This window comes from Pseudomonas sp. Irchel s3f10, assembly GCF_900187515.1.
Lineage (GTDB): Bacteria > Pseudomonadota > Gammaproteobacteria > Pseudomonadales > Pseudomonadaceae > Aquipseudomonas > Aquipseudomonas tensinigenes.
In genome coordinates, this window is record NZ_FYDZ01000021.1 from 1 (window position 1) to 82,055 (window position 82,055).

The window sequence follows — 82,055 nt, forward strand, 5'->3', positions numbered from 1 at the left end:
ACCACGCAGGCGTTGGTGATGCTGGCTCGCAAACTTGCTCGGGTGGTATTCGCCTTGCTGAAAGGGCAAAGCGAATATCAGGCAAAAGTCAGTTGAGGGCTTCCCCTCAACCATAGAATCTCCCACAGGGAGTAGTGTCATTCGCAGAATAGTGTCAGCAGTGATGCCCCTATTAACTGTTGATCACACAATCTGCGGCGAACCGAGCTCCAATGTGGGAGCGAGCCTGCTCGCGAATGCGTCAGGCGGCGCGAAATCACCCTCAGCCACCAAGCGCAAATTCAACCGCAACCCCGCCCCGCCATTCTCCGCCCAAATACTCCCACCCTGACGCTGCACGGCATTGCGCGCGATGCTCAGCCCCAAGCCAAATCCACCGTCTCCGGGCCGCGAGCCGTCGAGTCGGGTGAACGGCGAAAAGATCCGTTCCAGATCCCCTTCCGCTACGCCGCCGCCCTGATCTTCCAGCCACAGATGCCAGAAATCGCCATCGCGCCGTCCATCCAGTCGTACGATCCCACCCGCCGGCGAATGCCGAATCGCGTTACGCAGAATGTTCTCCAGCGCCTGCGCCAGCGTGTTCAGATTGCCCCGCACCCAGCACGACGCTTCGACCGCGCACTGCAACTGCAAACTCGGCCAGCCGCTTTCGTAGCAGGCGTTATCCGTGAGCATTTCCCACAGGGCCTGGATCTGAATCGCCTCGTCAGGCAGTGACGTACGATCGGTATCGAGCCAGGCCAGTTGCAGGGTTTCCTCGACCAGACGCTGCATACCGTCGACTTCACGACCGATGCGCTCGCGCAGTTGCACCAGACCCTGTTCGCTTTCACTGGCGACACGCAAGCGGCTCAACGGCGTGCGCAATTCGTGGGACAGATCACGCAGCAGTTGCTGTTGCAGGGCGACTGTAGATTGCAGGCGCTCGGACATCGAGTCGAACGCCCGGGCCAGTTCACCGAGCTCATCCGGGCGCTGGGTGATGCCGCTCGACAACCGCACATTCAACTGGTCGGCGCGCCAGGCGTTGGCCTGTTCGCGCAAGTTGTTCAGCGGCACTACCAGAAGACGATAGAGACCGACGCACAGCAGCAAAGTGAACAACCCGGGAATCACGCCGTTAGTGATAACACGCCAGAACAGCCGATATTTACCCGGCAGAAATCGCTCGGGCAATTCGATCACCAGGCTGCCGGCGGACGGCTCTTTGGGAAACGGCACACGCAGCCACGGCCGGTTCTTTTTGTGAATCGGCCAGTCGAGGCCGCGCAAGAAGGTCAGGTGCTGGATTTCCTGATCATTGAGCGGAACACTGCTCAGCGACTGCAAGTTGCCGCCGATCACGCCGACCCAACTGGCTTCGCGCAACTCCATGCTCTGCAACCAGTCATCGACACCGCTGCGTCCGCCGTGCTGCCACGCCTGTTCCGCTTGCGCGGCATAACGGCTGAGGGTGCCGCGCGCTTCGTCGGAGAGGAACTGGTTGCGTTCCTCCATGTAACGGCCCCATGACCAGCTCAACCAGATCATCAGCAAACAAAATGCGACCAGCAGAAACGCCAGTTTCCAGAACAGTGAATGCCGCCCCGGCAGTTCAGAGCGTTTCATCGGCGGCGCTCAAAACGTAACCCTTGCCCCACACGGTGCGCACTTCACGCTCGGTGTAACCGATGGCTTTGAGTTTGCGGCGGATCTGGCTGATGTGCATGTCGAGGCTGCGGTCGTGCGCCGCGTAGCCGCGTTGCAAAACGTGCTGATAAAGGAAGGCTTTGCTCAGCACTTCCTCGTCATTGCGATTGAGGGTTTCCAGCAAACGGAATTCGCTGCGGGTCAGCCCGGCGGCTTGCTCGCGGAAAAACACATCGCATTGTTCGTCGTCAAAACGCAGCGTGCCGGCCGCCACTGGCGCCGCCAGCGATGCCGGGCGCCGATCCAGCGCAACCCGGCGCAGGATCGCTTCGATGCGCACATGCAACTCGGCCATGCTGAAGGGTTTGGGCAAATAGTCATCGGCGCCCAGACGGAAACCGCTGATGCGATCCGCCTCGGCGCCGAGGGCTGACATCAACAGCACCGGCGTCGAATGGCTCTGGCGTAATTGCGTCAATACCTGCAAACCGTCCAGGCCCGGCAAGAGAATATCCATCAGCACCACGTCGAACGGCTGGCGCTTGGCGATGCTCAGACCTTCCTGGCCGTTCTGGCACCAGGTCACCTGAAAGCCGCTGCGGCCCAGATGTTCGTGAACATAGGCGCCGAGAACCGGATCGTCTTCGATGGAAAGAATGCGTGGCTGGCCAGCGGAAACAGGAGTCATGAGTATCTGCAAGTAATTCTCAGTTGAGAGCGATTATTCAAGATTGTCGGACAGCGGGCAACTCAAGGTTGACCCACCTGACCAACGAGCACCCGCGCCCTGCCCCATCGCGACAGCATTTTTCCGGAGATTGCCTGCGAGCAAATCGCTACACTGCGCCCATGTCGCGTGCCGGATGCACGCATGAGTCAACAGATCAGCGGGATGCAGGAGATAGGCGTGCTCAAGAAACTGGGAATCAAAGGTCGCGTGTTGTTGCTGACCTTGTTGCCGACCAGCCTGATGGCGCTGGTGCTGGGTGGTTATTTCACCTGGACGCAGCAGTCCGACTTGCAGAGCCAATTGATGCAGCGCGGCGAGATGATCGCCGAGCAACTGGCGCCGCTGGTGGCCCCTGCCATGGGCCACGGCAACAGCGATCTGCTGGAGCGCATCGCCACTCAGTCCCTTGAACAACCGGACGTGCGCGCGGTGACCTTCCTCGCCCCGGACCGCTCACCGCTGGCCCACGCCGGCCCGACCATGCTCAATCAGGCGCCGAGCGGCGACAGCGCGCATTTGCAACGGCGCAGCGGCAATGACGCGACGCGTTACCTGATGCCGGTCTTCGGCAAGCATCGCAACCTCGCTGGCGAACTGATCCCGCAAGAATCCGACCGTTTGCTCGGTTGGGTCGAACTGGAGCTGTCGCACAACGGCATGTTGCTGCGCGGTTATCGCAGTCTGTTTGCCAGTCTGCTGCTGATTGCCGCCGGTCTGGCGGGCGCGGCGCTGCTGGCATTGCGCATGGGCCGCACCATCAACCGTCCGCTGAGCCAAATCAAACAAGCCGTCGCGCAGCTCAAGGACGGTCATCTGGAAACGCGCTTGCCGCCGCTCGGCAGTCAGGAGCTGGATGAACTGGCGTCGGGCATCAACCGCATGGCCGGTACCCTGCAAAACGCTCGCGAAGAACTGCAGCACAGTGTCGATCAGGCCACCGAAGACGTCCGGCAGAACCTGGAAACCATCGAAATCCAGAACATCGAACTGGATCTGGCGCGCAAAGAGGCGCTGGAGGCCAGCCGGATCAAATCCGAATTCCTCGCCAATATGAGCCACGAGATCCGCACGCCGCTCAACGGCATTCTCGGCTTCACCCATCTATTGCAAAAAAGCGAACTGACCCCGCGCCAGCTCGACTATCTGGGCACCATCGAAAAATCCGCCGACAGCCTGCTGGGGATCATCAACGAGATCCTCGACTTCTCGAAAATCGAGGCCGGCAAACTGGTGCTCGACCACATTCCGTTCAATCTGCGCGATCTGTTGCAGGACACCCTGACCATCCTCGCCCCCGCCGCGCACGCCAAGCAGCTGGAACTGGTCAGTCTGGTCTATCGCGACACGCCGCTGTCGCTGGTCGGTGACCCGCTGCGTCTGAAGCAGATTCTCACCAATCTGGTCAGCAACGCGATCAAGTTCACCCGCGAAGGCACCATCGTCGCCAGAGCGATGCTGGAAGAAGAACACGAAGACAGTGTGCAGCTGCGTATCAGCATTCAGGACACTGGCATTGGCTTGTCCACTCAGGACGTGCGTGCCCTGTTCCAGGCATTCAGTCAGGCGGACAACTCGCTGTCGCGCCAGCCGGGTGGCACCGGTCTGGGGCTGGTGATTTCCAAACGCCTGATCGAACAGATGGGCGGTGAAATCGGCGTCGACAGCACACCGGGCGAAGGCTCGGAGTTCTGGATCAGCCTGAGCCTGCCCAAGACCCGTGACGATGCCGAAGACTTGCCCTCGGCGCCGCTGCTCGGACGCCGGGTGGCAGTTCTGGAAAACCATGAACTGGCGCGTCAGGCCTTGCAGCATCAATTGGAAGACTGCGGCCTCATTGTCACGCCGTTCAATACCCTGGAAAGCCTGACCAATGGCGTCACTGGCGCGCATCAGACCGATCAGGCGATTGATCTGGCGGTGATCGGCATCACCAGCAACGACATGCTGCCCGAGCGCTTGAATCAGCATATCTGGGACCTCGAACACCTCGGCTGCAAAGTGCTGGTGCTGTGCCCGACCACCGAACAGACGCTGTTTCATCTGTCGGTGCCCAACCCGCACAGTCAACTGCAAGCCAAACCGGCCTGTACGCGCAAATTGCGTCGGGCGTTATCCGATCTGGCCAATCCCCGCCAACCACGCAACGAGCCGGGCGAACCGTTGTCGAGCCGCGCGCCGAAAGTGCTGTGCGTCGACGACAACCCGGCCAACCTGCTGCTGGTGCAGACCCTGCTCGAAGACATGGGTGCCAAGGTGCTCGCAGTGGAAAGTGGCTACGCGGCGGTCAAAGCGGTGCAGAACGAATCCTTCGATCTGGTGTTGATGGACGTACAGATGCCGGGCATGGACGGTCGCCAGAGCACCGAAACCATTCGCCAATGGGAAAGCGAGCGACACTGCACGCCGCTGCCGATTGTCGCGCTCACCGCCCACGCCATGGCCAACGAAAAACGCGCGCTGCTGCAAAGCGGCATGGACGACTATCTGACCAAACCGATCAGCGAGCGGCAACTGGCGCAGGTGGTGCTGAAATGGACCGGTCTGGCCTTGCGCAATCAAGGGCCGGAGCGGACCAGCGAAAATTCCGCTGGCAACAATGAACTGCCGGTGCTCGATCATGAGGAAGGTTTGCGCCTGGCCGCCGGCAAGGCTGATCTCGCTGCGGACATGCTGGCCATGCTGCTCGCCTCACTGGAAGCCGACCGCGAAGCCATTCGTACGGCGTGCGAAAACCGCGACCAGAACGCCTTGATCGAGCGCGTCCATCGCCTCCACGGTGCCACCCGTTATTGCGGCGTACCGCAATTGCGCGCGGCCTGTCAGCGTAGCGAAACCCTGCTCAAGCAGGGCGACCCGAAGGCCGTGGCAGCGCTGGAAGAACTGGAGCGGGCGATCAACCGGCTCGCGGCGCAAGCGAAGATCAGCGCCTGATCCACGGCAATACCGGCCAACACCGGCAGCGCTAAAGTGGGGTCAGGTGATTCAATCCGTGTCGATGTTCCAGGAGGATTTCATGCGCACGCTCGTTTTCAGTAGCCAGACTTATGACCGCGACAGCTTCCTCGCCGCCGATTGCCCGGCGGGTATCGAGTTGCACTTTCAACCGGCCCGGCTCAACCTCGATACGGCGGCGCTGGCCAACGAACATGAAGTGGTCTGCGCGTTTATCAATGACGACCTCAGCGCTGCGGTACTGGAGCGCCTGGCTGCGGGCGGCACGCGCCTGATTGCCCTGCGCTCGGCGGGTTACAACCATGTCGACCTGGCTGCGGCGAAACGCCTGGGACTGGCCGTGGTGCGAGTACCGGCCTACTCGCCACATGCGGTGGCCGAACACGCCGTGGCGCTGATCCTCGCGCTCAACCGTCGTCTGCACCGCGCCTATAACCGCACCCGTGAAGGCGATTTCAGCCTGCATGGCCTGACCGGTTTCGATCTGGTCGGCAAAACCGTGGGCATTGTCGGCACCGGGCAGATCGGCGCGACCTTCGCGAAAATCATGCACGGTTTCGGCTGTGAGCTGCTCGCCTACGACCCCGTTCCCAACCCGGATGTTCTGGCATTGGGTGCGCGCTACCTGAGCCTGCCGGAACTGCTCGCGCAGTCACGGATCATCAGCCTGCACTGCCCGCTCAACGAGCAAAGCAAACACCTGATCAACCGCGATTCACTGGCACACATGCAGGCGGGCGCCATGCTGATCAATACCGGTCGCGGCGGCCTGGTCGACACGCCCGCATTGATTGACGCCTTGAAGGACGGCCAGCTCGGTTATCTGGGCCTGGATGTCTATGAAGAAGAGGCGCAACTGTTTTTCGAGGATCGCTCCGACCTGCCCTTGCAGGACGATGTGCTGGCGCGGTTGCTGACTTTTCCGAACGTGATCATCACCGCGCATCAGGCCTTTTTGACGCGTGAAGCATTGGGCGCAATTGCCGCGACGACCTTGCACAACATCGCGACCTGGGCGGCGGGAACGCCACAGAACCAGGTCGAGGGCTGAGATTTCTTTCAGCTTATTTCGGTGAAAGCGAGGACGCCAGAATCAGCAACGCCAGCCAGCCGAAGCCAAAAAAGCGCTGTTTCATCGAGTGACCGTAGCGCAGCAGGAACCAGACGAAAACCATCGGCAGCAGGAAGATCATGATCTTCAGCCAGCCTTCCACCGGACGACTGCCGTCGGCATTGGCCTGCTCGGCAACAGGTTGCTCGGTTGGCTGCTGGCGCCGACGCCGCGCGGCGGCCGGCATGACTTTCGGCAAGGGTTGCGGTTCAGGCGCTGGAGCACTGACTTCGGGCACTGCCTTGTTACGCGGCAGACTGCCGAACGAGATTGTTGCAGCCTGTATGGGCGCGGCTGCGGTCTGCGCGTGTACTGCTTGCTCCGCCATTGGAGCCCCGCAATGAATGCACGCGTTGGCTTCGGAGCTGATGCTCTTCTTGCATTCATAACATTCGATCAGCGCCATGTTCCGTTCCTTCAGAGTCGAGGCCGGCAGTTTGCCATGAGCGTCGCCTCAATTGAACCTGATCGAAGGTCACACGCGCGCATCATTCTGCAATCAAGCCCGTGCTAGCATGTCGCGCATATTTGGAGGACCCATGGTCGAACACGATTTCCGCTACACCCTGATGAACCCGCAACACACCCTCACCGAATGCCGCGCCCTCGTTCCGGGCCGCTATCAGGTCACCGGCAACGGTGGCTCGATCCGCATCGGTGACGCCCTGCTGGTCACCCTCAAAGGCAGCAAGGACTTGTCCATGCGCCTGACCGTTGAAACCGTCCGCCACCTGATCAACCCGCCGGGCCAATGGACCGCGATGACCACGGGCCCAGTGTTCGGTGAACTGGCGATCCACACCTGGCAGGTCAACTGCGACAGCTGTGCCAAAGAGCTGAGCTTCGAATTCGCTGTAGACGCCAAACTCGGCAAAACCGCTGAGAAACCGGCTGCCACCGCACGCATCGCCGAGCTCGGCTGGAAAGCGGTCGGCGATAAACACCTGTGCCCGAAATGCCAGGAGCCTGCGTGATGAAACGCCTTGCCCTGACCGCGCTGGTGGGTGCCGGCCTGGTGGGTTGCGCCGCCGAACCCGTGCAACTGCAACAGAACCGCAGCTACATTCTGGAGTGGATCGGCGAGCGGCCGTTGATGGATTACAGCCATTTGACCGTGACCCTCGGCGACGATGGTCGCGCCTACGGCAACGGTGGCTGCAACCATTGGTTCGCGCCGTACACGCTGGAAGGTGACAAGCTGACCTTCGGCAAGATCGGCAAGACCCGCAAACTCTGTGCCCCGGCGCTGATGGAGCAGGAACAACGCTTCCTGCAGGCGCTGGAGCATGTCCAGCGCTGGGACATCTCGCCGATCGAGCAGATGCGCTTCTGGCCGGCAGAAGGCAAGCCGTTGCGTTGGTGGCTGGAAGAAGGCTAAAAAGCCCTCACCCTAACCCAGAGGGAGAGGGGACTGATTGGGGGATATTGGAGAGCTACGCCGACCTGAACGGCCTATGCCGAATCCATAATCGACTGGATCTTTTAGGTCGGTGAGTCTGCCAAAGCCCTCACCCTAACCCTCTCCCAGAGGGAGAGGGGACTGATTGGGGGATATTGGGGAGCTACGCCGACCTGATCCTGCTTTAGTGAATCCACAATCGACTGGTTTTTTCAGGTCGATGTAACTCGCCAGACACCTCGGTCGGCCCCCTCTCCCCCCGGGAGAGGGCTGGGGTGAGGGGCTTTTGACGCTACTTGGTCGCCTGCAACGCCTCCAGCTTCGCCATCACCCCCGCCGCCGTCTGCTCGCCCATCAATTGCTCACGCACCTTGCCCTTGTTGTCGATGATGTACGTCACCGGCAGCGCTTCACTGCGCGGCAACTCGAACAACTCCGCCGGATCCTGCGCCAGCACGGTGAACTTGATGCCCAGCTTCTCGCTGGCGTCTTTCAGCTCCACACCCTGCACGTTGTCGAAGTTGACCCCGAACACGCCTACGTTCTTGCTCTTCAATTCATCAGCCAGATGATTGAGTTCCGGAATTTCGGTCCGGCACGGGCCACACCATTCGGCCCAGTAGTTGAGCACTACCCACTGTTTGTCCAAGCGCTCGGACGCTACTTTCTGACCATTCTGGTCGATACCGTAATCATTGCCGCAGCCCCCCAGCATCAACGCCCCGATTATCGTCAATGCCGCTGCCAATCGCCGTGTCATGTCGTGTTCCTTGTGAAAATTTGAAGGCGCCTGCGACCCATTGCCTCCGAAGGTTCTGGATTGCGCGCTGCACAGTTAGAATAGCCGCCACTTTACGCCAGAAGCGACCCGCCATGACCGATCTGACGCTTTATCACAATCCGCGCTGCTCGAAATCCCGCGGCGCGCTGGAGCTGCTTGAAGCCCGCGGCCTGACCCCGAACGTCGTGCGTTACCTAGAAACCCCGCTGAACGCGGCGCAAATCAAGGCCCTGCTCGGCAAGCTCGGGATCAGCGCACGCCAGTTGCTGCGCACCGGGGAAGATGAATACAAAATGCTTCAACTGGCTGATGAACGCCTCAGCGAAGCGCAATTGATCGACGCCATCGCTCAGCACCCGAAACTGATGGAGCGACCGATTCTCGAAGTCGGCAACAAAGCCGTCATCGGTCGTCCGCCGGAAAATATCCTGGAGTTGTTGCCGTGAGCGCGCCGTACATTCTGGTGCTGTATTACAGCCGCAACGGCTCGACCAACGAGATGGCCCGGCAGATTGCCCGTGGTGTCGAGCAGGCCGGTCTCGAAGCGCGTTTGCGCACCGTGCCGGCAATCTCTACCGAGTGCGAAGCCGTGGCCCCGGCCATACCGGACGAAGGCGCGTTGTATGCCACGCTCGATGATCTGAAGAACTGCGCTGGCCTGGCCCTCGGCAGCCCGACGCGCTTCGGCAACATGGCCGCACCGCTGAAGTACTTCCTCGACGGCACCAGCAACCTGTGGCTGACCGGCGCCCTCGTCGGTAAACCGGCCGGCGTGTTCACCTCCACCGCCAGCCTGCACGGCGGTCAGGAAACCACCCTGCTGTCGATGATGTTGCCGCTGTTGCACCACGGCATGCTCATCACCGGTCTGCCGTACAGCGAGTCGGCGTTGTTGGAAACCCAGGGCGGCGGTACGCCTTACGGTGCCAGCCATCACGCTGGGGCTGACGGTAAAAAAGGCCTCGATCAGCATGAAGTGGCGCTGTGCCGTGCGCTGGGTCTGCGGCTGGCGAAAACCGCCCAGAAACTGGTGGGCTGAGATGGCGAAGAAGCCGAAGATTCTGCCGAGTGTCGAGTGGCTTGCGCCGCGCGTGAAAGCGATGCGGGTTGTCAGCCTGCTGAGCTTTTTCGCTTTGGCCGGATTGCTCGCTGCATACTATCTGGTCTTCGCCGACCTGCACGGTGCACGGCCGTGGGTGATTCTGCTGGTCGAGTTGATCCCGTGGATCGTCCTTGCCCCCGCGATGATCATGGGCAGCGCCCGTGGGCATTCGTGGATGTGTTTTGTGGTGAATCTGTATTTCATCAAGGGCGCACTGGCGGCGTATGACCCGAACCGACAGTGGTTTGGGGTGCTGGAGATGGTCGCGAGCCTGGCGGTGTTCTGCTCGGCGCTGCTGTATGTGCGGTGGCGGTATCAGTTGAATCGCAAGTTGGCAGGTGAAGGCGAGATCTCCGTCGCCTGATTGAAAAGATCGCAGCCTTCGGCAGCTCCTACATTTGGAATGCGTTTCCCTGTAGGAGCTGCCGAAGGCTGCGATCTTTTAGCTGTTCAATGGTTGACGGTGTAAGCGAGCATCATCGAAATCTGGCTCATCGCCCGCCCGCCGCTCTGCTCATGCCACTGGTTGAACGCATCCTGCACAATCGCCAGATCACGCAGACTGGTCGGCACCTTGTCGACGATCTTCTGTGCGTTCAGCGCCGCCACCACGTCGTAACTCGGCACAAACGTATCCTTGCCGACCATGCGCAAAAACCGTGGCGCCGACAGCCCGCCCAGTTGATGGCCGTGCTTTTTCAGGTACGTCCACAAACCGACGATATCAGTCACCGGCCAGTCGGCGATCAACGCACCGAAACTGCCCTTCTCCTTCTCCACATCGAGAATGAACTGCGCATTGCGCGGCACGCTTTTCAGCTTGCCGAGATGGCGAATGATCCGCGCGTCCTGCATCAGCCGCTCGAGGTGTTCGGCACTCATCAGCACGACTTTTTCCGGATCGAACTTGAAGAACACTTCTTCGAAGGCCGGCCACTTCGCGTCGACCAGACTGTGCTTGAGGCCGGCGCGAAATACGCGCAAGGCCATGGTTGAAAGGTAGCGGTCGTCGCTGATCTTGCGCAGTTGTGCCGGGGTCTTGGGAACGGGCAGATGGGCTTCCAGTTCAGCCGCCGAACCGAAGCGGTTCAGACAGTATTCGTGCAGCCACTTGTAATCGCGCATGCCCTCTCCTATTGAATGAAGCGAAGAAACCAACGTGGGAGCGAGCCTGCTCGCGAAGTGGGAGTCTCAGTCAACAAATCAGTTGAATGACACACCGCTTTCGCGAGCAGGCTCGCTCCCACATTTGAAGGTGTTTACAGGTTGACGACGTTGACGAAGCGCGAAGCCGCGGTCTCGTCGATCTTCAGGCTGGTGAAGTCGAACAGGTTGCGGTCGGCCAGTTGCGACGGGATCACGTTCTGCAGACTGCGGAAGATGCTTTCGGTTCGGCCCGGAGTTTTGCGTTCCCAGTCCTGAAGCATTTCCTTGACCACCTGACGCTGCAGGTTTTCCTGCGAACCGCAGAGGTTGCACGGGATGATCGGGAATTCCTTCAAATCCGAGTAAGCCTGAATGTCTTTCTCGTTGCAGTACGCCAGTGGACGGATCACCACGTTGCGGCCGTCATCGGCGCGCAGCTTCGGCGGCATGGCTTTAAGCGAACCGTTGAAGAACATGTTGAGGAAGAACGTCTCGACGATGTCGTCGCGGTGATGACCGAGGGCCATTTTCGTCGCACCGATTTCATCGGCAAAGGTGTACAGCGTGCCGCGACGCAGGCGCGAGCACAGCGAGCAGGTGGTCTTGCCTTCCGGGATCAGTTCCTTGACCACCGAGTAGGTGTCTTTCTCGACGATGTGATACTCGACGCCCAGCTCTTTCAGATAGGCCGGCAGCACATGCTCGGGGAACCCCGGCTGCTTCTGGTCCATGTTCACCGCGACGATCTCGAACTTGATCGGTGCAACCTTCTGCAGGTGCAGGAGCACGTCGAGCATGGTGTAGCTGTCCTTGCCCCCGGACAGGCAGACCATGACCTTGTCGCCGTCTTCAATCATGTTGAAGTCAGCAACCGCTTCGCCGGCCAGGCGGCGCAGACGCTTTTGCAGTTTGTTCTGGTTGACCGTAAGAGTGCCCATGACGCGAAATCCGTGAGGTGTGACGAAAGGCCGGCATTTTACGCAAAAACCCCGGGGTTGTGGGCACAGGTTGTCGCGGTCAGCCGACAACGGGTTAACAGACCCCGAGGCGATTACCCGCCCTGTTTACAGCGCGATTTGCTCTAAGCCCCTAATACCTGTGCGGGTAAGACCTTTCTATACTGCGACATAAGGTCGCACACATCTGAAGACCTGTATTTGCTCGGCCACCTTGGCCCGTAGGCGCTCCGCTGGGGGGCGATGGCAATAACAAGAGGAGTGACTGGCATGATCCATCACGTAGTGGGACTTTTTACCCACCCCGATCAGGAATGGAAGGAAATCCGTGGCGACCAAGAGGAAAGCATCAGCCACATGTACCTCACCCACACGCTGATTCTGGCGGCGATCCCGGCAATCTCGGCGTTTATCGGCACCACCCAGGTTGGCTGGGTGATCGGCAACCGCGCGCCGGTGATGCTCACCGTCGAAAGCGCAATCTGGATGACCGTCATGTCGTACCTGGCGATGCTCGGCGGCGTCGCGGTGATGGGCGCGTTCGTGCACTGGATGGCGCGCACCTATGACGCCAACCCAAGCCTTGCCCGTTGCGTGGCCTTCGCCACTTACACGGCGACACCGTTGTTTGTCGGTGGGCTGGCAGCGCTGTATCCGCATATGTGGCTGGGGATGATCGTCGGCACGGCGGCCATCTGTTACACGGTTTATCTGCTGTATGTGGGTCTGCCGACGTTCATGAATATTCCGTCGGACGAAGGTTTTCTGTTCTCAAGCTCGGTACTGGCGGTGGGCCTGGTGGTGCTGGTCGCCATCATGGCGTTTACCGTGATTGTCTGGGGGCTGGGCGTAGGGCCCGTTTATACCAACTGACTCGACAGGCTGAATACAGGCCGCCGCAAGGCGGCCTTGTCGTTTGGAGGATGACCATTCGGCAGCTTGGCGATTCGCAAGCGCACAGGGTTGCGGCATACTCGACGCCTCTGGAGATCCATCAAGCATGCCCGAGCAACTCAATACCCGCGTCGAAGACTGTTACCAACTCGCTGAATCCTTTTTCAAACGTTCTTTCCCACGCCCTGTCGTCAGTCTCAAGCTGCGCGGGCAAAAAGCCGGTGTCGCGCATCTGCACGAGAACTTGCTGCGCTTCAATCCGCAGCTGTACCGGGAAAACACCGAACACTTCCTCAAGCAGACCGTGGCCCACGAAGTCGCGCACCTGATCGCCCATCAGTTGTTTGGCGACCGCATCCAGCCGCATGGCGAGGAGTGGCAACTGATCATGCGCGGGGTTTACGAACTGCCGCCGGATCGCTGCCACACCTATGCAATCAAGCGCCGCAGCGTGACACGCTATATCTACAAATGCCCGTGCGCGGACAGTGATTTTCCGTTTTCGGCGCAGCGCCATAGTCTGGTGCGGCAGGGACGGCGGTATTTGTGTCGGCGCTGCCGGAGTACCTTGGTGTTCAGTGGTGAGATGCGCGTAGAGTGACTCCCTGATCGTTCCCATGCTCCGCGTGGGAACGCCGCCATGGACGCTCCGCGTCCACTGTGACGCAGAGCGTCACGGGATGCATTCCCACGCAGAGCGTGGGAACGAGCTACGCAACTACCTTTAAGGCTCGCAATTCAGCAATCCGCTCAACACTGAACCCCAACTCCCCCAACACCTGATCCGTATGCTGCCCCAACACCGCGCCAACATGCCGCGGCGCTGGCAACGCTTCGGAAAACTTCAACGGACAGGCCATTTGCGCCTGCGTCGTGCCATCCCCACGCGGCACCTGCGTCACCAGTTCCCGAGCCTGCAAATGCGGATGGCGCACCGCCTCACCCAGACTCAACACCGGCTCGACACACGCATCGATCCCGGCAAACATTTCACACAACTCAGCAAAGTCATGCTTTTCAAACTCCACCGTCAGCGCGTACTTCAATGCCCGCTGCTGCTCAGGTTTTGAGGACAAGCCCTGCGCCGCCAACTCCGGCCGCCCCAGCGCCGTACACAGTTGCTGCATGAACCCCGGTTCCAGACTGCCTACCGACATCCAGCGGCCATCGCGAGAGCGGTAATAATCGTAGAAGCTGCCGCCGTTGAGCATCTGATCTTCCCACTCAGGCTCTTCGCCGCAAGCCAGATAGCCGGAACCGGCCATGGCATTCAGGCTGAACGCACAGTCAGTCATGCTCACGTCCAGATGTGTACCCTGCCCCGTTTGTTGTCGGGCAATCACCGCCGCCAACAAGCCGATCACCCCGTGCAGCGAACCACCGGCGACATCCGCCACTTGCATGCCCAGCGGCAGCGGCCCGCTATCGGCGCGCCCGGTGTAACTGGAAAGCCCGGCCAGCGCCAGATAGTTGATGTCATGCCCGGCGCGGTCCTTGTACGGCCCGGTCTGGCCGTAACCGGTAATCGACACGTAGATCAGCTTCGGATTGATCGCCTTCAGCGCTTCATAACCCAGGCCCAGACGCTCCATCACACCGGGACGAAACTGCTCCAACACGATGTCGTAATCGCCCAGCAACTGCTTGACCACTTCCACGGCTTCAGGCTGTTTCAGATCCAGCGCCAGGCTGCGCTTGTTGCGATTGAGGTAGGCGTGACTGGCCGAGACTCCGCCATCATGCGGCGGCAATACCCGCAGCAGGTCCATGCGCGTCGGCGATTCGATGCGCAGCACTTCAGCGCCCATGTCCGCCAGCAACAACGAGGCGAACGGCCCCGGCAGCAGCGTCGAGAAATCGAGGATTTTCAGTGAGGCCAGCGGTGCAGACATGGGCGAACTCCTTGGGCGATGCACTCAGCCTAGGCAGCGATGCCGTGTACGGCAATCACCGGAAATGTCAGCGGGTGTGACCGTTACGCTCAAATCGCAGGCAAGAAAAAACCCGCCGAAGCGGGTTTTTCCAGGCAAGCAGTGCTTACTTCACATTGCTTGGGGTTGGGCCTTCAGCCACACCCAGGTCATCTTCCGGACGGGTATCAGCGATACCGCGGCCACCCGAGGCCAGCTCGGTTTGCAACTGATCGGTATCCAGCTCCTTGACCCACTTGGCAACCACGATGGTGGCTACTGCGTTACCGACCAGGTTGGTCAGTGCGCGGGCTTCGGACATGAAGCGGTCGATACCGAGGATCAGCGCCAGACCGGCCACCGGCAGGTGACCTACCGCCGACAGGGTCGCGGCCAGCACGATGAAGCCCGAACCGGTCACGCCAGCCGCACCTTTGGAGGACAGCAGCAATACCAGCAGCAGGGTGATCTGGTGAGTGATGTCCATGTGGGTGTCGGTCGCCTGAGCGATGAACACGGCCGCCATGGTCAGGTAGATCGAAGTACCGTCGAGGTTGAACGAGTAACCGGTCGGGATCACCAGACCCACCACGGATTTCTTCGCGCCCAGACGCTCCATCTTGATCAGCATGCGTGGCAGTGCCGATTCCGACGAGGACGTGCCCAGTACGATCAACAACTCTTCACGGATGTAACGCACCAGTTTAAACACGCTGAAACCGTGAGCACGGCAGATCGCACCCAGCACCACCACCACGAACAGGATGCAGGTGATGTAGAAGCAGATCATCAACTGGCCCAGTTGCACCAGCGAGCCGACGCCGTAGGCACCGATGGTGAAGGCCATCGCGCCGAAAGCACCCAGCGGCGCCAGTTTCATGATCATGTTGATGATGTTGAACATCACGTGGGCGAAGCGATCGATCATGTCCAGCAGCGGACGACCGTACGAACCCAGGCGATGCAGGGCGTAGCCGAAGATCACCGAGAACATCAGCACTTGCAGGATGTCACCGGTGGCGAACGCGCCGACGATGGTGTTCGGGATTACATTGAGGAGGAAACCGACAATGCTCTGGTCTTTACTGGCCGTCACATAAGTGGCGATTTTCGAGGCGTCCAGGGTGGTGACGTCGATGTGCATGCCGGCGCCCGGTTGCACAACGTTGACCACGATCAGACCGATCAGCAGGGCAATGGTGGAAACGATTTCGAAGTACAGCAGCGCGTAACCGCCGGTCTTGCCCACGGATTTCATGTTCTGCATGCCGGCGATGCCGCTGACAACGGTACAGAAGATGATCGGGGCGATGACCATTTTGATCAGTTTGATGAACCCGTCACCCAGCGGCTTGAGGGCCACACCGGTCTGAGGGTAGAAGTGACCAAGCAGGATGCCGATGGCGATGGCAACGATCACCTGGAAATACAGGGATTTGTACAGTGGCTGACGAGTCGTCATTGCAGGTTTCCTCAAGAGCCTCGCGTGGCAACATCCATCTGTTGACCGCGAAACCTTAATTGCGAACCCTCCTGCACTGGAGGGATTTGTTGTTGGAGCAGCGTTTTCCGTCAGGGACAAACGCACGCTTCTGTGGCTTGTATCGCAAACCTCGTGCCACTTTGGTGCGATTGCCTGCAAGCCTTTTGATATCAGGGATTACAGGTGCATGGATGTCACCATCCGGTGACTCAAGTGTGGCGGATTTCCGCCAACTCGCCGCTTCTCGTCCTACAATTTGGCGGAAATCCGCCTTGTAGGCGTGTCCAGCCGCCGGCTACCATCCGGCGCCTGAGGAAGGATCTGCCGTTTATGCGCGAACGCACCATTGCCAGTCATTTCGCCCGTGCCGCCCTCGGTGGCGCACGCCGCCAAGGGTTCGATTACTCCGGCCTGCTGTTGCAACTGGGCATCAGCCCGGAGCTGCTCGATGAGCCACGCGCGCGCATTGCCCCGGAACAATTCACCCGGTTGATTCAGGGCCTGTGGCTGGCGCTGGACGACGAATACCTGGGTTTCGGCAACGCACCAAGCAAACCCGGCAGTTTCGCCATGATGTGCCATGCCTCGATTCACTGCCGCAGTCTGGAAAAAGCCCTGCAACGCGGCTTATTGTTTTATAGCCTATTCCCCGAAGCCCCGCGCCTGAGCCTCACGCGCGAAGACGAGTGGGTGCGTTTGAGCCTCGATGATTCGAAGTTATGGGACCCGGATCACTTTCTCACCGAGAGCTTGCTGGTGATCTGGCATCGCTTGGGGAGTTGGCTGATTGGCCAGCGGATTCGCCTCGAACAGGCGAGCTTCAGCTATCCGCGCCCCGAGCATGGTGCCGAATACGATCTGCTGTTTCCCTGCCCGCTGACCTTCGGCACCGAGCAAAGCAGCCTTTTATTCCACAGCCGCTATCTGTCTATGCCGCTGCTGCAGGACGAACGCACGCTCAAACACTTCCTCGAACGCTCCCCCGCCGACCTGCTCTCACGTCCGGACGACGGCGACAGTCTGAGCAGCCGTCTACGCCGCTTGCTCAGCCGTGACACTGCAAATTGGCCGGATCTGGACGCGGTGGCGGCGCACTTGCACATCAGCCCGCAGACCTTGCGCCGGCACTTGCGTGAGGAAGGCACGAGTTTTCAGGAGTTGAAGGATCAGTTGCGGCGGGATATCGCCATTTATCATTTGAGCCGGGCTGATCTGTCGTTGCAGCAGATTGCCGAACAGCTCGGGTTTTCCGAGCCGTCGGCGTTTCACCGGGCGTTCAAGAAGTGGACGGGGCTGACGCCGGGGGCTTATCGGGCGCAGGAGCAATGAGGCTATAAATCAAAAGCCCCTCACCCTGCCCCTCTCCCGGAGGGAGAGGGGACTGATTGGGGGATGTTCAATAAATCCGCCGACCTGACAGCTCTCGCTGAATCCATATTCGACGCAAATCGCTCAGGTCGATCATTTTCGCAAGACACTTCGGTCAGTCCCCTCTACCTCTGGGAGAGGGTTAGGGTGAGGGCAACTTCCAATCACACCGCCGGAAAATGAATCCTGAAAGCCGCCCCACCCATCGGCGAATCACCCAGCGCCAGTTTGGCGTTGTAGCTTTCGATAATATCCTTGACCACCGCCAAGCCGATCCCCTGCCCCGGATGCTGGGCATCCAGCCGTTCACCGCGTTCCAGAATCCGCGCACGCTGATCCGGCGGCACTCCCGGGCCGTCGTCTTCTACACACAACTCAACCCCGGCCAAGGTCTCACGCACGCTGATACGCACTTCGCCCAGACACAGGCGATAAGCGTTTTCCAGCAAGTTGCCCATCATCTCCAGCAACGCACCCTGCTCGATCGGCACATAGCAGTGCTCAGGCAGATCAAAGGCCACGCGCACATGCTTGTCGCGGTACACCTTGTCGAGGGTGTCGCACAGGCTTTTGAGCACCGGTTGCAAGCGCACCTGATGTCGCACCAGTCCGCTTTTGCGCAAACTGGCCCGTTGCAGTTGGTAGCTGATCTGCTGGCTCATGCGTTCGATCTGGCTTTGCAGCACCCAGGCCTGATCGCGTTCTTCGGGGCGTTGGGCCATGTCCTCGCTGACGCCTTGCAACACCGCCAACGGGGTTTTCAGGCTGTGCGCCAAGTCATCGAGAGAGTCGCGATAACGACTGCGCTGCTGGCGCTCGCTGTGCAGCAAACGGTTGAGCGAGCCGGTCAGGCGCAGCAACTCACGCGGATGTTGTTCAGTGAGGCTTTCACGGGTGCCACCTTCAATTTCGTCGAGTTCCTGACTGAGCCGGCGCAAGGCTTTGAGGCCCCAGGTCAGGCCGATCCACAACAATGCCAGCAGCACGAGCAGTGCCGCGCCGAAGCCCAGGTAGAGATTCTCGCGCAGTCCTTCAAGGGTGGTTTCGTACTCGCGCACCGGTTGCAGGGCGACGATGCTGAACGCCGCGCTTTTGCCACCGAGCAGTTTGACTTCGACGTCGTAGACGAAGAATTCCTGGCCGTTGGTTTCACGAATCCGCGCGAACTCATTGCCGAGGCCGTCATAACGCGGTTTGTAGTTGATCTGTTCTTCCTGGGTGGCTTTCGAACGCCAGACCAAATGCCCTTCGCGGTCGTAGATGTAGCCGAGCAAACGGAAATCGGTGAGGTTGAAACGCTCATCCGGCAACTGATTGGGCATCACTAGCCGACCGTTTTCGATGCGCGCGGCAGAGATCAGCGTGGTCACGTCCGAAGCCAGGCGTTGTTCGATCGAATCCTGCAAGGCGAGGCTGAACGCGCCTTGCATCGCCGGGAGCAAGGCGAGCATGAACAACACCGCCAACGTGGTGGCGGCGAGCATCAAGCGAACGCGAAGCGAACGAATCAAGTGCAGCGCTCATTGAACAGGTAACCGAGACCGCGCACGGTGTCGATCGGCTTGAACCCGGCCGGGCCTTCGAGTTTGCGGCGCAGACGACCGACCAACACTTCGATGACATTCGGATCGCGCTCGTCGTCGTCCGGGTAGAGCTGCTCCATCAAGCGATCCTTGGGCACCACTTGTTGATGGTGGCGCATGAGGTATTCGAGGATGCGGTATTCGTAAGCAGTCAGCGCCAGCGGTTGTTCATCAAGGCTCGCCTGTTTGCGATTGAGGTCGAGCAGCAGCGGCCCGGCGACGATGGTCGACTGGGTGAAACCGCTGGAACGGCGCAGCAAGGCATTCAGGCGTGCGTCGAGCTCTTCGAACTGGAACGGCTTGACCACGTAATCGTCGGCGCCGGCGGCGAGGCCTTCGACCTTGTCCTGCCAGTTGCCGCGCGCGGTGAGGATCAGGATCGGGAAGGTCTTGCCGCCCGCGCGCAACTGGCGAATCAGGTCGAGACCGCCCATGCCCGGCAGGCCGAGATCGATCACCGCCAAGTCAAAGTTGAACTGTCCGGTCTGGTACAGCGCCTCCTCGGCATTGGCCACGGACTCGACCACGTGGCCACTTTCCGTCAGGCGGGTTTGCAGGTGATGGCGCAACAGCGCTTCATCTTCGACGACCAACAGTTTCATAACGCTCTCCCGGGTAAATCCAGAATCTCCAAAAACACACCTGTGGGAGCGAGCCTGCTCGCGAAGGCGATGGTTCAGTCGACATCTCATCGACTGAACCGGCGCTTTCGCGAGCAGGCTCGCTCCCACATTGAACCTGCTGGCAACTCCTTAGAAATTGTAGTTAGCCGACAGGTAAGTCTGCGCGCTGCTGGTCAAGTCCAGCGAGCCTTGCTTGCTGCCTCCACGCTCGCTCATCTCGGTGCTGGCGTTGCTGCGCAGGTAACGGTAACCGAGTTCGACCGAAGTGTTTTGCGATACTTGTTGCAACACACCGAGCTGACCACCGACGGCATAACCGATATCACTGTCGCGGCTAAAGCCTGGCGACTCCTGAGTCAGTTTGGTCAGACCCGCCGTGGCACCGCCGAACAGCTTGGTGCTGCCGCCCACCGGGTAGAACAGATCGTAGCTGCCCAGCAGGTTTTCCTGACGCAGTTTAATGCCATTGTGCGAACCCGACACGTTGTCGTAGGTGGCGTAGTAGCGACCCTGGCTGTTTTGCTGACCGAGGCGTACGCCGTAGGTGTTGTTGCCGTCGATCGCGCCGGTGGCGTTCGGGTGATCGAGGTTGTTGTTCAGCGAATGGGATTTGTTGATCTTGTCGCTGGTCTGGCCGAAGGACAGGCCGGCGAAGTTGGAAGTGGTGTCGGCCTGGGCCGCGATACTGGCGCTCATTACGGTCAATGCCAGCAACAGTTTGTTAAAAGTCATGGGTATTTCCTCTTTCACAGTGCTGTTTGGGTATGGCGCAAGGTTACTGACCCTCCCCTGTACCGCCCCTGAACCGTCTCTGAACCTGACCTGAACCAAATGAACTAGGCTGATCTGACCTTTTATTGTCAGGAGACCCGACCATGCGCCTGTTCCTTGCCCTCACCTTGCTGACCGTCAGCAGCCTCACTCAGGCTGCGATCAAGACCGAGGAAATTCCCTACCAAAGTGCCGATGGCACAAAGCTGATCGGCTACTACGCCTATGACGACGCCATCAAAGGCAAGCGTCCGGGTGTCGTCGTGGTGCACGAATGGTGGGGCCTGAACGATTACGCCAAGCGCCGCGCGCGGGATTTGGCCGAGCTGGGCTACAGCGCCCTGGCGATCGATATGTACGGCGAAGGCAAGAACACCGAGCACCCGAAAGACGCGATGGCGTTCATGCAGGCGGCGACCCAGGATGCGGCGGCTTCCAGCAAGCGCTTTGAGGCCGGGCTGGATTTGTTGAAGAAGCAGGCGCAGACCGACGTGAATAAAATTGCCGCCATCGGTTACTGCTTCGGCGGTGCGGTGGTGCTGAACGCGGCGCGCCAAGGAGAGCCGCTGGCAGGCGTGGTCAGTTTCCACGGTGCGCTGGCAACCAAAACCCCGGCGACGCCCGGCAGTGTAAAGGCGAAGATTCTGGTCGAGCATGGCACGCTGGACAGCATGGTCACCCCGGACAATGTCACGGCGTTCAAAGCGGAAATGGACAAGGCCGGGGCTGACTATAAATTTGTCAGCCTTGATGGTGCCAAGCATGGCTTTACCAATCCGGACGCTGATCGCCTAAGCCATGGCGAGCACGGTGGCCCGGACATCGGGTACAACAAGGCAGCGGATGAAAAATCCTGGGCGGACATGAAAGCGTTCTTGCAGAAAATCTTTAGCTGATCAGAGACACCGCGTAGCGGCCATCGCGAGCAGGCTCACTCCTACAATTGAAATGCGTTCCCCTGTAGGAGTGAGCCTGCTCGCGATAGCTTCACCGCTATCTCGACCTCGGCCCGACTAACCGGCAAAATGCCCGCCATGAACCTCACCCCCGCCCTCCCCGCCTGCTGCACCGCGCTCGACAGCCACTGGCCGTTGCCCACAGTACTGCCCGACACCGTACTGCTCAGCACTCACTTCGATCCGACTCAATTGCTTGGCGATGACTTTCGCCGCAGCGCCATCGAGCCGCCGCCGAGCATTCAGCGTTCGGTGGCCAAGCGACAGGCCGAGTTTCTCGCCGGACGGATTTGTGCCCGTGCGGCGTTGCAGCAATTGGAAGGCAGCAGCGTTGTGCCAGCGATTGGCGAGGATCGCGCGCCGATATGGCCTGCGCATATCTGCGGCTCGATCACCCACAGCACGGGACGCGCGGCAGCGATTGTCGCCAACAAAAGGCATTGGCGCGGTTTGGGCATGGATCTGGAAAACCTGCTCGACACTGAACGCGCCGAGCGACTTGCAGGTGAAATCCTCACGTCGGCAGAAATGCTACGCATGACGGCCGCCTCGCGGGATCAGTTGGCGTTGTGGGTGACGCTGACGTTTTCGGTGAAAGAGAGTTTGTTCAAGGCGCTGTATCCGATTGTGCAGCAGCGCTTTTATTTCGAGCATGCTGAAGTGCTGGAGTGGACTGAGGCGGGTGAGGTGCGCTTGCGGCTGCTGACGGACTTGTCGGCCGAGTGGCGTAACGGCACTGAACTGGACGCGCAGTTCGGGGTGCAGGATGGGCAGTTGTTGAGTCTGGTCAGCATTCAGGCCTGAAGATTTGTGGTGCGGGCACTGACCCTATCGCGAGCAGGCTCACTCCTACATTTGGAATGCGTTCCCCTGTAGGAGTGAGCCTGCTCGCGATGAGGCCTGCCGAGCCAACACAATACTCAGCGGCGTTCCTGATTCCTCGGCCAACTCAGGCTAAAACAAGCCCCACCCAAACTCTTGCTCTTGCCAATAATCGCCCGGCCGTCATGCCAGTGAATGATCCGCCGCACAATCGACAGCCCCAAACCATGCCCGCCCGACGCCCGTGTGCGACTGTCATCCAGACGCAGAAATGGCGTAAAAATCCGCTCCCACGCTACTTCCGGCACGCCCGGGCCGTCATCCTCGACATCCACGCGGCAGCGCAATTGCCCGACCTGATAACTCACCGTCACGCTCGAACGCGCATGACGCATGGCGTTGCTCACCAGATTCTGCAATGCCCGGTGCAGATAACGCGGCTCGGCTTCGACCCAGGCATCATCGTTGTCCGCAGCAGACAGGCACAACCCCCGCTGCACGGTGACCTCAGCGCGCAACGGCGCCAGCTCCTCGATCACCTGATTGACCAAGGCATCCAGGTCGATGCGCTGGAAGGTCAGCGCCGGCGAACCTTGCTCCAGTCGCGCATAGGTGAGCATCTCGTCGACCAGCTTATCGAGGTCTTCGATGTCGTGATCCATGCCCTCGCGGTACTTTTCCAGCGCTTGCGGTGTGGTCGCCGAGCCGATCATTTCCAGACCGAAACGCAGGCGCGCCACCGGCGTGCGTAATTCATGGGACACCGCGCGCACCAGTTCGCGCTGGATCGCCAGCAACTGTTGCAAGTGCTCGGCCATACCGTTGAACGCTGACGCCAGACGCCCCACCGAATCGGCACCGCGCGCCGGCACACGGGTTTCCAGACTGCCCTTGGCAATCCGTGTGGCCGCAGCTTCGAGGCCACGCAAACGCCGCTCGAGCTGACGCACCAACAGGTAAACGATGAGACCGATCAGGCTCAAACCGAGCGCCGCAATAAGCACCAGCCATTCCGGCGGGTACGGGTTCATCTGATACAGCGGCCCGATTTCCAGCACCCATGGTGTGCCGACCATGCCGGCAAATACGCGGATAGAGTCACCGCCCTTGCCCAGCGCCATCACCGTATCGCCTTCGGCCACGCGGCGGCTCTGGTCTTCGTCCATGTCGGCGTCATTCACCGTGACCAGGCGCAGATCGAAACCGAAGCCCTTCTCTTCCTTTATCTGTGCAAGACGTTTGGGCTGCTCGCCGACCGGTACGCGCACCAGCTCATCGGCCAGCAGGTAAATGGTCGCGCGCGCCAGTTGTTCGCTGATCTGCTGCACTTCTCCCACCAGCACTAGCTGTTCCTTGTCGCTGACCATCCGGTAAACCTTCGCCGCGTGCGGTCCGGTCTGCTCGACCAAGGCCTGCCCCCGCTGCACGCGGGTGCGCTGGGACAGATCGAGATCGGTTTCGGCAAACTTCTTCAGTGCCAGCGGAATCCCCAGCAAACGCTCCCACACCAGCAGCGCACGATGGCGCTCGGTTTCGTTCATCGGTTGCAGATTGCTGGCCATCAGCGAAAACGTGCCGTGGGCCAGACGTTCGCGGTACTGCTCGCTGCGCACCTGGTTGAGCAGGTTCAGCGCGAGCACGCCGAGCACCGCCACCAGAATGATCGCTGCGCACATGCCACCGTAGATGCGCAGGAAGATCGAGTTCACAGCGGCAGGTCTACGCAGGCTTCCGGGACGAACAGGTAGCCTTTGCTGCGGATGGTCTTGATCAGACGCGGGTGATCAGGGTCGTCGCCGATTTTCGGGCGGATGCGCGAAATGCGCACATCGATCGAACGGTCCTGACCGTCGTAACCAATGCCGCGCAGTGCGGTGAAGATTTCTTCGCGGGACAGAATACGCCCGGCGTTGGACACCAACAGCCAGAGCAGATCGAATTCGGCGCTGGTCAGTTCGATGCCATTGTCACTCAGCCACGCCTCGCGCAAGGCGTCGTCGACCACCAACGGACCAAATTGCAGACGACGGGATTTTTCGGCGACCGGTTCAGGTGTGTCGCTACGTCGCAGCAACGCTTGAATGCGCGCCAGCAACAGTCGCGGGCGCACCGGTTTGCACACGTAATCGTCGGCACCGAGGTCGAGCCCCTGAATCTGATCGGCATCGTCGGTGCGCGCGGTGAGCATCAGGATCGGACCGTCATAACGGTCGCGCACCTTGCGGCAGATGCTCAAGCCGTCTTCACCGGGCAGCATCAGGTCGAGGATCACCAGGTCCGGCTGCTCGCTGATGATCCGCGCCGCTGCCAGCGCACCGTTGCCTTCGATGTCCACGCGCAGTCCATTGGCTTGCAAGTAGTCGCGCGTCAGTTCGGCCAGTCGCTGGTCATCCTCGACGATCAATACCTGAAAGGCTTGTTGCTCCACCGGTGACCTCTGCTTTCTATTGTTATTAATAAAGGAAGGCGATTGCCCAGACACACAATCCCCTGTAGGAGCTGTCGAGTGAAACGAGGCTGCGATCTTTTGATCTTGCTTTTCAAGATCAGGATCAAAAGATCGCAGCCTTCGGCAGCTCCTACAGGGGTACGCGATATTTAGCGTGATCCTCCCGTCCTTTTGTCATGTTTCTGGAGGATAACAATGCCTGCGCATGGGCCGATGTATAAACGGCGTACCGCCAGAACACAAGTCGGTAAATGCGTTCGGACAAGGCGGTTTTTTGTGATAGGGTTCGCGCCCTTAAAAATCCGCTGAAGCGTTTTTCCCGGTGAAAAAACAGTGACAGACGGTCTAGCGCAGCAGGTTCGCGGCCTACACGCGAATTCCGGATTTCTTACACAATTTACGCACAGGTTTATCCACAGCTAGTACGTTGCAAGCACCCTTGAAACGCATTATCTTGTAGCACGGCGCAAGGAGAGACCCTACATATAGGGTTTTCCGCTCAAACGCCCAACCACATTTAGGGCCTGAAACTCAAGTGCTTTATTGCCAGTTTCCGGTTGAACCAAGCAAGTTTTTCAAAGCCCAAACCGCACTTGCGGATGGCACCGTTTTTTAGGCCGGAAACGACCGGAACGGTACGGGTGTTGCAGTCATTACTGTCACCCTGGAAGGAGTTTGGCTCGAGCCTTGGTTCGGCGCCAAAGACTTCGGCAAGGATGCGGCGTTACAAGCCTTTTTCCTACTGTTCCGAAGTTGTTACGCCGACGCTTGTCGGTTGCAGTGCTTCGGTACAGAACGGTGAGCACCATGACGGTGCCAAACAAACATAGAGAATGTGGAGACCACCCCCCATGCAAACCGACACAACTCGCGAGAACCCGCAGGGCACCTTGCCGCAGGCCGCTGATTCGAATTCGGATCTGGCAGCCACCGCGCCTGGTCAACTGCGCGTGATCAAGCGCAATGGCACTGTCGTTCCTTACACCGATGACAAGATCACCGTCGCTATCACCAAAGCGTTCCTCGCAGTTGAAGGCGGCACCGCTGCCGCTTCGTCGCGAATCCATGACACCGTTGCCCGTCTGACCGAACAAGTCACCGCGACCTTCAAGCGTCGCATGCCGTCGGGTGGCACCATCCACATCGAAGAAATCCAGGACCAGGTCGAACTGGCCCTGATGCGTGCCGGCGAGCAGAAAGTCGCTCGCGACTACGTGATCTACCGTGACGGTCGTTCGAAAGAACGCGCTGCCCACGCGCCGGCCGAAGAAGCGGTCAACGCGCACCCGTCGATCCGCATCACCCGTGCCGACGGTAGCCTGGCGCCGCTGGACATGGGTCGTCTGAACACCATCGTTACCGAAGCGTGCGAAGGTCTGGAAGAAGTCGATGGCGACCTGATCCAGCGCGAAACCCTGAAAAACCTCTACGACGGCGTGGCCCTGACCGACGTCAACACCGCGCTGGTGATGACCGCGCGTACCCTGGTTGAGCGTGAGCCGAACTACTCGTTCGTCACCGCCCGCCTGCTGATGGACACCCTGCGTGCCGAAGGCCTGGGCTTCCTCGGTGTGGCCGAAAGCGCCACTCACCACGAAATGGCTGACCTGTACGCCAAGGCACTGCCGGCTTACATCGCCAAAGGTATCGAGTTCGAACTGCTGAACCCTGTGCTGGCTTCCTTCGACCTGGAAAAACTGGGCAAGGCGATCAACCACGAGCGTGATCAGCAATTCACCTACCTGGGCCTGCAAACCCTGTACGACCGTTACTTCATCCACAAGGATGGTATTCGTTTCGAACTGCCACAGATCTTCTTCATGCGCGTGGCCATGGGCCTGGCGATCGAAGAGAAGCAGAAAGAAGACCGTGCGATCGAGTTCTACAACCTGCTGTCGTCCTTCGACTACATGTCGTCGACCCCGACCCTGTTCAACGCCGGTACCCTGCGTCCACAGCTGTCGAGCTGCTACCTGACTACCGTGCCGGATGACCTGTCGGGCATCTACCACGCGATCCACGACAACGCCATGTTGTCGAAATTCGCCGGCGGCCTGGGCAATGACTGGACGCCGGTGCGAGCACTGGGTTCGTACATCAAGGGCACCAACGGCAAATCCCAAGGCGTTGTTCCGTTCCTGAAAGTGGTGAACGACACCGCGGTAGCCGTTAACCAGGGTGGCAAGCGCAAAGGCGCTGTGTGTGCCTACCTGGAAACCTGGCACATGGACATCGAAGAGTTCATCGAACTGCGCAAGAACACCGGTGATGATCGTCGTCGTACCCACGACATGAACACTGCCAACTGGATCCCTGACCTGTTCATGAAGCGTGTCTTCGATGACGGCAAGTGGACCCTGTTCTCGCCATCCGAAGTACCGGACCTGCACGACCTGACCGGTAAAGCCTTCGAAGAGCGCTACGAGTACTACGAAGCGCTGACCGAATACCCAGGCAAGGTCAAACTGTTCAAGACCATCCAGGCCAAAGACCTGTGGCGCAAAATGCTCTCCATGCTGTTTGAAACCGGCCACCCATGGCTGACCTTCAAAGACCCGTGCAACCTGCGCAGCCCGCAGCAGCACGTCGGCGTGGTTCACAGCTCGAACCTGTGCACCGAGATCACCTTGAACACCAACAAGGACGAGATCGCCGTTTGCAACCTGGGCTCGATCAACCTGCCGAACCACATCGTCAACGGCAAGCTGGACACCGCCAAGCTGCAACGCACCGTGAACACCGCTGTACGCATGCTCGATAACGTTATCGACATCAACTACTACTCGGTGCCACAAGCGAAGAACTCCAACTTCAAGCACCGTCCGGTCGGTCTGGGCATCATGGGCTTCCAGGACGCTTTGTACCTGCAGCACATCCCTTACGGTTCCGACGCTGCCGTCGAGTTCGCCGACAAGTCGATGGAAGCGGTCAGCTACTACGCGATCCAGGCTTCCTGCGACCTGGCTGACGAGCGCGGCGCATACGAGACGTTCCAGGGTTCGCTGTGGTCCAAAGGCATCCTGCCGCTGGATTCGCAACAGATCCTGATCGAGCAGCGTGGCCAGAAGTACATCGATGTCGACCTGAACGAAACCCTCGACTGGGCACCAGTTCGCGCCCGTGTACAGAAAGGCATTCGTAACTCGAACATCATGGCCATCGCACCGACCGCGACCATCGCCAACATCACCGGCGTCTCGCAGTCGATCGAACCGACCTACCAGAACCTCTATGTGAAATCGAACCTGTCGGGCGAATTCACCGTGATCAACCCGTACCTGGTTCGCGACCTCAAGGCTCGCGGTCTGTGGGACTCGGTCATGATCAACGACCTGAAGTACTACGACGGTTCGGTTCAGCAGATCGAGCGCATCCCGCAAGAACTCAAAGAGCTCTACGCGACCGCGTTCGAAGTGGACACCAAGTGGATCGTTGACGCCGCCAGCCGTCGTCAGAAGTGGATCGACCAGGCCCAGTCGCTGAACCTGTACATCGCCGGCGCATCGGGCAAGAAGCTCGACGTGACCTACCGCATGGCCTGGTACCGTGGCCTGAAAACCACTTACTACCTCCGTGCCCTGGCCGCGACCAGCACCGAGAAGTCGACCATCAACACCGGCAAGCTGAACGCTGTTTCCAGCGGCGGTAACCACGGTGATGATTCGGTCCTCGCAGCACCTGCCGGCCCTGCTCCAGTGCCAAAGGCTTGCGCGATCGACGAGCCGGATTGCGAAGCTTGCCAATAAGCTGAGCTGAGTCAGGCGTTGCGAGACGCCTGATACGCTCCAGGCAAAAGAAACCCCCGACAGACCTCTGGTGTGTCGGGGGTTTTCTTTTGCCCGAGAGAAAAAGCCCTTCCCCCTCACGCCCGTCGTATCTGACAACCCTGAGTGTCCAGGTGAACGGAGGCAGAGTGAATACTTCCGGCACAGCTGTTCCGCAGAACGGCCGTCCACCCCCTTATCACGCCCACAAAAAAGCCCCTCGAAACGAGGGGCTCCTGGGTACGACTCAAACCAGAATCAGGTCATCTGAATGATGGTCTGCATGATGGTGCTCTGGGTCGAAATGGTCTTCGCGTTCGCCTGATAGTTGCTCTGGCCCTTGATCAGGTCCACCAGCTCATTGGTCAGGTTAACGTTTGACTCTTCCAGCGAGTTGGACTGAATCGAACCCAAGGTGCCGGTTTCCGGAGCGTCATAACCCGGAATACCCGAAGCGAAAGTCTCCTTCCAGCTGGTGCCACCTACCGCTTGCAGACCTTGCTCGTTAGTGAAGCTGGCCAGTGCAACCTGGCCGATCGCCTTGTTCTGGTTGTTGCTGAAGTTGGCGAACAGCGTACCGGTGCCGTCGATGGTCAGGTTGGTGATCTGGCCAGTGGCGTAACCATCCTGAGTCGGGATGGTACGCGAGGTGTCAGCGTTGTACTGAGTGGTCTTGGCCAGGGAAACAGTCACGCCATTCGGGTTGGCAGCCGCGCCGTTAGGCGTGAAGTTGCCATTGGTCACGGTGCCCGGCACCCAGTTTTTCAGTGTCAGATCGCTGCTGATGATCGGGTTCGGAGCCGGCGCCGGCAGAGTGCTCGGTGTGCTGACCTGAAGCAGCTTGCCGGAACTGTCGAACGTCAAAGTCGATGCAATCGGCGGAGTGGCAGCTTTGCTTGGATCACTGCCGGTCGCGTCCGGGTTGCGCCCGTCCACCAGCGTGTACACCTTCCAGGTGTTTTCGCCCGTCTTCACGACGTACTGATCCATGTTGTGCTTGTTGCCCTGGGTGTCATAGATCGGGGTGCTGAACGACTCGGTGTAAGTCTCGACCTTGGACGGATCGAACTTGACAGCGGTGGCGCCGGTATCAACGATCACGGGAGCCGACGAGTTCAGGTTGATGCTCGACCCCACGGCCGAAGTCGACTTCGGTGCCAGGTTCGAGGTGTCGATCTTCAGGTCGGTCAACACGCCCTTGATGATCTTGCCGCTGGTATCCACAGCGTAACCTTGCAGGCGCGAGGTGTAGTCGGTGTTGGTGATGAAACCGGCGTCGTCGACTTTGAAAGTACCGGCACGGGTGTAGGAAATCGAGCCGTTATTGCTCATGGTGAAGAAGCCGGAACCGTTGATGCCCATGTCCAACACGTTGCCGGTGTTGTTGATGTCACCCTGGGTGAACTGCTGGGAAACGTTGGCCAGGCGCACACCGTTGCCGATGACTTTGCTGCCGGTGCCCAGACGGGTTGCCGAGTAAACGTCTTCGAATTCTGCACGGGACGATTTGAAACCGGCGGTCGCGACGTTGGCGATGTTGTTGCCGGTCACGTCCAGTTGTTTGTTGGCTGCATAGAGACCGCTAAGGCCGATATTGAAAGACATATTCCACTCCTTTGTTGCCGGTTAGTCGGCTCTATATACCAATGGTTTGTACTTTGGACAGGGCAACGGAGCCCTTGCCAGCCAGGTTGAGCATCAGCTCGCCACCGGTCTGGCTGATCGTCACGCTGTTGACCGTTGCCGGCAGGTAAGTGGCCAGATCGGTCGCGGTGCCGTTGATAGGCGCGCTCGCCTTGAAGGTGTAGGTACCGGTCGGCACGAGGGCGCCGGAGGTGTCCTTGCCGTCCCAGGTGAAGCTGGCACTGCCAGCGGCGCGACTGCCCAGATCGATGGTGCGAACCGTCTTGCCGCTGCTGTCGGTGATGGTCACGGTACCCTCAGCAATGGACGTCGACAGGTTCACCGAACCGGTCAGGCCTTTGCTCGGGTCGTCGAGTTGCGCGGTGTTGGTCTGCACGATCACATTGCGACCGACCAGCGACGAAGCTTGCAGCGCCTGCGACGAGTTGTAGTTGCCGGCCAGGCCACTCACGGTGGAGTTCAGCGTGGTGATGCCTTCAAGGCTGCTGAACTGCGCTAGCTGGGCAACGAATGCGCTGTTGTCCTGTGGATCGAGCGGGTTCTGGTTTTTCAGCTGGGTAACCAGCAGTTGCAGGAACGCGTCCTTGCCCAGCGCTTGACCGCCGGTGGCACTGTTGGTCGCCGAAGCGATGCCGCCCGTCGTGGTGCTGCTGGTCTTCGACGAGTTGGCCAGTACGTCTTTCAGAATAGGGGTGCTGGTGGTATCGGTAACACTCATGGCAGTCGCCCCTTATTACTGACCGAGGGTCAGTACCTTCTGCATCATGGTTTTGGCGGTGTTCATCATTTCGGCGTTGGTCTGGAACGAACGACTCGCGGAAATCATGTCAGCCATTTCTTCCACCACGTTGACGTTCGGGTAGTAGACGTAGCCTTTGGCGTCAGCCGCCGGATGATTCGGCTCGTAGCGCGCTTCGAGGTTGCTTTGGTCTTCGACCACACCGAGCACCTGTACGCCCTGACCGGCCGCGTCCTGGCTCTGGAACAGCGAGTTGCTGCCGCTGTTCTGGCCGCCCTGGAACATGGTGGCGAATACCGGGTGACGAGCGCGATAGGTCTGGTCGATGCTCGACGAGACGGTCTCGGCGTTGGCGATGTTCGAGGCCACAGTGTTCAGACGCGTGGTTTGTGCGCTCATGCCGCTGCCGGCAATGTTGAAAACGCTGGACAGGGACATGAATTACTCTCCGCGCAGGGCTGATACCAGCCCTTTGAATTTGCTGTTGAGCAGGGTGAAGCTGGCCTGGAAGCCGACGGCGTTTTCCGCGTAGTTCGACTGTTCCAGTTGGGCGTCCACGGTGTTCTGGTCGATCGAAGGCTGCATCGGCGTGCGATACATCAGCGATTCGTCGCCGTTGCCCAGGCCTTCAGCTTCGATGTGACGGCTGTTGGTCATGTTCAACGCGATGGTGCCGTTGGCGTTCTTCTGGGTCTGTGCTTCAAGCACTTTGGAGAAGTCCAGATCCCGCGCCTTGTAGTTCGGGGTGTCGGCGTTGGCGATGTTGTTGGCCAGCACTTCGGCACGCTGGGCGCGGAAGCCCAATGCCTTTTCGTGAATGCCGAGCGCTTTATCGAAGCTGATGCTCATGTCGGGAACCTTCAGGTGACCGGTTTTTCGTAACTGAGCTTTAGCAAGCGCCGTGCCAAACCATAATCCCCCTATAAACCGGGGCTTTGCCGGGAGTCGGCAAAGCGGCAATGCCAGAAAAGCGGCAACCGGTTTCCGCCAGATGCCGCTTTTCTGCCGCTTGCAGTCCATCTCATACACACCACGGTCCCTGTAGGAGTGAGCCTGCTCGCGATAGCGGTGTGTCAGGCACCGATGATGCTGAATGTGCTACCGCTATCGCGAGCAGGCTCACTCCTACAGGGGTTTTGTGGTGTCAGGGAGAATTTCTTCGGGCATAAAAAAACGGCAGGCCTTTGCGGGCCCGCCGTTTTTTTGTATCGCCACTGCAATCACTTCGCCTGGTAAATAATCCCCGGGCTGCACTGCACCATCTGGTAATGGTCCGGCAAACCGTTCAGCGCCTCGGAAGCGCCAAGGAACAGATATCCGCCCGGCTTCAACGTGCTGTGAATGCGCAACAGGATGTCTTTCTTCACTTCGGCAGAGAAGTAGATCAACACGTTGCGGCAGAACACGATGTCGAACTTGCCCAGCGCGGCATAGCTGTCGAGCAGGTTGAACGAGCGGAATTCCACGCGGTTCTTGATCGGCGCCTTGATCACCCAGCGGCCCGGCCCTTTCGGGTCGAAGTAACGCTGCAGACGTTCCGGCGACAAACCACGACCGATCGCCAGGCTGTCGTACTCGCCCGTCTTGCAGTTGGTCAGCATCAGGCCGGACAGATCTGTGGCAACGATCTGCACACCCATCTTCAACTGGCCAAGGTTGCTGCGCTCGAACTCGTCGATCGACATCGACAGCGAGTACGGTTCCTGGCCCGACGAGCAGGCGGCCGACCAGATCCGCAGACGCTGGTTGGGGCTGGCCTTGATCGCTTCAGGCAGCACCTTGTTCTTCAAGACTTCAAACGGATAGGTGTCACGAAACCACAGGGTTTCGTTAGTCGTCATGGCATCGACCACCTGCTCGCGCAAACCGCTGCGCGGCTGGGTCTGGATGCGCTGAACCAGCTCACCCAGGGACTTGATGCCTTGCTGCTCCATCAGTTTGTTGAGACGGCTCGAGACCAGGTACTGCTTGTTTTCACCGAGCAAAATGCCACAGGCTTTCTCCAGGAAGACCCGGAACTGTTCGAAATCCAAATTACCCGTAGACAATGATGCCGCCTCTTAAATCGTGTTGACCGCCAAGGGCAAAGCGCCCTTAGCTGATATCTGCTGCTTTGATCCGGTCGACTACCCGGGATGCCAGGTCATCAGGGCGGAACTTGGCCAAAAAGTCATCGGCACCGACTTTCTTGACCATCGCCTGATTGAATACCCCGGACAACGAAGTATGCAGGATGATGTGAAGCTTTTGCATGCGTGCATCGCCGCGGATTTCTGCCGTCAGGGTGTACCCGTCCATCTCCGGCATCTCGATGTCGGAAATCATCATCAGGAACTCTTCTTCCGGCTTCTTGCCCTCGTCGACCAGCTTGCGCAGGTAATCCAGCGCCTGCTTGCCATCGTTCAGCGCCACCACTTCGACACCGATCGTCTGCAGGCAACGCGTGACCTGCTTGCGCGCCACCGACGAGTCATCGACCGTCAAGACACGCAACGACAATGCCTTGGTCTGGGTCTCGACATCGACCACGCCCACCGAAATCGCTTCCGGTGTCGGCGCAACTTCCGCCAGCACTTTCTCGACGTCGATGATTTCGACTAACTGATTGTCCACCCGAGTCACAGCGGTCAGGTAATGATCGCGACCCGTGCCCTTGGGCGGTGGATGAATCTCTTCCCAGTTCATGTTGACGATGCGCTCCACCGAGCGGACCAGGAACCCCTGGGTCTTGGTGTTGTACTCCGTGATGATCACGAACGGGTTGTTCTTGTCTTTCAACGCTCCGGAACCGGTGGCCATTGCCAGATCAAGGATCGGAATGGTTGCCCCCCGGATATTTGCCACCCCGCACACGACAGGACTGGACTTGGGCATCAACGTCAGCGACGGGCACTGCAACACTTCCCGCACCTTGAACACGTTGATTCCGTAGAGCTGCTGACCGTCAAGACGGAACAACAACAGCTCCAGGCGATTCTGCCCCACCAGTTGCGTGCGCTGGTTCACCGAATCCATTACACCAGCCATGCCCAGACTCCTACACCAACGCCAAGTGTTGTTGCGACGCACATTCATTGCTAAACGGCACGGCGCTTGCTTTTTAACTCGTATGAACGCTCAAACGACATTTTTTCGACGCCTGACATCACCCCTTCGCAGAGGGCTTTGTGCTGCGGGCGCTATTTGCTGCTTTTTCGCTGGCAGCCCTGCCATTGCTGATGCGGTTACCTTGCCTGACATGCTTATCGGCGTCACTCAGGGCTTTCTTGAGTTCACCGTAGAAGACTATCTGGCTACCAGTCAAACGGAAGGCCGCTACGAAATCGAAGTAAACCAGCTCGACCCCCGTATGCGCATGCCTATGTGCGACAAGGAATTGACAGCTACTTTGGAGAGTCCGGCACGTCCGCTGGGCCGGGTTACCGTGAAGGTCCGCTGTGAAGGCGCCTCGCCCTGGACCGTGTTCGTGCCCGCTCAAGTCCGCCTGTTTCGCGAGATTGTGACAACCACCCGACCGCTGAAACGTGCCGGGATTATCGAACCACAGGACGTGACTCTGCGTGAGCGCGACGTGAGCACGATCAACCAAGGCTTTCTGACCTCGGTAGACGAAGCGATCGGGCAGAAATTAACCCGACCAACGGTAGCCGATCAGGTCATTACCCTGGTTCATCTGGAACAGGCGGAAGTCATTCGCAAGGGCGATCAAGTGGTCATCACCGCCCGCAGCGGCACGCTCGCCGTGCGCATGCCCGGCGAAGCGCTGGCCAATGGCGGTTTGAAAGAGCAGATCCGCGTAAAAAACCTCAACTCGCAACGGGTCATCAAGGCGCAAGTCACCGCGCCGGGCCAAGTGGAAGTGGCGATGTAGAAAACTGGCGCTGACCCCGGCTGTTCCCTAAACTGTGCCGCAGCAGGACACGCGCCGGCGCATGCAAGGCTCATTGTAAATGTGCCTAAAGTTTTCCAGGGGATGGCCGAAAACATGGCAAGCGTCCAAATTCCCAGAGGTTTTTATCATGGTCATCGATTTCAGCCGTTTGAACAGCTCCTCGTCACTTACGGGCAGTACACGTACCAGCAACGCCAAGGAAACCGCCGAAACCGGCACCTCCGCGCCGCTGAATACCCCGGCCGAACAGGCCAGTACCGCAAAAAGCGGGGAATCGGTACACCTCAGCAATGAGGCTCAACAGTTGCAGAAGGTCACTGACAAGCTGCGCGATCAACCTGCTGTCGACAAAGCCCGTGTGGCCGAGTTGAAAGCCGCGATTGCCGATGGCAGCTATAAAGTCGACAGCAACCGTGTAGCCAGCAAACTGCTCAACTTCGAAGCCCAGCGCTAGGCCTTTGCCTGCGCCAGGCTTTTGGACGCTTAAAACCCAAGGCCAGCCATGCACGACACTAATTTATTGCAATTGATCAACGACGACTTTGCTCCAGCTCAACAATTGCTGGAGTTGTTGCAAACCGAATCCCTCGCGTTGCACGGTCGCGACATGCCACTGCTGGAAGAAATTCTGGCGCACAAACAGGCGTTGATCATTCTGCTTGAACAGCATGGCCGCAAACGCAGCGAAATCCTCGCCAGCCTCAATCTGCCGACTGATCGTACAGGTCTTGAGCAATTGGCTGGCCAGTCGAGCATTGGCGAGCAGTTGTTGACGCAAGGCGACGCATTGACCGATCTGATCGCGCAATGCCAGGCCGCCAACCTCAAGAATGGTCAGTCGATCCAGATCCAGCAGGCCGCCACGGCCAATCAGCTGAAGATCCTTACCGGTGGTGAAGCGCCAGCGCTTTATAACGCCAGCGGTACATTTGCCAAACCCGCCACGCCGCGTCCGCTCAGCCAGGCATGAGCCGTTGATGCGCCAGCTCTATCAACCCGCGGAACATGCTGGCAAAATGCTGGCTAGTCGTCATATTTTGTCTGGAGATTGATAAACCGTGTCCAACGCCCTCAGCGCGGATGATGCTCCGCAGCCCCCTAAGGTGCTCACCACGCCACTGGAAATCTCCAGCAACCTGCGCCAGCTGCAAGAAAGCCACGATCCGCTGATCATCACCTTTCATGAGCGCAGCCAGCGCTTCCAGAGCTACCTGATCAAAGTCGACCGCGACAGCGCTTCGATCGCACTGGACGAGATGATCCCGCGTGATGGCGAACGCTTTCTGCTGGCCGGCGAGCCGTTCAAGGTCGAAGGTTTTCATGACGGTGTGCGCATTGCCTGGGAATGCACCGGCACACTGAATATCGAAGAGTCCGAAGGTGATCGTTTCTACACCGGCGAGCTACCGACCGAAGTGGTTTACCACCAGCGCCGCAATGCTTTCCGCGCCGCGCTGAAACTGACTGATCTGGTCAGCGTTGAACTGGGCGGCGAAAAGCTCAAGGCGCCGATCAACGGCAAACTGCTGGATATTTCCGCGACCGGCTGCAAGCTGCGTTTCGAAGGCGATATCACCGATCGTCTGCAACTGGGCCAGGTCTATGACCGCTTGATCGCCCCGCCGCTGTTCGGCAACCAGCCGACCTCCGTCGAACTGCGCTATCTGCACTTCGAAGAAAAACTCAACATCACCTTTGCCGGCCTGCGCTTCCACAATATCAGTGGTCAGGCAGCGCGCAACGTTGAGCGTTTCGTATATCAGTTGCAACGTGAAGCACGCCGTTTCGATAAAGACGATATGTGATTCGCAGCGACCAACAAAAAGGGCAGTCTCTGGTGGGACTGCCCTTTTTTATGCGCGGTGTTTTTGTTCAGTTCAGGGTCTGCCGCCACTGAGATCGGGCGCAGGATTATCGGTATCCGGCTCGCCTTCTGCCGCAGGCTCTGACGGCGTAGCAGGTTCAGGCTCGGGATTTGCCGGCGTCTGCACCGGGTCCTGCACCATCTGCTCCTGCACCACTTGCTCGTCGACCCGAGGATCGAGGGCGGCCACCAGCGGCGAACTGGACATGCTGTCCGGCATGGCCACGTGATGCAGCGGCGCGTCGTCGACCTGATGCAGATTGGTCACCGCTTTCGGACGGATCCGCCACACCAGTACCAGCGCGAAGAAGCTGAAGAACGCATACAGGCTCTGACTGCCGAACAACTTCATCAGCACACCCGCGAGCAACGGCCCGATGCTCGCGCCGACCCCGTAGGTCACCAACAACATTGCTGTCAGCGACACCCGGCGATCCCCTTCCACGTGGTCATTGGAAAACGCCACCGCCAACGGATACAGACAGAACTGCACCAGCGAACAGAGAAAGCCAACCCCGAACAGCACCTCAAGCGGCACTTGCGGCAACACCGCCAACGGCAATGCCGCTACCGCCAGGAACCCGGCAAAGCAGCGAATCAGCAGCGCCCGATCGTAACGATCGGACAACCAGCCCAACGGCCACTGCACCAACAACCCGGCAAAGATGCAGCTACCCATGAACAGACCGACCTGCTCGGTCGACAGCCCTTGTTGCGAGGCATACAACGGTGCCAGACCGTAGAACGAACCGATGATCAAACCGGCACCGAGCACCGTACTCAGCGACTGCGGGACCCGCTTGATAAAGAAACGCGGCTCCATCGGCGCTGGATGCAGTGGCGCCGGGTGAATCCGCCGAGTCAACGTCACAGGCACCAGACACAGCGCGAAGCACAGCGCGACCAGCATCAGCAATTCCAGACCCAGCCCGGGGTGCATGACCAGAATCAATTGACCCAACACCAGGCCAAGGTATGACGCGATCATGTAACCGCTGAACACCAGACCACGCTGATTGGCGTCCGCCTGCTCGTTGAGCCAGCTCTCGATCACCATGTACTGACACATCATGCCCAGACCGACGATGGTCCGCAGCACCAGCCAGGCCGGCAACCAATCGACCAGACCGTGGCCAAGCACTGCCGCCCCGACGATCCCGGCACACGCGGAATAAGCACGGATATGCCCGACCCGCGCGATCAGCCGGTGACCGATCTTGCCGCCCAGCACCAGACCGAAATAGTTGGCCGCCATCAGCGCACCGACCCAGAGGCCGTCGACGTTGTCAGCGGCCAGACGCAAGGCCAGATAAGTGGATAGAAGGCCCGAGCCGATCAACATCATCAGCGAGGCGAAATACAGCGCTCGAAAGGATTTCCAGATTTGGCGCATCGGCGTTCCGAGCGGCTCCTTGCAGTAAAGACCGGGCTATCAAACGATAGCCCGGTGGCGACAGTTCGTCAGGCCTGGGCTGCTAGAACACGCCGTTCCCAGGGAGTGATTTCATCAAAGAAGCTGGTCAACTCCATGGTCTTCGAAGCGATGTAGCCTTCGATGAACTCCTGTCCGAACAGTTCCCTCGCCAATTGGCTACGTTTCAGACGTTCGAGCGCGGCGTGCAAGGTACACGGCAGCGAAAGATTGTCCGGCACCTCGAACTCACCCTGAATGGCTTCTGTCGGCTCCAACTCATGCTCGATACCATGCAAGCCCGCAGCCAGACTGGCCGCAATCGCCAGGTACGGATTTGCATCGGCGCCCGGCAAACGGTTTTCCACGCGACGAGCGACCGGCGAACTGGCGGGAATACGCAAACCGGCGGCGCGATTGTCGTGGGACCAGCAGGCATTATTCGGCGACGCATAGGGGTGGCACAGGCGCTGATAGGAGTTCACATTCGGTGCAAACAACGCGGTGAAATCGGCCATGCCCGCCTGCTGCCCAGCGATGAAGTGGCGGAACATCGCGGTCGGCTGACCCTGTTCATCGCTGAACACATTCTTGCCGCTGCCGATCTCGACGATGCTCTGATGAATATGCATTGAACTGCCCGGCGTGTGCGCCAGCGGCTTGGCCATGCACACCACGCTCAGGCCATGCTTGAGGGCGACTTCCTTGAGCAGGTGCTTGAACAGGAATGTCTGGTCGGCGAGCAACAGCGGATCGCCGTGCAGCAGATTGATCTCGAACTGGCTGACGCCCATCTCATGCATGAAGGTATCGCGCGGCAAGCCGAGGGCCGCCATGCATTTATAGACTTCATTGAAGAACGGCCGCAGACCGTTATTGGAACTGACGCTGAACGCTGACTGCCCCTCCTCGCGGCGACCATCGAGGCCAACCGGTGGACGGAACGGCTGAGTCGGATCGCTGTTCGGCGCGAACACGAAGAACTCCAGTTCGGTGGCTACCACCGGCGCCAGACCGCGCGCCGCATAACGAGCGATAACCGCTTTGAGTTGTCCCCGGGTCGACAGACTGGAGCTTTCACCGGTCAGTTCGTCGGCATCGCAAATGGCCAGGGCACGCGGCTCGTCACTCCATGGCAAACGATGGATCTGGGTCGGTTCGGCAATCAGCGCGAGATCGCCGTCATCACTGCCGTAAAACCGCGCGGCAGGGTAACCGCCCATGATGCATTGCAGCAGTACGCCACGCGCCAGCTGCAAACGCCGCCCTTCGAGGAAACCCTCGGCGGTCATCACCTTGCCCCGAGGTACGCCGTTCAAATCCGGCGTGACACATTCAATCTCATCAATGCCCGTCAGTCGCTGCGCGAGTGAACGCTGGCCATCGCTTGTCATGACGCAATCCTTGTTATTGTGCGAGCCGCGAACGGCGACCCGTACAAAATAGGCTCCGGCTGTTCGGAATATCAAGCAGCGTCAAACAAAAACCCGTGTCACGGCAGATAAAGGCTGAACACCCCGCCGCCGAGCGGTCCGCCGTTGCTGATTTCGGTGCGACCTTCGACGCCATTACGCTGATGCAGCGCGGCGATGCGATTGGCGAAGTACAGGCCAAGCCCGGTGCTGCCGCTGCTGTGATTGATGCCCTGCACGTAATCGGCCTGACGTTCGAGCATCTCGACCGGATAGCCGTCGCCGTCATCATTGATGCTCAGCACCAGTTGCCCGGCTTCGTCGCTGACGGTGATCAGCAACGATTCACGCGCATAACGAATCGCATTGTTGATGCAGTTGCCCAGCACCGACGCAATCAGTTCACGGTCGAAGAAACCCAGCGGGCTCAGCGGATCGACTTCATAGGTGGCGACGATGCCGCGACTGGCGAACACCTCTTGATGCGCCGCCAGTTGCGCCTCGATGAAATCGTCGAGTTCGTGATAGGCCGGTTGCAGCGGCATCTGGTTAACGCCGAGTTTGTACAACCCGAGCAACTGCACCAGCATGCCGTTGAGGTGGGCGAACTCGAAGTCGATCACGCCCTGTTCCGCGCCTTGGCGCTGGGCCTCTGGCAACCGCGCCAGCCACTGGCTGTGGGCCTGCATGAGCATGGCCAGCGAGTTCTTCATGTCGTGGACGGTGGAGGCGATCACCGTGGAAAAATCCAGAGCCTGCTCGTCTTGGTTCATTCGCCAAACGCCTTGCTTTTCAGCTTCTGATAACGCGCAAAACGCGCGTCGGTGTCGGGCATCAGGCCAACCATTTTCAGGCAGGCCCGACATTCTTCCAGCTCCGCCGACGGCACACTGGTGTCGGTGCCGTGCAGCAGCGACTGGGCCATGTTCAGCGCAATACTGATGTTCTTCGGTTGCATCTTCAGCGCCTTGCGGAAGACCTCGCGGGCCTCCACCAGGTTGCCGGTCTTGTACACCCGCACGCCCTGACGGTTGAGGTCGGCGGCGGCATTGCTGGAACTGAGGATCGTCGGATCATCGGTGAGCTTGGCGATGTCTTTCATCACCGCCGGGTCGTCGCCGTAGATTTCCGCACAGCTCTTGAGCATCGAAGTGCCCGCTTCGGCCTGACCGAGCATCTGCAACTGCTTGGCGACCAACAGCGCCGCCTCCGGACTCATGAATTGCTCCATACCGTCGAGGCGCATCATGGCTTGCTCGGTGAGCTTGTCGGCAGTCTCGGCATCGTTGAGCAGCAGGCTGGTGGCCTTCATCAGGCGTGCACGAATCTGCAGGCCCGGATCCGTCGGGTTCTCTTTGGCCACGGCGCTGAGGGTGGTGTTGATCTCCAGCCGCGTGCGCGTGTCGAGACCGCGATCGCTGCCCTTGCTGATCAGCGCATGGGCGAGACCCAAGTTGCTTTCCGGATCCTTGAAGCGCGACTGCGCACCCTGCGCCACAGCCTGACGGTACGCCCGCGAGGCCGTGTCAAAATCTTCGTTGGTCATCGCCAGTTTGCCGAGCAACGCCTGCCGACGCACCGCCAGCGGCGACAAGCGAATCGCCTCTTCAAGCACCCGTTGCGCGCCCTTGGTATCACCCTCAGCCACCAGCACATCGGCCATGCCGTCATACAGCGACGGCATCATCGGAAACACCTTCAGGGCTTTTTCGTAAACGCCTTTGGCCTGCGCAATCTGCCCGCGTTTGAACAACAACTTGCCCAACCCGGCAAACGCCCACGGCAATGGTCGATCAGCAATGATGCCGTCATAGAGACGCTCCAGCGCCTCGTTCTGATTGAGATCACGCAACGCATCGGCACGGTAACGCAGGCACAACGGCGAATAACGAATGTCCTGCTTGCACAACGCGATGCAGGCGTTAAGTACCTCAACCGGTTTGCCACGGTCGAGCGCTTGCAGAATCGGTTTGAGCAAGGTCTTGCGCTGCTCCAGGCGCTCCAGGCGCTGGGCCAGGCCGGAACGGTTGAAGGGCTTGGTCAGGTACGCATCCGGCTCGTGCTCCAGAGCACTGAGCACCATCGCCTGACTGGTCTCGGCAGTGACCATGACAAACACCGCTTCATGGCTGATCAGCTTTTCCAGCATCAGGTCTTCAAGCACCTGCTGGCCGTTCTTCTTGCCGTCGCCGAGATGGAAATCCTGCAGGATGAAATCGTAGGACTTCTGCGCACACATCTTCAGCGCCTGCTCACCGGTGTCGGCGGTGTCGACGTCCTTGACCCCAAGCTCACGCAGCATCGAACGGACGGAACTGCGGAAATCCGAGAAATCATCGACGATCAGAAAACTCTTTTGGTGATACGACAGCATCGAAGATTTCCAGGCAATTGAAGTGAGGGCAATTTCAGGCGCGCAGATGATAGCTGCCGGCCAAATGCTATCAAGCTAATTCACGCGACTTTTAAGTCACCGAGTGGGTTATCGGCCACAAGTGGCGTTCCCTGAAGCCGGCGCTTCAAGATTCCTCGTTCTGCGATTACTCTGCGCGGCTTCTTACCTTTCCACTACAAGGTTTATCTCGTGTACATCAAAGGACGTTGCATCGTGTCCGCCTGTGCGCTGCTATTTTTTCAGCAGGCGATGGCGGCCGGAATGGATTGTGCAAAAGCGGTGACAGCCGTGGAAAAAACTATCTGTGCGAATACCGGTTTGTATGAACTGGATACGCAGATGGGCGAGGTTTACCGGGATTTGTTTAAGGCTTCCGTCGAGACTCGACCGCAACTGAAGGGCACGCAACGGCTTTGGTTGAAAACGCGTAATGAGTGCGCTGAGGATGTTTCGTGTCTGGATCAGCGTTATCGCGAACAGCTGAAAAGTTTGCAGGCGCAATGGGCAGAAGCTGTCGCCCATCAGCCGACCGGCGCCGATAAAGAGGTGCTGGATGATCTGCAAAAACGTATTCAGACAGCCAGTCAGAATGATCCGGAGTTTGCCCTGGAACGGACGCTCGCCTCACTGACGCTGAACAGCGCCGAAACTTCGTTTTCAGCAGAGCCCGACGCCGATCAATTCGCCAATAAAACACACTTCCCGAAGACCCTCCCCAAAGGCGTTTCCCGCAGCGAGTGGACGGCTTTGAATGCCACGGACTTCGAGGCTGACACCGCGCAGGGCCCAACCTCGTTCACATTGCTGGATCTGGACAACGACGGGCGACGTGACCTGATCGTTCAGACCTACACCGGCGGCACCGGCCTGTACACGTTCGTGGAAATCTTTCACCGCGATGGTGACCGGTTCACCCGCAGAACCCAGGCGTCCGACGGCGAATCCATTGGCGGTTCCCTCTACTCCATCAATGAGCGCGGCTCCAACCAGTCCGTGAACTGGATCAGCATTCACGGCAAGGTCTACGCCGCCTATCGCGACAGTGGATACGGCATCGATAATGTCTACCTGCTCAGTCCGTGGCAGGCGAACCAGTTGGTGCCCAAGCTAACGGTTCGTTATCGCTATCAACTCAGCATCCCTCGCACTCAGCCTGATGATGAGCACAAAACCACTTATAAGCTGAAGCCGGACCTGCACCGCGCACTTGCCCGTGGCCTGGCCAGCATCGAGGAAGAGTCGTCCGACAGCGGGCAAGAGCGAAAGCCTATGTGCCCGATTCCTCCGTCCGCCACCGACAGCGAGGAATATTACGGCTACGGCGCAGGCTATTACGCCATCGAACAGGTCGCGGACTTCCCGGTAATCATCGGCAGCGAGTGCTTTATTGCCAGAATGAACGACTGGTTTGGCGCCTACAGCGCAAAGGATGGGCTGTTTGCGCAATTGACTTTGCGTAAACCCGGCGAGGAAGCGCAAGAGCGCGAATACAAGGTCAATGGCCGTCGGCGTCTTACCGAAATCAGCACGTCTATCGGCAAACCCGAAGGTGGTGCGGCGCAATAGTGCTCAACGGTCGCGCATGAAAAAGCCCCGGGAGTTGAAACTGCGCGGGGCTTTTTTGCAGATGTTCGAGACATCCTGAATGAGTGGTGTCCCAGGGCAGGTTCGAACTGCCAACCTTCCCCTTAGGAGGGGGATGCTCTATCCAATTGAGCTACTGAGACACTGAGTTGTCGAGGCCAGAGACGGCGCGACGGACGGCGTGCATGTTAACGGCCGGGCCCTGATTTGTCATGTCATCCGTAGGGCTTTTTAAGTGTAGGCAGGCGCCCTGCAATGCTGCGGGAAGATTTACCGTGCATTTTGCACTCCCCCAAAAAGCCATCATTGCAGATTGCAACCCGACGCCTTGGAAAAACCCTTCCAAATGCTTGTTTTTAAAGGACTTAACAGCGGTTAAACTGTTGGCACGACAGCTGCTTTGCCTGTTCCATAGAAGAACAATCGGAGCAGCGCCCCATGAACAGCACCCTCTTGCTCGCAAACGCAGCCGCATTGGCGGTTCTGCTGGGTTTTCACTTTGTCCCACAGGGTGCTGCGCCGGAATCGGTGGCGCAGCGCATGCCGCATTACTTGCAGGTGCAGAAGGCGCCGCAGTTGGCGGTGCTGAATGATCAGGGCGGCGTCGCCCGTAAAACCGTCAGTGAACCTGGGCAGGCACTGCCGGCGGACGCTGGCGAACGTCTGGTTTTTTGAAATATCTTCAGGAGTACAGCATGTCCAAGTCAGCTGCAGGATTTCTGATCCTCGCCTTATTGAGTGGCGTTGTGCATTTTGCGCTGTTCGAGGACACCGGAATTACCCTGCCGTTGATTGGCTGCGGTGTGTTTGCGGTGTTGTTCGTATTGGCACTGGTTGCCGGCCGCCGGATCAAGTTTGATCCGGTGTTGCGTTGAGTCGGATCAGCTCAAGCAATTGATGAACGGCGGCCGCCAGGTCGCCGGAATTATCGATCAGGTGCACCGGCGCGTCACTTGATCGCCTGTCCTTGAAGAGCGTGTTGCGCGCGAGTCTGGCGTCGATCTGTTCCAGTGTCTCTCGGCCACGGCGCAGCAAGCGTTCGCGCAAGACCTCATCTTTGACTGTCAGCAGAACCGGCAACAGCGTCGGGTAGCTTTCCATCGCCTGACGCAGATTGGCGCGCGAGCCGTTGACCAGCACATCGCGCCCCGCACGCAACCATTCGTCCATTTCTCTGGGAATGCCATAGACCAGGCCATTGGCTTGCCACGCCAGGGAAAACTCGCCGGCGCGCTGACGTCGTTCGAACTCTTCAGACGTAACGCCGATAGCATCCTCACCCACCGACTCCGCTGATCGGGTAATCACCCGACGCATGATCTCGCAGTGCCTCGCCCGCAATGGCTCACGCGCGGCCTCGATCAGGCTGTCCTTGCCTGAACCGGACGGCCCCATCAGATAAATAAGCCTGCCATCCATCCTGAAAAAGCCCTCGGGCACGTGTCTGCCCCTAGTAAATCGGCAAATTGCCACTATTCTGTACAAGGTAAGGAACAAGGATCGAAAGCCGCATAGCATGCACGTTCTGACGCCTTCGGGCATCAATTGATAGGCATCAGGAAGCGGTCAATGACGTGGTCGAAGGCAAAGTTTTCCAACCAGTCCGCATTTCTGATAATTGGTGCTGGCATTACGCCTTTACCCGGCTCAATATTTGTCACAGAATTGACGCCAATGATCTGGCAATTTTGAGGCATGATGCCGGCCTCTTAACAATTCAGGTTGAACCATTTGGCGCGGATGCTTGTCCTACCACACATCCTGCGGCCAATCCCGAGAACCGCTCCCCTGAACTAACCGGTTAAATATATGCGCCCATTGAAACAGGCAATTTATTCCAGCCGTACGGCTGACAAGTTCGTCGTACGTCTGCCAGACGGAATGCGTGAACGCATTGCCGAGGTGGCTCGCAATCATCATCGCAGCATGAACTCCGAGATCATCGCGCGCCTTGAGCAGAGTCTTATTCAGGAAGGTGCATTGGGCGAAGAGCTGAGCATGCGCCTGGACAGCCCGGAGCTGTCGCTTCACGAGCGCGAGCTGCTGCAACGCTTCCGTCAGCTGTCTCACCGCCAGCAGAATGCGTTGGTGTCCTTGATCGCCCACGACGCTGAAATGGCCGCAGACGCGTCCTGAGCCGTACCGAACACCTCAAGCCAGCATGATTGCTGGCTTTTTTTTGTCTGCGATTTGAGGACTGCCACAGATAAAGCTACGCGCACAAAAAAGCCCGCCAATCGGCAGGCTTTTCATTGAAGCGGATCAGAGCAGGAAGATTGTCGCCAGCCCCAGGAAGATGAAGAAGCCACCACTGTCGGTCATTGCCGTAATCATCACGCTGGCACCCATGGCCGGGTCGCGGCCCATCTTGGCCAGGGTCATCGGGATCAACACCCCCATCAACGCCGCCAGCAACAGGTTGAGCGTCATCGCGGCCGTCATGACCACACCCAGCGACCAACTGCCGTAAAGCAGATAAGCGACCACACCGATCACGCCGCCCCAGACCAGACCGTTAATCAACCCGACTGCCAGTTCTTTACGCATCAGACGTGAAGTATTACCGGTGCTGACCTGGTCGAGCGCCATGGCGCGAACAATCATGGTGATCGTCTGGTTACCCGAGTTACCGCCAATACCCGCCACAATGGGCATCAACGCCGCGAGCGCTACCAGCTTCTCGATCGAACCTTCAAACAGGCCAATCACACGTGACGCGACGAACGCGGTGATCAGATTGATCGCCAGCCACGCCCAACGGTTGCGCAAGGATTTCCATACCGAAGCGAAAATATCTTCCTCTTCACGCAGACCCGCCATGTTGAGGACTTCGCTTTCACTCTCCTCACGGATCAAGTCGACCATTTCATCGATGGTCAGACGGCCGATCAGCTTGCCGTTCTTGTCGACCACCGGGGCCGAGATCAAGTCGTAACGTTCGAACGCCTGAGCGGCATCGTAGGCGTCTTCGTCCGGGTGGAAACTTACCGGATCGCTGGCCATGACATCAGCCACCTGCTTCTCCGGGTCGTTGACCAGCAAACGCTTGATCGGCAGCACGCCTTTGAGCACACCGTCGTAATCAACCACGAACAGCTTGTCGGTATGACCGGGAAGCTCTTTGAGACGCCGCAGATAGCGCAGCACCACTTCGAGGCTGACATCCTCACGGATCGTCACCATCTCGAAGTCCATCAGCGCACCGACCTGCTCCTCGTCATACGACAAGGCCGAACGGACACGTTCGCGCTGCTGGTTATCGAGGCTCTCCATCAGCTCATGGACGACGTCTCGCGGCAGCTCGGAGGCCAGGTCAGCAAGTTCGTCGGCGTCCATGTCCTTGGCGGCAGCCAGGAGCTCGTGATCGTCCATGTCGGCGATCAGCGTTTCACGAACGGAATCGGATACTTCGAGAAGAATGTCGCCGTCGCGATCGGCCTTGACCAGTTGCCAGAGCGTCAGACGATCGTCCAGCGGCAAGGCTTCAAGGATATAGGCGACGTCGGCGGAGTGCAGATCATCGAGCTTGCGTTGCAGCTCGACGAGATTTTGCCGGTGGACCAGGTTTTCGACCCGGTCGTGATGCGCGCCTTCCTGGCGATGAGTCAGGTCTTCAACGACGCGCTGACGCTGCAGCAGCTCGACGACTTGCGCCAGGCGATCCTGCAGGCTTTCCTGTGTTTTCTTTACTTCGATTTCAGACATAGGCGAACTCCACTCCCAGCAGCGGGGCACGCCGGAAGGATCAATCAGTCAATTCATGATTGGTGAAACGGGGTACTGAGTAACTACTGGGTAAGTCCATGGAGGTTTTCCATAAGCCCCGGCGGGGCTGACGGGCGCAATGATACACCGCCTGACGGTTTTAAACGTTAAAAAATCACGGCCGAAACAAGCGCTTGCGAAACAAACCTGAGCACCGTCCTGATCCGTGCAAATGCGACGACTCATCCTGAAAAGAAAACACACCGGCAGTGAAAAATGTAGCGACTACCCTTTAGCGTAGATCGTCATGGAGGACGTCGAATGCCATTGAAATCATCATTGCCTTTACTCACCTGCCTGCTTTTCCTCCCGCCTGCCGAGGGCGCTGCCACCCTTCATCGCTGCGAAGCTATCGACGGTAGCATCACCTTCACCAGCATGAGCTGCGCGAGCGGCGAACAGCTGTCCGTGCAGGCAGTCCATCCTTATATGCCCGGGTCGGTTGTGGCGGTGATGCCGGAGCACAACCACGAAGAAATATCCGGCATGAAAATCAAAGGACGCGAACCTGGCGTTGCTGGCACCGCCGAAGACCCGTGTGGAAACCTGATCGATGCCAGACAACGTCGCGAAGCAATCATCAATCAACGCGTGATTGCCGGGATGACTCAGCAGGATGTCGAAAGCGCACTGGGCAAGCCGGACAAGGTGAATATTCGGACATCGACGACGAGCTATCGCTATGACCTCAAGCGAGGCCGAAGTGCTCAAGTCGATTTTGATGAGAGGGGCTGCGTGAAAGGAAAAGCCAAATCCCGGACAGCAAAAAGCCCGCGTTAAACGCGGGCTTTTCGGTATATGGTGCACTCGACAGGATTCGAACCTGTGACCGCTCGGTTCGTAGCCGAGTACTCTATCCAGCTGAGCTACGAGTGCAATTTGTGTTTTTAGACCAGACCACAACTGGCTGAAACCAAGTTATTCACATTGCTGCAACTAACTCTTAAATGGTGCACTCGACAGGATTCGAACCTGTGACCGCTCGGTTCGTAGCCGAGTACTCTATCCAGCTGAGCTACGAGTGCATTTGTGTTTGTTAGACCAGATCACACCTGGTTGAAGCCAAGTTATTTACATTGCTGTAACTAACTCTTAAATGGTGCACTCGACAGGATTCGAACCTGTGACCGCTCGGTTCGTAGCCGAGTACTCTATCCAGCTGAGCTACGAGTGCATTTGTTGCGCCGCATTATAGCCCGTCTAATCTCTATTCCAACCACTTTTTCTATTAATTTCAACAACTTACAGAAAAAGCCAGATTACGACGTACTAAGCAAATAATGGCGGAGAACGGGGGATTCGAACCCCCGACACCCTTTTGAGGTGTACTCCCTTAGCAGGGGAGCGCCTTCGGCCACTCGGCCAGCTCTCCGCAACACGGGGCGTATCTTAACCAACCTTTTCCCCGTTTGCAAACATAAAAATCGATAAAAATTAATGGCTTGGTTCTTCGTCCTTCTCTTTCTTTATACGCAGGTAAATTTCCTCACGGTGCACGGCAACCTCTTTCGGGGCGTTGACGCCGATACGCACTTGGTTTCCTTTAACGCCGAGCACAGTCACGGTGATTTCGCCATCACCGATAATCAGGCTTTCTGCGCACCGACGAGTCAGAATCAGCATACCTTTCTCCTCACGCAATTCAGTTCAGGGACAACAGTCTGCAAAAAAAAGGCACCCGACCTACAACCGGAGCGATCGTAGCCCTACATGCCTGAGTATTGACCAGCGCGAGCAAAAGAACAGTTGAGGGCTCGCGCCATTCAAAAAATAAAGGGCGCGGTCAGACCGCGCCCTTCAAGAAACGGAATTACTCGCCCTGACGGGCCGGAGCATCCAGTTCGAAAGCCGTGTGCAGGGCGCGCACGGCCAGTTCCAGGTACTTCTCTTCGATGACCACGGAAACCTTGATTTCCGAAGTCGAGATCATCTGGATGTTGATGCTTTCTTTTGCCAGGGATTCGAACATGCGGCTGGCCACGCCTGCGTGGGAACGCATGCCGACGCCGACGATCGAGACCTTGGCAATCTTGGTGTCGCCAACCACTTCACGGGCACCGATCTCGCGAGCGGTGTTTTCCAGCACAGTCTGTGCGGCCTGGTAGTCGTTGCGGTGCACGGTGAAGGTGAAGTCGGTGGTGTTATCGTGCGCAACGTTCTGCACGATCATGTCGACTTCGATGTTCGCGGCACTGATCGGGCCGAGAATCTTGAACGCCACGCCCGGGGTGTCTGGCACGCCACGGATGGTCAGCTTGGCTTCATCGCGGTTGAAAGCGATGCCGGAAATGATCGGCTGTTCCATGGTTTCCTCTTCATCAATAGTAATGAGGGTGCCCGGACCCTCCTTGAAGCTGTGCAGTACGCGCAGCGGAACGTTGTACTTGCCGGCGAATTCCACCGCACGGATCTGCAACACCTTGGAACCGAGGCTGGCCATTTCCAGCATCTCTTCAAAGGTGATCTTGTCCAGGCGCTGAGCGACCGGCACAACGCGCGGGTCGGTGGTGTAAACACCATCAACGTCGGTGTAGATCTGGCACTCGTCAGCCTTCAACGCAGCAGCCAGTGCCACGCCGGTGGTGTCGGAACCGCCACGACCGAGGGTGGTGATGTTGCCGTGCTCGTCGACGCCCTGGAAACCGGCGACAACCACCACGCGACCCGCTTTCAGATCACCACGAATCTTCTGGTCATCAATCTGCAAGATACGCGCTTTATTGTGCGCACTGTCGGTCAGGATCCGCACCTGATTACCGGTGTACGAAACCGCTGGCACACCGCGCTTGATCAGCGCCATGGCCAACAGGGCAATCGTCACCTGCTCACCAGTGGAAACGATCACGTCCAGTTCACGCGGAACCGGTTGGCCATCGCCACTGATTTGCTTGGCCAGATCGATCAGACGGTTGGTTTCGCCGCTCATTGCAGACAGCACAACCACCAGGTCATCGCCGGCATCGCGGAATTTCTTAACCTTGTCGGCGACCTGCTCGATTCTCTCGACAGTACCGACCGAGGTGCCTCCAAATTTCTGTACGATCAAAGCCATTTCAAAGCCGCCTCTGCCCATGAAGGGCGCCCAATAATTACTCGAACAGCCGCGCGGCCCGCCACTAGACTGCGGGCCGCACGGACTGTCTTATAAACCCTGCTCGACGAATGGAACGGTCAGCGCCAATGCACCATCCAGCGCGCCGGCGTCGATACCGCCGCCCTGCGCCATGTCCGGACGACCACCGCCCTTCCCGCCCACTGCCGCAGCAGCCTGCTTCATCAAATCACCGGCTTTGAGTTGGCCAGTCAGGTCTTTGGTTACGCCTGCAACCAGAACGACCTTTTCCTCATGGACACTGCCGAGCAGGATCACTGCGCGGCCGAGTTTGTTCTTCAACTGATCAACCAGCGCCAGCAGCGCCTTGGCGTCCTGACCATCCAGACGTGCGGCCAGAACCTTCACGCCTTTGACGTCCAGAGCCGAGGACGACAGATCGTCGCCCGCAGCGCTGGCCGCCTTGGCTTGCAACTGCTCGAGTTGCTTCTCCAGTTGGCGGTTGCGCTCCAGCACAGCCGACAGCTTGTCGATCAGGTTGTCGCGGCTGCCCTTGACCAGGCTGGCCGCTTCCTTGAGTTGTTCTTCTGCAGCATTCAAGTAGGCCAGTGCCGCAGCACCGGTGACTGCTTCGATACGACGCACGCCCGAGGCCACACCGCCTTCGCTGATGATTTTCAGCAGGCCGATGTCGCCGGTACGGTTGGCGTGGATACCGCCGCACAGCTCGACGGAAAAATCTCCGCCCATGCTCAGCACGCGCACGTTGTCGCCGTACTTCTCGCCGAACAGCGCCATGGCGCCTTTGTTCTTCGCGGTTTCGATGTCGGTTTCTTCGGTTTCAACCGCAGAGTTCTTGCGAATCTCGGCGTTGACGATGTCTTCCAGCGCTTTGATTTGCTCAGGCTTGATCGCTTCAAAGTGGCTGAAGTCGAAACGCAGACGCTGGCTATCGACCAACGAACCTTTCTGCTGAACGTGCTCGCCGAGTACCTGGCGCAGTGCCGCGTGCAGCAAGTGGGTGGCCGAGTGGTTCAGCGAAGTCGCGTGACGCACTTCGGCGTCGACGTGGGTTTCCACTGGCGCGCCGATGGTCAGGCTGCCCGAATCCAGAACACCGTGGTGCAGGAAAGCGCCGCCGGTTTTGGTGGTGTCGCGTACGTCGAAACGTGCGCTGCCGGCCTGCAGATAACCGCAGTCGCCAATCTGGCCGCCGGATTCTGCGTAGAATGGCGTCTGATTCAGAACGATCACCGCCTCTTCGCCTTCATTCAAGACGTCGACCGACTGGCCATCTTTATAGATAGCGACGATTTTTGCCGAACCGCTGGTGTCTTTGTAACCGGTGAACTCGGTGGCCACATCAACCTTGACCAAGGTGTTGTAGTCCAGACCGAACGAGCTGGCCGAGCGCGCGCGAACACGCTGGGCTTCCATCTCACGCTCGAAACCGGCTTCGTCGACCGTCAGGCTGCGCTCGCGGGCGATGTCGGCGGTCAGGTCCATCGGGAAACCGTAGGTGTCGTAGAGTTTGAACACCACGTCGCCCGGCACCACGGTGCCTTTGAGTTCCAGAAGGTCCTGCTCGAGAATCTTCAGGCCGTGCTCCAGCGTCTTGGAGAACTGCTCTTCTTCAGCCTTGAGCACGCGCTCGATGTTGCTCTGCTGCTTCTTCAGTTCCGGGAAGGCTTCGCCCATCTCGGCGACCAGCGCCGCGACGATTTTGTAGAAGAAGCTGCCGGTAGCGCCCAACTTGTTGCCGTGACGGCAGGCGCGACGGATGATCCGGCGCAGCACATAACCGCGACCTTCGTTGGACGGCAGCACGCCGTCGGCGATCAGGAAGCCGCACGAACGGATGTGGTCAGACACGACTTTCAGCGAAGACTGGTCGCCATTTTCGCAACCGATCGCTTCAGCCGAGGCCTTCAGCAGATTCTTGAACAGGTCGATGTCGTAGTTGGAATTGACGTGCTGCATCACCGCACTGATCCGCTCCAGGCCCATGCCGGTGTCGACCGACGGCGCTGGCAACGGATGCAACACGCCATCGGCGGTGCGGTTGAACTGCATGAACACGTTGTTCCAGATCTCGATGTAACGATCGCCGTCTTCTTCCGGCGAGCCCGGTGGGCCGCCCCAGATGTGGTCGCCGTGATCGTAGAAAATCTCGGTGCATGGGCCGCACGGGCCGGTATCGCCCATGGTCCAGAAGTTGTCGGAGGCGTACGGCGCGCCTTTGTTGTCGCCGATGCGGATCATGCGCTCGACCGGCACACCGATTTCTTTGGTCCAGATGTCATACGCTTCGTCGTCGGAGGCGTAGACGGTGACCCAGAGTTTTTCCTTCGGCAGTTGCAGAACGCCGGTCAGGAAGGTCCACGCGTAGGTAATCGCGTCTTTCTTGAAATAGTCACCGAAGCTGAAGTTACCGAGCATTTCGAAGAACGTGTGGTGACGAGCGGTATAACCGACGTTTTCCAGGTCGCTGTTCTTGCCACCGGCACGCACGCATTTCTGGCTGCTGGTTGCACGGGTGTACGCACGTTTTTCCTGGCCCAGGAAGCAGTCCTTGAACTGGTTCATCCCCGCGTTAGTGAACAGCAGGGTTGGGTCGTTGCCCGGAATCAAAGAGCTGGAGGCTACACGGGTGTGGCCTTGCTCTTCGAAGAAGCGAAGGAAGGCTTCACGGATTTCTGCGCTTTTCATTAGGTTCTTCCACGGAGGCTGCGGCCAAAGGCCTGTTCGAAACGTCAACAGACGAAGCGACGGCAAAGGGCCGCATTATATCGGCCCTGCGCGCGGGGTACAGCGTGTTTATACGATAGAAACGGTCAATTGGACGGCTAACGCTGTCACTTGCGCGAAAACTCGACGAATGTCGCGATCACTTGCTCGATTTGCGAGCGATTGACGTCCATGTGCGTGACCATACGCAGGCGCGCGGCGGCGCTCAATTTGATCCCGCGTTCGCCGGCAAAGGCCTTGATCGCTTCGGCTTTGTCGCCCATTTGCACATAAACCATGTTGGTTTGCACGGGTTCGACGATGAAACCTGCTTCACGCAAGCCATCGGCGAGCAATTGCGCATTGGCGTGATCGTCGGCCAGACGCTCAACGTTGTGTTCCAGCGCATACAGCCCCGCCGCCGCCAACACCCCGGCCTGACGCATGCCGCCGCCGACCATTTTGCGCAGACGGCGAGCCTTGCCGATCAGTTGCTCAGAACCACACAACACCGAGCCAACCGGCGCGCCAAGACCTTTGGACAGGCACACCGATACCGAATCGAAGTACTGAGTGATTTCCTGGGCATCGACACCCAGCTTGACCGCCGCGTTGTACAGGCGCGCGCCATCGAGGTGCAGTTGCAAGCCATTGTCTTGAGTGAAGCGGCGCGCCCGGGCCAGATATTCCAGCGGCAGCACTTTGCCTTGCATGGTGTTTTCCAGCGCCAGCAGACGAGTCCGGGCGAAATGGAAGTCGTCAGGCTTGATCGCTGCGGCGACCTGATCGAGATCCAGCGAACCGTCCGCCTGTACTTCCAGCGGCTGTGGCTGAATCGAACCGAGCACCGCCGCACCACCGCCCTCGTACTTGTAGGTATGCGCCTGCTGACCCACGACGTATTCGTCGCCGCGCTCGCAGTGCGCCATCAACCCCAACAGGTTGCTCATGGTGCCCGTCGGCACGAACAACGCGGCGGCGAACCCCAGACGCTTGGCCAATTCTGCTTCCAGACGATTGACCGTCGGATCTTCGCCGTACACGTCATCGCCGGTGTCCGCCGCTGTCATCGCGTCGAGCATGGCCGGAGTCGGTTGGGTGACGGTGTCGCTGCGAAGATCGATAACGCTCATGAACCTGGCCTCTAATCAGCAGGGGAAATCCCTTTACGAAGTGGAATTACTGCGGGCATCGCGAGGATTAATCAAGCCTTGGGCGCGAAAAGGTCAGGTTATCTCTTGAGAACACGCCATCCATTTGGGAGCGAGCCTGCTCGCGAAAGCAGTCTGTCAGTGACACATCTGCTGACTGACACACTGCTTTCGCGAGCAGGCTCGCTCCCACAGGTTCTGTGCAGGGCCGGAAAATATGTGTTAAAAACGCTGCGCCGCCCGAGAAAGGGCGGCAAAAACGTTCTCAGGGCGGGGTGCAATTCCCCACCGGCGGTAATTGCGCGCAATGCGCATAGCCCGCGAGCGCTTGGCGACGAACACGGCAGTAAGCGGTGATCGACGGCAAGGTCAGCAGACCCGGTGTGATCCCGGGGCCGACGGTCATAGTCCGGATGAAGAGAGAACGGGATTAACGCCAAAGGGCCGTCCGCGCGATGTTGTGCGTGTGCGCACCCTTGAATCCCTTTCGATTCATAACGCCCTGTTTTTCACACAAACAGGAGTCAGAACATGCAACCCACCGCTATCGACAGCAAAAGCAAACACCCACACGGCGAGCGCGTTGCGTTCATCCAGGCCTGCTGGCACAAGGAAATCGTCGACCAGAGCCGTAAAGGCTTCGTCGCCGAAATGATTGCCCTGGGTTATCAGGAATCCGACATCGACATCTTCGAAGTCGGCGGCGCTTTTGAAATGCCTCTGCACGCCAAGTTGCTGGCCAAGACCGGTCGTTATGCCGGCATCGTCGCCGCAGCCTTGGTGGTGGATGGCGGCATCTACCGTCACGAGTTCGTCGCTCAGTCGGTGGTCAGCGGCCTGATGCAGGTGCAGCTGGAAACCGAAGTGCCGGTGTTCTCGGTATCCCTGACCCCGCATCACTTCCATGCGGGCGACGAACATCAGAAGTTCTTCTTTGAGCACTTTGTGCACAAGGGTCAGGAAGCGGCAAGGACTTGCGCGGATACGCTGCGCAAAGTTCGCGCACTGCGCCGCACCGAGCCGCATGCGGTAGCCGTTTAAGCCTCCAACGATCGTTCCCACGCTCTGCGTGGGAATGCCTCATGGACGCTCTGCGTCCGCTTGGGGACGCGGAGCGTCCCGGGCTGCATTCCCACGCGGAGCGTGGGAACGATCATCACCTCAGGCGAGGTTTTCGTCGCTGGTCGGGACGATCAGAATGCCTGCGCGCAAGCCGTTCTTGACCTTGGGATTGGGGAATATGATCCGCGCGCCCTCCTCCTCGATGATCCAGCGGGTATTGGCCAGATCTTCGGCCAGCACGTAGCCCATCTCCAACTCGAAAAAGTTCTCGATGTCCTGCGGCAGGTTCAAGCGAAAGGCATCGCTGTGCTTGATGATTTCCCGGGCGACGCTGAACAGCTGCAAACCGTCCAGCTGCGCTTCAGCCATTTCCGGCTCAGTGCCTTCAATGATCTGCTGCAGACGAGTCTCCAATAGCGAGACATTGACCCCGTCGTTCTGCCCGAACGGCCGCGCCTTGCCCAGTTCCAGCGTGAAAGCCTCGGCACCGAGCTTGTCGTAGGTGTACGAGCTGAACACGATCGACGGCTTGTTCTGCAGCAGCACCGCTTCCATCCCGGCAGCGCGCAAACGCGCCAGTTCAAGACGCGAATGCTGGCGACCTTCCTTCCACGGATACAGCGCAAACTGTTCGATCTTCGAACCGCGAATCGCCGTGTGCAGGTCGTAGTGCAGACGCTGGCGATCCGGCAGGCTGAAAAAACTCGCCGCCAGACGCTCCAGCTCACAGGCACGCAGCGCTTCGCTGCCACTGCTCTGTTCATGACGGCCGTTGAACAGCCGATTGACGTCCTGCTCGACGAAACGCTCGCCCTTGCGAATCGCCTCGGGGTTACCGAACAGGAACAGAATACGTGCGCGCGGTTTCAGATCGCCGCGTGCGATGTCGTGCAGCAGCCGATCAAGCAACTCGATCGGCGCTGTTTCGTTGCCGTGGATGCCTGCCGACAGCAGCAGGTCCAGGCCATTGTCGCGTGCTTCCGGCGGCCGGACTTCCAGCGCACCTTCGCTCAACCAGCGCATCCGCACGCCTTCGACAGTCAGTTGAGTCTTCTCCGCCGGTTCGCGGCCGGCGAGGGTCAGTTCAAGCAGTTTGCCGAGGGCGAGCATAGAGCGGCTTCCTTAGTGGTCGTGGTTGCAATCCGGGCCATGCACGTGGTCTTCGTCGTCGCCGACGTCGGCCGGTTCCATTTCCAGTTGCAGACTTACCAGATTAGTCGCCAATGGGCGCAGCAGCAGGTTGGCGTACTCGGCGTCACCTTCTTCAACGTCCACGCCGATCAGCAATTGGCCACGGCCGTCCTGCTGGATCCACAGCTCTTTGCCTTGCCACATGACCGCGACGCGGGTGCACGAGGTTTGCAGTTGCGTGCCGTCGGTGTCTTCAAGGATCAGCTGCAGGGAATCGCTCATGTTTTTACTCTCTTGGGGAGACAAGCCGCGCGCCGCGTTCAGGCAACGCGCCGGCCATCAATTGATCTGGAATGGATAAACCGCGCCCAGTTTAAGGATTTGCGTCAGTTCATCCAGTGCCGTCCGGCATTCAAGCAGCAATTGCGGGTCCGCCAGATCGGTTTCGCTCAGGCGGTCGCGGTAGTGCTTTTCAACCCATGCGGTCAACGAACCGTACAACGGTGGCGTCATGATAACCCCTGGGTTGACCGCCGCCAGTTCGGTTTCGTTAAGCGCGACGCGCAGTCGCAGGCACGCCGGGCCACCGCCGTTCTGCATGCTTTGCTTGAGATCGAAGACTTTCACTTCGCGGATCAGGCCGCCGGAACTGGTCAGTTCTTGCAGGTAAGTCCAGACGCGTTCGTTGGCCTGGCACTCTTGCGGCACGATCAGCAACATCGAGCCATCAGGACGCGAGAGCAATTGGCTGTTGAACAGGTACGAGCGCACCGCGTCATCCACGGTCACCGCCGAACGCGGCACGCACACGGACTGGAAGTTGCCGCCGACCTTGGCCAGTTTGCTTTGCAGTTCGGCCAGCATCTGTTCGGTCTCGAGGAAGGCGTCCTCGTGATAGAACAGCACCTCGCCATTACCCACTGCGATCACGTCGTTGTGGAACACGCCCTGATCGATCACGTTCGGGTTCTGCTGGGCGTAAACCACGCCTTCGTCACGCAGACCGTGCAGACGCGCTACCGCTTGCGACGCTTCGAGGGTCTGCCGCGCCGGGTACTTTTGCGGCGCCGGGAAACGGTTGTCGAAGGCACTGCGACCGAACACGAAGAACTCGACGCCCGCCTCGCCATACTCACGGCAGAAACGCGTGTGGTTGGCCGCGCCTTCGTCGCCGAACTGCGCCACCGCAGGCAGCGCGGCGTGATGGGCGAAGTGCTGCTGATTGGCGAACATCGCACCGAGCACGCGGCTGGTGGTCGGGTGCTCGATGCTGCGGTGGTATTTGCAGTTGAGGTTGGCGGCGGTGAAATGCACGCGACCGTCAGCGGTGTCGGCACTCGGGCTGACCGTGGCGGCGTTGGCCACCCACATGCTCGACGCCGAACAACTGGCGACCAGCAGCGGCATGGCTTCTTTGGCGGCGCGCTCGATGACTTGCGCGTCGGTACCGCTGAAACCCAGGCGGCGCAGAGCGGCCACGTCCGGACGTTCCTGTGGCGCCAGCACACCTTGCTGAAAGCCCATCTCCATCAGCGCTTTCATCTTCGCCAGACCTTGCAGCGCCGCTTCCTTCGGGTTCGAAGATTGCTGGCTGTTGCTCTGGGACGCAACGTTGCCGTAGGACAGACCACCGTAGTTATGGGTCGGCCCCACTAGACCGTCAAAATTGACTTCATAGGATTTCATCAGCGAGGCTCCACGAGAATCTGTTGTTATAGGCTTCAGGTAACAATTCAGTCAGACCGCGTCGCGGCTATCGCGAGCAGGCTCACTCCTACAGGTTGAGCGGTGAACGCACATGTTGTGTACGACACAAATCCTGTAGGAGTGAGCCTGCTCGCGATGGCCGTTACGCCATTTTCACGCCAGGCGTCAGGGCCGATGGCAACACCAGGCTCGGTGTTTCCAGCGACGCCACCGGGTACGCGCAGTAATCCGCTGCGTAATAGGCACTGGCGCGATGGTTGCCCGAAGCACCGACACCGCCGAACGGCGCGCTGCTCGCAGCACCGGTCAGCTGTTTGTTCCAGTTGACGATGCCGGCGCGGCTTTCCAGCCAGAACTGCTGATAGCGCGCTTCGGAATCCGACAACAGACCAGCGGCCAGACCATAAGCCGTGTCATTCGCCTCAGCGATCGCTGCTTCGAAATCGGTGTAGCGGATTACTTGCAGCAACGGGCCGAACAGTTCTTCGTCCGGACGATCGGCCACCGCCGTCACGTCAACAATGCCCGGCGTCAGCAACGCAGCTTGTGCCTGTGGCTGAGTCATCTCCAGCAATGACACTGCGCCATTGGCCAGCAGATGTGCTTGAGCATCCATCAGCGCTTTCGCGGCGCCGAGGGAAATTACCGAGCCCATGAATGGGGCTGGTTGTTGATCGAACGCGCCGACTTCAATGCTCGCGCTGACTTCAACCAGACGCTTGAGCAGGCTGTCGCCCCACGCGCCTTGCGGCACCAACAAACGGCGTGCACAGGTGCAACGCTGGCCAGCAGAGATGAACGCCGACTGAATGATCGTGTAGACCGCCGCATCCAGATCTGCGACCTGATCGACCACCAGCGGGTTATTACCGCCCATTTCCAGCGCCAGAATTTTGTCCGGACGACCGGCAAATTGCTGGTGCAGGTGATTGCCGGTGCGGCTCGAACCGGTGAAGAACAAACCATCGATGCCAGGGTTCGCCGCCAGCGCGATGCCGGTTTCGCGAGCGCCTTGCAGCAGGTTCAGCACGCCGGCCGGCAGACCGGCTTCGATCCAGCACTTGACCGTCAGTTCGGCGACTTTCGGAGTCAGCTCGCTTGGCTTGAACAGCACGCTGTTACCCGCCAGCAGCGCCGGAACGATGTGGCCGTTCGGCAGGTGGCCGGGGAAGTTGTAAGGACCGAACACCGCAACCACACCGTGCGGCTTATGGCGCAACACGGCGGTGGCATCGCCCAACGGGCCGCTCTTCTCGCCGGTACGTTCACGGTAGCTCTGCACCGAGATGGCAATCTTGTTGACCATGCTGGTGACTTCGGTCGCGGATTCCCACAACGGTTTGCCGGTCTCTTCACCAATGGTGCGAGCCAGTTCGTCAGCGTGGTTTTTCAGCGACGCGGCGAAAGCCTCAAGCACGCTGATGCGCTCATCCAGCGAACGACGTGCCCACTCCGGAAACGCCTGACGCGCAGCCTGCACAGCCGATTCAACCTGAGCAGTGGTCGCGCCCTCCCCCGACCACAGCACTTGCTGGGTCACCGGGTTCAGCGATTGAAAAGCTTCGCCCTGACCGGCCAGCCACTCACCTGCGATGTATAGCGAATTCATTATTTCGACTCCCGTGCAGCGGACAACGCCACGGCGCGCACTTGATCGCCAGCGTTGAGTTGAAGACGTTTGGCGGTCTGCGGATCGACCACCAGGGTGCCGGCAGCGAGACGCGCCGGCGCAGCGGTGATGCGGCAGTCTTCGCGCTTGCGGTTATGGATGATGAACGGCGTCGCGTCATCGCCCGGCGTGCCGACGGCCAGCACCAGCGCTTCACTGTCACGCACTGCGCGGATCTTGCCGGTTTCGCATTCGATGGCAGGACCTGCGTCGAAGATGTCGACGTAACCCTGATAGCTGAAACCTTCGCCCTTGAGCATCGCCAGGGCTGGCTCAGTGTCCGGGTGAACCTGACCGATGACACTGCGCGCGCCTTCGGAGAGGAAGCAGGTGTACAGCGGAAATTTCGGCATCAGTTCAGCGATGAACGCCTTGTTGCCGACACCGGTGAGGTAATCGGCCTGACTGAATTCCATTTTGAAGAAGTGCCGACCGAGGCTTTCCCAGAACGGCGAACGGCCGGCGTCATCGGAGACACCGCGCATTTCGGCGATGATCTTGTTGCCGAACAATTCAGGGAATTCAGCGATGAACAGCATCCGCGCCTTCGACAGCATGCGACCGTTCAGACCGCTGCGGTAATCGGCGTGCAGGAACAGCGAGCACAATTCGGAATTACCGGTCAGGTCGTTGGCCAGAAACAGCGTCGGAATCTCGCGATAGATGTTCAGCTCTTGCGAAGCGCTGACAGTGAGGCCGACACGGAAGTTGTACCAAGGCTCACGCATGCCAACCGCGCCAGCAATGGCGGAAATCCCCACCACGCGACCGTCGTCGTCTTCGAGCACGAACAGGTAGTCCGCATCACCACGGCCAGCTTCACCGCGAAAAGTCTTCTCGGCCCAGCCGACCCGATGGGCCAGACGTTCTTCGTTGGCCGGCAATGTGGTCAGGCCGGTGCCGGTGCTGCGGGCCAAGTCGATCAGAGCGGCTAAATCGCTGCTGCGTACGGGACGAACAATCATGCTATCTCCTCAAACGGGCCGCTTTCGCCACCCGTGAAACTCGCTAAGGCGTTAAACCGCCACCAGGCGCACGCTGGCACCTTCACCGACGCCCAGGGCTTCGGCCGCTTCCAGATCCAGAGTCACCGGTTTACCCGGCGCGTAATCCAGTTCCAGCAGCACCGCGCGGTAATCCTGCAACTGCGCGTTGGCCACCAGATACTGGCGTCCGGCACCTTTCACCGGCTCGCCGATCTTCACCGGCACCACACGGCTTTGGGCGATCGAACGGATCCCCGAAACACGCGCATGCAGGGTCGGACCACCGTCGAAAATGTCGATGTAGTGATCGGTCTCGAAGCCTTCGCGCATCAGGATGTCGAAGGTGATCTGCGCACGCGGGTGCACCTGGCCCATCGCCTCTTGGGCGGAATCCGGCAGCAACGGCACGTAGATCGGGTAATGCGGCATCAATTCGGCGAGGAAAGTACGGCTTTTCAGCCCGCACAGGCGCTCGGCTTCGGCGTAATTGAGGTCGAAGAAGTTGCGACCGATCGCATCCCAGAATGGCGAGTCGCCGTTCTCGTCGCTGTAACCGACGATCTCGGTCACTACCGAATCGGCAAAACGCTCCGGGTGGCTGGCGACGAACAGCAGACGGCCACGGGAATTGAGTTCCGACCACGGCGAACCGACCAGCTCGCGCTGCACGTAGAAACTGGTCAACAAACTGTTGCCGGTCAGATCGTGGCACTGCGAGAGCACGTGGATCTTGTTGTGGATCTTCAGCTCGCGGGAGGCGTGGACGAAGGTCTCGTTGCGGAAGCTGTAGAACGGCTCCGAATAACCGGCCGAAGCGACGATGGCCGAGCAACCGACCAGCTTGCCAGTGGTGGAATCTTCGAGGACGAAGAAATAACTCTCTTCACCGTTGAAGCTCACTTCGGCGGCAAACGAAGCTTCGCTCGCGGCAATCTTGTCGCTCAGACGTTCCACGTCATCCGGCAAGGAAGTGACACCAATCGGGCTGTCCGCAGCCAGACGCTGTACCTCGCCCAGATCAGCCATTTGCGCGGGGCGCATCACCAGCATGGTGTCACTCCTTTTCTCTTATCAATTCACAGAAGAAATAACCGGGCCTACATGGAGATCAATGTAGGAGTGAGCCTGCTCGCGATTGCGGTCTGTCAGAAACCAATGAGTCGACTGACACACCGCAATCGCGAGCAGGCTCACTCCTACAGTTGATCTGGTCCGGCATAAAATTTTGATCGACGCCTGAAAAACTCCAGGCGCCGAAGGGTCTATCAGGCTTGCGTCAGTGCGGCGGCAGCGCGTTCGAAGCGGTCGAGACCGGCATCGATATCAGCGTCTTCCACCACCAGGCTCGGGGCAAAACGGATCACGTCCGGACCGGCTTGCAGAATCATCAGGCCTTCTTTTTCAGCGGCGTTGAAGATGTCTTTGGCCTTGCCTTTCCAGGCTTCGCTCAATACACAACCGATCAGCAGACCGAGGCCACGCACCTGGGTGAACAGGCCGTATTTCTCGCCAATCTGCTCAAGGCGCGCTTTGAATTTGTCGTGCTTGGCGTTCACGCCGTTCAACACTTCAGGGGTGTTGATTACGTCGATCACCGCTTCAGCGACCGCGCACGCCAGCGGGTTGCCGCCGTAAGTGGTGCCGTGAGTGCCGACAACCAGATGTTTGGCCAGCGCTTCGGTGGTCAGCATTGCCGCGATCGGGAAACCACCACCCAGGCTCTTGGCGCTGGTGAGGATGTCCGGGGTCACGCCGTAATGCTGGTAAGCGAACAGCTTGCCGCTGCGGCCCATGCCGGTCTGCACTTCGTCGAACACCAGCAGCGCGTTGTTCGCGTCGCACAGTTCGCGGGCACCTTGCAGGTAAGCCAGTTCGGCCGGCAGCACGCCGCCCTCGCCCTGGATCGGTTCCAGCACGACCGCACAGGTCTTGTCGGAAACGGCGGCTTTCAGCGCTGCCAGGTCGTTGTAAGGCACGTGGGTGATGCCGGTGATTTTCGGGCCGAAACCGTCGGAGTACTTCGACTGACCACCGACGTTAACGGTGAACAGGGTACGACCGTGGAAGCTGTTGAGCGCGGCGATGATTTCGTACTTCTCGGTGCCAAAACGGTCGAACGCCACACGACGGGCCAGCTTGAACGCGGCCTCGTTGGCTTCAGCGCCCGAGTTGCAGAAGAACACGCGCTCGGCGAACGTGGCGTCGATCAGCTTGTGCGCCAGGCGCAGCGCTGGTTCGTTGGTGAACACGTTGGACACGTGCCACAGCTTGTTCGCTTGCTCGGTCAATGCACCGACCAGCGCCGGATGCGCGTGGCCCAATACGTTGACGGCGATGCCGCCGGCGAAGTCGATCAGCTCACGGCCGGCCTGATCCCAGACGCGGGAACCGGCGCCACGCACCGGAATGAAAGCGGCAGGCGCGTAGTTGGGAACCATTACCTGGTCGAAATCGGCGCGTTGTACCGCAGCGTGCTCAACGGACATCGGAGTCTCCTGATGAGGGCCACCCGCCTGAAACTGGCGAGCGATGGGGGGATTGTAAGGACAGTTTTCTGCCCGGCCTTGTCGCCAAGCGACAACTTCTTATAGCGCAAACCCCGGATTTTCACGGGTTTACGGCAATGCGACATATAGCGTCGCAAAGGCGCAGTTTAAACTGGCGCTGCCGATTTGCGGCAGGTCGGGAAGGATATCAACTCAATGCCCTTTCACCGGTATAAATATGTACCGCACTCGCTGTGCGTTGCTCTGTTTTGCTTGGCACTTTCCACCGCCAAGGATTGGCCCGATGTACCCGACCGCAGAGCAGCACACCGCCCCCCGCCAAATCGTCGACTCCCGACAGCCCGATGCTCATTACCTGCATCTCAAAGACAGCCTGCCCGAATGGCTGGGCAACGCCTCGCCAACCCGACGCAACGCCCTCAAGAACACACTTCCGGTGATGCCGCTGAAACTGCAAGGGCTGCCGGTCGCTCAGCATCAGGCGCTTAAAGCCCTCAATGCCGCCCACTGGTCGGCACAAAACGCTGTCGACCAACGGCTGGCCCATTTGCAGGATGCCCGAGCCTTCGCCGAGCCATTGCTCAAAGCCGCGCTCAAGGCCCAGTTCAATCTGGATCTGGATGTCAGAACCACATTCCTGCACCTGTACATCCCGGTGACCACTCCGGTGTTTTCGATCAGGACCGGCGCCCGTACCTGGAAAGTGTCGTTGCTGGACGCTGCTTTGCATAACTTCGAGGAAAAGGAAACCGTGGACGATGCCTACGAGGCCGACTCCACCTACATCACCTTCCCCACCCGGAATGGCCGCCCCCTCCTTGAGGAGGGCGTCGACTCGGCGCTCCCCGCTCAACCCTCGCTGAGTGACGCATTCGACACCCTGCCCTGGATCAAGCAACAGATGAGCATCCCGGCGTTCACCCGGCTCTGTCGCACGCTGGATATCGGCGCGCAATACATGACCTATCTGGAAGAAAACCTCGGAATCAGCGACGGGCAAACCGCCGCGGCCTTGCGCCAGCAAGTCGACAAAAGCCAGCAGGCCGGACTGAAAGCCGCCCTGCAATTTGCGCGCATGAGCGGCGACATCAGTGACAGCTGGTTTCGCACGATCAGCGCACTGGCCGATGGCATCCCGCATATGCGGATCAACGGCCATTCCGTGTTATGCCACAGCCTGACGATGATGGCCGCGCCGCTGGCCGACATTGTGCTTTTTGCGCCGCCAACCTATGAGCCGCGAAGTGCGGCCCGAGTGGTGGTCTATGTGCCGAACGACCCTGAGCACCCGATCAAGGAGTACGCCTCATCGGCAGCCTTTGAAGTCGAGCTGACCCGCCACTTGCGCTCCGCCGACTACCAGAACTTCTTCAGTCGTTTCATCAACCATGAACAGCGCGGCTTTTTCTTCTCCAGCCTGAACACGCGGCTGAGCCGGGTCACATGGCACCCACCGCAAGCCGGCAGTTCTGAAGCGCCCTGGCGAGACGAACCGTTGGACAAACCGAAACTTCAATTGAACCCGACACCGATCAGCGGCGAATTATGGGAACACCTTTATCAAGGCAAGTTGAACAAGATCCTTAACGACGCCGCAGTCATTGCCGTCGCCACCGCTGCGGTGGATTCAAAAGCGCGCTGGGCGCTATGGGATTCGTTCGTCGGCATCGCTTCGGCCGTTATACAGACCGCTGCGTTCATCATTGCGCCGTTCGTGCCGTATCTGGGAGAACTGATGATGGCGTACATGGCCTATCAGTTTCTCGACGAAGTGTTCGAAGGCATCGTCGAATGGGCACACGGCCAAAACACGGAAGCGGCGGAACATCTGTTCGGTTGCCTGGAGTCGGCGGTCCAGCTCGGCGCATTTGCCGTCGGTGGCGGCATTGCCGTGAGCGAGTTTCGCAACGTGTTGCCCAAAGAGATTGTCGCCTTCATCGACCGTTTCAAACCGGTGAAGATGCCCGACGGCCAAACCCGCTACTGGGCACCGGATCTGGCCCGCTACGAACAGAAAACCGCACCTGACCACTCATCCACGCCGAATGGACTCGGGTTGCATCAGCATCAAGGAAAGCAACTGCTGTCACTGGATGAAGCTCATTTTGCCGTGACCGAAGGCCAGATTCCCGGTCAGTATCGAATTGACCATCCCACCCGCCCCGATGCCTACAAACCGCTACTTCGCCATAACGGCGACGGCGCGTGGCATACCGAGCTCGAACAGCCGCTGGAGTGGGATCCGCCTACGGCATTGCGACGAATCGGCCACACGGTCGAAGCGTTCACTCCCGCTCAACGCGAGCGCATCCTTCAGGTCAGCGGCTTTGACCATGACGCCCTGCGCCTGATGCATGTCGATCAGACGCCGTTGCCGCCATTGTTGGCCGACAGCATTACACGCTTCAGGATCGACCAGGATCTTCAACTGTTTATCGAACAGATGGCCAGCGAACTGCCTGAACAGCAACGTGCCGCCGACCCGCTGACGCAGTTGCAACTGCTCAGCGAATACGGTCGCTGGCCTGCCGGCAAACGCCTGCGCCTGACCGATCAGCAAGGTCTCGTCATTTGGCAGTCTGCAACCGACGAGACCTTGCCACTGACCGATATTCACCTGAACAATCTGCGCGACGGCGACGTTCTCAAAACGCTGCTGCAAACGCTCAACGAACAGGATGCCAAAGCGTTATCGGGCGAAACATTCGCCGGGCCGGATCTGTCGCTGGAGGTGCGCACCCGCAATTTGCGCCGGCAACTGCTGCAAGTCGCCAAAGCACAGCGCGGGGTGTTGTTCGATGCTCGCTACCAGGCCATCGAAACGCCCGAAGACCCATTGATCACCTGCATCACGCAACATCAATCGACACTGCCCCTGCCCGTCACCCAGGAACTGCTCAACAGCGCCACCGGCGATGAGCTGCTGCAGATCAGCGAAGGTCAGTTGCCACAGCGTCAGCAAGACCTGATCCAGATCGCCACTGCCCAAGTACGCATCACGCGTGCTTATGAAGGACTGGAGCTGGATTCGACGAGCAATCCGGACACCGACACGCTGGTCCTGCACAGCCTCCGGAACTTGCCCGGCTGGAGCGGTGACGTGCGCCTCGAGATCCGCGATGAGCACTACGCAGGCAAACTGCTCGACAGCACCGGGCGTGTCGATGCCCCGTCGCAAAAAGTCCTGGTCAGGCAGACCGATGGCCGCTACCAGCCGTTCGATGACCGCGGCCAGCAATTGCACGCGGTCGCGGATATTTACTCGAGCATCCTCTACGCCCTGCCGGACACTGAACGCCAGGCGCTGAACCTGCAGATTGACCAGGCGCCACAATTGAAAAGTGCAATACGTGCCCGACCGCTGGATCGCGCGAATCTGCGCGTGGCGATTTCTTTGCCCCCCGCGCCAGAGACACAGCTGGAAACCCTGCGCCTGGTGGGACGCGGCGGTCATCAGCCAACGTTTGGTCTGCCTGAAGCCTATCTGCCGCCCGGCGGCCTCGCAGAACCCGCTCCGCTGGAACCTGTTCAGGTGATCTATCGCGGCTACACCGCCCAGGAGGCCGAGGACTTTGCGCTCAGTTTCAACCAGGATCCGGTCGCCATCAGAAACGAACTGGCGCGCCTGAGAGGCGAACTCGGCCAGCTTCAAGATGATCTGCGTCTGTGGGAGCAGCAGGTGCCGGCGAACAACCCCGCCACCGGCCTTCCTTTGACGGCGATTGAACGGCGAGCGGCAAGGCAAAGCCGAACGAATCTGAGGATCGACCTCGAACGCTGCTGGCGCAGAGAGTTACGCAGCTCTGCCGGTTACATCCTGCAGATCAGGGACCCGATCATTGGCGATCTGCCGGTGCTGAACGCCGATTTCAGCCATGTCATCTTGCTGAGCATCAATGGCAGCGCCCGCACCGGTGCCGTCGACGGGTTTCTGCAGCGATTCCCGCGGCTGATGTATCTGGACATCCAGAACCTGAACGTGCCGAACCTGCCGCCCGCCATCAGCACGATGTCGAGCCTGCGAAACCTGACCGTGCGTAACTGCGGCATAGCGCTGCCGGCCGACAGCCGCTCGCTGTTTTCGCCGCTGTCCGAACTGCAGGTGCTGGACCTGCAGGGTAACCGACTGGGCGCCACGCCCGATGTGCACGCCATACCTTCACTGCGCTACATCAATCTCGACAACACGAACATCACCACGCTGCCGGACGGTCTGCTCAATCATCCACGACTGGCTACCGGCAGGTTCGACGGCAATCGGATCGTCGACATTCCCGAGGCTTATTTCGAGCTGTCTGCGGTGTTGAGCGATGGCTTCAGCTTTGCCAACAATCCCTTGTCTGCCGTCAGCCGCGAGCGGGCGAAAATCTACTACCAGCGAACCTCAAAACACTTCGGCATCTTGCCGGAACGAGCCGATTTGAATCGGGCCATGAACCTCTTTCCCGTACTCGACACCGAGCGCGCCACTGAACTGCTCTATCGATTGCCCGGAACACTGGTTGACGGCCGCGCCCGGCTCGCCCGCTGGGAAACCGAACTCCACCAGATGCAAAACGACCTCGCGCAATGGACCAATAACGTTCCTGACGTTCACCCCGAAACCGGCCTGGCGTTGACCATGAGCGAGCGGGTAAATGAGCGCCTGGCCCGACAAGGATTCAGCATCAAACTGGAACAGTTCTGGCGCGAAAGATCTCCGGCAGCCCCGAGCCTGCGCAACAGTCGCCTGCAAGCGAGCGTCGAGTTCATCGGCGATATGCCGGTGCTCGAAGCAGACTTCGCTCACGTTGGCGAATTGTTGCTCGATGGCAACAAGAACGTTTCGGCCCTGCGGCCCTTTCTGCAACGTTTCCAGAATCTGACCCAGCTGGAACTGAGTTTTTTTGACCTGGAATCCGGCACATTGTCATCCATCGATGCGCAGCAACTGGTCACATTGCGGCTGAAGGATTGCGGGGTGGTGAACACCCCGCAAAATCAGGCAGCGCTGACCGCCATGAACCAGTTGCAGACACTCGAATTGCGCGGTAACCCCCTCGGAACCTTTTTTGATCTGAATCTGCTGCCCTCGCTCAAATATCTGGACGTCTCCGATACAGGCCTGCGCGAGCTTCCACCCGGCATCGCCGACCATCCCCGCCTGAGATCGGCACTGTTCAGCGAGAACAACATCAGCGAAATGCCCGACGCCCTGTTCGATCTCCCGGCCGACCGCAGCGACGGCATTGATCTGGCCGATAATCCGCAACTCTCGCTCGCCACCCGCGAACGAATAAAAACCTACTACCGCCGAACCGGGCAGGATTTCGACGTACTCGCGGATCCTGCAGACATCACCCTGGCGCGCGAACTGTTCCCGGCGCTCGACACCGTCGAGGCCAGTGAAGTGATCTATGACCTGCCCGGCAACCTGGCAGACGGCAGGACTCAGCTCTACACCTGGAAAACAGAGCTGGAAGGGCTCAAACGCGACCTTCGCGCATGGGCCCTTCAGGTACCGCAACACGATCCCGTGACCGGTGCGGCGATCGATGCCATCGAGATGTACAACAACTACACGGCACGATCGGAATTCGCTCAACGACTGCAGAATTTCTGGCAGAGCCGATCGAGCACATCGAGCATGCGCGAGGATCATTTCTTCGCCAACCTGGCCTTCAGCGGAAACATGCCACGGCTGACGGCGGACTTCAGCCATGTGTCAACGCTGAATCTGATAGGCACGCCAGCCATTGGTGAGATCGCCTCCTTCATTGACCGGTTTCCCAACCTGCACGTTCTGGAAATGCGCAACTTCGCACTGGGGCATGTCCCGGCCAACCTTGCGCGCCTGTCAGAGCTCAGGGAGCTGACACTGTCCAGTTGCGGTATCACCTTCACGCCTGAAGGGCAGACGTTGCTGCAATCGTTGAGTGAACTTGAACGGCTGAATCTGAGCCATAACACGCTGGTGCAGATTCCCGATCTGGCGGGGCTGCCGATGCTCAATGATATTCGCTTGATCAACACCGGCCTGGCCAACGTGCCCAATGGCCTGGCCACTCACTCGAACCTGCGCACTGCGCTGCTCAACGACAACGCGATCACGGATCTGCCGGAATCCTTTTTCACGATGGACATCGATCTGGCTGACGGCATCAATCTGGCCAAAAACCCGTTGTCCACCGCTACGCGTGATCGCATCAAGGCGCACTACGCGGCCATTGGTTACGACTTCGGCGTACTTCCCGATCTCGCCGACATCACCACCGCACAGCAATTGTTTCCTGACCTGGACATCGAAGATATCACTCATGTGATCTATGAATTGCCCGGAACACTGGCAGACGGCAGCGCTCAACTGGCCCACTGGGAGATGGAAATCACGCAGATGGTCAGCGACCTTGCCGAATGGTCCGACCGTGCTCCGGCAGGCCCTTTGGGGTTGAACATGATCGCAGCTGACCGAGCCACGCAACGGTTTGAGCGCCGAGCGTTCAGTCGGCAACTGGAACACTTCTGGCGTAGTCGACAAAACAGCAAAACAGAACTCAGGCTCAATGCGTTCGACGCCAATCTGCGGGTGATCGGCGATCTGCCGACGCTGGCGGCCGACTTCAGCCATGTCACCCAACTAACCTTGCAGGGCAACGAAGCGCTGTCCGGCACCGAGGGGTTCCTGAGCTGCTTTAGCGGACTTGAGGCACTGGAAATGCGCGGTTTTGCCTTGGGTCAAGTACCCCTGGCCCTGTCTCGTATGCCCAAACTGAAAACACTGGTATTGAGCAACTGTGGCGTTGCTCTGGAAGAAGCCGGGCAAGCTGCGTTGTCCTCGCTGTCCCGACTGACCATGCTGGATATGTACAACAACCCACTGGGCGACACCCCTGACGTTTCTGCATTGAAAGCACTGACGTTCATCGACCTCTCCAGAACCGGGATCGAGCAGATTCCCCCCGGCCTGCTCGAATTGCCGGTACTGGAAACCGCGATCCTTCATCAAAACCGCATCAGCGTGCTGCCAGAGGCACTTTTTCAGCTGTCCCCGGACGCCAGCAATGGTTTTGACTTGAATCAGAACCCACTGTCGCCGGCCATGCGCGAGCGGATAAAAACCCACTGGCAAGCACAGGGCATTAATTTTGGCGTTTCCGTCCCGCAGGAAAACAGCCTGTTGGCCCGCGAGCTGTATCCGCATCTGACCGATTCGCGGCTCGACGAAATGGTTTACAGCCTGCCCGGCACACTGGCCGACGGGCACCTTGAACTGATACGCCGACGCGGCGAGCTGACGTCCCTGATCAGTGATCTCGAAACCTGGACCACACAGACTCCAGTCGATCCCGTCAGCAATGCCCCGCTGCCCCCCGAAACCTTGCTGCAGGAGCGCGAACGCCGGGAACAATTCAAGACAAGCCTGGAGTATTGCTGGCGCCGAATCGTCACCGCGGGTCAAAGCGAAATCAGTTTCACCTCGAACCTGCCGATCATCGGTGAGCTGCCGACGCTGTCCGCTGACTTCAGCCACATACTTGCACTGAACCTGACGAGCAGCAGCTTCACATCGCCTCGTCTAGGTCGATTCCTCGAGCGTTTTGCCAACCTGCACGCACTTGCCATAGAAGGCTACCAACTGGGGGACATTCCCTACGCGGTTGCAGCCATGGAAAACCTGACGGAACTGAGCCTGATCGACTGCCATGTCACCCTTACCGAGGACACCGCGAATGCATTGCGCAACATGATCAATCTCAATCGACTCAACTTGAGGAACAACACGCTGGGCCGAGTCCCCGACCTCAGTCAGATGACGGCACTGGCCAGACTGGATCTGAACAACACGGGACTGACAGACATACCGCCGGGTTTATTCAGTAGCGCGCGCCTTGATAATGCCAACCTGGGCAACAACGGCATCAGCGAATTGCCCATCGAAATCATGGACGCCGACACTACCGATTTCGACTTCAACGGCAATCCGCTATCCCCGACCAGTCAGCAAACCCTCAATGTTTACCACAGCAGAAGGGCTGCGCGATTGGCGCTGACGCGAAGAACCCGACAGGAATTCGACGCGTTCGAAGACGACTCGTTTTCCAGTGGCGCCGAAGCCAGGCCGTACATCGACTCTTCTGGAAGCTCCGCTGACCTGGTCGTCGACTAAGGGTTAGCCGCGCTCAGGCGGCACCGACGACAATTCGAACGGGCTGCTGCTGCGCCGCTGGTTGCGATCTTCCCGCGGCGTGGCACCGAAGAAATTGCGGTAGGCGCTGGAGAAATGCGGCCCCGAAGAGAAGCCACAAGACAGGCCGATCTGGATGATCGACTTGCTGGTCTGCATCAACATCTGCCGGGCCTTGTTCAGGCGCAGTTCCAGGTAGTACTGGCTCGGCACACGGTTGAGGTATTGCTTGAAGATCCGTTCCAACTGACGACGGGACACGCACACGTGTTGGGCGATTTCGTCGGTGGTCAGCGGTTCTTCGATATTGGCTTCCATCAGCAACACCGCCTGGGTGAGCTTCGGATGACTGGAACCGAGACGGTTCTGCAACGGGATGCGCTGACGCTCGCCGCCCTCGCGGATGCGCTCAACGACCAGCTCTTCCGAGACCGCGCCGGCCAGTTCTGCACCGTGATCGCGAGCCAGCACCGCCAGCAACAGATCGAGCACGGACATGCCGCCACACGCGGTCAGGCGATCGCGATCCCAGTCGAACAGATGGCTGGTGGCGATGACTTTCGGGAAGCGTTCGGCGAAATCGTCCTGCCAGCGCCAGTGCACGGCGGCGCGGTAACCGTCGAGCAAACCGAGTTGCGCCAACGGATAAACACCTGCGGACAGACCACCGATGACCGTACCTGCGCGTACCAGTTGCTTGAGCGCACTGCTGAGTGCCGGCGCCAGTGTGGTCGGCGGTTCGTCAGCGAGCAGGAACAGTTTCTGGAAGTTTTCGAGCTTGCCCGCCCATGCCTCGCCGGGCAATTGCCAGGCGCCTTCGGCCGGAGGCTCGGCTTGCAGGAACGACAGTTCGTAAACCACGTCCGGGTGCACCCGCTGAGCAACACGCAAGGCTTCCTCCGCCAGCGCCAGCGTCAACGCTTTAGTGCTGGGCCAAATCAGGAAACCAATTCGATGGGCAGTCATGGGCGGGCAATCCGAAACGAGGAACAGTGATGAAGGCATGGGCCAATGCTAGCCCGTAAATGAACACAAATCATAAGTCCGGCGCAGATCACCTGTAGGAGCTGTCGAGTGAAACGAGGCTGCGATCTTTTGATCTTAAAAGCAAAGTCAAAAGATCGCAGCCTGCGGCAGCTCCTACAGGGGATGTTGGTCAGTCTCTAGGTCGCGAAGCATGACCTAATCTGGTGCATAACGGCAGCGATTACTTGAGGCTGCCCGAGAGGAATTGTTGCAAACGTTCCGATTGCGGATTAACCAGCACTTCACGCGGGTTGCCGCTTTCTTCCACCACACCTTTGTGCAGGAACACCAACTGGTTCGACACTTCACGGGCAAAGCCCATTTCGTGGGTTACCACAACCATGGTGCGACCTTCCTGAGCCAGTGCTTGCATCACCTTCAACACGTCGCCAACCAATTCAGGGTCGAGCGCCGAGGTCGGTTCGTCGAACAGCATTACCTCAGGTTCCATCGCCAGCGCACGGGCAATCGCCACACGCTGCTGCTCGCCACCGGACATGTGCCCCGGGAACGCGTCTTTACGATGGGCCACGCCGACCTTGTTCAGGTAGTACTCGGCTTTTTCGCGCGCTTCGTACTTGGGTACGCCGAGCACGTGAACCGGCGCTTCCATGATGTTTTCAATCGCGGTCATGTGCGACCACAGGTTGAAATGCTGGAACACCATCGACAGGCGCGAACGCATGCGTTGCAGCTGCTTCGGATCAGCGGCTTTCAGCGCGCCGTCCTTGTTCGCCACCAGTTTCAGCTCTTCGTTATTGAGCAGAATCTTGCCCGCGTGCGGCTGCTCGAGCAGGTTGATGCAGCGCAGGAAAGTACTTTTGCCGGAGCCACTGGAGCCGATGATGCTGATCACATCGCCGGCTGCCGCTTTCAGGGACACGCCCTTGAGCACTTCGTGACTGCCATAGCGTTTATGCAGGTCTTGGACTTCAAGTTTGTACATGCGGTCGGTTCTCACAAAAACAGTCAGTCAGTCGTTGAGCAAGCGCCCGTGACGCAGCGCTTCGCGCCCCGCCACCTTGGCCAGCCAGAAACCGGGTTGGGCATAACGCAGCCGTTCAATGGCAAACAGCACCCCGGAGGTACCAGCACACACCGTGCTGAGCCAATCGGACAGAGGATCAATCACTTCAAAAATCTCGTCGCCCGCCTCGACCCATTCGCCGGGCTTGCGCAGAAAACTCACCACGCCCGGATGCGGCGCGAACAGCAACTCGGTGCCTTCGAACGGCATGCCTTCACAGGCTTCGTGTGCAGGGTTTGGCCACTCGCCGGTGATCAAACCTTGCTCGGCGAGGAAGGCGAGAATGCCTTCAGCATACGCCTCGGCTTCGGCGCGACCAGTGTCGGCCTGACCGCCCAGCTCAATGGTCGTCGCCAGACACGCCAGCGGAATCTGCGCATCGGGGAACTGCCGCGACAGACGCAGCCACGGCAGCGAGCAGGCTTCATCGAACGAACTGCCGCCGGAATCTTCCGCGAGCAATCCGACCTTCACATGCAGGTGCGCAGCCAGCGAACGCCACTGCGGCCAGTGCTGCGGCAACGCGTACATGTGCAGCGCGGCCTCGGCATCGCAATGCAGATCGAGCACCACATCGGCCGTGCAGGCATGGCTGAGCAACACGCGCTGCATGCCTTGCAACTGGCTGCTCGCTTCCGGCAATGCGGCCAGATGATCAGCCATGGCTTGACGAATCAGGCGCACATTGGCGTGCGGATCATCTCCGAGACGGTCGGTCAAAGCCGCCGCAACCGGCGCGCTCAACTCAACGAAATCACGGTTGAAGTTCTTGCCGCTACCGGCCTCGAAACGGCCCTGGTGATTGCCTTGCAGCAACTGCCCAAGACCCAACGGGTTGGCGACCGGCACCAGCTCGATGACACCGTTGAGCAAGCCTTTGGCTTCGAGTTCGCCGAGGCGCTTTTTCAGCTCCCAGGCGGTGCGCATGCCCGGCAATTCGTCAGCGTGCAGGCTGGCCTGAATGTAGGCCTTGCGCTCGCCATGCCCGAAGCGGAACACGGAAATCTTGCGCTCGCTGCCCAGATGGCTCCACGGCAATACGTGGTCAATGCGTTGCATATCAGTGCTTCCGCGGGGCCAGGTAGCTCAACCAGCGACGCTCAGCCAGTTTGAACAGCTTGACCAGAATGAACGTCAGGCACAGGTAGAACACGCCGGCGGTGATGTACGCCTCGAACGGCAGATAGAACTGCGCGTTGACCGTGCGCGCCGCACCGGTGATATCGATCAAGGTGACGATGGAGGCCAGACTGGTGGTCTGCAGCATCATGATCACTTCGTTGCTGTACTGCGGCAGCGCCCGGCGCAGGGCCGATGGAAGCAGGATGCGTTTGTACAGTTTGAAGCGCGACATGCCCATGGCTTTCGCCGCTTCGATCTCACCGTTCGGCGTGGCCTTGAGGCTGCCGGCAATGATCTCAGCGGTGTAGGCGCTGGTGTTGACGGCGAAGGCCAGGCACGCGCAGAACGTTGCGCTGGACAGCCACGGCCACAGGAAGCTTTCGCGGACCGCTTCAAACTGCGCCAGACCGTAGTAGATCAGGAACAGTTGCACCAGCATCGGCGTGCCACGGATCACGTAGGTGTAAAGCCACGCGGCGCCGTTGACGACCGGGTTCTTCGAGACGCGCATCAGCCCCAGCGGCAGGGCCGCGAGCAGACCGAAAAACAGCGACAGCGCGAGCAGTTTGAGGGTGGTCAGCAGGCCGCCGAGGTACAGCGGCATGGCCTCCCAAATGACGTTGTAGTCGAAGATCATAGATCAGCCGCCCTTACGCCTACCGAGTAGCGCTTCTCAAGTTGACGCAGGATCAGCAACGAAACACTGGTGATCACCAGGTACATCGCCGCCACTGCGAGGAAGAAGGTGAAAGGCTCACGAGTGGCATCCGCCGCCTGCTTGGCCTTGAACATCATGTCTTGCAGACCGACCACGGAAATCAGCGCGGTCGCCTTGGTGAGTACCAGCCAGTTGTTGGTGAAGCCCGGAATCGCCAGGCGAATCATCTGCGGCACCATCACCCGGAAGAACACCTGAAAACTGCTCATGCCGTACGCCATGCCGGCTTCGGCCTGACCTTTTGGAATGGCCATGAACGCGCCACGGAAAGTTTCCGACAAGTACGCACCGAAGATGAAACCGAGGGTGCCGATACCGGCGGCCAGCGGATTCAGATCGATGTAGTCGTCATAGCCGAGCATCGGTGCGACGCGGTTGAGCAAGTCCTGACCGCCGTAGAAGATCAGCAGGATCAGCACCAGATCGGGAATCCCGCGGATCACCGTGGAATACAGATCGCCCAGCCAGGCCAGCCAGCGCACCGGCGACAGGCGCAACGCGACACCGATCAGCCCGAGAACGATGGCCAGAGCCATGGACGACAAGGCGAGCTGAAGCGTCAGCCATGCGCCATCGAGGATGACAGCCCCGTAGCCTTTCAACATGATTCAGGTCCTCGAAAGTTGGGATGAAAAAATGGCGCAAACCGCAGAGATCCTGTTGCTTGCGCCATTTCGGACTTGTCGCAGAGACGTATTACTTGCCGTAAATATCGAAGGCGAAGTACTTGTCCTGGATTGCCTTGTACTTGCCGTTTTCGCGGATGGCCGCGATGGCAGCGTTGATCTTGTCTTTCAGGGCGTCGCCCTTGCGCACTGCGATGCCTACGCCGTCGCCGAAGTATTTGACGTCGGTGAACTGTGGACCGACGAAAGCGAAGCCTTTGCCGGAATCGGTGTTGAGGAAGCCATCTTGCAGCAGGGTGGCGTCAGCCACGGTGCCGTCGAGGCGACCGGCGGCCACGTCGAGGTAGATTTCGTTCTGCGAGCCGTACGGCTTGATCTCGGCACCCAGCGGCGCGAGGACTTCGCGGGCGAAACGCTCGTGGATCGAGCCACGTTGTACGCCGATGTTCTTGCCCTTCAGCTCAGCCAGACCTTCGCTGACCTGAGTACCGGCCTTCATCACCAGACGTGCCGGGGTGTTGTAGTACTTGTTGGTGAAGTCGACCGACTTCTTGCGATCTTCAGTGATCGACATGGACGACAGGATCGCGTCGATCTTGCGCACTTTCAGCGCCGGGATCAGACCGTCGAACTCTTGCTCGACCCACACACACTTGACCTGCATCTGCTCGCACAGAGCGTTGCCGATGTCGTAGTCGAAACCGACGATGCTGCCATCCGGTGCTTTCGAGGCGAACGGAGGGTAAGCCGCTTCGATACCGATCTTCAGAGGTTTTTCGTCAGCGAAGGCGTTCATCGACAGCACGGACAGTGCCAGGGCGCCAAGCAGCACAAGTTTCTTCATCTTGGGACTCCATCGGTAAAGGGCAAAAACGGCAGAGTGAGCGACAGCCCAATATGCGAATGGGTGAATCGGGAAATCGGTTGCTGCATCGGTGGGAAATTTCCGATTGAAACCGTCAGAGATTTCAACCTCGGCCACGATGAGCGAGTGATCGGCATTCTAACGACAGGCCCGAAGCCGATATTTCTTCAATGCGACAACTAATTACAGATGCACAGAGAAAGCGACTTTGGCACATTGACAGCCCTGCAATTTCATGCAGGAGCGAAAGACAGTGAACCGATCCATGTTGCAAATTGCGGGCCTATTATTCGCAAACCCTTCTAATCCGGCAAGCGCAGCGTGGTGTCTTATTTTTCACCGGGGGTTTAGAGGCTCTAAAACGGGGCAATGCGTTTCCCTTCGCCCCGCTCCGGGGCGGGCGGTTACACATCCGGTTACGTGAAAGGCGGCGGGTAACAGCGGGAAATGTCTTACAGGGGAGATCGATAATTATTGGTTGGGTGCGTTGGTGGTCTGACAATGGACTGCGATGGCGTCTGACAGATTGCTATCGCGAGCAGGCTCACTCCTACAGTTGATCGCGTTTCTTCAGGTGGAATGCGATCCCTGTGGGAGCGAGCCTGCTCGCGAAGAGGCCAGCCCAGTCACCACAAAACCTCCAGACACAAAAAAGCCCCGCCCGGCATACACCGGACAGGGCTTTCTTCTTTTCAGACCTGCTACTTAAGCAACATTCATGGTCTTATGCGTATCAATCAAATGCTGCACCACACCCGGATCCGCCAGGGTCGAGATATCCCCCAACCCGTCATATTCCGCCGTGGCAATCTTGCGCAGAATCCGGCGCATGATCTTGCCCGAACGGGTCTTCGGCAGCCCCGGTGCCCACTGAATCACGTCCGGTGAAGCAATCGGCCCGATCTCCTTGCGCACCCAGTTCTTCAGCTCCAGACGTAGTTGCTCGGTCGGCTCCTCGCCATTCTTCAAGGTGACATAGACATAAATGCCCTGCCCCTTGATGTCATGCGGAACCCCAACCACCGCTGCCTCAGCAACTTTCGGATGCGCAACCATCGCACTCTCGATCTCGGCCGTGCCCATACGGTGGCCGGACACGTTGAGCACGTCATCGACACGCCCGGTGATCCAGTAGTAACCATCGGCATCACGGCGCGCGCCGTCACCGGTGAAATACATGCCACGGAACGTCTTGAAGTAGGTATCAACGAAACGATCGTGATCGCCATACAGCGTGCGCGCCTGACCTGGCCACGAATCGAGAATCACCAGATTGCCTTCAGCCTCGCCCTCGATGATGTTACCGAGGTTGTCGACCAGCGCCGGCACCACACCAAAGAACGGACGTGCCGCCGAACCCGGCTTCAGCGCGTGCGCACCCGGCAACGGGCTCATCATGTTGCCGCCGGTTTCGGTCTGCCACCAGGTATCGACGATCGGGCAACGCGACTTGCCGACATTCTTGTAGTACCAGTCCCAGGCTTCCGGGTTGATCGGCTCACCGACCGAACCGAGCAGACGCAAGCTGCTGCCATCGGCGCCTTCAACCGCGGCCTGACCCGAGGCCATCATCGCGCGAATCGCGGTCGGTGCGGTGTAGAGGATGTTGACCTTGTGCTTGTCGACGATCTTCGCCACCCGGGTGATGTCCGGATAGTTCGGCACGCCTTCGAACAGCAGCGTGGTCGCGCCATTGGCCAGCGGGCCGTAGACAATATAGCTGTGGCCGGTGACCCAGCCGACGTCGGCGGTGCACCAGTAGACTTCGCCCGGACGGTAGTCAAACACGCGCTCGTGGGTCATCGCCGCATACAGCAGATAACCGCCGGTGGTGTGTTGCACGCCCTTCGGCTTGCCGGTCGAACCGGAGGTATAAAGGATGAACAGCGCTTCTTCCGCGCCCATCTCTTTCGGCGCGCAGACAGTGCCCGCCACTTTCATCAGGTCTTCGTACCAGATGTCGCGATGCTGGTTCCACTTGATGTCGCCACCGGTGCGCTTGCAGACGATGACTTTCTGGATGCTGCTGGTTTCCGGGTTGGTCAGCGCGTCGTCGACGTTGGCCTTGAGGGAAATCTTCTTGCCGGCGCGAATGCCTTCGTCAGCGGTGATCACCACTTTCGATTTGCAGTCGATGATGCGACCGGCCAGGGCTTCCGGCGAGAAACCGCCGAACACCACCGAGTGAATCGCGCCGATCCGGGTGCAGGCCAGCATGGCGACCACGGCTTCGGGAATCATCGGCATATAAATGGTCACCACGTCGCCGCGGTGCACGTCCTGACCGCGCAGGGCGTTGGCCAGTTTGCACACTTGCTCGTGCAGTTCGCGGTAGGTGATGTTGCGGCTCTCGGAAGGATCGTCGCCTTCCCAGATGATCGCGACTTGATCGCCGCGCTCGGCCAGATGACGGTCGAGGCAGTTGTAGGAAACGTTCAGGGTGCCGTCGGCAAACCACTTGATGTCGACATGGTGATCGTCGAACGACGTCTGTTTCACGGTGGTGAAAGGCTTGATCCAGTCGAGACGCTTGGCTTGCTCGCGCCAGAAGCCGTCAGGGTTGACGACCGACTGCTGGTACATGGCTTTGTAGGTCGCCTCGTCAGTCAGCGTGTTAGCCAGAACCTCGGGACGAACGGGATACAGAGAAGCCGCACTCATCTTTCCTACCTCGGTGTAATAGTTGTTTTTGTATGACCCTGTTGTAACGGGGCGGGGGCCATAGAACCATTCGACGATGGTAGTAACAAGCCCTCGCCCACCCACGAGGGCCCGTGTAGGAGCTGCCGAAGGCTGCGATCTTTTGACTTTGATCTTTAGGTGCAAGATCAAAAGATCGCAGCCTTCGGCAGCTCCTACAGGGGATTGAGGTGGTTTCTGGGGGATTGTTACCAAATCTGCCAAAGGTGTTTATCAAAACCCGCTCTGTTTACCCCCGCCCCATCTCCCTAAAATCCACCTCGCCAACAAGGCAAACGCGATTAACAACGATACAGCCCCCACGAAGGCCGTTAATCCAGCTCTCCAAGTAATAACTGCAAACGATGAAGTTACACACGCAACCCCATAAAGGTTGCGTGACCCCACTCGACCTCAAAAAGGTAAATCTGAAATGAAAGCTTTATTGGTTCTGGCCCTCAGCAGTCTGTGCGCAACCGCCATGGCAGATGAAGTCCCGACTGATGTCGCACAGCAACAACCGGTGATCGAGGAATACACTTACTCCACCCATCTGGACATCGCCAACGTTGTATCGATGAGTGAAATTCCGAACGTCTGCGAAGTAGTACCGGCAAAAATGGAGTACGACGACTCCAAAGGTCAGCGCCACATCCTGCGTTACAGCGTCATGGGCAACGGCTGCACCAATTGATGATTCGAGACTGCACCGAATTGGATCTCTCAGCGCTTCATTGAGGGTCGATTCCAGCCCGACTTCGGTCGGGCTCAGTTGTGTTTTAAACCGTCAGAAATGCTTGCAAAACACTAGATGTAGTGAAAAACCGGTTTTTTTGTTCGTTTTTTGAGCAAATTCACAATGGCGAGATTTTTACGAAAAAAAATCTATCCCCGGCAAAGCCCTGTAAACCCTCACTCTCGTCGAAAAACCACCCTCCTCGACCGCTCCATGCGCGGATTCGCCTCAGCACAGCCGTGTTTTTTTCCCTATAATGCCGCCCCATACGGGTCAGCAATATTCCCTTACAGGGAGCAAAAGCCATTCTGAAGCCCCGCAGCAGCGTTCAACGCTGATTGCGCCCATCAGAGGCTCTCGGAACCCGTCAAAATTTCTGTTTATTTGCCTGCGTGCATCGCTGCAAAAAACGACATCCAACGCGGTCTGTACGACCGTGTGAAAAACCAACCAATCAGGTTTCACACGGGCACAGGCCCTCACGCAGGAGACGACACGTCATGCTGAGCTGGGACGAATTCGACAAAGAAGACAGTGAAGTAGCAACCGTGAAAGGCGCCAACGCCGGCCACGCTACTGAAGCCAACATGGACCGCCTCGACAACGCTGGCGGTGCCGCCGCGATCGAAGCTCGCGCCGTGACCGCCGACGACTCGGCCGCTGTCGCCCGCGCCAAGGCTGCACTGAACTCCCTCGACGTCGCCGAAGGCCTCGCCGAACTCGAAGGCGCCTCCGCCCGTGTCGCCGTTGACGAAAAGCGCATGATCAACTGCCGCGCCGACCTCAACCAACTCGTGCCATTCAAGTACGACTGGGCCTGGCAGAAATATCTGGACGGTTGCGCAAACCACTGGATGCCGCAAGAAGTCAACATGACCGCCGACATCGCCCTCTGGAAAGACCCGGAAGGCCTGACCGACGACGAGCGCCGCATCGTCATGCGCAACCTCGGCTTCTTCTCCACCGCCGACTCCCTGGTTGCCAACAACCTGGTCCTGGCCGTGTATCGCCTGATTACCAACCCGGAATGCCGCCAGTACATCCTGCGCCAGGCTTTCGAAGAAGCGATCCACACCCACGCTTACCAGTACTGCATCGAATCGCTGGCCATGGATGAAGGCGAGATCTTCAACATGTACCACGAGATCCCATCGGTCGCGAAAAAAGCAGCCTGGGGCCTGAAGTACACCCGTTCGATCTCCGATCCGAAGTTCGAAACCGGCACCCCGGACACCGACAAAGAACTGCTGCGCAACCTGATCGCCTACTACTGCGTTCTGGAAGGCATCTTCTTCTACTGCGGCTTCACCCAAATCCTCTCCATGGGCCGCCGCAACAAAATGACCGGCGTCGCCGAGCAGTTCCAATACATCCTGCGCGACGAATCCATGCACCTGAACTTCGGCATCGACGTGATCAACCAGATCAAAATCGAAAACCCGCATTTGTGGGATGCTGAGATGAAGGAAGAAGCGACCCAGATGATTCTGCAGGGTACGCAGCTGGAGATCGAATACGCACGTGACACTATGCCTCGCGGCGTACTGGGCATGAACGCGGCGATGATGGAGGACTACCTGAAGTTCATCGCTAACCGTCGTTTGTCGCAGATTGGTTTGAAAGAGGAATATCCAGGGACGACTAACCCGTTCCCTTGGATGAGCGAGATTATGGACTTGAAGAAAGAGAAGAATTTCTTTGAGACGAGAGTTATTGAGTATCAGACTGGTGGTGCTCTTAGCTGGGACTGATCGTTTAGTACCGCTCAAAATAATTAATCCGTGAAACGCTGTCATTGATCGTGAAACGGACGCACCAAAAAAGGGCTGCCAAATGGCTAATGCCAGTCAGTTAAGCTGACTGGCATTTTTATTTTTGATCGGATACTTCGGCGATTTCAGCCGAATCGCCCGAGGATAAACGCGCTCCTCACGTCGATGCGGCAGAACGTAGTGCGGCGCTGAA

General features: G+C 59.0%; 69 protein-coding genes, 5 tRNA genes, 1 pseudogene and 1 riboswitch. Of the genes and pseudogenes, 27 read left to right on the top strand and 48 right to left on the bottom strand.

Features of this window, described 5'->3' with window-relative positions:
* Window positions 1–96 (top strand): annotated as a pseudogene (locus CKW17_RS30640) (IS110 family transposase); the annotation flags it as partial.
* A gap of 87 nt (window positions 97–183) precedes the next feature.
* Here the strand turns inward: CKW17_RS30640 and CKW17_RS27505 are convergent.
* A complete protein-coding gene (locus tag CKW17_RS27505) occupies window positions 184–1,608 on the bottom strand; it encodes a sensor histidine kinase (protein ID WP_095123028.1) in 1,425 nt (474 codons plus the stop codon).
* Window positions 1,595–2,317, bottom strand: a complete 723-nt coding sequence (locus CKW17_RS27510) for a response regulator transcription factor (RefSeq protein WP_095123030.1) — start codon at window positions 2,315–2,317, stop codon at window positions 1,595–1,597. Before CKW17_RS27510 ends, CKW17_RS27505 begins: the two co-directional genes overlap by 14 nt.
* Before the next feature lie 219 nt (window positions 2,318–2,536).
* Here CKW17_RS27510 and CKW17_RS27515 point away from each other — a divergent pair, with 219 nt between their 5' ends.
* Window positions 2,537–5,290, top strand: a complete 2,754-nt coding sequence (locus CKW17_RS27515) for a response regulator (RefSeq protein ID WP_095123094.1) — start codon at window positions 2,537–2,539, stop codon at window positions 5,288–5,290.
* 82 nt (window positions 5,291–5,372) lie between these two features.
* Window positions 5,373–6,362, top strand: coding sequence for a 2-hydroxyacid dehydrogenase (locus CKW17_RS27520; protein ID WP_095123032.1), 990 nt, complete (start codon window positions 5,373–5,375; stop codon window positions 6,360–6,362).
* Window positions 6,363–6,375: 13 nt separating this feature from the next.
* Here the strand turns inward: CKW17_RS27520 and CKW17_RS27525 are convergent, their stop codons facing one another.
* The gene (locus CKW17_RS27525; RefSeq protein ID WP_095123034.1) at window positions 6,376–6,828 is read right to left on the bottom strand and encodes a hypothetical protein; all 453 of its coding nucleotides are present in this window, start codon (window positions 6,826–6,828) and stop codon (window positions 6,376–6,378) included.
* Window positions 6,829–6,961: 133 nt separating this feature from the next.
* On the opposite strand from CKW17_RS27525, the gene CKW17_RS27530 reads away from it, so the two are divergent.
* Both CKW17_RS27530 and CKW17_RS27535 read left to right on the top strand, forming a co-directional pair.
* Window positions 6,962–7,396: a hypothetical protein gene (locus tag CKW17_RS27530; RefSeq protein WP_038367468.1), complete on the top strand. Its 435-nt coding sequence runs from the start codon at window positions 6,962–6,964 to the stop codon at window positions 7,394–7,396.
* A complete protein-coding gene (locus tag CKW17_RS27535) occupies window positions 7,396–7,800 on the top strand; it encodes an META domain-containing protein (protein WP_095123035.1) in 405 nt (134 codons plus the stop codon). Before CKW17_RS27530 ends, CKW17_RS27535 begins: the two co-directional genes overlap by 1 nt.
* A gap of 313 nt (window positions 7,801–8,113) precedes the next feature.
* On the opposite strand, the gene CKW17_RS27540 is transcribed toward CKW17_RS27535, so the two are convergent.
* On the bottom strand, window positions 8,114–8,581 hold the full coding sequence (locus CKW17_RS27540; protein ID WP_007917494.1) for a TlpA disulfide reductase family protein: 468 nt from the start codon (window positions 8,579–8,581) through the stop codon (window positions 8,114–8,116).
* 113 nt (window positions 8,582–8,694) lie between these two features.
* On the opposite strand from CKW17_RS27540, the gene arsC reads away from it, so the two are divergent.
* Genes arsC through CKW17_RS27555 form a run of 3 tightly spaced genes read left to right on the top strand, consistent with a single transcriptional unit; the run spans window position 8,695 to window position 10,068 of the window.
* Window positions 8,695–9,048 carry an arsenate reductase (glutaredoxin) gene (arsC, locus tag CKW17_RS27545; protein WP_095123037.1) on the top strand — a complete coding sequence of 118 codons (354 nt, stop codon included), beginning with the start codon at window positions 8,695–8,697 and terminating at the stop codon, window positions 9,046–9,048.
* Entirely contained in the window at window positions 9,045–9,641 is a 597-nt protein-coding gene (wrbA, locus tag CKW17_RS27550; protein WP_093442184.1) for an NAD(P)H:quinone oxidoreductase, read from the top strand. Before arsC ends, wrbA begins: the two co-directional genes overlap by 4 nt.
* A gap of 1 nt (window position 9,642) precedes the next feature.
* Window positions 9,643–10,068 (top strand): DUF2069 domain-containing protein, encoded by a 426-nt coding sequence (locus tag CKW17_RS27555; RefSeq protein ID WP_095123039.1) that lies wholly within the window; start codon window positions 9,643–9,645, stop codon window positions 10,066–10,068.
* Window positions 10,069–10,154: 86 nt separating this feature from the next.
* On the opposite strand, the gene CKW17_RS27560 is transcribed toward CKW17_RS27555, so the two are convergent.
* Complete coding sequence (locus CKW17_RS27560) at window positions 10,155–10,829, bottom strand: DNA-3-methyladenine glycosylase I (RefSeq protein WP_095123040.1); 675 nt, start codon at window positions 10,827–10,829, stop codon at window positions 10,155–10,157.
* A gap of 134 nt (window positions 10,830–10,963) precedes the next feature.
* Complete coding sequence (gene ttcA / locus CKW17_RS27565; RefSeq protein WP_007917513.1) at window positions 10,964–11,788, bottom strand: tRNA 2-thiocytidine(32) synthetase TtcA; 825 nt, start codon at window positions 11,786–11,788, stop codon at window positions 10,964–10,966.
* 288 nt (window positions 11,789–12,076) lie between these two features.
* Here ttcA and CKW17_RS27570 point away from each other — a divergent pair, with 288 nt between their 5' ends.
* Together CKW17_RS27570 and CKW17_RS27575 are read left to right on the top strand one after the other, a co-directional pair.
* The gene (locus tag CKW17_RS27570) at window positions 12,077–12,679 is read left to right on the top strand and encodes a Yip1 family protein (RefSeq protein WP_053122787.1); all 603 of its coding nucleotides are present in this window, start codon (window positions 12,077–12,079) and stop codon (window positions 12,677–12,679) included.
* A 127-nt stretch (window positions 12,680–12,806) separates the two neighbouring features.
* On the top strand, window positions 12,807–13,301 hold the full coding sequence (locus CKW17_RS27575; protein WP_095123041.1) for a SprT family zinc-dependent metalloprotease: 495 nt from the start codon (window positions 12,807–12,809) through the stop codon (window positions 13,299–13,301).
* Between the two features lie 109 nt (window positions 13,302–13,410).
* Here the strand turns inward: CKW17_RS27575 and CKW17_RS27580 are convergent, their stop codons facing one another.
* Window positions 13,411–14,592: a CaiB/BaiF CoA-transferase family protein gene (locus CKW17_RS27580; protein WP_095123043.1), complete on the bottom strand. Its 1,182-nt coding sequence runs from the start codon at window positions 14,590–14,592 to the stop codon at window positions 13,411–13,413.
* 145 nt (window positions 14,593–14,737) lie between these two features.
* Window positions 14,738–16,072, bottom strand: a complete 1,335-nt coding sequence (locus CKW17_RS27585) for a dicarboxylate/amino acid:cation symporter (protein WP_095123044.1) — start codon at window positions 16,070–16,072, stop codon at window positions 14,738–14,740.
* 351 nt (window positions 16,073–16,423) lie between these two features.
* Here CKW17_RS27585 and CKW17_RS27590 point away from each other — a divergent pair, with 351 nt between their 5' ends.
* Window positions 16,424–17,422 (top strand): AraC family transcriptional regulator, encoded by a 999-nt coding sequence (locus CKW17_RS27590; protein WP_095123045.1) that lies wholly within the window; start codon window positions 16,424–16,426, stop codon window positions 17,420–17,422.
* A gap of 203 nt (window positions 17,423–17,625) precedes the next feature.
* Here the strand turns inward: CKW17_RS27590 and CKW17_RS27595 are convergent, their stop codons facing one another.
* The 3 genes from CKW17_RS27595 to CKW17_RS27605 form a co-directional block, all read right to left on the bottom strand.
* Window positions 17,626–18,972 (bottom strand): ATP-binding protein, encoded by a 1,347-nt coding sequence (locus CKW17_RS27595; RefSeq protein WP_095123046.1) that lies wholly within the window; start codon window positions 18,970–18,972, stop codon window positions 17,626–17,628.
* Entirely contained in the window at window positions 18,969–19,646 is a 678-nt protein-coding gene (locus CKW17_RS27600) for a response regulator transcription factor (RefSeq protein ID WP_007917525.1), read from the bottom strand. Before CKW17_RS27600 ends, CKW17_RS27595 begins: the two co-directional genes overlap by 4 nt.
* Before the next feature lie 150 nt (window positions 19,647–19,796).
* Window positions 19,797–20,399, bottom strand: coding sequence for an outer membrane beta-barrel protein (locus CKW17_RS27605; RefSeq protein WP_095123048.1), 603 nt, complete (start codon window positions 20,397–20,399; stop codon window positions 19,797–19,799).
* Between the two features lie 143 nt (window positions 20,400–20,542).
* Between CKW17_RS27605 and CKW17_RS27610 the strand changes: the two genes are divergently transcribed.
* Both CKW17_RS27610 and CKW17_RS27615 read left to right on the top strand, forming a co-directional pair.
* Window positions 20,543–21,334 carry a dienelactone hydrolase family protein gene (locus CKW17_RS27610; RefSeq protein ID WP_095123049.1) on the top strand — a complete coding sequence of 264 codons (792 nt, stop codon included), beginning with the start codon at window positions 20,543–20,545 and terminating at the stop codon, window positions 21,332–21,334.
* Window positions 21,335–21,472: 138 nt separating this feature from the next.
* Window positions 21,473–22,198 carry a 4'-phosphopantetheinyl transferase gene (locus CKW17_RS27615; protein WP_095123050.1) on the top strand — a complete coding sequence of 242 codons (726 nt, stop codon included), beginning with the start codon at window positions 21,473–21,475 and terminating at the stop codon, window positions 22,196–22,198.
* A 116-nt stretch (window positions 22,199–22,314) separates the two neighbouring features.
* On the opposite strand, the gene CKW17_RS27620 is transcribed toward CKW17_RS27615, so the two are convergent.
* Both CKW17_RS27620 and CKW17_RS27625 read right to left on the bottom strand, forming a co-directional pair.
* Window positions 22,315–23,925 carry an ATP-binding protein gene (locus CKW17_RS27620; protein ID WP_095123052.1) on the bottom strand — a complete coding sequence of 537 codons (1,611 nt, stop codon included), beginning with the start codon at window positions 23,923–23,925 and terminating at the stop codon, window positions 22,315–22,317.
* On the bottom strand, window positions 23,922–24,644 hold the full coding sequence (locus CKW17_RS27625) for a response regulator (RefSeq protein WP_095123054.1): 723 nt from the start codon (window positions 24,642–24,644) through the stop codon (window positions 23,922–23,924). The genes CKW17_RS27620 and CKW17_RS27625 overlap by 4 nt, the downstream gene beginning before the upstream one ends.
* A gap of 872 nt (window positions 24,645–25,516) precedes the next feature.
* Between CKW17_RS27625 and CKW17_RS27630 the strand changes: the two genes are divergently transcribed.
* Complete coding sequence (locus CKW17_RS27630; RefSeq protein ID WP_095123056.1) at window positions 25,517–28,411, top strand: ribonucleoside-diphosphate reductase subunit alpha; 2,895 nt, start codon at window positions 25,517–25,519, stop codon at window positions 28,409–28,411.
* 276 nt (window positions 28,412–28,687) lie between these two features.
* On the opposite strand, the gene flgE is transcribed toward CKW17_RS27630, so the two are convergent.
* The 6 genes from flgE to CKW17_RS27660 all read right to left on the bottom strand — a co-directional run bounded on the left by flgE (window position 28,688) and on the right by CKW17_RS27660 (window position 33,839).
* The gene (gene flgE / locus CKW17_RS27635; RefSeq protein WP_095123057.1) at window positions 28,688–30,034 is read right to left on the bottom strand and encodes a flagellar hook protein FlgE; all 1,347 of its coding nucleotides are present in this window, start codon (window positions 30,032–30,034) and stop codon (window positions 28,688–28,690) included.
* A gap of 31 nt (window positions 30,035–30,065) precedes the next feature.
* A complete protein-coding gene (gene flgD / locus CKW17_RS27640) occupies window positions 30,066–30,791 on the bottom strand; it encodes a flagellar hook assembly protein FlgD (RefSeq protein WP_095123059.1) in 726 nt (241 codons plus the stop codon).
* A 15-nt stretch (window positions 30,792–30,806) separates the two neighbouring features.
* Window positions 30,807–31,250, bottom strand: coding sequence for a flagellar basal body rod protein FlgC (gene flgC / locus CKW17_RS27645; protein ID WP_003227217.1), 444 nt, complete (start codon window positions 31,248–31,250; stop codon window positions 30,807–30,809).
* Window positions 31,251–31,253: 3 nt separating this feature from the next.
* Complete coding sequence (flgB, locus tag CKW17_RS27650; protein WP_007917581.1) at window positions 31,254–31,661, bottom strand: flagellar basal body rod protein FlgB; 408 nt, start codon at window positions 31,659–31,661, stop codon at window positions 31,254–31,256.
* Window positions 31,662–32,032: 371 nt separating this feature from the next.
* Window positions 32,033–32,860, bottom strand: a complete 828-nt coding sequence (gene cheR / locus CKW17_RS27655; protein WP_007917583.1) for a protein-glutamate O-methyltransferase CheR — start codon at window positions 32,858–32,860, stop codon at window positions 32,033–32,035.
* Window positions 32,861–32,906: 46 nt separating this feature from the next.
* Window positions 32,907–33,839 carry a chemotaxis protein CheV gene (locus tag CKW17_RS27660; protein ID WP_007917585.1) on the bottom strand — a complete coding sequence of 311 codons (933 nt, stop codon included), beginning with the start codon at window positions 33,837–33,839 and terminating at the stop codon, window positions 32,907–32,909.
* Window positions 33,840–33,921: 82 nt separating this feature from the next.
* Between CKW17_RS27660 and flgA the strand changes: the two genes are divergently transcribed.
* The 4 genes from flgA (at window position 33,922) to CKW17_RS27680 (ending at window position 36,509) form a co-directional block, all read left to right on the top strand.
* Window positions 33,922–34,683 (top strand): flagellar basal body P-ring formation chaperone FlgA, encoded by a 762-nt coding sequence (gene flgA, locus CKW17_RS27665; protein WP_095123060.1) that lies wholly within the window; start codon window positions 33,922–33,924, stop codon window positions 34,681–34,683.
* A 148-nt stretch (window positions 34,684–34,831) separates the two neighbouring features.
* Window positions 34,832–35,158 (top strand): flagellar biosynthesis anti-sigma factor FlgM, encoded by a 327-nt coding sequence (gene flgM, locus CKW17_RS27670; RefSeq protein WP_007960324.1) that lies wholly within the window; start codon window positions 34,832–34,834, stop codon window positions 35,156–35,158.
* A gap of 48 nt (window positions 35,159–35,206) precedes the next feature.
* Entirely contained in the window at window positions 35,207–35,674 is a 468-nt protein-coding gene (locus CKW17_RS27675; RefSeq protein WP_095123062.1) for a flagella synthesis protein FlgN, read from the top strand.
* A gap of 88 nt (window positions 35,675–35,762) precedes the next feature.
* Window positions 35,763–36,509: a flagellar brake protein gene (locus CKW17_RS27680; RefSeq protein WP_095123064.1), complete on the top strand. Its 747-nt coding sequence runs from the start codon at window positions 35,763–35,765 to the stop codon at window positions 36,507–36,509.
* Window positions 36,510–36,581: 72 nt separating this feature from the next.
* Here the strand turns inward: CKW17_RS27680 and CKW17_RS27685 are convergent, their stop codons facing one another.
* From CKW17_RS27685 to CKW17_RS27700, 4 genes are all read right to left on the bottom strand, one after another.
* Window positions 36,582–37,961 carry an MFS transporter gene (locus tag CKW17_RS27685; RefSeq protein ID WP_095123065.1) on the bottom strand — a complete coding sequence of 460 codons (1,380 nt, stop codon included), beginning with the start codon at window positions 37,959–37,961 and terminating at the stop codon, window positions 36,582–36,584.
* A gap of 68 nt (window positions 37,962–38,029) precedes the next feature.
* Window positions 38,030–39,271: a glutamine synthetase family protein gene (locus CKW17_RS27690; RefSeq protein WP_176470131.1), complete on the bottom strand. Its 1,242-nt coding sequence runs from the start codon at window positions 39,269–39,271 to the stop codon at window positions 38,030–38,032.
* A 200-nt stretch (window positions 39,272–39,471) separates the two neighbouring features.
* The gene (locus tag CKW17_RS27695; protein ID WP_095123069.1) at window positions 39,472–40,164 is read right to left on the bottom strand and encodes a sensor histidine kinase KdpD; all 693 of its coding nucleotides are present in this window, start codon (window positions 40,162–40,164) and stop codon (window positions 39,472–39,474) included.
* Window positions 40,161–41,765, bottom strand: coding sequence for a tetratricopeptide repeat-containing response regulator (locus tag CKW17_RS27700; protein WP_095123071.1), 1,605 nt, complete (start codon window positions 41,763–41,765; stop codon window positions 40,161–40,163). Before CKW17_RS27700 ends, CKW17_RS27695 begins: the two co-directional genes overlap by 4 nt.
* Before the next feature lie 210 nt (window positions 41,766–41,975).
* On the opposite strand from CKW17_RS27700, the gene CKW17_RS27705 reads away from it, so the two are divergent.
* Entirely contained in the window at window positions 41,976–43,352 is a 1,377-nt protein-coding gene (locus tag CKW17_RS27705) for a lysozyme inhibitor LprI family protein (RefSeq protein WP_095123073.1), read from the top strand.
* Between the two features lie 84 nt (window positions 43,353–43,436).
* On the opposite strand, the gene CKW17_RS27710 is transcribed toward CKW17_RS27705, so the two are convergent.
* Window positions 43,437–43,513 (bottom strand) — tRNA-Arg (locus tag CKW17_RS27710).
* 295 nt (window positions 43,514–43,808) lie between these two features.
* Here CKW17_RS27710 and CKW17_RS27715 point away from each other — a divergent pair.
* The gene (locus CKW17_RS27715; RefSeq protein WP_095123075.1) at window positions 43,809–44,045 is read left to right on the top strand and encodes a hypothetical protein; all 237 of its coding nucleotides are present in this window, start codon (window positions 43,809–43,811) and stop codon (window positions 44,043–44,045) included.
* A gap of 20 nt (window positions 44,046–44,065) precedes the next feature.
* Window positions 44,066–44,245, top strand: coding sequence for a PA3371 family protein (locus CKW17_RS27720; RefSeq protein WP_095123077.1), 180 nt, complete (start codon window positions 44,066–44,068; stop codon window positions 44,243–44,245).
* Here the strand turns inward: CKW17_RS27720 and phnN are convergent.
* On the bottom strand, window positions 44,220–44,789 hold the full coding sequence (gene phnN / locus CKW17_RS27725) for a phosphonate metabolism protein/1,5-bisphosphokinase (PRPP-forming) PhnN (RefSeq protein WP_095123078.1): 570 nt from the start codon (window positions 44,787–44,789) through the stop codon (window positions 44,220–44,222). The two genes, CKW17_RS27720 and phnN, sit on opposite strands and share 26 nt — an antisense overlap.
* Before the next feature lie 390 nt (window positions 44,790–45,179).
* Between phnN and CKW17_RS27730 the strand changes: the two genes are divergently transcribed.
* Window positions 45,180–45,506 (top strand): Arc family DNA-binding protein, encoded by a 327-nt coding sequence (locus tag CKW17_RS27730; RefSeq protein WP_003178899.1) that lies wholly within the window; start codon window positions 45,180–45,182, stop codon window positions 45,504–45,506.
* Between the two features lie 126 nt (window positions 45,507–45,632).
* Here the strand turns inward: CKW17_RS27730 and mgtE are convergent, their stop codons facing one another.
* Window positions 45,633–47,075, bottom strand: a complete 1,443-nt coding sequence (gene mgtE / locus CKW17_RS27735) for a magnesium transporter (protein WP_016983964.1) — start codon at window positions 47,073–47,075, stop codon at window positions 45,633–45,635.
* A 321-nt stretch (window positions 47,076–47,396) separates the two neighbouring features.
* On the opposite strand from mgtE, the gene CKW17_RS27740 reads away from it, so the two are divergent.
* Window positions 47,397–47,915: a cell envelope protein SmpA gene (locus CKW17_RS27740; RefSeq protein ID WP_095123080.1), complete on the top strand. Its 519-nt coding sequence runs from the start codon at window positions 47,397–47,399 to the stop codon at window positions 47,913–47,915.
* 19 nt (window positions 47,916–47,934) lie between these two features.
* On the opposite strand, the gene CKW17_RS27745 is transcribed toward CKW17_RS27740, so the two are convergent.
* The 8 genes from CKW17_RS27745 to ltaE form a co-directional block, all read right to left on the bottom strand.
* Window positions 47,935–48,011: transfer RNA gene (locus tag CKW17_RS27745), tRNA-Arg, on the bottom strand.
* Between the two features lie 72 nt (window positions 48,012–48,083).
* Window positions 48,084–48,160, bottom strand: a tRNA-Arg gene (locus CKW17_RS27750).
* Between the two features lie 72 nt (window positions 48,161–48,232).
* A tRNA-Arg gene (locus CKW17_RS27755) sits at window positions 48,233–48,309 on the bottom strand.
* 107 nt (window positions 48,310–48,416) lie between these two features.
* Window positions 48,417–48,507: transfer RNA gene (locus CKW17_RS27760), tRNA-Ser, on the bottom strand.
* Between the two features lie 62 nt (window positions 48,508–48,569).
* The gene (gene csrA, locus CKW17_RS27765; RefSeq protein ID WP_002554426.1) at window positions 48,570–48,758 is read right to left on the bottom strand and encodes a carbon storage regulator CsrA; all 189 of its coding nucleotides are present in this window, start codon (window positions 48,756–48,758) and stop codon (window positions 48,570–48,572) included.
* 187 nt (window positions 48,759–48,945) lie between these two features.
* Window positions 48,946–50,187: an aspartate kinase gene (locus CKW17_RS27770; protein ID WP_008086083.1), complete on the bottom strand. Its 1,242-nt coding sequence runs from the start codon at window positions 50,185–50,187 to the stop codon at window positions 48,946–48,948.
* 90 nt (window positions 50,188–50,277) lie between these two features.
* A complete protein-coding gene (alaS, locus tag CKW17_RS27775) occupies window positions 50,278–52,896 on the bottom strand; it encodes an alanine--tRNA ligase (RefSeq protein WP_095123081.1) in 2,619 nt (872 codons plus the stop codon).
* A gap of 146 nt (window positions 52,897–53,042) precedes the next feature.
* Window positions 53,043–54,047 carry a low-specificity L-threonine aldolase gene (ltaE, locus tag CKW17_RS27780; RefSeq protein ID WP_095123083.1) on the bottom strand — a complete coding sequence of 335 codons (1,005 nt, stop codon included), beginning with the start codon at window positions 54,045–54,047 and terminating at the stop codon, window positions 53,043–53,045.
* Between the two features lie 275 nt (window positions 54,048–54,322).
* Window positions 54,323–54,495: riboswitch (FMN riboswitch) on the top strand.
* 101 nt (window positions 54,496–54,596) lie between these two features.
* Between ltaE and CKW17_RS27785 the strand changes: the two genes are divergently transcribed.
* Window positions 54,597–55,106 (top strand): 6,7-dimethyl-8-ribityllumazine synthase, encoded by a 510-nt coding sequence (locus CKW17_RS27785; RefSeq protein ID WP_007919335.1) that lies wholly within the window; start codon window positions 54,597–54,599, stop codon window positions 55,104–55,106.
* Window positions 55,107–55,226: 120 nt separating this feature from the next.
* On the opposite strand, the gene astE is transcribed toward CKW17_RS27785, so the two are convergent.
* The 7 genes from astE to CKW17_RS27820 all read right to left on the bottom strand — a co-directional run bounded on the left by astE (window position 55,227) and on the right by CKW17_RS27820 (window position 63,106).
* Window positions 55,227–56,237, bottom strand: coding sequence for a succinylglutamate desuccinylase (gene astE, locus CKW17_RS27790; RefSeq protein WP_095123085.1), 1,011 nt, complete (start codon window positions 56,235–56,237; stop codon window positions 55,227–55,229).
* 12 nt (window positions 56,238–56,249) lie between these two features.
* Window positions 56,250–56,540, bottom strand: a complete 291-nt coding sequence (locus CKW17_RS27795) for a hypothetical protein (protein WP_016983958.1) — start codon at window positions 56,538–56,540, stop codon at window positions 56,250–56,252.
* A gap of 57 nt (window positions 56,541–56,597) precedes the next feature.
* Window positions 56,598–57,944 carry an N-succinylarginine dihydrolase gene (gene astB, locus CKW17_RS27800; protein WP_095123086.1) on the bottom strand — a complete coding sequence of 449 codons (1,347 nt, stop codon included), beginning with the start codon at window positions 57,942–57,944 and terminating at the stop codon, window positions 56,598–56,600.
* 163 nt (window positions 57,945–58,107) lie between these two features.
* On the bottom strand, window positions 58,108–59,577 hold the full coding sequence (astD, locus tag CKW17_RS27805) for a succinylglutamate-semialdehyde dehydrogenase (RefSeq protein ID WP_176470132.1): 1,470 nt from the start codon (window positions 59,575–59,577) through the stop codon (window positions 58,108–58,110).
* Window positions 59,574–60,599 carry an arginine N-succinyltransferase gene (gene astA / locus CKW17_RS27810; protein WP_008077921.1) on the bottom strand — a complete coding sequence of 342 codons (1,026 nt, stop codon included), beginning with the start codon at window positions 60,597–60,599 and terminating at the stop codon, window positions 59,574–59,576. Before astA ends, astD begins: the two co-directional genes overlap by 4 nt.
* A gap of 51 nt (window positions 60,600–60,650) precedes the next feature.
* Window positions 60,651–61,670 (bottom strand): arginine/ornithine succinyltransferase subunit alpha, encoded by a 1,020-nt coding sequence (gene aruF, locus CKW17_RS27815; RefSeq protein ID WP_007919353.1) that lies wholly within the window; start codon window positions 61,668–61,670, stop codon window positions 60,651–60,653.
* A gap of 215 nt (window positions 61,671–61,885) precedes the next feature.
* Complete coding sequence (locus CKW17_RS27820; RefSeq protein ID WP_053122869.1) at window positions 61,886–63,106, bottom strand: aspartate aminotransferase family protein; 1,221 nt, start codon at window positions 63,104–63,106, stop codon at window positions 61,886–61,888.
* Window positions 63,107–63,410: 304 nt separating this feature from the next.
* On the opposite strand from CKW17_RS27820, the gene CKW17_RS27825 reads away from it, so the two are divergent.
* Window positions 63,411–71,273, top strand: a complete 7,863-nt coding sequence (locus CKW17_RS27825) for a dermonecrotic toxin domain-containing protein (RefSeq protein ID WP_095123089.1) — start codon at window positions 63,411–63,413, stop codon at window positions 71,271–71,273.
* A 3-nt stretch (window positions 71,274–71,276) separates the two neighbouring features.
* On the opposite strand, the gene argR is transcribed toward CKW17_RS27825, so the two are convergent.
* The 7 genes from argR to acs form a co-directional block, all read right to left on the bottom strand.
* Window positions 71,277–72,257 carry a transcriptional regulator ArgR gene (argR, locus tag CKW17_RS27830; protein ID WP_007912706.1) on the bottom strand — a complete coding sequence of 327 codons (981 nt, stop codon included), beginning with the start codon at window positions 72,255–72,257 and terminating at the stop codon, window positions 71,277–71,279.
* A gap of 241 nt (window positions 72,258–72,498) precedes the next feature.
* Entirely contained in the window at window positions 72,499–73,263 is a 765-nt protein-coding gene (locus CKW17_RS27835) for an ABC transporter ATP-binding protein (protein WP_007912705.1), read from the bottom strand.
* A 27-nt stretch (window positions 73,264–73,290) separates the two neighbouring features.
* Window positions 73,291–74,403: a M14 family metallopeptidase gene (locus CKW17_RS27840; protein WP_095123091.1), complete on the bottom strand. Its 1,113-nt coding sequence runs from the start codon at window positions 74,401–74,403 to the stop codon at window positions 73,291–73,293.
* Window position 74,404: 1 nt separating this feature from the next.
* The gene (locus CKW17_RS27845; protein ID WP_007912703.1) at window positions 74,405–75,103 is read right to left on the bottom strand and encodes an ABC transporter permease; all 699 of its coding nucleotides are present in this window, start codon (window positions 75,101–75,103) and stop codon (window positions 74,405–74,407) included.
* Window positions 75,100–75,789, bottom strand: coding sequence for an ABC transporter permease (locus CKW17_RS27850; RefSeq protein WP_007912702.1), 690 nt, complete (start codon window positions 75,787–75,789; stop codon window positions 75,100–75,102). Before CKW17_RS27850 ends, CKW17_RS27845 begins: the two co-directional genes overlap by 4 nt.
* A 91-nt stretch (window positions 75,790–75,880) precedes the next feature.
* The gene (locus tag CKW17_RS27855; RefSeq protein ID WP_095123092.1) at window positions 75,881–76,654 is read right to left on the bottom strand and encodes an ABC transporter substrate-binding protein; all 774 of its coding nucleotides are present in this window, start codon (window positions 76,652–76,654) and stop codon (window positions 75,881–75,883) included.
* Between the two features lie 726 nt (window positions 76,655–77,380).
* Window positions 77,381–79,336 (bottom strand): acetate--CoA ligase, encoded by a 1,956-nt coding sequence (gene acs / locus CKW17_RS27860; protein ID WP_007912698.1) that lies wholly within the window; start codon window positions 79,334–79,336, stop codon window positions 77,381–77,383.
* A gap of 451 nt (window positions 79,337–79,787) precedes the next feature.
* Between acs and CKW17_RS27865 the strand changes: the two genes are divergently transcribed.
* Window positions 79,788–80,048: a DUF2790 domain-containing protein gene (locus CKW17_RS27865; protein ID WP_008084846.1), complete on the top strand. Its 261-nt coding sequence runs from the start codon at window positions 79,788–79,790 to the stop codon at window positions 80,046–80,048.
* 542 nt (window positions 80,049–80,590) lie between these two features.
* On the top strand, window positions 80,591–81,841 hold the full coding sequence (locus CKW17_RS27870) for a ribonucleotide-diphosphate reductase subunit beta (RefSeq protein ID WP_008084848.1): 1,251 nt from the start codon (window positions 80,591–80,593) through the stop codon (window positions 81,839–81,841).
* Window positions 81,842–82,055 lie beyond the last annotated feature (214 nt).

What these genes read in the sequence shown, in the direction of transcription:
- CKW17_RS27505 (WP_095123028.1), bottom strand. Translation starts at nt 1,608, where the DNA reads ATGAAACGCTCTGAACTGCCGGGGCGGCATTCACTGTTCTGGAAACTG.
- CKW17_RS27510 (WP_095123030.1), bottom strand. Translation starts at nt 2,317, where the DNA reads ATGACTCCTGTTTCCGCTGGCCAGCCACGCATTCTTTCCATCGAAGAC.
- CKW17_RS27520 (WP_095123032.1), top strand. Translation starts at nt 5,373, where the DNA reads ATGCGCACGCTCGTTTTCAGTAGCCAGACTTATGACCGCGACAGCTTC.
- CKW17_RS27525 (WP_095123034.1), bottom strand. Translation starts at nt 6,828, where the DNA reads ATGGCGCTGATCGAATGTTATGAATGCAAGAAGAGCATCAGCTCCGAA.
- CKW17_RS27530 (WP_038367468.1), top strand. Translation starts at nt 6,962, where the DNA reads ATGGTCGAACACGATTTCCGCTACACCCTGATGAACCCGCAACACACC.
- CKW17_RS27535 (WP_095123035.1), top strand. Translation starts at nt 7,396, where the DNA reads ATGAAACGCCTTGCCCTGACCGCGCTGGTGGGTGCCGGCCTGGTGGGT.
- CKW17_RS27540 (WP_007917494.1), bottom strand. Translation starts at nt 8,581, where the DNA reads ATGACACGGCGATTGGCAGCGGCATTGACGATAATCGGGGCGTTGATG.
- arsC (WP_095123037.1), top strand. Translation starts at nt 8,695, where the DNA reads ATGACCGATCTGACGCTTTATCACAATCCGCGCTGCTCGAAATCCCGC.
- CKW17_RS27555 (WP_095123039.1), top strand. Translation starts at nt 9,643, where the DNA reads ATGGCGAAGAAGCCGAAGATTCTGCCGAGTGTCGAGTGGCTTGCGCCG.
- CKW17_RS27560 (WP_095123040.1), bottom strand. Translation starts at nt 10,829, where the DNA reads ATGCGCGATTACAAGTGGCTGCACGAATACTGTCTGAACCGCTTCGGT.
- ttcA (WP_007917513.1), bottom strand. Translation starts at nt 11,788, where the DNA reads ATGGGCACTCTTACGGTCAACCAGAACAAACTGCAAAAGCGTCTGCGC.
- CKW17_RS27570 (WP_053122787.1), top strand. Translation starts at nt 12,077, where the DNA reads ATGATCCATCACGTAGTGGGACTTTTTACCCACCCCGATCAGGAATGG.
- CKW17_RS27575 (WP_095123041.1), top strand. Translation starts at nt 12,807, where the DNA reads ATGCCCGAGCAACTCAATACCCGCGTCGAAGACTGTTACCAACTCGCT.
- CKW17_RS27580 (WP_095123043.1), bottom strand. Translation starts at nt 14,592, where the DNA reads ATGTCTGCACCGCTGGCCTCACTGAAAATCCTCGATTTCTCGACGCTG.
- CKW17_RS27585 (WP_095123044.1), bottom strand. Translation starts at nt 16,072, where the DNA reads ATGACGACTCGTCAGCCACTGTACAAATCCCTGTATTTCCAGGTGATC.
- CKW17_RS27590 (WP_095123045.1), top strand. Translation starts at nt 16,424, where the DNA reads ATGCGCGAACGCACCATTGCCAGTCATTTCGCCCGTGCCGCCCTCGGT.
- CKW17_RS27600 (WP_007917525.1), bottom strand. Translation starts at nt 19,646, where the DNA reads ATGAAACTGTTGGTCGTCGAAGATGAAGCGCTGTTGCGCCATCACCTG.
- CKW17_RS27605 (WP_095123048.1), bottom strand. Translation starts at nt 20,399, where the DNA reads ATGACTTTTAACAAACTGTTGCTGGCATTGACCGTAATGAGCGCCAGT.
- CKW17_RS27610 (WP_095123049.1), top strand. Translation starts at nt 20,543, where the DNA reads ATGCGCCTGTTCCTTGCCCTCACCTTGCTGACCGTCAGCAGCCTCACT.
- CKW17_RS27615 (WP_095123050.1), top strand. Translation starts at nt 21,473, where the DNA reads ATGAACCTCACCCCCGCCCTCCCCGCCTGCTGCACCGCGCTCGACAGC.
- CKW17_RS27630 (WP_095123056.1), top strand. Translation starts at nt 25,517, where the DNA reads ATGCAAACCGACACAACTCGCGAGAACCCGCAGGGCACCTTGCCGCAG.
- flgE (WP_095123057.1), bottom strand. Translation starts at nt 30,034, where the DNA reads ATGTCTTTCAATATCGGCCTTAGCGGTCTCTATGCAGCCAACAAACAA.
- flgD (WP_095123059.1), bottom strand. Translation starts at nt 30,791, where the DNA reads ATGAGTGTTACCGATACCACCAGCACCCCTATTCTGAAAGACGTACTG.
- flgC (WP_003227217.1), bottom strand. Translation starts at nt 31,250, where the DNA reads ATGTCCCTGTCCAGCGTTTTCAACATTGCCGGCAGCGGCATGAGCGCA.
- flgB (WP_007917581.1), bottom strand. Translation starts at nt 31,661, where the DNA reads ATGAGCATCAGCTTCGATAAAGCGCTCGGCATTCACGAAAAGGCATTG.
- CKW17_RS27660 (WP_007917585.1), bottom strand. Translation starts at nt 33,839, where the DNA reads ATGGCTGGTGTAATGGATTCGGTGAACCAGCGCACGCAACTGGTGGGG.
- flgA (WP_095123060.1), top strand. Translation starts at nt 33,922, where the DNA reads ATGAACGCTCAAACGACATTTTTTCGACGCCTGACATCACCCCTTCGC.
- flgM (WP_007960324.1), top strand. Translation starts at nt 34,832, where the DNA reads ATGGTCATCGATTTCAGCCGTTTGAACAGCTCCTCGTCACTTACGGGC.
- CKW17_RS27675 (WP_095123062.1), top strand. Translation starts at nt 35,207, where the DNA reads ATGCACGACACTAATTTATTGCAATTGATCAACGACGACTTTGCTCCA.
- CKW17_RS27685 (WP_095123065.1), bottom strand. Translation starts at nt 37,961, where the DNA reads ATGCGCCAAATCTGGAAATCCTTTCGAGCGCTGTATTTCGCCTCGCTG.
- CKW17_RS27690 (WP_176470131.1), bottom strand. Translation starts at nt 39,271, where the DNA reads ATGACCGCCGAGGGTTTCCTCGAAGGGCGGCGTTTGCAGCTGGCGCGT.
- CKW17_RS27695 (WP_095123069.1), bottom strand. Translation starts at nt 40,164, where the DNA reads ATGAACCAAGACGAGCAGGCTCTGGATTTTTCCACGGTGATCGCCTCC.
- CKW17_RS27700 (WP_095123071.1), bottom strand. Translation starts at nt 41,765, where the DNA reads ATGCTGTCGTATCACCAAAAGAGTTTTCTGATCGTCGATGATTTCTCG.
- CKW17_RS27715 (WP_095123075.1), top strand. Translation starts at nt 43,809, where the DNA reads ATGAACAGCACCCTCTTGCTCGCAAACGCAGCCGCATTGGCGGTTCTG.
- CKW17_RS27720 (WP_095123077.1), top strand. Translation starts at nt 44,066, where the DNA reads ATGTCCAAGTCAGCTGCAGGATTTCTGATCCTCGCCTTATTGAGTGGC.
- phnN (WP_095123078.1), bottom strand. Translation starts at nt 44,789, where the DNA reads ATGGATGGCAGGCTTATTTATCTGATGGGGCCGTCCGGTTCAGGCAAG.
- CKW17_RS27730 (WP_003178899.1), top strand. Translation starts at nt 45,180, where the DNA reads ATGCGCCCATTGAAACAGGCAATTTATTCCAGCCGTACGGCTGACAAG.
- mgtE (WP_016983964.1), bottom strand. Translation starts at nt 47,075, where the DNA reads ATGTCTGAAATCGAAGTAAAGAAAACACAGGAAAGCCTGCAGGATCGC.
- CKW17_RS27740 (WP_095123080.1), top strand. Translation starts at nt 47,397, where the DNA reads ATGCCATTGAAATCATCATTGCCTTTACTCACCTGCCTGCTTTTCCTC.
- csrA (WP_002554426.1), bottom strand. Translation starts at nt 48,758, where the DNA reads ATGCTGATTCTGACTCGTCGGTGCGCAGAAAGCCTGATTATCGGTGAT.
- CKW17_RS27770 (WP_008086083.1), bottom strand. Translation starts at nt 50,187, where the DNA reads ATGGCTTTGATCGTACAGAAATTTGGAGGCACCTCGGTCGGTACTGTC.
- alaS (WP_095123081.1), bottom strand. Translation starts at nt 52,896, where the DNA reads ATGAAAAGCGCAGAAATCCGTGAAGCCTTCCTTCGCTTCTTCGAAGAG.
- ltaE (WP_095123083.1), bottom strand. Translation starts at nt 54,047, where the DNA reads ATGAGCGTTATCGATCTTCGCAGCGACACCGTCACCCAACCGACTCCG.
- CKW17_RS27785 (WP_007919335.1), top strand. Translation starts at nt 54,597, where the DNA reads ATGCAACCCACCGCTATCGACAGCAAAAGCAAACACCCACACGGCGAG.
- astE (WP_095123085.1), bottom strand. Translation starts at nt 56,237, where the DNA reads ATGCTCGCCCTCGGCAAACTGCTTGAACTGACCCTCGCCGGCCGCGAA.
- CKW17_RS27795 (WP_016983958.1), bottom strand. Translation starts at nt 56,540, where the DNA reads ATGAGCGATTCCCTGCAGCTGATCCTTGAAGACACCGACGGCACGCAA.
- astB (WP_095123086.1), bottom strand. Translation starts at nt 57,944, where the DNA reads ATGAAATCCTATGAAGTCAATTTTGACGGTCTAGTGGGGCCGACCCAT.
- astA (WP_008077921.1), bottom strand. Translation starts at nt 60,599, where the DNA reads ATGATTGTTCGTCCCGTACGCAGCAGCGATTTAGCCGCTCTGATCGAC.
- aruF (WP_007919353.1), bottom strand. Translation starts at nt 61,670, where the DNA reads ATGCTGGTGATGCGCCCCGCGCAAATGGCTGATCTGGGCGAGGTACAG.
- CKW17_RS27820 (WP_053122869.1), bottom strand. Translation starts at nt 63,106, where the DNA reads ATGTCCGTTGAGCACGCTGCGGTACAACGCGCCGATTTCGACCAGGTA.
- CKW17_RS27825 (WP_095123089.1), top strand. Translation starts at nt 63,411, where the DNA reads ATGTACCCGACCGCAGAGCAGCACACCGCCCCCCGCCAAATCGTCGAC.
- argR (WP_007912706.1), bottom strand. Translation starts at nt 72,257, where the DNA reads ATGACTGCCCATCGAATTGGTTTCCTGATTTGGCCCAGCACTAAAGCG.
- CKW17_RS27835 (WP_007912705.1), bottom strand. Translation starts at nt 73,263, where the DNA reads ATGTACAAACTTGAAGTCCAAGACCTGCATAAACGCTATGGCAGTCAC.
- CKW17_RS27840 (WP_095123091.1), bottom strand. Translation starts at nt 74,403, where the DNA reads ATGCAACGCATTGACCACGTATTGCCGTGGAGCCATCTGGGCAGCGAG.
- CKW17_RS27845 (WP_007912703.1), bottom strand. Translation starts at nt 75,103, where the DNA reads ATGATCTTCGACTACAACGTCATTTGGGAGGCCATGCCGCTGTACCTC.
- CKW17_RS27850 (WP_007912702.1), bottom strand. Translation starts at nt 75,789, where the DNA reads ATGTTGAAAGGCTACGGGGCTGTCATCCTCGATGGCGCATGGCTGACG.
- CKW17_RS27855 (WP_095123092.1), bottom strand. Translation starts at nt 76,654, where the DNA reads ATGAAGAAACTTGTGCTGCTTGGCGCCCTGGCACTGTCCGTGCTGTCG.
- acs (WP_007912698.1), bottom strand. Translation starts at nt 79,336, where the DNA reads ATGAGTGCGGCTTCTCTGTATCCCGTTCGTCCCGAGGTTCTGGCTAAC.
- CKW17_RS27865 (WP_008084846.1), top strand. Translation starts at nt 79,788, where the DNA reads ATGAAAGCTTTATTGGTTCTGGCCCTCAGCAGTCTGTGCGCAACCGCC.
- CKW17_RS27870 (WP_008084848.1), top strand. Translation starts at nt 80,591, where the DNA reads ATGCTGAGCTGGGACGAATTCGACAAAGAAGACAGTGAAGTAGCAACC.